The organism is Lentzea sp. NPDC036955, from assembly GCF_055608005.1.
Window position 1 is genome coordinate 1 of the sequence record NZ_JBVJRC010000015.1, and the last position, 115343, is coordinate 115343.

100 protein-coding genes, 4 tRNA genes and 1 pseudogene (1 of these 105 running past the window's edge) are annotated in these 115343 nt (G+C 70.6%); 48 read left to right on the forward strand and 57 right to left on the reverse strand.

Annotated features, from left to right (window positions below; all coding sequences use genetic code 11):
* Positions 1-231 (forward strand): fasciclin domain-containing protein (locus ACZ7CF_RS37985; RefSeq protein WP_470372096.1); only part of this gene is annotated, 231 nt, incomplete at its 5' end.
* Between the two features lie 32 nt (positions 232-263).
* Here the strand turns inward: ACZ7CF_RS37985 and ACZ7CF_RS37990 are convergent.
* On the reverse strand, positions 264-1049 hold the full coding sequence (locus ACZ7CF_RS37990; RefSeq protein WP_470372097.1) for an ANTAR domain-containing protein: 786 nt from the start codon (positions 1047-1049) through the stop codon (positions 264-266).
* A gap of 262 nt (positions 1050-1311) precedes the next feature.
* On the opposite strand from ACZ7CF_RS37990, the pseudogene ACZ7CF_RS37995 reads away from it, so the two are divergent.
* Together ACZ7CF_RS37995 and ACZ7CF_RS38000 are read left to right on the forward strand one after the other, a co-directional pair.
* Positions 1312-2061, forward strand: a pseudogene (locus tag ACZ7CF_RS37995) (ANTAR domain-containing protein); the annotation flags it as partial.
* A gap of 224 nt (positions 2062-2285) precedes the next feature.
* Entirely contained in the window at positions 2286-2984 is a 699-nt protein-coding gene (locus ACZ7CF_RS38000; protein WP_360400999.1) for a GAF and ANTAR domain-containing protein, read from the forward strand.
* A gap of 13 nt (positions 2985-2997) precedes the next feature.
* Here the strand turns inward: ACZ7CF_RS38000 and ACZ7CF_RS38005 are convergent, their stop codons facing one another.
* Entirely contained in the window at positions 2998-3744 is a 747-nt protein-coding gene (locus ACZ7CF_RS38005) for a class I SAM-dependent methyltransferase (protein ID WP_470372098.1), read from the reverse strand.
* 224 nt (positions 3745-3968) lie between these two features.
* On the opposite strand from ACZ7CF_RS38005, the gene ACZ7CF_RS38010 reads away from it, so the two are divergent.
* Positions 3969-5567, forward strand: a complete 1599-nt coding sequence (locus tag ACZ7CF_RS38010; RefSeq protein ID WP_470372099.1) for a glycoside hydrolase family 64 protein — start codon at positions 3969-3971, stop codon at positions 5565-5567.
* Positions 5568-5667: 100 nt separating this feature from the next.
* Here the strand turns inward: ACZ7CF_RS38010 and ACZ7CF_RS38015 are convergent.
* Positions 5668-5741, reverse strand: a tRNA-Lys gene (locus ACZ7CF_RS38015).
* A gap of 285 nt (positions 5742-6026) precedes the next feature.
* Here ACZ7CF_RS38015 and ACZ7CF_RS38020 point away from each other — a divergent pair.
* Complete coding sequence (locus tag ACZ7CF_RS38020) at positions 6027-7157, forward strand: L,D-transpeptidase (RefSeq protein ID WP_458434043.1); 1131 nt, start codon at positions 6027-6029, stop codon at positions 7155-7157.
* Between the two features lie 154 nt (positions 7158-7311).
* On the opposite strand, the gene ACZ7CF_RS38025 is transcribed toward ACZ7CF_RS38020, so the two are convergent.
* The 3 genes from ACZ7CF_RS38025 to orn all read right to left on the reverse strand — a co-directional run bounded on the left by ACZ7CF_RS38025 (position 7312) and on the right by orn (position 9807).
* The gene (locus ACZ7CF_RS38025) at positions 7312-8937 is read right to left on the reverse strand and encodes an ABC-F family ATP-binding cassette domain-containing protein (protein ID WP_470372100.1); all 1626 of its coding nucleotides are present in this window, start codon (positions 8935-8937) and stop codon (positions 7312-7314) included.
* A 125-nt stretch (positions 8938-9062) separates the two neighbouring features.
* Positions 9063-9135, reverse strand: a tRNA-His gene (locus tag ACZ7CF_RS38030).
* Positions 9136-9201: 66 nt separating this feature from the next.
* Entirely contained in the window at positions 9202-9807 is a 606-nt protein-coding gene (gene orn / locus ACZ7CF_RS38035) for an oligoribonuclease (RefSeq protein ID WP_470372101.1), read from the reverse strand.
* Positions 9808-9879: 72 nt separating this feature from the next.
* Between orn and ACZ7CF_RS38040 the strand changes: the two genes are divergently transcribed.
* Complete coding sequence (locus ACZ7CF_RS38040; RefSeq protein ID WP_470372102.1) at positions 9880-11421, forward strand: helicase HerA-like domain-containing protein; 1542 nt, start codon at positions 9880-9882, stop codon at positions 11419-11421.
* Here ACZ7CF_RS38040 and ACZ7CF_RS38045 read toward each other — a convergent pair.
* Positions 11353-12618, reverse strand: a complete 1266-nt coding sequence (locus ACZ7CF_RS38045; RefSeq protein WP_360400977.1) for an MFS transporter — start codon at positions 12616-12618, stop codon at positions 11353-11355. The genes ACZ7CF_RS38040 and ACZ7CF_RS38045 overlap by 69 nt on opposite strands.
* Positions 12619-12689: 71 nt before the next feature.
* Here ACZ7CF_RS38045 and ACZ7CF_RS38050 point away from each other — a divergent pair, with 71 nt between their 5' ends.
* Positions 12690-13625 carry a GlxA family transcriptional regulator gene (locus ACZ7CF_RS38050; RefSeq protein WP_470372103.1) on the forward strand — a complete coding sequence of 312 codons (936 nt, stop codon included), beginning with the start codon at positions 12690-12692 and terminating at the stop codon, positions 13623-13625.
* Positions 13626-13635: 10 nt separating this feature from the next.
* Here the strand turns inward: ACZ7CF_RS38050 and ACZ7CF_RS38055 are convergent, their stop codons facing one another.
* The 3 genes from ACZ7CF_RS38055 to ACZ7CF_RS38065 all read right to left on the reverse strand — a co-directional run bounded on the left by ACZ7CF_RS38055 (position 13636) and on the right by ACZ7CF_RS38065 (position 15886).
* Positions 13636-15150, reverse strand: a complete 1515-nt coding sequence (locus tag ACZ7CF_RS38055) for a PH domain-containing protein (RefSeq protein ID WP_360400971.1) — start codon at positions 15148-15150, stop codon at positions 13636-13638.
* On the reverse strand, positions 15147-15629 hold the full coding sequence (locus ACZ7CF_RS38060; protein WP_458434469.1) for a PH domain-containing protein: 483 nt from the start codon (positions 15627-15629) through the stop codon (positions 15147-15149). The genes ACZ7CF_RS38055 and ACZ7CF_RS38060 overlap by 4 nt, the downstream gene beginning before the upstream one ends.
* Before the next feature lie 125 nt (positions 15630-15754).
* Positions 15755-15886 (reverse strand): hypothetical protein, encoded by a 132-nt coding sequence (locus ACZ7CF_RS38065; protein ID WP_360400968.1) that lies wholly within the window; start codon positions 15884-15886, stop codon positions 15755-15757.
* A 30-nt stretch (positions 15887-15916) separates the two neighbouring features.
* On the opposite strand from ACZ7CF_RS38065, the gene ACZ7CF_RS38070 reads away from it, so the two are divergent.
* Entirely contained in the window at positions 15917-17155 is a 1239-nt protein-coding gene (locus ACZ7CF_RS38070) for a helix-turn-helix domain-containing protein (RefSeq protein WP_360400965.1), read from the forward strand.
* A gap of 225 nt (positions 17156-17380) precedes the next feature.
* On the opposite strand, the gene ACZ7CF_RS38075 is transcribed toward ACZ7CF_RS38070, so the two are convergent.
* The 3 genes from ACZ7CF_RS38075 to ACZ7CF_RS38085 all read right to left on the reverse strand — a co-directional run bounded on the left by ACZ7CF_RS38075 (position 17381) and on the right by ACZ7CF_RS38085 (position 20498).
* Positions 17381-18691, reverse strand: coding sequence for a LuxR C-terminal-related transcriptional regulator (locus ACZ7CF_RS38075; protein WP_360400962.1), 1311 nt, complete (start codon positions 18689-18691; stop codon positions 17381-17383).
* A gap of 33 nt (positions 18692-18724) precedes the next feature.
* Complete coding sequence (locus tag ACZ7CF_RS38080) at positions 18725-20224, reverse strand: AMP-binding protein (RefSeq protein WP_470372104.1); 1500 nt, start codon at positions 20222-20224, stop codon at positions 18725-18727.
* A gap of 73 nt (positions 20225-20297) precedes the next feature.
* On the reverse strand, positions 20298-20498 hold the full coding sequence (locus tag ACZ7CF_RS38085; protein ID WP_360400956.1) for a hypothetical protein: 201 nt from the start codon (positions 20496-20498) through the stop codon (positions 20298-20300).
* Between the two features lie 178 nt (positions 20499-20676).
* Between ACZ7CF_RS38085 and ACZ7CF_RS38090 the strand changes: the two genes are divergently transcribed.
* Positions 20677-21864 carry an NAD(P)/FAD-dependent oxidoreductase gene (locus tag ACZ7CF_RS38090; protein ID WP_470372105.1) on the forward strand — a complete coding sequence of 396 codons (1188 nt, stop codon included), beginning with the start codon at positions 20677-20679 and terminating at the stop codon, positions 21862-21864.
* A gap of 5 nt (positions 21865-21869) precedes the next feature.
* On the opposite strand, the gene ACZ7CF_RS38095 is transcribed toward ACZ7CF_RS38090, so the two are convergent.
* The gene (locus ACZ7CF_RS38095; RefSeq protein WP_360400947.1) at positions 21870-22343 is read right to left on the reverse strand and encodes a MarR family winged helix-turn-helix transcriptional regulator; all 474 of its coding nucleotides are present in this window, start codon (positions 22341-22343) and stop codon (positions 21870-21872) included.
* 82 nt (positions 22344-22425) lie between these two features.
* On the opposite strand from ACZ7CF_RS38095, the gene ACZ7CF_RS38100 reads away from it, so the two are divergent.
* From ACZ7CF_RS38100 to ACZ7CF_RS38125, 6 genes are all read left to right on the forward strand, one after another.
* Positions 22426-23007, forward strand: coding sequence for an FMN-dependent NADH-azoreductase (locus ACZ7CF_RS38100; RefSeq protein ID WP_360400944.1), 582 nt, complete (start codon positions 22426-22428; stop codon positions 23005-23007).
* 9 nt (positions 23008-23016) lie between these two features.
* Positions 23017-23409 carry an NUDIX hydrolase gene (locus tag ACZ7CF_RS38105; RefSeq protein WP_360400941.1) on the forward strand — a complete coding sequence of 131 codons (393 nt, stop codon included), beginning with the start codon at positions 23017-23019 and terminating at the stop codon, positions 23407-23409.
* Positions 23410-23680: 271 nt separating this feature from the next.
* The gene (locus ACZ7CF_RS38110) at positions 23681-24628 is read left to right on the forward strand and encodes a tetratricopeptide repeat protein (RefSeq protein ID WP_470372106.1); all 948 of its coding nucleotides are present in this window, start codon (positions 23681-23683) and stop codon (positions 24626-24628) included.
* Entirely contained in the window at positions 24628-24954 is a 327-nt protein-coding gene (locus ACZ7CF_RS38115) for a hypothetical protein (RefSeq protein WP_360400935.1), read from the forward strand. The genes ACZ7CF_RS38110 and ACZ7CF_RS38115 overlap by 1 nt, the downstream gene beginning before the upstream one ends.
* A gap of 48 nt (positions 24955-25002) precedes the next feature.
* On the forward strand, positions 25003-27162 hold the full coding sequence (gene secD, locus ACZ7CF_RS38120) for a protein translocase subunit SecD (protein ID WP_458434030.1): 2160 nt from the start codon (positions 25003-25005) through the stop codon (positions 27160-27162).
* A gap of 40 nt (positions 27163-27202) precedes the next feature.
* The gene (locus ACZ7CF_RS38125) at positions 27203-28363 is read left to right on the forward strand and encodes a lactate 2-monooxygenase (RefSeq protein WP_470372107.1); all 1161 of its coding nucleotides are present in this window, start codon (positions 27203-27205) and stop codon (positions 28361-28363) included.
* A 6-nt stretch (positions 28364-28369) separates the two neighbouring features.
* On the opposite strand, the gene ACZ7CF_RS38130 is transcribed toward ACZ7CF_RS38125, so the two are convergent.
* The 4 genes from ACZ7CF_RS38130 to ACZ7CF_RS38145 are packed head-to-tail and all read right to left on the reverse strand — an operon-like array spanning position 28370 to position 31486.
* Entirely contained in the window at positions 28370-29149 is a 780-nt protein-coding gene (locus ACZ7CF_RS38130; protein WP_360400926.1) for an ESX secretion-associated protein EspG, read from the reverse strand.
* A 9-nt stretch (positions 29150-29158) separates the two neighbouring features.
* Positions 29159-30445, reverse strand: coding sequence for a PPE domain-containing protein (locus ACZ7CF_RS38135; RefSeq protein ID WP_470372108.1), 1287 nt, complete (start codon positions 30443-30445; stop codon positions 29159-29161).
* A gap of 40 nt (positions 30446-30485) precedes the next feature.
* Positions 30486-31067, reverse strand: coding sequence for a DUF3558 domain-containing protein (locus ACZ7CF_RS38140; protein ID WP_360400920.1), 582 nt, complete (start codon positions 31065-31067; stop codon positions 30486-30488).
* Between the two features lie 8 nt (positions 31068-31075).
* Positions 31076-31486, reverse strand: a complete 411-nt coding sequence (locus ACZ7CF_RS38145; RefSeq protein WP_360400918.1) for a hypothetical protein — start codon at positions 31484-31486, stop codon at positions 31076-31078.
* Between the two features lie 152 nt (positions 31487-31638).
* Between ACZ7CF_RS38145 and ACZ7CF_RS38150 the strand changes: the two genes are divergently transcribed.
* A complete protein-coding gene (locus ACZ7CF_RS38150; protein ID WP_470372109.1) occupies positions 31639-32466 on the forward strand; it encodes a hypothetical protein in 828 nt (275 codons plus the stop codon).
* Here the strand turns inward: ACZ7CF_RS38150 and ACZ7CF_RS38155 are convergent.
* From ACZ7CF_RS38155 to ACZ7CF_RS38170, 4 genes are all read right to left on the reverse strand, one after another.
* The gene (locus ACZ7CF_RS38155; RefSeq protein ID WP_470372110.1) at positions 32459-33097 is read right to left on the reverse strand and encodes a helix-turn-helix domain-containing protein; all 639 of its coding nucleotides are present in this window, start codon (positions 33095-33097) and stop codon (positions 32459-32461) included. The two genes, ACZ7CF_RS38150 and ACZ7CF_RS38155, sit on opposite strands and share 8 nt — an antisense overlap.
* Positions 33098-33159: 62 nt before the next feature.
* Positions 33160-33231, reverse strand: a tRNA-Val gene (locus tag ACZ7CF_RS38160).
* Between the two features lie 55 nt (positions 33232-33286).
* Positions 33287-34666: a carbohydrate-binding protein gene (locus ACZ7CF_RS38165; protein ID WP_470372111.1), complete on the reverse strand. Its 1380-nt coding sequence runs from the start codon at positions 34664-34666 to the stop codon at positions 33287-33289.
* A 155-nt stretch (positions 34667-34821) separates the two neighbouring features.
* Positions 34822-36465 (reverse strand): bifunctional 3'-5' exonuclease/DNA polymerase, encoded by a 1644-nt coding sequence (locus ACZ7CF_RS38170; protein WP_470372112.1) that lies wholly within the window; start codon positions 36463-36465, stop codon positions 34822-34824.
* Positions 36466-36650: 185 nt separating this feature from the next.
* On the opposite strand from ACZ7CF_RS38170, the gene ACZ7CF_RS38175 reads away from it, so the two are divergent.
* A complete protein-coding gene (locus ACZ7CF_RS38175; RefSeq protein ID WP_458434018.1) occupies positions 36651-39071 on the forward strand; it encodes a hypothetical protein in 2421 nt (806 codons plus the stop codon).
* On the opposite strand, the gene ACZ7CF_RS38180 is transcribed toward ACZ7CF_RS38175, so the two are convergent.
* Both ACZ7CF_RS38180 and pruA read right to left on the reverse strand, forming a co-directional pair.
* Positions 39058-39981: a proline dehydrogenase family protein gene (locus tag ACZ7CF_RS38180; RefSeq protein ID WP_360400900.1), complete on the reverse strand. Its 924-nt coding sequence runs from the start codon at positions 39979-39981 to the stop codon at positions 39058-39060. The two genes, ACZ7CF_RS38175 and ACZ7CF_RS38180, sit on opposite strands and share 14 nt — an antisense overlap.
* A gap of 87 nt (positions 39982-40068) precedes the next feature.
* The gene (gene pruA / locus ACZ7CF_RS38185) at positions 40069-41694 is read right to left on the reverse strand and encodes an L-glutamate gamma-semialdehyde dehydrogenase (protein WP_470372113.1); all 1626 of its coding nucleotides are present in this window, start codon (positions 41692-41694) and stop codon (positions 40069-40071) included.
* 200 nt (positions 41695-41894) lie between these two features.
* Between pruA and ACZ7CF_RS38190 the strand changes: the two genes are divergently transcribed.
* Positions 41895-43403, forward strand: coding sequence for a PucR family transcriptional regulator (locus ACZ7CF_RS38190; protein ID WP_470372114.1), 1509 nt, complete (start codon positions 41895-41897; stop codon positions 43401-43403).
* Here the strand turns inward: ACZ7CF_RS38190 and ACZ7CF_RS38195 are convergent.
* From ACZ7CF_RS38195 to ACZ7CF_RS38220, 6 genes are all read right to left on the reverse strand, one after another.
* Positions 43385-44002: a YidC/Oxa1 family membrane protein insertase gene (locus ACZ7CF_RS38195; protein WP_470372115.1), complete on the reverse strand. Its 618-nt coding sequence runs from the start codon at positions 44000-44002 to the stop codon at positions 43385-43387. The genes ACZ7CF_RS38190 and ACZ7CF_RS38195 overlap by 19 nt on opposite strands.
* 39 nt (positions 44003-44041) lie before the next feature.
* Positions 44042-44326, reverse strand: a complete 285-nt coding sequence (locus ACZ7CF_RS38200; protein WP_470372116.1) for a DUF6412 domain-containing protein — start codon at positions 44324-44326, stop codon at positions 44042-44044.
* Positions 44327-44390: 64 nt separating this feature from the next.
* The gene (locus ACZ7CF_RS38205) at positions 44391-44978 is read right to left on the reverse strand and encodes a nucleoside/nucleotide kinase family protein (RefSeq protein WP_360401014.1); all 588 of its coding nucleotides are present in this window, start codon (positions 44976-44978) and stop codon (positions 44391-44393) included.
* Entirely contained in the window at positions 44975-45532 is a 558-nt protein-coding gene (locus ACZ7CF_RS38210; protein WP_360400885.1) for a DUF402 domain-containing protein, read from the reverse strand. The genes ACZ7CF_RS38205 and ACZ7CF_RS38210 overlap by 4 nt, the downstream gene beginning before the upstream one ends.
* Complete coding sequence (locus ACZ7CF_RS38215) at positions 45510-46784, reverse strand: FAD-dependent oxidoreductase (RefSeq protein WP_360400882.1); 1275 nt, start codon at positions 46782-46784, stop codon at positions 45510-45512. Before ACZ7CF_RS38215 ends, ACZ7CF_RS38210 begins: the two co-directional genes overlap by 23 nt.
* 58 nt (positions 46785-46842) lie before the next feature.
* A complete protein-coding gene (locus tag ACZ7CF_RS38220) occupies positions 46843-48237 on the reverse strand; it encodes a GAF domain-containing protein (RefSeq protein ID WP_360400879.1) in 1395 nt (464 codons plus the stop codon).
* Positions 48238-48395: 158 nt separating this feature from the next.
* On the opposite strand from ACZ7CF_RS38220, the gene ACZ7CF_RS38225 reads away from it, so the two are divergent.
* The gene (locus ACZ7CF_RS38225) at positions 48396-49733 is read left to right on the forward strand and encodes an aldehyde dehydrogenase family protein (protein WP_458434014.1); all 1338 of its coding nucleotides are present in this window, start codon (positions 48396-48398) and stop codon (positions 49731-49733) included.
* A 4-nt stretch (positions 49734-49737) separates the two neighbouring features.
* Here ACZ7CF_RS38225 and ACZ7CF_RS38230 read toward each other — a convergent pair whose 3' ends face one another.
* The gene (locus ACZ7CF_RS38230) at positions 49738-51297 is read right to left on the reverse strand and encodes a beta-N-acetylhexosaminidase (protein ID WP_470372117.1); all 1560 of its coding nucleotides are present in this window, start codon (positions 51295-51297) and stop codon (positions 49738-49740) included.
* 170 nt (positions 51298-51467) lie between these two features.
* Positions 51468-52937 carry a CYTH and CHAD domain-containing protein gene (locus tag ACZ7CF_RS38235; RefSeq protein WP_470372118.1) on the reverse strand — a complete coding sequence of 490 codons (1470 nt, stop codon included), beginning with the start codon at positions 52935-52937 and terminating at the stop codon, positions 51468-51470.
* Positions 52938-53087: 150 nt separating this feature from the next.
* Here ACZ7CF_RS38235 and ACZ7CF_RS38240 point away from each other — a divergent pair, with 150 nt between their 5' ends.
* Positions 53088-53897 carry a hypothetical protein gene (locus ACZ7CF_RS38240; protein WP_360400867.1) on the forward strand — a complete coding sequence of 270 codons (810 nt, stop codon included), beginning with the start codon at positions 53088-53090 and terminating at the stop codon, positions 53895-53897.
* Between the two features lie 39 nt (positions 53898-53936).
* Positions 53937-54263: an ArsR/SmtB family transcription factor gene (locus ACZ7CF_RS38245; RefSeq protein ID WP_360400864.1), complete on the forward strand. Its 327-nt coding sequence runs from the start codon at positions 53937-53939 to the stop codon at positions 54261-54263.
* Here the strand turns inward: ACZ7CF_RS38245 and ACZ7CF_RS38250 are convergent.
* Both ACZ7CF_RS38250 and ACZ7CF_RS38255 read right to left on the reverse strand, forming a co-directional pair.
* A complete protein-coding gene (locus ACZ7CF_RS38250) occupies positions 54241-55776 on the reverse strand; it encodes an amidohydrolase (RefSeq protein ID WP_470372119.1) in 1536 nt (511 codons plus the stop codon). The two genes, ACZ7CF_RS38245 and ACZ7CF_RS38250, sit on opposite strands and share 23 nt — an antisense overlap.
* Positions 55773-57029 (reverse strand): lysine N(6)-hydroxylase/L-ornithine N(5)-oxygenase family protein, encoded by a 1257-nt coding sequence (locus ACZ7CF_RS38255; RefSeq protein WP_470372120.1) that lies wholly within the window; start codon positions 57027-57029, stop codon positions 55773-55775. The genes ACZ7CF_RS38250 and ACZ7CF_RS38255 overlap by 4 nt, the downstream gene beginning before the upstream one ends.
* An 86-nt stretch (positions 57030-57115) precedes the next feature.
* Here ACZ7CF_RS38255 and ACZ7CF_RS38260 point away from each other — a divergent pair, with 86 nt between their 5' ends.
* The gene (locus ACZ7CF_RS38260) at positions 57116-58066 is read left to right on the forward strand and encodes a methionyl-tRNA formyltransferase (RefSeq protein ID WP_360400855.1); all 951 of its coding nucleotides are present in this window, start codon (positions 57116-57118) and stop codon (positions 58064-58066) included.
* 72 nt (positions 58067-58138) lie between these two features.
* Positions 58139-58786 carry an HNH endonuclease family protein gene (locus ACZ7CF_RS38265; RefSeq protein ID WP_360400852.1) on the forward strand — a complete coding sequence of 216 codons (648 nt, stop codon included), beginning with the start codon at positions 58139-58141 and terminating at the stop codon, positions 58784-58786.
* Positions 58787-59115: 329 nt separating this feature from the next.
* On the opposite strand, the gene ACZ7CF_RS38270 is transcribed toward ACZ7CF_RS38265, so the two are convergent.
* A complete protein-coding gene (locus tag ACZ7CF_RS38270; protein WP_360400849.1) occupies positions 59116-59766 on the reverse strand; it encodes a hypothetical protein in 651 nt (216 codons plus the stop codon).
* Between the two features lie 378 nt (positions 59767-60144).
* Here ACZ7CF_RS38270 and ACZ7CF_RS38275 point away from each other — a divergent pair, with 378 nt between their 5' ends.
* Positions 60145-60333: a hypothetical protein gene (locus ACZ7CF_RS38275; RefSeq protein ID WP_360400846.1), complete on the forward strand. Its 189-nt coding sequence runs from the start codon at positions 60145-60147 to the stop codon at positions 60331-60333.
* Here ACZ7CF_RS38275 and ACZ7CF_RS38280 read toward each other — a convergent pair.
* Together ACZ7CF_RS38280 and ACZ7CF_RS38285 are read right to left on the reverse strand one after the other, a co-directional pair.
* Positions 60330-60599 carry a DUF2277 domain-containing protein gene (locus ACZ7CF_RS38280; protein WP_360400843.1) on the reverse strand — a complete coding sequence of 90 codons (270 nt, stop codon included), beginning with the start codon at positions 60597-60599 and terminating at the stop codon, positions 60330-60332. The genes ACZ7CF_RS38275 and ACZ7CF_RS38280 overlap by 4 nt on opposite strands.
* Positions 60600-60608: 9 nt before the next feature.
* Positions 60609-61166 (reverse strand): helix-turn-helix domain-containing protein, encoded by a 558-nt coding sequence (locus ACZ7CF_RS38285; protein WP_360400840.1) that lies wholly within the window; start codon positions 61164-61166, stop codon positions 60609-60611.
* Positions 61167-61217: 51 nt separating this feature from the next.
* On the opposite strand from ACZ7CF_RS38285, the gene ACZ7CF_RS38290 reads away from it, so the two are divergent.
* Complete coding sequence (locus ACZ7CF_RS38290) at positions 61218-62024, forward strand: NAD(P)/FAD-dependent oxidoreductase (protein ID WP_470372121.1); 807 nt, start codon at positions 61218-61220, stop codon at positions 62022-62024.
* Here ACZ7CF_RS38290 and ACZ7CF_RS38295 read toward each other — a convergent pair.
* Complete coding sequence (locus ACZ7CF_RS38295) at positions 62008-63717, reverse strand: sensor histidine kinase (RefSeq protein WP_470372122.1); 1710 nt, start codon at positions 63715-63717, stop codon at positions 62008-62010. The two genes, ACZ7CF_RS38290 and ACZ7CF_RS38295, sit on opposite strands and share 17 nt — an antisense overlap.
* Positions 63714-64379 (reverse strand): response regulator transcription factor, encoded by a 666-nt coding sequence (locus tag ACZ7CF_RS38300; RefSeq protein ID WP_360400832.1) that lies wholly within the window; start codon positions 64377-64379, stop codon positions 63714-63716. The genes ACZ7CF_RS38295 and ACZ7CF_RS38300 overlap by 4 nt, the downstream gene beginning before the upstream one ends.
* Before the next feature lie 79 nt (positions 64380-64458).
* On the opposite strand from ACZ7CF_RS38300, the gene ACZ7CF_RS38305 reads away from it, so the two are divergent.
* Positions 64459-65256, forward strand: a complete 798-nt coding sequence (locus tag ACZ7CF_RS38305) for a DUF3152 domain-containing protein (RefSeq protein WP_470372123.1) — start codon at positions 64459-64461, stop codon at positions 65254-65256.
* A 23-nt stretch (positions 65257-65279) separates the two neighbouring features.
* Here ACZ7CF_RS38305 and ACZ7CF_RS38310 read toward each other — a convergent pair whose 3' ends face one another.
* Positions 65280-66074, reverse strand: coding sequence for an AraC family transcriptional regulator (locus ACZ7CF_RS38310; protein ID WP_470372124.1), 795 nt, complete (start codon positions 66072-66074; stop codon positions 65280-65282).
* 90 nt (positions 66075-66164) lie between these two features.
* On the opposite strand from ACZ7CF_RS38310, the gene ACZ7CF_RS38315 reads away from it, so the two are divergent.
* On the forward strand, positions 66165-66971 hold the full coding sequence (locus ACZ7CF_RS38315) for an NAD(P)H-binding protein (RefSeq protein WP_470372125.1): 807 nt from the start codon (positions 66165-66167) through the stop codon (positions 66969-66971).
* Here ACZ7CF_RS38315 and ACZ7CF_RS38320 read toward each other — a convergent pair.
* Positions 66947-67330: a hypothetical protein gene (locus ACZ7CF_RS38320; RefSeq protein WP_470372126.1), complete on the reverse strand. Its 384-nt coding sequence runs from the start codon at positions 67328-67330 to the stop codon at positions 66947-66949. The genes ACZ7CF_RS38315 and ACZ7CF_RS38320 overlap by 25 nt on opposite strands.
* Before the next feature lie 87 nt (positions 67331-67417).
* Between ACZ7CF_RS38320 and ACZ7CF_RS38325 the strand changes: the two genes are divergently transcribed.
* Positions 67418-68917 carry an alpha/beta hydrolase gene (locus ACZ7CF_RS38325; RefSeq protein WP_470372127.1) on the forward strand — a complete coding sequence of 500 codons (1500 nt, stop codon included), beginning with the start codon at positions 67418-67420 and terminating at the stop codon, positions 68915-68917.
* A 38-nt stretch (positions 68918-68955) separates the two neighbouring features.
* Here ACZ7CF_RS38325 and ACZ7CF_RS38330 read toward each other — a convergent pair whose 3' ends face one another.
* Positions 68956-69675, reverse strand: coding sequence for a MerR family transcriptional regulator (locus ACZ7CF_RS38330; protein ID WP_470372128.1), 720 nt, complete (start codon positions 69673-69675; stop codon positions 68956-68958).
* 516 nt (positions 69676-70191) lie between these two features.
* On the opposite strand from ACZ7CF_RS38330, the gene ACZ7CF_RS38335 reads away from it, so the two are divergent.
* From ACZ7CF_RS38335 to ACZ7CF_RS38355, 5 genes are read left to right on the forward strand one after another with little or no spacing between them, the layout of a single operon-like run.
* Positions 70192-72768 (forward strand): Z1 domain-containing protein, encoded by a 2577-nt coding sequence (locus ACZ7CF_RS38335; RefSeq protein ID WP_470372129.1) that lies wholly within the window; start codon positions 70192-70194, stop codon positions 72766-72768.
* A complete protein-coding gene (locus ACZ7CF_RS38340) occupies positions 72768-73769 on the forward strand; it encodes a PD-(D/E)XK motif protein (protein WP_458433998.1) in 1002 nt (333 codons plus the stop codon). The genes ACZ7CF_RS38335 and ACZ7CF_RS38340 overlap by 1 nt, the downstream gene beginning before the upstream one ends.
* The gene (locus ACZ7CF_RS38345; RefSeq protein ID WP_470372130.1) at positions 73766-75829 is read left to right on the forward strand and encodes a hypothetical protein; all 2064 of its coding nucleotides are present in this window, start codon (positions 73766-73768) and stop codon (positions 75827-75829) included. Before ACZ7CF_RS38340 ends, ACZ7CF_RS38345 begins: the two co-directional genes overlap by 4 nt.
* Entirely contained in the window at positions 75826-76722 is an 897-nt protein-coding gene (locus ACZ7CF_RS38350) for a hypothetical protein (protein ID WP_470372131.1), read from the forward strand. The genes ACZ7CF_RS38345 and ACZ7CF_RS38350 overlap by 4 nt, the downstream gene beginning before the upstream one ends.
* Positions 76722-77510 (forward strand): DUF6339 family protein, encoded by a 789-nt coding sequence (locus ACZ7CF_RS38355; RefSeq protein ID WP_470372132.1) that lies wholly within the window; start codon positions 76722-76724, stop codon positions 77508-77510. Before ACZ7CF_RS38350 ends, ACZ7CF_RS38355 begins: the two co-directional genes overlap by 1 nt.
* A gap of 57 nt (positions 77511-77567) precedes the next feature.
* Here ACZ7CF_RS38355 and ACZ7CF_RS38360 read toward each other — a convergent pair.
* Both ACZ7CF_RS38360 and ACZ7CF_RS38365 read right to left on the reverse strand, forming a co-directional pair.
* A tRNA-Arg gene (locus ACZ7CF_RS38360) sits at positions 77568-77640 on the reverse strand.
* A gap of 130 nt (positions 77641-77770) precedes the next feature.
* Positions 77771-78850 carry a LacI family DNA-binding transcriptional regulator gene (locus ACZ7CF_RS38365; RefSeq protein ID WP_470372133.1) on the reverse strand — a complete coding sequence of 360 codons (1080 nt, stop codon included), beginning with the start codon at positions 78848-78850 and terminating at the stop codon, positions 77771-77773.
* Between the two features lie 73 nt (positions 78851-78923).
* Between ACZ7CF_RS38365 and ACZ7CF_RS38370 the strand changes: the two genes are divergently transcribed.
* Positions 78924-80087, forward strand: coding sequence for an MFS transporter (locus tag ACZ7CF_RS38370; protein WP_470372134.1), 1164 nt, complete (start codon positions 78924-78926; stop codon positions 80085-80087).
* On the opposite strand, the gene ACZ7CF_RS38375 is transcribed toward ACZ7CF_RS38370, so the two are convergent.
* Complete coding sequence (locus ACZ7CF_RS38375; RefSeq protein WP_470372135.1) at positions 80062-80586, reverse strand: hypothetical protein; 525 nt, start codon at positions 80584-80586, stop codon at positions 80062-80064. The two genes, ACZ7CF_RS38370 and ACZ7CF_RS38375, sit on opposite strands and share 26 nt — an antisense overlap.
* Positions 80587-80622: 36 nt before the next feature.
* On the opposite strand from ACZ7CF_RS38375, the gene ACZ7CF_RS38380 reads away from it, so the two are divergent.
* Positions 80623-82554 (forward strand): bifunctional copper resistance protein CopD/cytochrome c oxidase assembly protein, encoded by a 1932-nt coding sequence (locus ACZ7CF_RS38380; RefSeq protein WP_470372136.1) that lies wholly within the window; start codon positions 80623-80625, stop codon positions 82552-82554.
* Here the strand turns inward: ACZ7CF_RS38380 and ACZ7CF_RS38385 are convergent.
* The 3 genes from ACZ7CF_RS38385 to ACZ7CF_RS38395 are packed head-to-tail and all read right to left on the reverse strand — an operon-like array spanning position 82551 to position 84882.
* A complete protein-coding gene (locus tag ACZ7CF_RS38385; protein ID WP_458433972.1) occupies positions 82551-83348 on the reverse strand; it encodes an ABC transporter permease in 798 nt (265 codons plus the stop codon). The genes ACZ7CF_RS38380 and ACZ7CF_RS38385 overlap by 4 nt on opposite strands.
* A gap of 9 nt (positions 83349-83357) precedes the next feature.
* Positions 83358-84281 (reverse strand): ATP-binding cassette domain-containing protein, encoded by a 924-nt coding sequence (locus ACZ7CF_RS38390; RefSeq protein WP_470372137.1) that lies wholly within the window; start codon positions 84279-84281, stop codon positions 83358-83360.
* Positions 84274-84882: a TetR/AcrR family transcriptional regulator gene (locus ACZ7CF_RS38395; RefSeq protein WP_360401892.1), complete on the reverse strand. Its 609-nt coding sequence runs from the start codon at positions 84880-84882 to the stop codon at positions 84274-84276. The genes ACZ7CF_RS38390 and ACZ7CF_RS38395 overlap by 8 nt, the downstream gene beginning before the upstream one ends.
* Before the next feature lie 253 nt (positions 84883-85135).
* Between ACZ7CF_RS38395 and ACZ7CF_RS38400 the strand changes: the two genes are divergently transcribed.
* The 6 genes from ACZ7CF_RS38400 (at position 85136) to ACZ7CF_RS38425 (ending at position 98294) form a co-directional block, all read left to right on the forward strand.
* Positions 85136-85543, forward strand: a complete 408-nt coding sequence (locus tag ACZ7CF_RS38400) for a single-stranded DNA-binding protein (RefSeq protein ID WP_470372138.1) — start codon at positions 85136-85138, stop codon at positions 85541-85543.
* 262 nt (positions 85544-85805) lie between these two features.
* Positions 85806-87482 carry an energy-dependent translational throttle protein EttA gene (ettA, locus tag ACZ7CF_RS38405; RefSeq protein WP_360401898.1) on the forward strand — a complete coding sequence of 559 codons (1677 nt, stop codon included), beginning with the start codon at positions 85806-85808 and terminating at the stop codon, positions 87480-87482.
* An 18-nt stretch (positions 87483-87500) separates the two neighbouring features.
* Positions 87501-91850 carry a hypothetical protein gene (locus tag ACZ7CF_RS38410; protein WP_470372139.1) on the forward strand — a complete coding sequence of 1450 codons (4350 nt, stop codon included), beginning with the start codon at positions 87501-87503 and terminating at the stop codon, positions 91848-91850.
* Between the two features lie 333 nt (positions 91851-92183).
* Positions 92184-97124: an NAD-glutamate dehydrogenase gene (locus ACZ7CF_RS38415; protein WP_470372140.1), complete on the forward strand. Its 4941-nt coding sequence runs from the start codon at positions 92184-92186 to the stop codon at positions 97122-97124.
* 119 nt (positions 97125-97243) lie between these two features.
* Entirely contained in the window at positions 97244-97675 is a 432-nt protein-coding gene (locus tag ACZ7CF_RS38420) for an acyl-CoA thioesterase (RefSeq protein WP_360401907.1), read from the forward strand.
* Entirely contained in the window at positions 97668-98294 is a 627-nt protein-coding gene (locus ACZ7CF_RS38425) for a DUF8010 domain-containing protein (RefSeq protein ID WP_360401910.1), read from the forward strand. Before ACZ7CF_RS38420 ends, ACZ7CF_RS38425 begins: the two co-directional genes overlap by 8 nt.
* A 4-nt stretch (positions 98295-98298) precedes the next feature.
* Here the strand turns inward: ACZ7CF_RS38425 and ACZ7CF_RS38430 are convergent, their stop codons facing one another.
* The 5 genes from ACZ7CF_RS38430 to ACZ7CF_RS38450 form a co-directional block, all read right to left on the reverse strand.
* Positions 98299-99174, reverse strand: coding sequence for a DMT family transporter (locus tag ACZ7CF_RS38430; RefSeq protein WP_470372141.1), 876 nt, complete (start codon positions 99172-99174; stop codon positions 98299-98301).
* A gap of 49 nt (positions 99175-99223) precedes the next feature.
* A complete protein-coding gene (locus ACZ7CF_RS38435; protein WP_360401916.1) occupies positions 99224-100816 on the reverse strand; it encodes a glycoside hydrolase family 13 protein in 1593 nt (530 codons plus the stop codon).
* 57 nt (positions 100817-100873) lie between these two features.
* The gene (locus tag ACZ7CF_RS38440) at positions 100874-101257 is read right to left on the reverse strand and encodes a globin (protein ID WP_360401919.1); all 384 of its coding nucleotides are present in this window, start codon (positions 101255-101257) and stop codon (positions 100874-100876) included.
* Between the two features lie 151 nt (positions 101258-101408).
* Positions 101409-102239 (reverse strand): mechanosensitive ion channel family protein, encoded by an 831-nt coding sequence (locus ACZ7CF_RS38445; RefSeq protein ID WP_360401931.1) that lies wholly within the window; start codon positions 102237-102239, stop codon positions 101409-101411.
* Positions 102240-102334: 95 nt separating this feature from the next.
* Positions 102335-104431, reverse strand: coding sequence for a prolyl oligopeptidase family serine peptidase (locus ACZ7CF_RS38450; RefSeq protein ID WP_470372142.1), 2097 nt, complete (start codon positions 104429-104431; stop codon positions 102335-102337).
* 151 nt (positions 104432-104582) lie between these two features.
* On the opposite strand from ACZ7CF_RS38450, the gene ACZ7CF_RS38455 reads away from it, so the two are divergent.
* Positions 104583-105251, forward strand: coding sequence for an HNH endonuclease (locus ACZ7CF_RS38455; RefSeq protein WP_458433966.1), 669 nt, complete (start codon positions 104583-104585; stop codon positions 105249-105251).
* A gap of 19 nt (positions 105252-105270) precedes the next feature.
* Here the strand turns inward: ACZ7CF_RS38455 and ACZ7CF_RS38460 are convergent, their stop codons facing one another.
* Positions 105271-105861, reverse strand: coding sequence for a DUF2345 domain-containing protein (locus ACZ7CF_RS38460; RefSeq protein ID WP_470372143.1), 591 nt, complete (start codon positions 105859-105861; stop codon positions 105271-105273).
* A 460-nt stretch (positions 105862-106321) separates the two neighbouring features.
* Between ACZ7CF_RS38460 and ctaJ the strand changes: the two genes are divergently transcribed.
* A complete protein-coding gene (ctaJ, locus tag ACZ7CF_RS38465; protein ID WP_360399583.1) occupies positions 106322-106567 on the forward strand; it encodes an aa3-type cytochrome oxidase subunit CtaJ in 246 nt (81 codons plus the stop codon).
* Positions 106554-107033, forward strand: a complete 480-nt coding sequence (locus ACZ7CF_RS38470; RefSeq protein ID WP_458433965.1) for a DUF5130 family protein — start codon at positions 106554-106556, stop codon at positions 107031-107033. Before ctaJ ends, ACZ7CF_RS38470 begins: the two co-directional genes overlap by 14 nt.
* A 51-nt stretch (positions 107034-107084) precedes the next feature.
* On the opposite strand, the gene ACZ7CF_RS38475 is transcribed toward ACZ7CF_RS38470, so the two are convergent.
* Both ACZ7CF_RS38475 and pepN read right to left on the reverse strand, forming a co-directional pair.
* Positions 107085-107942: a GNAT family N-acetyltransferase gene (locus ACZ7CF_RS38475; RefSeq protein WP_470372144.1), complete on the reverse strand. Its 858-nt coding sequence runs from the start codon at positions 107940-107942 to the stop codon at positions 107085-107087.
* 148 nt (positions 107943-108090) lie between these two features.
* Positions 108091-110652, reverse strand: a complete 2562-nt coding sequence (gene pepN, locus ACZ7CF_RS38480; RefSeq protein WP_360399574.1) for an aminopeptidase N — start codon at positions 110650-110652, stop codon at positions 108091-108093.
* 163 nt (positions 110653-110815) lie between these two features.
* Here pepN and ACZ7CF_RS38485 point away from each other — a divergent pair, with 163 nt between their 5' ends.
* From ACZ7CF_RS38485 to ACZ7CF_RS38500, 4 genes are all read left to right on the forward strand, one after another.
* Complete coding sequence (locus ACZ7CF_RS38485) at positions 110816-111424, forward strand: mycothiol-dependent nitroreductase Rv2466c family protein (RefSeq protein WP_470372145.1); 609 nt, start codon at positions 110816-110818, stop codon at positions 111422-111424.
* Between the two features lie 224 nt (positions 111425-111648).
* Entirely contained in the window at positions 111649-113001 is a 1353-nt protein-coding gene (locus tag ACZ7CF_RS38490) for an aldehyde dehydrogenase family protein (protein WP_470372146.1), read from the forward strand.
* 41 nt (positions 113002-113042) lie between these two features.
* Complete coding sequence (locus tag ACZ7CF_RS38495; protein ID WP_470372147.1) at positions 113043-114257, forward strand: GNAT family N-acetyltransferase; 1215 nt, start codon at positions 113043-113045, stop codon at positions 114255-114257.
* 56 nt (positions 114258-114313) lie between these two features.
* Positions 114314-115057 (forward strand): hypothetical protein, encoded by a 744-nt coding sequence (locus tag ACZ7CF_RS38500; RefSeq protein ID WP_458433961.1) that lies wholly within the window; start codon positions 114314-114316, stop codon positions 115055-115057.
* A 67-nt stretch (positions 115058-115124) separates the two neighbouring features.
* Here the strand turns inward: ACZ7CF_RS38500 and ACZ7CF_RS38505 are convergent, their stop codons facing one another.
* On the reverse strand, positions 115125-115343 hold the final stretch of the coding sequence (locus ACZ7CF_RS38505) for an Fpg/Nei family DNA glycosylase (RefSeq protein ID WP_360399559.1). 582 nt of this gene lie beyond the right edge of the window; only the last 219 of its 801 coding nucleotides appear in the window; the start codon falls outside the window, past its right edge — the gene reads right to left on this strand; it ends in the stop codon at positions 115125-115127.

Below are 115343 nucleotides of genomic sequence, written 5' to 3' on the forward strand. Positions count from 1 at the left end.
CTCAAGACCGACGACGCCCTGCTGACCAAGATCCTGACCTACCACGTGGTGCCCGGCCAGATCGCGCCCGACAAGATCGCCGGCGACCAGAAGACCGTGCAGACCGGCACCGTCAAGGTCAGCGGCTCCGGCAACGCGCTGAAGGTCAACGACGCCAACGTGATCTGCGGTGGCGTGAAGACCGCGAACGCGACCGTCTACCTCATCGACACGGTCCTGATGCCGGCCTGACCCTCGTCGGTTGAGCTCACCAGAGGCGCTGCTCAGGAACCCGTGACGTTCCTGAGCAGCGCCTCGGCGACGTCGCGCAGCTTCCTGTTCTCCCGCTGGGACTGCTGCACCAGCATCGCGAACGCGTCGTCCGCCGTGCACGCGTGCACCGCCATGAGCACGCCCTTGGCCTGGTCGATGACCGCGCGCGAGACCAGCGCCGCCTCCAGGTGCTTGACGTGCTCACGCGAGCGCTGCCACTGGTGGGAGTTGCCGATCGACGCGCTGGCCGCCGTCGAGAAGAGCCGCATCAGGCCCTCGTCGAAAGGGTCGAACGCCGCCGTGCTGTAGCTGTAGATGTTCAGCGAGCCCACGTGCCGCGCGTCGCTGCGGTCCGAGGCGGGCAGGACCGACGGCACGGACAGGTAGGCCCGCACGCCGTGCCGGCTGGCGCAGGACTCGAACTCCGGCCACACGCGGGCGTTCTCGCCCACGACGGCCCGCACGGGCTTGAGCGTCCGCGCCGCCTCCAGGCAGGGACCGCGGTCCGCGTGGAACTGCGCCTCGTCGATCTCCATGAACACCTTGTTCGTGGCCGCCGCCGTCCGCGGCCGTTCCGGGTCGACGGTGACCGTCACGACGTCGGCGTCCTGCACCGCCGTCGCCGTCGTCTCGGCGAGCCGTTGCAGCACCTGGTCGAGCGGTTCCTCCGCGGAGATGTTCTCCTGCAACGCGGTGAGGGCGGTGGTCGCCTCGTCGAGCCGTTCCACCGGGTCCGACCGGTGGCTGTCGGCCCACGACGCGGCGGGCAGGTCGGACAGCGTCGTCTTGTCATCCATGCCGCGGTGCCTTCCGTGGGAGAGCGACTTCGGCGCTGGATGCTCAACGCTCGGAAGGGGAATCCTACGACCCGGCACCGACCGGCGTGCACACCCGGCGCGGTGATCTCGAACGCGAAGTGCGCCGGGGTTCCGCACACGGCAAGGTGGGAGGTGCACACGGTCGCAGAAGGGGGCGGTGGAGGTGCCGTACGTGCCACCCAGCGCGGCGGACTGGCGCCGCGACAGGGACCGGTTCGCCGCGGACGCGCGCCAGGCGGTCCTGCGCGACCGCCCACCGGCCCGCGACCACGGCGCACCGCTGGGGCCGCTGGCCCAGCAGTTCGCCACGCTGACCTGCTCGCTGCTCGACGCCACCACCGCCGGAGAAGTGCTGGAGCAGGTCGTGCGGGCCGCCGTGCTGTTCGTGCCGGGTGCGGAGCTCGTCAGCGTCACGCTGCGCTCACCCGACGGACGGTTCCACACGCCGGTCGAGACCGATCCCGTGGCGGTGGAGCTGGACCGGCTGCAGTACGACCTGCACGAGGGGCCCTGCCTCGACGTCGCGGAACCGTCCGGGCCCGCCGTCGTGACCGCGACCGGCCTGGCCACCACCCCGTTCTGGCCCCGGTTCGGCCCCGCCGCCGCGCAGCTGGGGATGGGTGCCGTGCTCGCCACCGCGCTGCTGCCCGGCGTCCGGCCGCCGCGGTTGTCCGGCGCGCTCAACATCTACACGCGCACGTCCTCCGGCCTGGACGAGACGGCGCAGGCGGCGGCGTTGCTGCTCGCCACCCACGCCTCGCTGGCGCTGGCGCACACCGGCGCGGTCGGTGCCGCCGAGCTGCAGGCCCAGCACCTGCGCCGCGCGATCGACTCCCGTGACGTCATCGGGCAGGCCAAGGGCATCCTGATGGCCCGGCGCGGCCTCACCGCCGACGAGGCGTTCGACCAGCTGCGGCACACCTCGCAGCAGCTCAACGTGAAGCTCGTCGCGATCGCCGAGATGGTCGCGAGCGGGCACCCCGGCCTGGACCCGTCAGGGGGAGACCGGCCGGAGGGAGACCTGCCACACGGAGATCAGCCGGAGGGGACCCTGCCGGCGGGGGACCAGCCAGCGGGGAAGTTGCCAGGGGGAACCCCGCCGGTGGGCGCCCCGCCGGCCGGGGACGAGCCCGGAGAAGACCTGCCCGGCGGCCCCGGTCCGGCGGGCTGACCGGCGGCCGGGACGCGCTCGCGGGAGGGCAGGCGGGACGACGGGTGGACGAGCGACGCCGACACCGGCTCAGCCGGCTGGTGGCCGAGTGCGGTGCGGCCGGTGCCGCACTGGGCCGGTCGCTGTGCGCGGCACTGCCGTCGCAGCTGCCGGGCGTCGACGGCGCGGCGCTGGTCCTTCACGGCAGCGACCGGGCCGAGGAGCTGGTCGGGGCGAGCGACCCGTGGGCGGCGGGCCTGGCGGAGGAGCAGTTCACGCTCGGCGAGGGTCCCGTGCCCGCCGCGATCGGCGCGGGCGAGCCGGTGCTGGCCGGTGACCTGGCCGCCGAGTCCGCCCGGTGGCCCGCGTTCACCGCGGCGGCGAGGGCCGGTGGGCTGGCGGCGGTGTTCGTGTTCCCGCTGCGGGCGGACACGGCCGTGCTGGGCACCCTCGCGCTGTACAGCAGGCGGGCGGGCGACCTGTCGGAGGACGCCGCCGCCGATGCCGCGGTGCTGGCCGACCTCGTGACCCGCGCGCTGCTCGCACAGCACGAGCGCATGGGCGACGAGGAACGGCTGCGCGTGGACCTGGCGTACCAGGAGGTGAACATGGCCTCCGGCATGCTGGCCGTGCAGCTGGGGGTCAGCCTCGAAGAGGCGTTGGTGCGGTTGCGCGCACACGCCTTCGCCACCGGCCGGTCGGTGCGGGAGTTGGCGAAAGACGTTCTGGCACGGCGCATCCCGCTGAACCGGCTGGCCGACTGACGGTCCACAGAGGTCAGTCGTGCGCGACGACGAGGCGGAAACCGGCGTCCCACTCGTCGAGGGCCAGCAGATCGCGGTGGTCCTCCTGCCACCGGCCGCTGGCCAGGTCCTCCCGCAGGAGGCGGACACCGCGGTCGACGGCGGCGGGATCGGTCTGCGCGAGCGCGGAGCAGGCACGGCGCACGCGCGGGTCCAGATAGGCGGCCGGGCGGCGCCAGTGCGCGGGGAACACGCCATCGGTGAAGTCCCAGGGCACCGGCAGCGGCGTGACGCTGTCGGCACCCAGCTCCTCGGCGACGTCGGCCGCGGAGGGCCGGGTCAGCTCCAGCGCGGCGATCTCGGGCACGTACTCGCGGACGAACCAGAACTCGACGTGCCGGCGCGGCTCGTAGGCGAGCACCACCTGCCGCGGCGCCACCCGGCGCAGCTCGGCCAGTCCGGCCCGCCAGTCGGTCCAGTGGTGGACGGTGAGCACGGCCAGTGCGGCGTCGGCGGCGTTGTCGCGCAACGGCAGCGACTCGGCGACCGCGCGCACGGCGGGTGCGGCGCCGTGCGGTCGTTGCCGGATCATCTCCAGGGACGGCTCCAGCGCGAGCACCGTCCGCCCTGCGGGTTCGTAGGACCCCGTGCCCGCGCCCACGTCGACGACCGTCCGCGCGTCGCCGAGCGCGGTGAGGACGGCCGCCTCCCAGCGCGGGTCGGTGCGGCGGCCCAGTGAGTACCCCGCGCCGATGTCGTCGTACAGCTCCGCCCCGGCCATGCCGAACCCCCCGGTCGATCGACTGACGGGCAGCCTATCGCCGTTCACGAACGGCTTGCCGGCACACGGAGTCCGGCTTCCGGTATTGACAGGGTTCGTCTCCGCGCACAACCATGGAAGCGCTCTCATAACCGGTCTGGACCAGTTGTCGGACCGGAGGACCCCGGCCGCCCTGAAGCCGGTCGGGGACCTGCCGGCGGAGCACCCCCTGCACAAGGAGTCCCATGCGCACTCGAACGAAGTGGTGGAGCGCGCTCGCCGCACTGGCGGCGACCGTGTCGACCGCCGTCGCGATCCCGCCCGCACAGGCGATCGGCCCCGACCTGCTGCCGCTCACCGTCACCAACAACAGCGGCCGGTCCGAGGCCGTGCACCTGTACGTCCTGGGCACCGACATCCGCAGCGGCCGCCTCGGCCACGTCAACCAGGCCGGCGCCTTCACGCCGTGGTCGCCGGGCGGCAACCCGCCCACCCCCGCACCGGACGTGTCGATCGCCGGTCCCGGCCAGGGCGGCACCGCCACGCTGAAGGTGCCGCGGTTCATCTCCGGCCGCGTCTACATGTCGTTCGGCGAGAAGCTCAAGTTCTTCCTGACCCCCGACGGCCTGGTGCAGCCGGCACCGTGGGCGTCCGGCGACCCGAACAGCGGCATCCTGTTCGACTGGAGCGAGTTCACCTACAACGACGCCGGCCTGTGGCTGAACAGCTCCCAGGTGGACATGTTCGCGGTGCCGCACGCGGTGACCGTCACGGGTGCGAGCGGCACCACGAAGAAGACCGGTGAGCTCAAGCCCGGCGGGCGCGACGCCGTCATCAACGGCATCCGGAACCAGTCCGGCTGGGGCGGGTCGGTCATGTCCCGTTCGGACGGAACCGTGCTGCGCGTGCTCGCACCGGGCAAGGCCGCCGACGTCGGCCAGTTCGACCGCAACTACCTCGACCCGTACATCACCCAGGCGTGGAACGCCTATGCGGGCAAGACGCTGACCGTGCAGCCGTTCGGCGACCGCCCGGACGTGAAGTACTTCGGTCGCACCTCCGGCGCCACCATGAACTTCACGAACACGTCCGGTCAGCAGGTGGCGTCGTTCAGCAAGCCGACGACCTCGAACGTGTGGGGCTGCGACGGCGCCCTGCACGCGCCCAACGACCAGGTGGTCGGCCCGATCGCCCGCACCCTGTGCGCCGCCCTGCACCGCAGCACGCTCGGCCGCATCGACGTGCAGCCCGGCGGTGGCCCCGCGGACTTCTACCAGGGCACGATCACCAACCACTACTCGCGGCTGGTGCACCAGAACATGGTGGACGGCAAGGCGTACGGGTTCGCGTTCGACGACGTGCAGGCGCAGGAGTCGCTGGTGCACGACGGCGACCCGCGCTCGGCCGGCATCGTCCTGACCCCGTTCACCGGCGGCGGCTCCACCCCTCCGCCCGCGAACGGCTTCAGCAGCGTCGTGAGCGACTGGCACGGCAAGTGCATCGACGTGCCGAACTGGAACTTCGCCGACGGCCAGCGCCTCATCGTGTGGAACTGCACCGGCGGCACGAACCAGCGGTTCGAGTGGGTCGGCGGCACCCTGCGCACCGAGAACAACAAGTGCGTGGACGTGGCGTGGGGCTCGACGGCCAACGGCGCGGCCGTGCAGCTCGCCACCTGCTCCGGCAACCCGGCCCAGCAGTTCGTGCTGTCCGGTGCGGGCGACCTGGTGAACCCGCAGGCGAACAAGTGCGTCGACATCGCGGAGTGGAACCCGGACAACGACGCCGTTCTGCACATGTGGGACTGCGTCGGCGGCGCCAACCAGAAGTGGCACCGCGGCTGACATCGCACGCGGTTTCGCAACCGGGGCGGAAACGGAGATCGGGAACAGCTCCGGAAATGCAGAGAAGCAGGTCACAAATTTGTGACCTGCTTCTCTGGAGTACGCCGCCAGGGACTCGAACCCCGGACCCGCTGATTAAGAGTCAGCTGCTCTAACCAACTGAGCTAGCGGCGCTTGTTTGTGTGCCGGATGTGGTGCTCGTTCCGACGGGAAGAACGTTAGCACACGGCTGTCGCACGCTCCCAATCGGCTGGTCAAGGGTGGTTTTCGGGTGCATCGGGCACGTAACGATCCGGCCACTCGCGCAACGTCACCGAACGAGCTGGCGTCACCTGTTCGGGGGACGCCAATACGAGCACGTGCGGGCAGTCTCGGGAGTGCGACGAGTAGATCGGAAGTGCGTCGATGGGGATGTGGGGCAGGCGCGGTCGCGGGGTGGTCGCAGCGGGGGTCGCTGTGATGCTGATCGCAGGGTGTTCGGGTGGCAGCGCGGGGGGCTCGGGTGCAGCCGAGACCCCGTCGAGTGCTCCTCCTCCGCCCAAGCCCGTCACGCTGACGCTGGCGTTGAACGACGGCGCGGTGGACGTCTCGCCCGGCCTGCCGGTCATCGCCACCGCGGCGGACGGGAAGCTCACCGAGGTGACGCTGACGAACCCCGACGGCAAGGTCGTCGAGGGCAAGCTGAACCCCGAGGGCACGCAGTGGAACAACATCGAGCCGCTCGGGTACGCGAAGACCTACAAGCTCACCGCCACGGCGACGGGTGCGGACGGCAAGCCGCAGACCAAGACGTCGTCGTTCACCACGGTCAAGCCGCGCACGCTCACCTACGTGTCCACGAACCCGGTGGACGGCACCACGATCGGCGTGGGGCAGCCGCTCGCGTTCTACTTCGACGAGCCGGTGGCCGACCGGGTCGCGGCCGAGCAGATGCTGGAGGTCACCACCGAGCCCAAGGTGGAAGGCGCCTTCTACTGGTTCAACAAGAAGGAAGTGCACTGGCGGCCGCGGGAGTTCTGGGCGGCCGGCACCAAGATCACCATGCACGTCAAGGTCTACGGCAAGCACGTCGGTGACGGCATCTACGGCCAGGAGGACCGCGTCATCACAACCACCGTCGGCGACGCCGTCATCCACGAGGCCGACGGGCAGACCCACCAGGTCGTGACGAAGGTCAACGGCCAGGTCGTGCGCACCATGCCGACGTCGATGGGCAACGCCGCCAACACCACCCCCACCGGCACGTACGTGCTGATGGAGAAGCACTCGCACATGATCATGGACTCGACCACGTACGGCCTCGCGCTGGAGAACGGCGGCTACAAGACGCCGGTCGACTGGGCGTACCGGATGTCCAACAGCGGCATCTTCTTCCACAGCGCCCCGTGGTCCGTCGGCGACCAGGGCCGCCGCAACGTGAGCCACGGCTGCCTCAACCTCTCGCCGGAGAACGCCAAGTGGGTGTTCGACAACAGCAAGCAGGGCGACGTCGTGATCGTCCGCAACTCCGGCGGGCCGGTGCTGGAGTCGTGGGACGGGTTCGGCGACTGGCAGGTGCCGTGGGAGACCTGGGTGAAGGGCAACCGCTGAGCAGGTTGCCCGATGTTGTGCCTGTGACGCCCCGAAGTCTCGCCCCTGGCTCGCCTGGGCAACAACGAGGAGGGGCGGGCAAGACTTCTGGCAACAGGCTTGGAGCATCGGAAAGGGGCCGCGCCACGCCGGGTGCGGCCCCTTCCGCTTGTCCTCAGTGGACCGTCACCTGGCCGTCGGCCACGGTGACGCGGCGGTTCACCTGCACCGCCTCCAGCATCCGCCGGTCGTGCGTCACGAGCAGCAACGTGCCGGTGTAGGTCTCCAGCGCCTGCTCCAGCTGCTCGATCGCCGCCAGGTCGAGGTGGTTCGTCGGCTCGTCGAGCACCAGCAGGTTCACCCCGCGGCCCTGCAGCAGCGCGAGCGCCGCCCGCGTCCGTTCGCCGGGGGACAGGGACGCCGCCGGGCGCAGCACGTGCGCGGCCTTGAGGCCGAACTTCGCCAGCAACGTCCGCACGTCGCCGGGCGTCATGTCCGGCACGGCCTCCTGGAACGCGTCCACGAGCGGCAGCGGGCCCAGGAACAGCCCGCGCGCCTGGTCCACCTCGCCCACCACGACACCGGAGCCCAGCGTCGCGTGGCCGGAGGACAGCGGGGTCCGGCCCAGCAACGCGGCCAGCAGCGTCGACTTGCCCGCGCCGTTCGCGCCGGTGATCGCCACCCGGTCCGCCCAGTCGACCTGGAGGTCCACCGGGCCCAGCGTGAACGAACCGCGGGAGACCACCGCCGCCCGCAGCGACGCCACGACCGCGCCGGAACGGGGTGCGGCGGCGATCTCCATCCGCAGCTCCCACTCCTTGCGCGGTTCCTCGACGACCTCCAGGCGTTCGATCATCCGGTCGGTCTGGCGGGCCTTCGAGGCCTGCTTCTCGGTGGCGTCGGCGCGGAACTTGCGGGCGTTCTTGTCGTTGTCGCCCGCCTTGCGCCGGGCGTTCTTCACGCCCTTCTCCATCCACGCGCGCTGCATCCGGCCGCGGGCCTCCAGGGAGGACTTCGTGTCGGCGAACTCCTCGTAGTCGTCACGGGCGTGCTGCCGCGACCGCGCGCGTTCCTCCAGGTACGACTCGTAGCCGCCGCCGTACAAGCGCACCTGGTTCTGGTGCAGGTCGAGCTCCAGCACGCGGGTCACCGTGCGGGCCAGGAACTCGCGGTCGTGCGAGACCAGGACCGTGGCGGCGCGCAGGCCCGTGACGAACTTCTCCAGCCGCTCCAGGCCGTCGAGGTCCAGGTCGTTGGTCGGCTCGTCGAGCAGGAACACGTCGTAGCGGCTCAGCAGCAACGACGCCATGCCCGCCCGTGCCGCCTGACCGCCGGAGAGCGACGTCATCAGCGCGTCCAGGCCCGCGGTCAGGCCGATGTCGGCCACGACCTCCAGCGAGCGTTCCTCCAGGTCCGCGCCGCCCAGGGCGAGCCAGCGGTCCAGCGCGTCCGAGTAGCCCTCGTCGTCGCCCGCGGTCAACGCCTCCGTGGCGCGGTCCAGGTCGGCCTGGGCCGCGGCGACACCGGTGCGGCGGGCCAGGAAGTCCCGCACGGTCTCGCCCTCGCGGCGGTCCGGCTCCTGCGGCAGGTGCCCGACGTTCGCCGAGGGCGGGTTCAGCGAGACGCGGCCCGACTCGGCGGGGATCAGCCCGGCCAGGGTCTTCAGCAGCGTCGACTTGCCGGCGCCGTTGACGCCCACGAGCCCGATCACGTCGCCGGGCGCGACCACCAGGTCGAGGCCGGAGAACAGGACGCGGTCACCGTGACCTGCGGCGAGGTCCTTCGCGACGAGCGTGGTCAACCAGGTACTCCAACGCTGGGGGGTTCGGGGGCCGAGCCCCCGACTGGGGTCTGGGGGCTCGGCCCCCAGAAAACACCGAAGCCGGGCTACATCTGCGCTTTCCGCAGATATAGCCCGGCTGCTCGGGTGAGTGACGGGACTTGAACCCGCGACACCTGGGATCACAACCCAGTGCTCTACCGGCTGAGCTACACCCACCATTGCCAGTCGTTGACCGGCGAGGAAAGCATAGCAACGGCATCCACCGAGATAAAAATCAGGGGTCTAGTCGACGTTCTTCAGCAGGTCAGCGGCCACAGCCTGGGCCTGTTCGCTCGTCGGTCCCGGCTGCGGCACGAACGCCGTGCGCCGGTAGTACGCGAGCTCCCGGATCGACTCGACGATGTCGGCGAGCGCCCGGTGCGCGAGGCCCTTGCCCGGCTGCGCGTAGTAGATCCGCGGGTACCAGCGCCGGCACAGCTCCTTGATCGACGACACGTCGACCATCCGGTAGTGCAGGTGCGCGTCCAGCGCCGGCATGTCGCGGGCGATGAACCCGCGGTCGGTGGCGATGGAGTTGCCGGCCAGGGGAGCGGTCCGGGGGTCCGGCACCCACTCCTTGATGTAGGCGAGCACGGCCGCCTCTGCCTCCTCCAGCGTCACCGCGGAGGCGCGCACCTCCTCGGTCAGGCCCGACCTGGCGTGCATCTCCATGACGACTTCCGGCATCGAGGCCAGCACTTCGTCATCCGCGTGGATCACAACGTCCACGCCGTCGCCGAGCACGTTCAGCTCGGCGTCCGTGACCAGTGCCGCGATCTCGATCAGAGCGTCCTTGCCCAGGTCGAGTCCGGTCATCTCGCAGTCGATCCACACCAGACGATCCATCACGCCCCGAACATTACTGCGCGGAGCGTCAACTTCGAGTGGCGGCGTGCAGCAACCTGGTTACGCTCCCCGTGCATGACGGCTCAAGCTGAGATCGCTGCGGGATACGCCTCCGAGGGCGCGGCCATCGAGCTCGGTGCCGTGCTGGTCGGCGATCAGGTGGAACCGACCGCCCACGTCCGCATCCCGTTGTCCATGGTCAACCGGCACGGACTTGTCGCCGGCGCAACGGGAACGGGCAAGACGAAGACCCTCCAGCTGCTCGCGGAACAGCTCTCCGCCCACGGTGTTCCGGTGCTCATGGCGGACGTGAAGGGCGACTTGTCCGGTCTGTCGCGGCAGGGGGAGGTGAGCGACCGCACCACCGCCCGCGCGCAGGACACCGGCGACGACTGGCAGCCGCAGGCCTGCCCGGTCCAGTTCCTCTCCATCGGCACCGGCGGCATCGGCGTGCCCCTGCGAGCGACGGTCACGAGCTTCGGCCCGATCCTGCTGTCGAAGGTGCTCGGCCTGAACGACACCCAGGAGTCGACGCTCGGCCTGATCTTCCACTGGGCCGACTCGAAGGGCCTGCCGCTGCTCGACACCAAGGACCTGCGCAGCGTCGTCCAGCACCTCACCAGCGACGAGGGCAAGGGCGACCTCAAGGGCATCGGCGGCGTCTCCAGCGCCACGGCGGGCGTGATCCTGCGGGCGCTGGTCAACCTGGAGGCGCAGGGTGGCGACCGGTTCTTCGGCGAACCGGAGCTCGATCCGGCCGACCTGATGCGCGAACGCGACGGCAAGGGCGTCGTCAGCCTGCTCGAACTGGCCGAGCTGCAGGGCAACCCGGTGCTGTTCTCCACGTTCCTGATGTGGCTGCTGGCGGAGCTGTTCGAGACGCTGCCGGAGGAGGGCGACGTCGAGAAGCCCAAGCTGGTGTTCGTCTTCGACGAGGCGCACCTGCTGTTCGCGAACGCCTCGAAGGCGTTCCTCGACCGGATCACCCAGACCGTGAAGCTCATCCGGTCCAAGGGGATCGGCGTCTTCTTCTGCACCCAGCTGCCCACCGACGTCCCCAACGAGGTGCTGTCGCAGCTCGGCGCCCGCGTCCAGCACGCACTGCGCGCGTTCACGCCGGACGACCAGAAGGCGTTGGCGCGCACGGTGAAGACGTACCCGACGACACCGCACTACGACCTGGAGAAGGCGCTCACGTCCCTCGGCATCGGCGAGGCGGTCGTCACCGTGCTCAGCGAGAAGGGCGCGCCGACGCCGGTCGCGTGGACCCGGCTGCGCGCCCCGCGGTCGTTGATGGACACCATCGGCACCGACGCGATCAGGCAGGAGGCCCAGGCGTCCGACCTGCACGGCAAGTACGCCGAGACCGTGGACCGCGAGTCGGCCTACGAGCAGCTGATGGCCAAAGTCGCGCCACCGCACCAGGAACGAGCCCCGGAAGCTCCTCCTCCTCCTCCTCCTCCTCCTCCTCCGCAGCGGCGGGAGGAGGAGGAACCGGGGCTCGTCGAGAAGGTCCTCGGCAACAGCGCCGTGAAGTCGTTCCTGCGGTCAGCGGGCAGCGCCCTGGCCCGCGAGATCACGCGGGGCGTCTTCGGCACCTCGCGCAAGCGACGCTGAGAGCACCGCGGCACCGGTGCAGAGCGCGCCCGCGACGTACCAGGCCAGGTCGTAGCTGCCCAGGTGGTCGCGGGTGAGTCCGGCAGCGGACGCCGCGATCGCCGCGCCGACCTGGTGCGAGGCGAACACCCAGCCGAACACGACAGGACCGGACACGCCGAAGTACTGGCGGCACAACGCCACCGTGGGCGGCACGGTCGCGACCCAGTCCAGGCCGTAGAAGATGATGAACACCAGCATCGACGGGTGCGCCGACTCGCCGAACAGCTGCGGCAGCAGCATCAGCGACAGCCCGCGCAGCGCGTAGTAGGCCGCCAGCAGCATCCGCGAGTCGACCTTGTCGGTCAGCCAGCCGGACGCGATCGTGCCCACGACGTCGAACACGCCCACCAGCGCCAGCAGCCCGGCCGCGGTCGTCGTGGGCATGCCGTGGTCGTGCGCGGCAGGGATGAAGTGCGTGCCCACCAGGCCGTTCGTCGAGGCGCCGCAGATCGCGAAACCGCCGGCCAGCAACCAGAACGGCCGGGTCCTGGCGGCCGAGAGCAACCCGCCGATCGCCCGCCGTGCCGCGCCACCACCGGGCGGCGGCGGGGTGTCCTCGGTCGCGCCCAGCGGCAGCAGCCCGACGTCACGCGGGTACTCGCGCAGGAAGAACGCCGCCAGCGGCACCACGGCGAGCGCCGCGATGCAGATCACCAGGGACGCCGGCCGCCAGCCGTAGCTCTCGGACAGCCACGCCACGGTCGGCAGGAACACCAGCTGCCCGGCCGCGCCACCCGCGGTCAGCACGCCCGTGACCAGGCCGCGGTGCCGCACGAACCAGCGTCCGGTGATGGTGGCGACGAACGCCAGCGCCATGGAGCCGGTGCCGAGCCCGACCACCACGCCCCAGAGCAGCACGAGCTGCCACGACTCGGTCATGAACACGGTCAGTCCGCTGCCGATGGCGACCATCGTCAGCGCGTAGGTGACCACGATCCGCACGCCGAACCTGTCCATCAGGGCGGCGGCGAACGGCGCGGTCAGCCCGTACAGCAACAGGTTGATCGAGATCGCGAGCGAGATCGTGCCGGTCGACCAGCCGAACTCGCTCTGCAACGGCTCGATCAACGCACCCGGCGCCGCGCGGAACGACGCGGCACCCACCAGGGCGATGAACGACACACCTGCGACAACCCAGGCCCAATGCAGTCTCACGCCGACAAGGTTCGGTGATGACCGACCTGGCGACCAGTGGCCCGATGGCCAACATGTGAAAGAATCGGGCCATGCACCGGATCGCCGTCCTCGCGCTCGAACAGTCGGTGGCGTTCGACATCGGCAGCTCGACGCACATGTTCGCCCGGCTCGCCGACCGCTACGAGGTGGTCGTCTGCTCGCCGGACCGCCGCCCGATCCCCACCAGCGGCGGCTTCACGATCGCGCCCGAGCACGGCTTGGAGGTGCTGCGGGACGCGGACACGGTGCTCGTCCCCGGCACGCACTACCGGCCCGCACGGGAGGGGTGGCTCGAACCGGCGGTGCGGGAGGCGCTCACGACGACGAACGCCCGGCGGATCATGTCGATCTGCACCGGCGCGTTCGTGCTGGCCGCCGCCGGGCTGCTGGACGGACGGCCGGCGACCACGCACTGGCGCACCACCGAGGAGTTCCGCGCGCTCTACCCGGAGGTGCGGCTCAACCCGGACGTGCTGTTCATCGACGACGGAGACGTGCTCACCTCGGCCGGTGTCGCCGCGGGCATCGACCTGTGCCTGCACGTCATCCGGTCCGACCACGGCAGCGAGGTGGCGAACTGGGTCGCCCGCTACTGCGTCGTCCCCGCGTGGCGGCAGGGCGGCCAGTCCCAGTTCGTCGACCGCCCGGTGCCGAGCTACCCGGACACCTCCACGGCGCTCGCTCGCGAGTGGGCCTTGGAGCGACTCCAAGAACCGCTCGACCTCGCCGCGATGGCCGCGCAGGTGCGGATGAGCGTGCGCACGTTCACCCGCCGGTTCCGCGCCGAGACCGGCATGTCGCCCGGCCAGTGGCTGACCCAGCAGCGCCTCGACCGCGCGCGGCACCTGCTGGAGTCCACGGACCTGCCGGTCGACCAGGTCGCGAACCACGCCGGGTTCGGCACGGGAGCGGCGTTGCGGCAGCAGCTGGTGGCGTCGATCGGGGTGTCGCCGAGCGCCTACCGGCAGACGTTCCGCACGGCCTGACGCCGGGCGGTCAGCCCTCGACCAGGAACGGGCGCAACAGGTCCGGCACCGCCTCGTCGGCGAGCGCCAGCCCGTCGGACTCGCCGACGTCGGTCACGCGGTAGATGCCCGCCCCGGCCGCCGTCGTGGCGCCGACGGTCAGCAGACCGCTGCGGCGCTGGAAGAACGACCGCTGGATGCGCCAGCCGATGATGCCGGTGCGTTGCAGCGCGACCGTGCTGCGGACCAGGGAACCGTTGCGGGTCACCAGGTAGCGCGGGTCCAGCGCGTGGCCGAGCGAGCGGTAGTTGTCCCAGCCGACCAGCGCGGAGAACGGCAGGACCACCAGCGGGATCGGCCACGCCCACGACGGCGCCCAGACCGCCAGCCCCGCCGCGATCACCACCCACGGCACGACGTGGCGGACCAGGCTGCGGCGCAACGCGGCGAACGGGTGTCCGCGCAACGCCCTGGTCGTCGGGTCGTCCTCGACCCGCAGCACGTCGCGCGCCACCTGGTGGGCCACCGCGATCGGCGCGGGCGGCAGCAGCAGGCTGCTCTCGCCCTTCGAGCCCAGACCCGTTGTCACCGCGACGGCCTTCGCGCCCTTGCCGGCGCGCACCAGCAGCGGTTCCTGGACGTCGACGCCGCGCAGCCGCTGCTCCTCCACCGACACCGAGCGGGTGGTGAGCAGCCCCCGTTGCACGCGCAGGGTCCTGTCCGGTTCGCGGGTCAGCCGGTAGTTCCAGAACTGCAGGACGTACAGCGGCACGGACAGCACGAGCCCCAGGACGACCAGCGCGATGGCGAACCCGCCGAAGAGCTGGAAGCTCGGGTGCTCGAACAGCCAGCCCCACAGGTCGTGCACCACGTCGAGACCGAGGTCGTCGGCGTAGTTCGACAGCACGCCGAACACCGCGCCGATCGCGACCAGGCCCGACAGCGACAGCGGCGCGAACCGCAGCCACCGCGGGTCGAGCTGCGAGATCACCTCGGACGGCGCGGGGTCAGCCGGTGCCGCGCCGTCCTCGGCCGACCGCGGCTGGGCGACCGCCTTGCGCAGCAACAGCACCCGCAGCCGCTCGGCCTCCTCGGACGTCACCGCGTCGAGCGTGAGGCCGTCGGTGCCGGGGGTGTCCTGCTGCCCGGTGCCGATCCGCACAGCGGACAACCCGAACACGCGGTGGCCGGGCTTCGAGGTGAGGTCGACCGTCCTGATGCGATCGCGCGGCACCGAGAGCTGCTTGCGGGTCAGCAGACCGGTGTGCAGCTCCACCTGGTCGTCGGTGATGCGGTACTTCGTGGTGCGCCACAGCAGGAAGCTGAACGCGAGGATCATCGTGACCGTGGCGCCGCTCGCGATGAGCCGCCACTTCTCGCCGTCACCGGTGAAGAGCAGCACCAGGATCGGCACCAGCATCGCCATGCCCTCGTTGAGCGGGCGCACGATGAGCATCCGCACGTGCAACCGGTGCCACTGCGACAACGGTTCCGCGAGCTCGGGTGCGGCGGGCAGCCCCGCTGGCAGGTTCGCGGGTGTCGTCACGTGGCATCACCCGGCGTGGCCTGGGTCGTGGTGGTGAGCTCCTCCACGAGCCTGCGCGCGGTCTCGTGGTCCAAGCCCTCGATCTCCACCGGTCCCGCCGCCGACGCGGTCGTGACGGTGACCGTGGCCAGGCCGAGCAGTTGCTGGAACGGACCGCGCTTGGTGTCGACGGTCTGGATGCGCGAGACCGGGGCGACCCGCCACTCCTGGTTCAGCCAGCCCGACAACGTGTAGACCGCGTCGGAGGTCGTCTCCCAGCGGTGCACGCGGTAGCGCCAGCTCGGTTCGACCGCCGTGTGCACGAGCCCGACGACACCGGTGGCCACCAGCAGCACCAGCTCCCACGTGGGCGGCTGGGGCACCAGCAGGAACACGACGAGCTGCGGGATGAAGAGCACCAGCCAGAACACGGCGGCCTGCATCGTCCACAGCAGGACCGACCTCGGGCTGACCTGGTGACGTGGCGCGCGCAGTTGCAGAGTCACCCCACAACTGTGCCTCACCGGTGCGCACCCGTGTGGCCAGGTGTGTCAATTGGTGTGCCGGTGCCGGTGCGGTCGCGCTTGCGAGGGAGGCGGGACCGCACCGGCACCGGCCGGGGTGATCAGTGCGCGATGCTGTACGGCGGCGTGAACAGCTCGGCCGGGTCGGCCGACGCCGTCGCGGAGATCGCCGCTACCGCGCCCAAACCGAGGATCACGGCGGCGATGGTCCGAGCGATACTGTGCAACTTCATTGAGGTGCTCCGTTCCGATTGGTGGCGACCGTGGATGAGGGCAGGAAGTCTTTGACGAGGTTCGGCGCGCGGTTGCGGGCGGTTCGGCTGCAACGCGGTTTGTCGCAAAAGGACCTCGCCTGCCCCGGCGTCTCCATGAGCTACGTGTCGAGACTGGAGTCCGGCGAACGCGTGCCGTCGCCCGCCGTCGTGCGCAGGCTCGCCGAGGTGCTGGGCGTCGACCCCACCGAGCTGGTGGTCGACGAGGACCGCACCGCCGTGCAGGACGAGGCGCTGGCGTGGTGCGAGGCCCTGTTCGCCTACCACGACGGCGACCTGGTGACCGCCGCCGACCTGTTGGAGGCGCTGGGGAAGCGGGCGGACGAGCAGATGTTCGGCTGGAGCGCGCGCTGGACCAGGCTCGTGGTGCTGGCCAGGCAGCACGACGACGAGGGGCTGCTGCTGGCGGCGGCGGAGCTGCGCCGGTCGTGGTCTCCCGGCCCCGCGGTGGACGCGCTGGTGGAGGTCCTGCGCGCCGCGGCGTTGCGGCGCCTTGGCCGGTCCGCCGAGTCCGTGCGGGCCGCGACCGAGGCCGTCGAGCTCGCCGGCGGTGACGGCGACCGGGTGCGCCGGGTCGGCACCCGCGCCCTGATCGCGCTGTGCGCCGAGCTCACCGCTGCGGGCCGGCTCGCCGACGCCGAACAGGTCGTGGAGCAGCTGTCCGTGCGGCTGCCCGAGCTCGGCCGCGACCGGCTGGCGATCTCCACGTGGTGGGTGCGCGCCAGGGTGGCCGACCGGCTCGGCGACCGCACCGAGGCCGCGCACTGCATGCGCGAGGCGCTGGCGCTGCTCGCCGGCCACGACGGCGACCCCGAGTTCCGCTGCCGGGTCCGGCTCGCCGGTGCCGCCCTCGCGCTGCGGGCACCGGGTGCGAACCTCGACGAGGTCGTCGCGCTGCTGGACGAGGTGGAGAGGGCCGCCGCCGCGCTGCGCCGCCCGGACGGGCTGCTCGCCCACGCCCGCGCGGTGCGCGCCGAGCTGGCGTTGCGCGACGGGGAGGTCGACCGCGCGCGGGACCTCGCGGAGCAGGCGCTGGCGACCGGTGCGCTCGAAGCCGAGCACCAGCTGCGGTGCCACCTGCTGCTCGTGCGGGCCGCGGACGAGGTCGACCCGGACGGCGGCGGTGCCGCGCGCACGGCGCTGGCCGCGCTGCTGGAGCACATCAACCCCGAGGGCGTCGATCCGCTCCTCTGGCGCGACGTGGCGCGCATCGCTTTGCGCAAGCACTGAGCGCGGGCCGCATTGCCCGGTCATGACCGCCCCTCGCTCGTGATCGGGACACCTTGTTAACGGAGCATGACACAGACCAGATACCCGTCACATCACCCAATTCAACCGTGACGACATGGGTAAATCACCCGGATTCCGGCACCACCCCGTCAGCGGCAAGCGGCCGAACGGTCGAACGATGAGCAGGCCGGTCGGGGCAGTTGTCAACCGGTTGACAACGCATGACTACGAGTCGGTCAGGCTCATCCACCACACGACGGCGCCGGAGCGCCCGTTGACGTCGAGCGTCGAGTAGATCCGCTGGAGGTGGTTCTGCACCGTTTTCGGCGACAGGCCGAGCGCGTCGGCGATCATCGTGGTGCTCGCGCCCGCCGCCACGAGCCGCAGCACCTCGATGCCGCGCTTGGTCAGCCCGGCCCGCAACGCCCGTGCGATCCGGGTGTTCGTGTGCTCGGCGGTACCGGTCTCGCGCAGCTCGCCGGTCTGCGGCACGCGCACCACCGCGTCCTCGCGCTTGGGCTCGAAACGCCTGTGCGCCAACTGTTCCACCAGCCGCGAGGACGGGTCGTGCTCGCGCATCCGCAGCAGGTCCCTGCCCTCCTGCAGCTCCCACAACCGGTACTGCTCCAGCTGCACCCGCGCGTGCCGCAACGCCCGTTCGAAGTCGCCGGCCCGTTCGTAGGCCTCGCTCAGCTGCTGGTGGGCGTGCACCGCGACCTCGCGCGCGAGGCAGCTCATGGCCAGCTCGGCTGCCTGCGTCAGCTGGGTGATCTGCTCGGGGTAGCGGCCGCGCGCCCCGCTCAGCCGCGCCCGCGCCATCAGCGCCTCCGCACGCGCCACCGGCCGGTTCCTTCCGGCAAGCAACTGGTCAGCGCGCTGCCAGCTGCGGTGCGCGCGGTCAAGTTCGCCCAGATCGATGCGCACGTGTGTCAGCAGGACGTTGACCACGGCCATCCGCACCGGGTCGCCGACCTGCTTCCACCGGTCGCGCACCTGCGCGCACAACGCCTCCGCGCGCCGGAGCTTGCGCACGCACGGTTCGCCGTCGAGGCTGCAGCGGCTCTCCTCGGTGCGGATCATGCAGTGCTCGTGGTACTGCATGCGCATCACCCGCGCCTGCTCGAACAGCACCGAGCCGATCAGCTCGCTGTCGCCGGTGAGCTCGGCCAGCCCGAGCGCGCGGGCGAACGAGGTGAAGCTGCGTTCCCGCGAGTCGAGGCGGAGTTCCACCACCGCGCGGGAGAAGCTGCACCGCGCCTGCAGTCCGATGTGGCGGTTCGCCGCCGCGATCTCCTGCACCCGGTCGATGGTGTCGAGCGCGCTGGGCCACAGACCGCGCTTGCCCAGTGCCACCGACTGGGCGAGCACGCCCTCCGCGACGCCCTCGACGTCGTCCAGCCAGGAGAACGCGGCGACGGCCTTCTCCGCGAACTCCAGAGCTTCGCCGGGCCTGCCCTCGTCCAGTGCGATGCGGGCCTCGCGCAGGTTGTGCACCGCGGTGGACCGCGGGTCAGCCGTCCGGCCGGGAACCGTCATGGACCTCTAGCCCCCTCACTCCGGGGGCAGACTCTAGCCCGTTCCCCGCAGCTGCCGTTTCACCACTTTGCCCGCCGCGTTGCGGGGCAGCTCGTCGACGAAGAAGACCTCGCGGGGCACGGAGAACCGCGCCAGGTTCGCGCGCACGTGGTCGCGCACCCGGTCGGCCGTCAGGGTTTCGTCGCCCACCACGTACGCCACGAGGCGCTGGCCGAAGTCCTCGTCCGCCACACCGAGCACGGCGACCTCGGTGACGCCGTCGAGCTGGGAGAGCAGGTCCTCGACCTCGCGCGGGTAGACGTTCTCGCCGCCGGAGACGATCATCTCGTCGTCGCGGCCGGCCACGAACAGCAGGCCGTCCCGCAGGTACCCGAGGTCACCGGTGGACATCAGGCCGTTCAGCGACTCCTTGCTGGTGCCGTTGGTGTAGCCGTCGAACAGCATCTCGTTGCCGACGAAGATCCGGCCGGTCTCGCCGGGGGCCACCGGTGCGCCGTGCTCGTCCACAATGGCCAGTCGGGTGCCCAGCGGCGGCTGACCCGCGGTTCCGGGGTCGCGCAGCATCTCCTGCGGTGTCGCGATGCTCGCCCAGCTCACCTCCGTCGACCCGTAGAGGTTGTAGAGGACAGGTCCGAACTCCTCCAGGGTGCGGGTGGCGACCCTGGGCGGCAACGAGGAGCCGCTGGAGGCGATGACCCGCAGCTTCGGCCGGTGCGGTGTCTCCAGCATCCGTTGCAGCATAACGGGAACGACGAACATGGCGGTGCACCGCTCGGCGTCGCGCAACGCCTGCTCGGGGTCGAACCGGCGGCGCAGCACGAGGGTGGCGCCGAGCACGAGCCCGAGCTGGAACGCGGCGAGGCCCCAGGCGTGGAACAGCGGCGAGGTGATGGAGATGACGTCACCGTGCCGCAGCGGTATCCGCGACAGCAGGGCGGCGGCCGGGGCGAGGCTCGCGGGCTCCGGGCGGCGCGCGCCCTTGGGGCTGCCGGTGGTGCCGGAGGTGAGGATGATCAGGCGTCCGCGCGGGGGACGGCGGGGCAGCGGTGCGTCGGAACCGGTGCGGGCCAACGACTCCAGCTCGTCGGTGAAGATCGTGGGGCGGTCCGGCAGCACGTCGGCGAACTCGCGGTCGGCGACGAACCGGTCGATCCGCTGGTCCTGCGCGACCTGGGCGAGCTGACCGCGGCTCAGGCCGGTGTTGAGCAGCACGGCGTCGGCGCCGATCTTCGTGCAGGCGGTGAGCGTCTCGATGAAGCCGCGGTGGTTGCGGCACAACAGCCCGATGCGTTCCCTCTGGCGGAAGGCGTGCGCGAGCCGGGTGGTGCGCTCGTGGACCTCGGCGTAGGTGAGCACGCCGTCGTCGTCGATGATCGCCGCGCGGTCCGGGTGGCGCCCGGCGCCGGTCTGGTACCCCCACGCGAGCGTGATGTTCCAGTGGAGGAACCCGGTCGCCGTGGCGGCGAGCCCGCGCGGGCCCAGCGGGCGGATCACTCCGGCCTTGACCAGGGTCAGCAGCACGCGGGTCAGCATGCGCCCCACTCTGCCACTTACCTACTTGCGAGTAGGTAACGGTGTGATCGCGATCACAAGGTGCTGATCCGGTTCAGGCCTCGGTGTTCGAGGCGGCCACGACCGCCTCGCGCAGGGCGGCCCGCAGCCGGCCGACCTCCAGCGGTGTCAACACGGCGGCTTCGCCCGGCGGCACGTTGATCACGATGTGCCCCTGGCTGACGAACACCGTCATGTCCCGTCGGCGCGAAGCGATGTCGCGGCAGCTCACCTGCCACTCCTCATTGGCTCCCACGGGTGTGCTCCTCCAGCTCGTCCGGCGCCGGCCCGGACGGCCCCGGGCGCTCGCATCACTGAGACGCACGTGACCCAGGGTCATGACGGAGATTTTCGCTTTCTCCGCCGCGCGACCGCGCCGAGCTGCGGATAGCGTCGCACGTGAGACGAGAGCACGTCACCTGAAGGGGTGAAAGATGGCGGAACCGCAACGCATCGTGATCGTCGGGTCCGGTCTGGCCGGTGCCACGGCAGCGGGCGCGCTCCGAGACCGCGGCTTCGGCGGGCGGATCACCGTGCTCGGCACCGAGCTGCACCGCCCGTACGAACTGCCCGCGCTGTCCAAGGACGTGCTGCTGGGCAAGGCGGCCGAACCGGCCTGGGTGCACGAGACGAGCTTCTACTCCGACAACGAGATCGACCTCCAGCTCGGCGTCTCCGCGCTGGAGCTGCGCCCCGGCGACCACGCGCTCGTCGACTCGAACGGCGCCGTCCGCACCTACGACCGGCTGCTGCTCGCCACCGGCTCCCGCCCACGCGTTCTTCCTGGCGCACAAGGACATGTGCTCAGGACGCTGGACGACTCCCACGCCCTGCGCTCGGCGTTGCGCGAGGACCGGCACGTCCTGGTGATCGGCGCGGGCTGGATCGGCTGCGAGGTGGCCGCCGCCGCCCGCGGCCACGGCTGCCGCGTCACCGTCGTGGACCCGCTGGCCGAACCGCTGGTGCGCGTGCTCGGACCGGAGGTGGGCGCGATGTTCCGCCACCTGCACGAGTCGCACGGCGTGGAGTTCCGCCTGGGCACCGGCGTCGCCCGCTTCTCCCCGTCCGGCGTGGTGCTGGAGAACGGCGACGAGCTGCTGGCCGACGTCGTCGTCCTGGCCGTGGGCGCCGCACCCCGCCTGGAGCTCGCCGAGACCGCCGGCCTGGACCTGGCCGCCGGCGGCGTCGCCGTCGACGCGACCCTGCGCACCTCGGCACCCGACGTGTTCGCGGCCGGCGACATCGCGGCCCACGACCACCCGCGGTACGGCCACCGCGTCCGCGTCGAGCACTGGGCGAACGCGAAGGACCAGGGCACCCACGTCGCCGGCTCGTTGCTGGGCCTCGACGAGCCGTACCAGAAGTCCCCGTACTTCTTCACCGACCAGTACGACCTGGGCATGGAGTACCGCGGCCTGGCCGGCCCTGACGACGAGCTGGTGGTCCGCGGCGAGCTGGAGTCGCGGCAGTTCATCGCGTTCTGGCTGCGCGACGGCCGCTTGCGCGCGGCCATGAACGTCAACGTCTGGGACCACGGCACGGCACTGCAGGCCCTGGTGGACGCGCAGGCGACGGTGACGCCGACCCAGCTGCGGGAGGCCGACCTGGGGTCGCTGGCCTAGTCCGGCTAGATGCAGGAGCCGTGCGTCGGACCCTCGCCGTGCGACAGGTCCTGCAGGGCCTTGCGGATGGTCTCCATCTCCTGCGGGGAGAAGCGGGCGTGGAAGGCGCGTTCGACCTCGGCGAGCGCGTCGCCCGCCTCCTTCTGCAGCGCGCGGCCCTTGTCGGTGATCACCGGCGTGCGCACCCTGCGGTCGGACGGGTCGGGTACCCGCACGAGCAGCTCGGCGCGTTCCAGCTTGTCGAGCTCGCTGGTCAGCGTCGTCTTGTCGAGGCCGAGCATGGCGCCGAGCGCGAGCTGCGTGCGCTGGGCCTCCTCGGTGGCGAGCGCCTGGAGGATCAGCTGGCCGCGCAGGGAGATGCCGAACCGCTGGATCTCCTCGGCGAACGCGGCGCCGACGCGTTGGGCGGCGCGGTGCAGCAGCCAGTTGAAGTCCCACTTCTCCGCGCACGCGGCGATGAGTTCCGGCTGCTCCTGCATGTGACCCATCCTACCTCCCGGAGGAGATGTTCTCAGTTCGGAACATCTTGACTCGGAAGTTCTTCACTCGTATGTTCTGGGTATGACCAACCTGCTGCACCTCGACTCGAGCATCCGCTACGACGGGTCCGTGACCCGCGACATCACCAGGGCTTTCGCCGACAGTTGGCGCGCGGCCAACCCGGAGGGCGGCTACACCTACCGGGACCTCCACGCCGTGCCCGTCCCGCACAAGGACGGCACCGAGCAGGGGATCGCGGCCGAGCTGACCGCCGAGCTCAAGGCCGCCGACGTGCTCCTGATCGGCGCGCCGATGTACAACTTCTCGATCCCGTCCACGTTGAAGGCGTGGATCGACCAGGTCGCGACCTCGGAGTTCTTCGCCCGCGAGGACGGCACGTGGCCGCTGGGGGAGAAGCGGGTCGTCGTCGTGACGGCGCGCGGTGGTTCCTACAAGCCGGGCACGCCGCGCGAGGGCTTCGACTTCCAGGAGCCGTACCTGCGGGCCGTGCTGTCGATGATCGGCCTGGACCGCACCCTGGAGTTCGTGCACGCCGAGCTGACGCTGGCCGACGTGGTGCCGCAGATGCACCAGTTCCGCGAGCTGGCCGTGGAGTCGCTGGCCGACGCGCACCGCGTGGTCAAGGAGCTCGCGTCCGCCTAGCCTGGCGGCATGATCGACAAGATCGCCTGGATCCTGCTGGAGAACGGCCGGGTGCTCGGCACCCGCTCGGCCGGCAAGGACACGTACTACCTGCCCGGTGGCAAGCGCGAGCCGGGGGAGACCGACGTCGAGACGCTCGTGCGCGAGATCCGCGAGGAGCTGTCCGTCGACATCGATGCCGCCTCGGCGCGGCACGTCGGGACGTTCGAGGCGCAGGCGCACGGCCGTTCGTCGGGGGTGACCGTGCGGATGACCTGCTACACGGCGTCGTTCACGGGGGAGCTGGCCGCCGCGAGCGAGATCGAGGAGCTCGCGTGGCTCACGACCGCCGACGTGGACCGGATCTCACCGGTCGTCCGGATCATCTTCGCCCACCTGCACGAGGCGGGCCTGCTGACCTGAGGCAAGCGCTTGCCACGTGATGCGCGTGACTTTCGGTGCAACCGGGACTCACCGGCCGCGGTCCGTCGTTGCAGCAGGTGCGGCAGGGATCGCGGCCCGTCACTCCATCTGACCGGCCGTCGATCGCGCGGGGGCCTCGTGCGCAGTGAAGCGGCGCACCCGGTCCCCGCGCGTCCACATCCACATCCACCACGACCACGCTGACCAGCGCGAAGAGTGCCCAGGCGGTCACCCGTTCGAGGTGCCGCGGTGCGCTGTCACACTGGGCGGCGTGTCCGAGCCGACGACCGCGGTGCTGTTGCGCGCCGCTGAGCTCGCCGCCTCGGGGAAGCCGCGGCAGGCGATCGACCTGCTGCGTCCCCTGGTGACGGCGAACCCTCGGCACGCCGAGGCCTGGTGCCGGCTCGCCGCCGCCCACCTCGACCTGCGCGAACCCGGTCCCGCCCTCGACTCGGCCAAGCGCGCCATGGTGCTCGACGGGGAACGGGCCTGGTCGCAGCGGCTGGCCGCGCTCGCGTTGAGCGACCTGGGCCGCCACCCCGAGGCGGCGGTTGCGGCACGGGAGGCCGTGCGGCAGAAGCCGGGCGACTGGCGCGGCTACGTCGTGCTGGCCGAGGTGCTCGCCGACGTCCCCGACGGCGCGGTGGAGGCGTTCGACGCCGCACTGCACGCCTCGCAGCTCGCACCGTCGGAGGTCCGCGCGGCCCAGGTCCTCGGTGACGCGGCGCTGCGGATGCGCGACTGGGGCACCGCCGAGCACGCTTACCGCCAGGCGATCAAGCTCGACCCGTCCGACGCCGACTCGAAGGCGAACCTCGCCACCGTGCAGCGCCGCCGCACCGCCAAGCCGCCCGCGCAGCTCAACAAGGCGCAGGTGTGGCGGTCGCTGCGCACGCTGGCGTTGCTGCTGGTCGGCGGCGGGTTGCTGGCGCTGCTCGCCGGCATGCCCCGCCCCACGCCCTACCTGGCGTTCCTGACCTCCGCGCTGGTGCTCGGCTGCCTGGTCGTGGGCCTGCGGCTGCGGCCGTTCAAGGCGCTGTTGCACCTGCGCAAGCTCGCCGTGACCGTGTCGCTGCTCGGCGCGTCGGCCGCGTTGCTCGCCGGCTGGACCGTCGCGCTGGTGCTGGGCGCCACCACGATGCAGCCTCTTGTGCTTTCCTGGTTGTGCGCCGTGCTCGGCGGCGCCCTGGTCTACGTCGGGGGAGGCAGGGGGCGGTGATGCGGCGCAACGCGGTCGCGCTCGCGATCATGCTGTTCCTCGGACAGCTGTTCGTCCTCGCCGCGCCCGCACCCGCCGCCCACGTCGGGGGCTCGGTCGTGCAGCACACGCACGACGTGGCGAACCTGCCAGGAGCCGTCCCCAAACCGCACAACCAGCAGGCCGCCCAGGTGCCGCTGGCCCAGCTCGCCGCCGACGTGCCGCCGGTCGCGAAGCCCGCGCTGCCCGTCCGGTTCCTCGTCGCGTTCACCCGGCGCGTGCACCGCACGCCCGAGGGCGTCCGCTGGACCCCGCGGCGGGACCGCTCACCGCCTTCCGGTCGCTGACACCGCGTTCTCAGCCACCACTTTCCTCCCGGAAGGCTCTCCCAACCCATGTCGCGCGACACCGCGCGACGAGGGCTGCTCGTGCGCGCACTGCTGTCGCTCGGCGTCCTCGTCGCCTCCGCTTTCCTGCTGCTCACCACAGATCCCCGCCTCGGCCTCGACCTGCGCGGCGGCACCCAGATCGTCCTGGAGGCCAAGGGCGACTCCGACTCCACCGACCGCGCCCTCGAAGTGCTGCGCCGCCGCGTCGACGAGCTCGGCGTGGCCGAACCCGTCCTGGCCCGCTCCGGCGAGAACCGGATCGTCGTCGAGCTGCCCGGCGTGCAGGACCCGGAAGAGGCCGTGAAGGTCCTCGGCCGCACCGCCCAGCTCACCGTCGAACGCAACGGCGCCCAGGTCATGACCGGTGAGGGCATCTCCGACGCCACCGCCGTGCGCAACCAGCAGGGCGCCGGCTACGTGGTCAACATCCAGTTCCAGGGCGACGCGCCCAAGACGTGGCAGAAGGTCACCGGCGAGGCCGCCTGCGTGCCCTCCGGCGACCCCGGTCGCCAGATCGCGTTCAAGCTCGACGGCAACGTCGTCTCCTCACCCGAGGTCAGCACCGACACCCCGTGCGGCGGCGGCCAGCCCGGCGGCGCCACGACCATCACCGGCCGGTTCTCCCAGGCCGAGGCCAACGAGCTGGCCCTGGTGATCCGCTCCGGCGCACTGCCCGTGCCCGTCGAGGTGATCGAGCAGCGCACGGTCGGTGCCACCCTCGGCGCCGAGGCGATCGACGCGAGCGCCCAGGCCGCGATCATCGGCATCGCGCTGACCTCGCTGTTCCTCGTCTTCGCCTACCGGCTCGCCGGTTTCCTCGCCGTCGTCGCCCTGGTCGGCTACGCGGGTGTCGCCTACGCCGGACTGCTGGCCGTGGGGGCGACCCTGACCTTGCCGGGCCTGGCCGGCTTCGTGCTGGCCATCGGCATGGCGGTCGACGCGAACGTCCTGATCTTCGAACGGGCCCGCGAGGAGTACGCGCGGAAGGCGAACCTGCGGCGGGCGTCCGAGGCGGGCTTCCGCGGTGCGCTGAGCGCCATCGCGGACTCCAACGTGACGACGCTGCTGGCAGCCGGCCTGCTGTTCTGGCTGGCCACCGGGCCGGTGCGCGGCTTCGGCGTGACGCTGACCATCGGTGTCCTCGCGTCGATGTTCAGCGCGCTCGTGCTCTCCCGCGTGCTGGTGCTGTGGGCGATGGGCACGCGCTTCGTGGCCAAGCGGCCCCGGCTGAGCGGCCTGGACTCGCTCGGTTTCGTCCGGTCGAGGCTGAAGCTCGTCCTGTACCGCCGCCCGTGGCTGTGGCTGAGCAGCGCCGCCGTCCTGGTGCTGGTCGCGGTCTCCGGCCTGCTCCTGCGCGGCCTCAACCTGGGCGTCGAGTTCACCGGCGGCCGCATGCTCGACTTCACCGCCGGCGGCCCCGTCGACGCCGGCCGCGTCCGCGGCGCACTGGCCGACGCGGGCTTCGAGGACGTCGTCGTGTCGTCCTCCGGCAGCGACGTCTCCCTGCGCACCGGCCCGATCGACGACGCCGCCTCGAACCGCATCGGCGAGGTCGTGAACTCCGCGGTCGACGGCGGCGCCCGCCAGTCGAGCAACGAGCTCATCGGCCCGTCGCTGTCCTCCGAACTGCGCCGCAACGCCGTCATCGGCCTCGCCATCGCCGTCGCGGCCCAGCTCGGCTACCTGGCCATCCGCTTCGACTGGCGCCTCGGCGTCGCCACGGTCGCCGCACTGCTGAGCGACGTGCTGGTCCTCGTCGGCATCTTCGCGTGGCTCGGCAAGACCGCGGACGGCGTGTTCCTCGCCGCCCTGCTCACCGTCATCGGCTACTCCGTCAACGACTCCGTCGTCGTCTTCGACCGCCTCCGCACCCTGCGCGGCTCCCGCCTGAAAGCCGCCTACCAGGACGTGGTCTCCGACGCCGTGGTCCAGACCGTGCCACGCACCGTGAACACCGGCATCGGCGTGCTGTTCGTGCTCGCCGCACTGCTCGTGCTGGGCGACGGCTCACTGGCGAACTTCGCGACCGCCCTGCTCATCGGCCTGATCTTCGGCACGATGTCCACAGTGGTCACGGCGGCGCCGGTCGCGATCTGGCTGGAGCAGCGGTGGCCGCGCCCGGTGCGGGCGGCGACCCGCAAGGCACCGGCGGGAGCCCGCGTGTAGCTCTTCCTCACGCCGCGGGACTCGTAGCAGAGTAGGGGCCATGACCTCTTTCGCCGCGTACCAGAACGAGATCTACCTCCAGGGGCTCGGCGGCACCGTGCCGCCGTTCACCACCGACCCGGACGCGCTGGAGGACTCCGCGCGGTCCCGGCTGGGACCGGGTCCGTTCTGGTACGTGGCGGGAGGTGCGGGCTCGGGTGCCACCGTGCGGGCGAACCGCGAGGCCTTCGACCGGGTGCGGATCGTGCCGCGGATGCTCACCGACGCCACCGAACGGCACCTCGGCGTCACGGTGCTGGGCACCGAGCTGCCGGCGCCGGTGATGCTCGCACCCGTTGGCGTGCAGTCGATCCTGCACCCCGACGGCGAGCTCGCCACCGCGCGGGCCGCGGCCGAGCTGGGCGTGCCGATGGTGTTGTCCACGGCGTCGTCGCACACGATCGAGGAAGTAGCGGAGGCGTCCGGCGCCGGGCCGCGGTGGTACCAGCTGTACTGGCCGAACGACCAGGACGTCTGCGCATCGCTGCTGGAGCGGGCGAAGAAGGCCGGGTACACGGCGCTGGTCGTCACCCTCGACACGTGGACGCTGGCGTGGCGGCCGCACGACCTCGACCAGGCCTACCTGCCGTTCCTGCGCGGCGTCGGGACCGCCATCCCGTTCAGCGACCCGGCTTTCCGCGCGGGGCTCGCGAAGTCGCCCGAGGAGGACCTGCCGATGGCGATCCTGCGGTGGGTGCAGCTGTTCACCGGCACCGACAAGTCGTGGAACCGGCTGGCGTTCCTGCGCGAGCACTGGGACGGACCGATCGTCCTCAAGGGAATCCAGCACCCAGACGACGCGCGCAAAGCGGTCGAGTCCGGAATGGACGGTGTGGTCGTGTCCAACCACGGCGGGCGCCAGGTCGACGGCGCCGTCGGGTCGCTCGACGTGCTGCCCACCGTCGTGGAGGCGGTGGGGGAGCAGGTCGACGTGCTGTTCGACTCCGGCATCCGCACCGGCGCCGACGTCGTGAAGGCGCTGGCGCTGGGTGCCAAGGCGGTGCTGGTCGGGCGGCCGTTCGCGTACGGGCTGGCGCACGGCGGGCAGGTCGGCGTGAAGCACGTCCTGCGCGGCCTGCTCGCGGACTTCGACCTGACCCTGGGGCTCTCGGGTCACCGCAGCCCGGCCGAACTGGGCCCGGACGCGCTGCGGTTCTCCTGAGTCCCGCTACGGCATCGTCGCGGTGAGCCGGGCGAGCGTGCCGAAGTCGGCCGGCTGCACCCGCAGCCAGCCCTCGCTCTTCGCCGCCACGTACCGCCCGCTCACCGTGTCGAGGTAGGTGAGCGGGGCGGCGCAGCGCTGCTTGCGCCCGGTGTGGTCGCGCTTGGCCGAGTACAGCTGGCCACCACCGGTCCGCGGCTCCGACATGATCGTCTTGAGCTGCGCGACCAGCTGGTCGTTCGGCGTGCTGGTCGGCCGGCTCTGCTGCAGGAACGAGCCGGTGTCCTCGTAGGACGGCTGCCGCTTCTGCTGCAACGCGTCCTCCGGCAACGTGATCGGCGCGCCCTTCCCGGCCGGCGTCGGCGGCAGCGCGGCCACCAGCGACTGCGGCGCCTCGTCCGCCCGCACCGGCTCCAGCACGAACAGCTGGTCCGGCGTCAGCACGACCCGCAGCGCGTCCTGGCCGTTCGACACGACCAGGACCGCCTGCTGAGGACCGTCCTTCTGGCTGAAGAACGCCCAGTACTCCGCACCGGCCTCGACCACGAGCCGCAACGCGCCGGCGAGGTCCGGGTGGATCTCCCCGCCGCGCGCGAGCCCGGTCTGCTCCAGCTGCGCCCACGCCGTGCGCTGCAGCCGTTCCAACCCGCTCAGGTCGCCCTCCTCGAGCGACTCCGAGTCGAAGTCGACCTGCGTGACCAACGCCCTGTGCAGCTGCGGCAGACCCGCGACCTGCCACGCCTGGTACAGCGCGACGACAGGGATGGCGACCCTGCTCCGAAGCACAATTCCCCCTTAACCGCCGATGACCGGCGGAGCGACCATCGTCCCGTCGCCGAAGATGTCCTCGGTCTCCTGCAGGTACGACGCGGACTTGTGCTCCTTGTCCTCGTCACCCTGACCGCGGCCTCCGGCACCACCCATGCCGCCCATGCCGGCCGCACCCGCGGCACCACGACCACCGGCCGCACCCGCACCCGCGGGCCCGAAGCCACCGGCGCCACCACGTCCCTGCTCGGCACCGGCCACACCGGCCGCACCACCGAAGCCGCTACCGGCACCCATGCCGCCCATGCCGCCGGGTCCCTTGCCGAGCCCGGCCGCGGCAGCACCACCGATGCCACCGGCACCCGGCGGCCGCATGCCACCACCGGCACCGCCACCGCCCCCACCGGGCCGGCCACCGCCGGGCACCCCGGGCCCACCGGGCCGGTTGCGCGGGTCGTTCGGCCCACCCGGCCGGTTGCGCGGGTCGTTGGGGTCGAACCGCCCGCCCGGCGGGATGGTGGGGTCGAGGCCGGGAGGCCGGTTGCGGGGGTCGTTCGGGTCCACGAAGACCGGCGGCCGGTTGCGCGGGTCGTTCGGGTTGAGCTGCGACGGGTTGGTGTCGTCGCCACCGGAACCCGGCGGCTTCCAGCCCGACGTGCCGGTGTCGTCACCGGGGCCACCGATGCCCGGCGGCGTGCCGGTACCGGGCGGCGTCCCCGTGCCCGGCGGCGGGTTGCTGCCGATGGGCGGCGGCTGCGTGCTCGGCGGCGTGACCCGGTCGATCGACCGGTTGTTCTGCTCCTGCATGTTCGCGTCGGTCGCGTCCGGCGAGATGAACGTCGGCATCTGGTTGGTGCTCTGGTTCACCGCCTCCGCGTACTGGTTGAACGCGCGGATGTTCTGCTCGCTGACCTGCTGGTTCTTCTCGACGGCCTTGTCGTAGTCGGTGTCCCACGGGGCCAAGTCGTTGAGGAACGGCTTGTCGGGGACCTCCGGCGGCTTCTGCATCTGGTACTTGGCGTTCGTGTACGCCTCACCGATGGAGTCGGCCGTGTTGCCGGCGTCCTGAGCGGACTTGCCGGTCATGTCCGCCCAGGTCGCGAGCGGCGAGGTGGTGCTGCGGGCCGCGTCACCGGCCTGGCCCTCCCACGCTGCGCCGGAGTCGCGCACCGCCTTGTTGATGATCTCGGCGACCTCGTTGTGACCGCCGGCCACATCACGCCATCCCTGGCTGGTCAGCGCGGTGCTCTGGCTTGGGCCCTTGCCCTTGTTGAACCAGTTGTAGACGGTCTCGCCACCCGCGAAGGGGAGCATTGCGAAACCAGCGATGTTCGGCTCATCCCCAGGCATGTCCCTACCCCTTCAGTGTGCTGATGACTGCCGCCGCGATCTTCTGGCTCTCCTCGCACGGCTTCTTGATGCCCTTTTGCTGCAGAGCGACGTGCGCCTGCGCGATGATCACGCTGTTCTTGCCGGTCTCGACGACAGTAGAGCAGTCACGGGTGCCGTCAGTGCTGTCGAAGTTGAATGCTCGCAGCTCGCTGACCTTCGACTCGGTGAAGATCGGAGACGTGCGTGAGTTGCCCAGAAGGGAGTCGAACTTCTGGTCCGCACCCAGCGTCACACCGAAACCGGTGTCTTTCAGGATGTCCTGCGACTCCCAGTTGCAGGTGGGACCGAGCGGTGCCGTTCGAGTCTTCGGGGCACGCACGTTGCTGACTCCGGCCAGCTGATCGGCGGTCAGCACGTCACAGGGCTTGCTCGTGAACTTCGACAGGTCCAGCTCAGGACCAGACGGGGCGCTCGAAGTCTCCGTCTCCGTGCTCGCCGGGGGCGTGGTGGTCTCGGGCGTGGGGTTTCCACCACTCTTGTCGGAGCAGCCAGCTACAGCGGCCAGCGAGAACAGGGCCGCCAACAACATGGTCGTGCGCTTCAAGGCGGTGTCTACCTTCCCATCGCGGACGAGGCCGCGTCGTCGGTGCCCCGGTACTCGGCCAGAGCCTTCTCGATGTTCTCGATGGTCTTCTCGAGCGCTTCGCGTGCCTTGATGTTGGCCCAGCCGTAACCACCCGGTTCGGTGCCGGCAGCCTGCCGCATCTGCAGCGTGGCGTAGCCGCTGAACGGGTCAGGTCCAGGGGCACCAGAAGCAGTGAGCTGGTCAGCGGTGTCCTGCAAGGTCCGCAGGTGCTCCACGGCCGTCCTCAGACCTTCGATCATCTTCTGGGCCTGGTCGGGATCGACGCTGAACTTCGTGGTTCCCGCCCCCGCCGCACCTGCCGCGGCGGCAGCAGCACCGGCTGCCGCGCCGACCGCGCCGCTCACGGCCCACGGTGTGATCGCGTCGAACATCAGCATCTCGGCCAGCTCCCCTCAGAACTTCCACACACCCCTGTTGGAGGATTTTTGCACAGCGCCGGTTCCCCCGGCGGGCGAACGAGTGAGCTGACCTGGACACATGGCCGTTTCGTCCAAGACGTGGCGCGACCAGGCAGCTTAGGTTCGCAGGCATGATCGAACGCGCGAGGGACTTCATCTGGCACAACGCCCGCACGCTGGAGCAGCGGTGGTTCGAGTACGCCTTCGACGGTGGCAGCGGGGACGCGGTGGTGCGGGCGGTGCTGGCCTTCCGCAACGACGACGGCGGGTACGGGCACGGGCTGGAGCCGGACCACCGGGGGCCGACCAGTCAGCCGTTGCACGCGTTGCGGGCGTTGCAGATGTTCGCCGAGGTCAGCGCGCCGGAACCGGCCGGGTCGGTGCTGACCTGGCTCGATGCGACCTGTCCCGACGGAAGTGTGCCGTTCGGGCTGTCCACGTCGAAGGGGCACCCGGTGGCGCCGTGGATCACGCTCGACGACCAGGGCGGGTTGTTGCTCACCGCCCAGATCGCGGCGGCCCTGCACGCGTTGGGGGTCACCCACCCGTGGCTCGACCGGGCCACCGACTACTGCTGGCGGCAGGTCGAGGCGCTCGGCGAGACCCACCCGTACGAGCTGCGGGCCGCGGTGATGTTCCTCGACGAGGTGCCGGACCGGGAACGGGCGGAGCTCGCGGCGGCGCGGATCGGGCAGCTCAAGCCCAGCACGGACGGGTACGCGCAGGGGGAGGGCATGGCGCCGCACTTCTTCGCGGCGCGGGCCGGCGGCCTGGCGCGGTCGTGGTTCAGCGAAGCGGAGCTGGAGCGGGACCTCGACGAGCTGCGGACGGGACAGCAGGAGGACGGCGGCTGGAACTTCGGCTTCCCCGCGTTCACGCCGGTCGTCACGTTCGAGTGGCGGTCCATCGCCACGATCGACGCGTTGCTCACGCTGCGCAGCTACGGCCGGATCAGCTGATCAGCTGCCTCAGCGACACACCGGCCAGCGCGCGCACCTCGCGAGAGAGGTGCGCTTGGTCGGCGTAGCCGGCGTCGGCGGCGACCGCGGCGAAGGGGCGGCCGGCCCACGCCAGGCGCAGCGCGTGGTCGAAGCGCAGCACCCGCTGCAGCACCTTGGGCGGGTAGCCGAACGCGTCCAGGCACCGCCGCCGCAGCTGCCGCTCGCTCAGCCCGATGTCCCAGGCCGCCGACCTGACGTCACCGGTGCGCAGCAACGCGGCGGTACCCGCGAGAGCGGGGTCGACGACCACGCGGGTCGCGCAGAACGACACCACCTCCGAGAACGCCGACAGCCGCGCGGACGGCACCAGCTCCGCCAGCGGCACCCGCAGGTCGCGCACCTCGCACGCCGGCACGCCGAATACCGACGGGAACGCGCCGGGCGGCAACCGCACCCCGTACAACGTGCCGGGCGCGACGGAAGCGAGCTGCGCGCGGGTGTCCGGACCGGCCACGAACAACGCGCCCGTCGTGGGTGTCCACATCAGATCCGTGCACCCGTCGGGCACCACGCGCTGCACGGTCTCCGACGACACCGTGCGCGTCCACAGGCAGGCCAGACCGGCGGGGGCGGGACGTTCGGCGTACACGGGTCAATCAAAGCAAAAGGCGCCGCATCCCGGGGGATGCGGCGCCATGAGCGCGAGAAACGTGGACGATACTGGGATTGAACCAGTGACCCCTACCGTGTCAAGGTAGTGCTCTCCCGCTGAGCTAATCGTCCTCGTGGTGCAGGACGAGATTCTAGCGGACGGGCACGGCCCGGCGAACACGAGGGTCTAGAGGCCGAACTTCACCCAGTTCGCGCTCACGTACGCCGCCGGCTGGCCGCTCGTGAACGTCACGTACACGTCGTGCGTCCCGGAGATGTTCGAGATGTTCGCGGGAATGGTCCTCCACGAGTCCCAGCCCCCGGTGTTGCCCACCGCGATCGATCCCACGGGCGCCGCCGTGCGCGACCCGAGCCGGACCTCGACCAGACCGCTCACGCCGCCGGCGGCACCCGAGGCGACGCGGGCGTAGAACTGCCGCGCCGGACCGGAGCCGAAGTTGACGCCGGAGAACTTCAGGTAGCCGCCGTTGGCGATCTGGTGGACACCCGAACCGCCCTCGGCCGGGGCGACCGAGCCGCCGGAGCGCTCGGAGGCGTTCTCCGCCTGGAGCTCGCTGTACGCCGAACCACCACCGCCGGGGTTCGAGGTCGTCGTGGTCGTGGGCGGAGTCGTCGTCGAACCGCCAGCCGTGTAGACGGCCACGTAGTCCACGACCATGGAGTGCCCGGACTGGGTGGCAGCGACAGGGGTCGGCTGGTTGTTGTTCAACGCGTTCGGGAACGCGCCGCCCATCGCCAGGTTCAGCAGGATGAAGTACCCGGCGTGCGACGTCATCCGGTCCCACACGCCCGCGCCGAGCTGGGCCTGCGTCACCGTGTGGTACTGCTGGCCGTCGACGAACCACTTGAAGGACTTCCCGGCGTCGTCCCACTCGAAGCGGTACGTGTGGAACGCCGTCTGGCACGACGCGCCGGGGCAGGCCCGCGAGTTGCCGATGCCGGTGAACTCGTTGCACGCACCGCCGGGTGCGACGTCGCAGTGCAGCACGCCCCACACCGAGTTGATGCCGTTGACGTTCTCCATCACGTCGAACTCACCGATGCCCGGCCAGTTCCAGTAGTTGCCGCGGAACGGCGAGCCCAGCGCCCAGAACGCCGGCCAGTAGCCCAGCGCCGCCTGACCGGTGACGTTCGGCATCTGGATGCGGCCCTCGATGGCGAGCTTGCCGCCCGGCGCCGGCTTGAAGTTCGACCGCTGGGTCTCGATGCGCGACGACGTCCAGTTGCCCGCGCCGTCCTTCAGCGCGGTGATGCGCAGGTTGCCGGCACCGTCGAGCTTGATGTTGTTGGTGCTGTTCGTGTAGTTCTGGATCTCCCCGGTGCCCCAGTTCGCAGGTCCACCGGGGTAGCCGTGGCCCAGGTCGAAGATCCAGTTCGAGCTGGACGGCAGGGTTCCGCTCGCTCCGTTGAAGTCGTCGCCCCACACCTGCGTCCATCCCGCTGCGGGGGGTGGGATCGAAGCGTTGGCGGACATGGCGGCGATCGCCAGGGGTACCGCGGCAAGAAGAGCTGTCGTGGCCGCGAGGATGCGACTGCGTTGCCTCATGCGCGAGTGACCTCCTTGTCACGGGTGCAGTCCATTTATGAGAGCGCTCTCACGACCCGTGGACAAGCGGCCATTCGGACGAACGGCCACAAAGCGCGCTGGTGCCGCTACGTCTCGTTTGGACACGCGAGGTGCGCGGATCTTGCCGACGGCCCTCACTTCGCGTCCGCGTAGCACTCCACCGGCACGGCGTTCATCGGGAACCGCACCCGTGTGTCGCCGAACAGCAGCCGGGTCGCCGCCTGGCCCGCCTCCGCGATGGCCGCCACCACCCCGTCGACGTCGGCTGCCGGGCAGTGCACGAGGACCTCGTCGTGCTGGAAGAACACCAGCGCCGCCTCGCGCGGTAACCGGGTGCGCAGCACGCCGAGCAGGGCGGCCGTCCAGTCCGCGGCGCTGCCCTGCACCACGAAGTTGCGCGTGAAGCGGCCCCAGTTGCGGGCGGCCTGGCGGGAGGAGCTGGACACGTTGCCCGCGTCGTCGGCGCCGTTGACCAGGTCCTGCCACGACGCGGACGGTTCCGGGGAGGTGCGGCCGAGGCGGGTGCGCACCATGCGGCCCTGTTCACCTGCCTGGGCCGCGGCCTCCACGTAGCCGACCGCGACCGGGAAGCGCTTGCGCAGCACGGCGAGCAGCGGGCCGGCCTCGCCGGAGGTGCCGCCGTACATGGCGGAGAGCATCGCGATCTTCGCGCGGGGGCGTTCGCTCTTGAACGAGTCCGCGGCCAGTGCGGCGTACAGGTCGTCGTCGCCGCAGACGTCGATCAGCCTCTCGTCGCCGGACAGCGCGGCCAGGATGCGCGGCTCCAGCTGGGAGGCGTCGGCGGCCACCAAGCGCCAGCCGTCGTCCGCGCGCACCGCCTGGCGCAGCAGGCGCGGGATCTGCAGCGCCGCGCCGCCGCGGGAGGCCCACCGGCCGGTGACGACGCCGCCAACCACGTACTCCGGGCGGAACCGCCCTGCCGAGACCCACGTGTCGAGCCACGACCAGCCGTGCGCCGCCCACAGGCGCGCGAGCTCTTTGTACTCCACCAGCAACGCCACCGCGGGGTGGTCGACCTTCTTCAGCACCCAGCGCCGCGAGGACGACACCTCGATGCCCACGCGCTTGAACGCCCGCACGATGCTGGCCGGCGCGTCCGGGTTCACGTCGTAGCCGCCGAACGCCTCCCGGATCCGGTCAGCCAGCCCCTGCAGCACCTTCGGCCGCGCGCCGGGGCCGGGACGCGGGCCCAGTAGGTCCTCCAGCAGCGCGAGGTGCACGTCCTCCCGCCACGGCAGCCCGTGGTGGGTCATCTCCGCCGCCGCCAGCGCCGACGCCGACTCGGCCGCGATCAGCAGCGACAACGCCGGATTGCGTTGCTGCGCCTGGAAGACCAGCGACAGCGCGGCCAGCTCGTCGGTGCCGCCGGGCAGCTCCACCGGCTCCGGTTCGAACAACGTCAGCGCGACGTCCTTCTTGCGCGGGCCCACGTCCGCCGGCGCGGGCAGGCGCAACGCGCGCGCCACCGCCGCCGGCAGCTCGCGCGGTTCGCGGTGCCTGCCCTCGGCGCCCAGCAGCAGCGCCTCGGTCAGGTGCAGGTCCCAGCACCGGTCCACCCGCACGCCGGCCGCCAGCAGCGCGGGGTAGGCCTCCGCGGTGTCCGCCCACAGCCACCGCGGTCTGTGGGCGCGCTCCAGCGACGCGACGGCCGAGGCCAGTGACGGCGCTGACGTCGCGGGACCCGCCGGGGTCCCGTCGTCGTTCAGCTCCTGCCACCGCCCCGCGCCGTCCGCTTCGGGGACGAGGGAGACCAGCACGCCTCTGATTGTGCCCAGGGGGTCTGACAATTTCGGTCGAGCCGGCCATCTACACCGCCGTCAGCACCACAATTCCGTTGGAGTTCCTCCAAGCCAGCCAGCGAAGGAGTGAAGGAAAAACGCGAAGATTCCCCGATGGTGTGGTCTTGCTGTCCCTCACCTGACCACCGGCCGACTATGAAGCCGTGGATCGAGCACTCAGCGTCGCCGCACTGCTGGACCCCACCCACCAGGTGGTCCCCTTTCACGGCAGAGAACCCGAACTCGACGCACTCGTGGCGTGGCGCGACAGCCCCGTCCCGCAGGCGTCCCTGCTCGTGCACGCCCCGGCGGGCGCGGGCAAGACCCGGCTGCTCCAGCGGTTCGCGGAGCTGTGGGACGACGACGCGCACGGGCGGCTGCTGGTCCTCGACGACGCCGACCGCCGCACCTGGCAGCAGGTCTTCGAGCAGCTCCAGGACACCCTGCGGCACGGCCCGCAGCGCACCAGGGTGCTGCTGGCGAGCCGGATCACGGGCTGGTGGTGGTCCTCGACCCGCCAGCGCGTCGCCGACTTCGACCACGAGGTCACCGAGCTCGCGCTCCCGCCGAGCCCGGCCGACCGCGCCGAGTCGTTCACCCTCGCCTGCGAGCACTTCGCCAAGCAGCTCGGCGTCACCGCACCCGACGAACCACCGCCGAACATCGCCGACGAGACCACCCTCGACCTGCACATGGCCGCGCTCACCGCGGTGCACGGCGACCCGTGCGAGGTGAACCGCACCCAGCTCGTCCGCCAGCTCCTCCGGCGCGACAGCGGTCCACGCACCGGCCGCATCGCCGAGGACTACCTCGCCGTGGCCACCCCGGACTCCCCGGACCCCGACCTGCTCGCCCGCGCCGCCCTGCGCTGGCCCGCACTGCGGCCGCGGCTCGACCGGCTCGTCGCCGAGCACCCGGAGGTCGTCCGCGACATGGCCCGCGACAGCCTGCGCATCACCGCGGAGATCGGCTCCCGCGCCACGGCGGAGCACCTGGCCCGCCGGCTCTTCCGCGACGAGCGGTTCGCCACCGACGCCATCCCGTCGATGCTCACCCGCAGGCTGATCGAGGGCGCCGAGGACACCCTGGAACGCGCCGAGATGTACGGGATGCTCAGCGCCCGCACGATGGTGTGCGGGCTGCGGCACGAGTCCGTCGAGGCCTCCCGCCAGGAGGTCGAGTGCTACCGGGAGCTGGCGCGGCGGGACCCGGAGAACCGGCCGCTGCTCGCGGACGCGCTGGGGGACCTCGGCCTGCGGCTCATCAACGCCCAGCGCCGCGACGAGGTGCTGCAGGTTTCGGAGGAGGCCATCGGGCTGTGGCGCGAGATCGCGGAGGACGACCCGGAGACCATCCCGCAGCTCGCGTCCGCGCTGGAGCAGATCAGCTACCGCTACCAGGCGCTGCACCAGGACGAGGCGGCGATGACGGCGCTCAGCCGCGCCACCCTGCTCTTCCAGGAGCTGGCGAAGAACCACCCCTCGCTGTTCCGCGGCGACTACGCCAGGGTCGCCGCCGCGATGGCCCGCCGCTTCCACGCCGAGGGCGAGAAGCAGCACGCCGCCGAGTCGATGCAGCTGTCCATCGCGAACTGGCGGGTGCTCGCCCAGGAGGACCCGCGGTTCGAACCGGAGTTGGCCCGCAACCTCGCCATGGCCGGTGTGATGCTCACCGACCTGCGCCGCGCGGAGGCCGCGAGCGAGACGCTGCGGGAGGCCGTCGAGCTGTTCCGCCGGCTCGCGGTCGTCAACCCCGACACGTTCCGCTCGGAGCTGGCGGACGCGCTGACTCGGTACAGCAGGGCGGTGCACGAACTCGGCGACCCGGACGCGCGGCTGGTCGCCCAGGAGGCCGTGATGCTGTGGCGCGAGACGGACGACCGCAAGGGCCTCGGCACGGCGCTGCTCACCGTGGTGCACGTCGCGGACGACCTGCACGCGGCGGAGGAAGCCGTTGCGGTGCACCGGGAACTGGTCGCGCGGGACCTGGTGTGGAACCAGGTCGACCTGGTGCTCGCCCTCGCCGTCCTCACCGAGCAGGAGCTGCTGCACGACCGGCACGAGGAGGCGCTGCGGCACGCGGACGAGTTCCTGGAGATCTGCGACCGCCTGCCGTCGCAGCTCATCGACTTCTTCGGCACGAAACTGGCACCGGGTCTGCAACCGGTGGTCCGCGCACTGTCCGAAGCGGACCACCACGTCCGCGCGCTGCGAGCATCGGAGTTCGCGCTCGGCGTGTGGCGGGTGCTGATCCCGAAGACCGGACCGGTCGCCCACCTCGCCGCGCTCCAGCAGCACGCGTGCAAGCTCCGTGCCGCGGAACGGAAGGAGGAGGCCAGGAACACCGCGCACACCGCGATCGTGCTGTGGCACCTGCTCGGACCGGAGCTGGACGAACAACCGGGGTACGCCGACGCGCTCACCATCTACAGCAGGCTGTGCGTGGAGACCGGGTTCGAGGTCGACAAGGCGCTCCGGCTCGCCCACCGCGCGGTGCGCATCGCACGCGAGGTGGGCGACGAGGCGAAGCTGGAGTTCGCGCTGGAGACGGCAGCCGCGGCCGAGAGCGCGCTCAGCTGGTCGTGAGCAGCGACCGCACGAAGAACGCCACGTTGGCGGGGCGCTCGGCGAGCCGGCGCATGAAGTAGCCGTACCACTCGTCGCCGTACGGCACGTAGACGCGCATCCGGTTGCCCTCGGACGCGATGCGCCGCTGCTCCTCCGGCCGGATGCCGTACAGCATCTGGAACTCGTAGGTGTCCTTCGACCGCGCGGACGCGAGGTCGGCGGCGATGGCGATCAGCCGCGGGTCGTGCGAGGCCACCATCGGGTAGCCGGCGCCCTCCATCAGCACCTTGAGGCACCGCACGTACGACAGGTCGACGTCGTGCTTGTCCTGGTACGCAACGGAAGCGGGCTCCTGGTAGGCGCCCTTGCACAGCCGCACGCGGGAACCGGCGTGCGCGAGATCGCGGCAGTCCTGCTCGGTGCGCTTCAGGTAGGCCTGCAGCACCGCACCCACCCACGGGAAGTCCACCCGCAGCTCGCGCAGGATGCCCAGCGTCGAGTCGGTGGTGGTGTGGTCCTCCATGTCGAGCGTCACGGTCGTGCCGACGACGGCGGCCGCGGCGCAGATGCGGCGGGCGTTCTCCAGCGCGATCTTCTCGCCGTCCACCGGCAGCGACTGGCCGACGGCCGACAGCTTGACCGACACCTCGGCGCCGTCGGTGAGCCCGTGCCGCTCCAGCTGCGCCAGCAGCGTCAGGTACGCCTCGACGGTGTCGTTCGCCTGCGACTCCTCGACGGTGTCCTCACCGAGGTGGTCCAGCGTGACCAGGCGGCCGTCACCGAGCACCTCGGCGGTCGTGTGGATCGCGGAGGAGACGTCGGCACCGGCGACGAACCGCTCGACGACGGGCCGGGTCAGCGGCGTCGACTCGACGAGCTTGCGGGTACCCGCGCTGCGGGACGCCAGGAGGAGGCTGGAGCGCAACATGGTTCACGTCCTCGGGGTGTGAGAGGTGAGGGGAACGTCGAAGTGCTTGTGGCGCAACGACGTTCCCCTCACTCAGGAGGGCCTGGTCTAGCCCTGGTGCGGGTGGAGGTGGGAGGTGGGGGCCACGAACGTCTCCTTGATGGAGCGCGGGCTCACCCAGCGGAGCAGGTTGTGGACCGACCCCGCCTTGTCGTTCGTGCCGGACGCGCGGCCGCCGCCGAAGGGCTGCTGGCCGACGACGGCACCGGTGGGCTTGTCGTTGACGTAGAAGTTGCCCGCGGCGAACCGCAGCTCCTCCTGCGCGTGCGCCACGGCGGCGCGGTCACGGGCGATGATCGAGCCGGTGAGGCCGTACGGCGCCGCGCTCTCCATCTGCTTGAGCACCGTCGCGTAGTCGGCGTCCTCGAAGACGTGGACCGCGAGCACCGGGCCGAAGAACTCGGTGGTGAACACGGAGTTCGACGGGTCGGAACCGAGCAGCACGGTGGGCCGGACGAAGAAGCCGTCCGAGTCGTCCGCGGTGCCGCCGGCGGCGATCTCCAGCGAGGAGTCCGCCCGCGCGGCCTGCAGCACGCCCGACAGCTTGTCGAACGAACGGCGGTCGATCACCGCGCCACCGAAGTTCGAGAAGTCGGTGACGTCGCCGTAGGTCAGGGCCTCGACCTCGGCCAGGAACTGGTCCTTGATCTTGTTCCACACCGAGCGCGGCACGTAGGCGCGCGACGCGGCGGAGCACTTCTGGCCCTGGTACTCGAAAGCACCGCGGATCATAGCCACGCGCAGCACGTCAGGGTCGGCCGACGGGTGCGCGAGGATGAAGTCCTTGCCGCCGGTCTCGCCGACGATCCGCGGGTACGAGCGGTAGTTCGCGATGTTCGCGCCGACCTGCGCCCACAGCTTCTGGAACGTCGCGGTGGAGCCAGTGAAGTGGATGCCCGCGAGGTCGGGGGAGCTCAGCGCGACCTCGGAGACGGCCAGGCCGTCACCGGGCAGCAGGTTGATGACGCCGGGCGGCATGCCCGCCTCCTCCAGCAGCCGCATGGTGAGGTGCGCGGCGAACGACTGGGTCGGCGACGGCTTCCACAGCACCACGTTGCCCATCAGCGCGGGCGCGGTCGGCAGGTTGCCGGCGATGGCGGTGAAGTTGAACGGCGTGATCGCGTAGACGAAGCCCTCCAGCGGGCGGTGGTCCGTGCGGTTCCACACACCGGGGGAGGAGATCGGCTGCTCGCTCAGCAGGTTGCGGGCGAACTGCACGTTGAAGCGCCAGAAGTCGATCAGCTCGCAGGCCGAGTCGATCTCCGCCTGGATCGCGGTCTTCGACTGGCCGAGCATGGTCGCGGCGTTCAGCGTCTGCCGCCACGGGCCGGCGAGCAGGTCGGCGGCGCGCAGCAGGATCGCCGCGCGGTCGTCGAACGACATCGCGCGCCACGCAGGGGCGGCCTCGCGGGCCGCGCGCAGGGCGTCGGTGGTGTCCTGCTGGGTCGCGCCGGCGAGGGTGCCGAGGACCGAGCGGTGGTTGTGCGGCTGGACGACGTCGAACCGCTCGCCGCCACCCATGCGCTGCTCGCCACCGATGGTGAGCGTCAGCTCGAGCGGCTCCTTCTGCAGCTCGGTCAGCTTGGCCTGCAGCTCGGCGCGCTCCGGGGTGCCGGGGGCGTACTGCAGGACCGGCTCGTTGACCGGGGCGGGAACCTGGGTGACCGCGTCCACTCGCAACTCCTCGTCGAATCGTCGGTGCCCCAACCGTAAGTCCGGTCAAGCCGTCATCCGTTGTCCGACCAACCAAATTTCACCAGTTCAGATGTACGATCCGACAGTGTTGAAGTGCACGCGGGGAGCTTTCGTACCCCAGGAGGGAACGCGGGGCCCCCGCGTGCCGGAGCAGCAGCAGCGGCGGGGGTGGGGCGGGGATGAGTTTGCGGCACATCCTGATCGCGCTCGGTGACCCGCTCGTCGAGCTGCAGGTCGCGCCCCACGGCCTGGAGGTCGACGTGCGCGACGTCGTGATCATGGACCCGGACGACCCGCCGGACGTGGCGGCGGGGGACCTCGCGCTGGTCATCGGCGTACGTGGCCGAGCGGCGTTGCCGCTGGTCAAGGCTGCCGGACGGGCGAAGGCCGCCGCCGTCGCCGTAAAAGAGAGCTCGCCGGCGCTCGAACAGGCGGCGACGGACGCGGGCGTGGCGTTGCTGGAGGTCAGGCCCGAGGTGCGGTGGGCGCACCTGGAGTCGTTGGCCAAAGGCGTGCTCACGACGACGACCGACGACGGCGAGGTGCTCGGCGACCTGTTCGCGCTCGCGCAGACGATCGCCACCCTCACCGGCGGCATCGTCAGCATCGAGGACACCGCGAGCCGCGTGCTGGCCTACTCGCGGTCGTCCGACGAGGTCGACGAGCTGCGCCGGCTGTCGATCCTCGGCCGCCAGGGGCCGGAGCCGTACCTGAAGATGCTGCGCGAGTGGGGCGTCTACAACCTGCTGCGGTCAGGCGAGGAGGTCGTGCGCATCGACGAACGCCCCGAGCTCGGCATCCGCCGCCGCATCGCCGTCGGCATCCACGCGGGGTCGCAGCCGCTCGGCACGATCTGGGTGCAGGAGGGCGACCAGCCGCTCACCGCCCAGGCCGAACGCGCACTGCTCGGCGCCGCCCGCGTCACCGCCCCGCACCTGATCCAGCAGCGCAACCAGCCCACGTCCCGGTTCCGGGAGAACCTCCTCGCCGCCCTGCTCACCGGCCGGATGGACGCGGCCACCGTCGCCGGCCAGATCGGCGCCGACCCCGGCAAACCCGCCGCGGTGGTGGTCTTCGCGCTCAGGAGCGCCGAGGGCGACCGCAGCGAGCACGAGCTGCGCAGAGCCGAGATGACCGGCCTGATCTCCGTGCACGCGGCGGCGTACCGGCGCAGCGCGCTGGTCAGCGAGTCCGGCGGCCGCACCTACGTGCTGCTGCCCGACCTCGCCCCGAACGCGCAGCTGCTGAACCTCACCCGCGAGATCGTCACCACGGCCCGCCGCCACCTGCACACGGCGGTGCAGGCGGCGGTCGGCTCGACGGTGGCCACGCTCGACGAGGTGCGGGTGTCACGGCAGGAGGCCGAACGCGTGCTCGACGCGATGGCCCGCGACCTCGACGCCGAGGTCGCCACGCTCGCCGACGTGCGCTCGCAGGTGCTGGTGAGCGAGATCCTCGCGCTGCTGCAGGACAACCCGAGGATTCGCGACCCCCGCATCGACGCGCTGGACCCGGAGCTCGCGAAGTCGCTGCTCGCCTACCTCGACGCGCTGGGGGACGTGCGGGCCGCGGCGGACCGGCTGCACGTCCACCCGAACACGCTGCGGTACCGGCTGCGGCGGATCGACCTGGACCTGGACGACCCGCTGGTGCGCCTGATCGCCCAGCTTCAGCTCAGGATGCGGTAGAGCAGCGCCCGTTCCGCGATCGTCCACGTCGTCGTGGTGAGCAGGTACAGCCCGGCGGCCAGCGGCAGGTAGGCCGCGACCAGGATCGTGCCGAACGGCAGCACCTTCACCAGCCCGGTCATGAACCCCGGCGCGGGCGCGGCGGTCAGCTGCGACCGCTGCCACCGCACGGTCAGGTACGCCACCACGGCCAGCGCCGCGAACAGCGCGAAGAACACCCACGCGAAGCCGGTGGTGAAGTGCGAACCGAGCGAGACGCCGAACAACGTGCCCTCCAGCAACGGGTTCGGCGTGGTGACGACCTGGTAGACGACCATGAAGAACGGGGCCGTCGCGAGCATCGGCAGCAGTCCCGCGAACATCGAGACGCCGTTGCTCTGGTAGACCTTCTGCGACTCCTCCGAGAACCGCACCAGGTCCTTGCCGTACTTCTTCTGCAGCTCCCGGATCTCCGGCGCGAGCTTGGCCTTGGCCTTCTCCCCGCGCACGGCGGCGCGGTACAGCGGGTGCAGCGCGAGCCGCACGACGATGGTGAACAGGACGATGGCGAGCGCGGGCGTGCCGAAGCTCGCCAGGGCAGCGCCCAGGTCAGCGAACAAGGGTTCTTTCTCCGTCTTGAGTCGGGTGTGCGGGACGTGTCAGAACGTCCGGCACCCCGGTGCTCGGGGACGGGGCCGACCAGCGGTGTCGGGGTTGCGCAGCCGCAGCTGCGCCGATCGTTCGGCGCGCTCCCGGATCGCGAGCGACCGGGCCGGTGCCACCGACCGCGGCACGAGCGCGACGACGACGAGCAACGCGAGCGCCAAGGCGGTCACGGCCGCGACGACCTCGGTCGGCGAGGACAGCAGCGTGAACGCGTAGAGAGCGGGCAGGAAGACGGCGAGCAGCAGCACCGCCCGATTCCTGGTCTCCTGCCGCATCATGTTCCCGAGTGTACGGCCACGGCGGGGGCGCGGTCCCGGGAACGCCGCGTGGAGCAGGGACGGGTCACGACTCGACGAGGCCCGGCCGGTCGGGGTGGTCGTAGCGCACGACCAGGTCGGCCACCGGCTCGTAGTCGTCGAACGCGGGCAGCGTCCACTGCTCGGCGGTCTTGCGGCGCAGCGCTCCCGGCGAGAGCCACAGGTGCACGGTCAGCTCCGCGGGCAGCCACCGGTCGAGCAGCAGGGTGCCGTCGACCAGCACCACGCCGTTCTCCGGCACGTCCACGTACTCCGCGCGGCTGGCCCGGTCGGTGGCGGCGTTCCACAGCGACGGCAGCACCTTGCCGTCCAAGGCCGGGTCGAGCACCTCGCGTTGCAGACCGGCCAGGTCGAACCAGTCGTGCCGGTAGGAGTACGGGTCGGTGCGGCCGTGCTCCAGCCGCACCGACGCCGGTCGCAGGAAGTCCTGTGTGGACACGCGCTGGACGGAACGGCCCGTGGCGCGCAACGGTTCCACGAGCGCGTCGGCGAGCTTGCCCGGTTCGGCGGCGGGAGCGCCGTCGAGGAGCACGCGCACCCGGCCGTCCAGCGCGGTGACGCGGGAGACGATCTCGGCGACCAGGGTGTCGTGGGAGAGCGGCCGGACCTTCATCGCCACCCCGGTGACGGCGCCCAGTCCGCCCAGGCCGTGTCCCACCAGATCTCACCGGACGCCAGCATCTGCTCGATCTTCACGCCCTCCGCGCGGATCGCCTCGGCCTCCGCCGCGGAGTACTTGCCGGCCGCCACCTGCTCCTCGAACTCGTCGAGGTCGCGCTGCTGCCACGTGCCGTCGGGCGCCATGGTGTAGTCGAGCGCGTGGTCGAGGGTCTCGAAACCGTCGGCCGTGCGCCGGTAGGGCGCCTGCAGGTTCAGGTAGTAGTTGCCGAAGCGGCGGTCCTCGCCGTGCCAGAACAGGTCGACCGAGTAGGCGTCGTCCGGGCGGTGCAGCATGAGCTTGCCGTGGCCGCGCCAGAAACCGCGTTCCGGCCGGTCCCACGGGTGCGGGTGGTGGTGCTCGGGGTAGGTGAGCGGGGTGCCCGGCTCCACGAACACCGCGAGCAGCCCCGGCTCGTCGACCACGACCCTGGTCGGCATCTCCGACCAGACCCTGCCGTGCAGCACCTCCCGCCGCACGACCACCTCACCCGGCGTGAACAACCTCATGCGCCGAACTTACGTGATCACGCTCGGCCGCGTCCCTCGCCATCATGCGCCGCTTGAGCGCGGGAACGGCGTTCGTGACGCGCAGGACCGTGCGGAACATCGCGAGCACGACCCGGCCGATCACGGGCCTGTGCAGCATGCCGGTGCCGTCCATCTGCTCACGCGAGGCGAGCACGGCCTTGAACCCGTACTCCACCATCTCGGTCTCGTACTCACCGATGGCGGTGACCACGTCCTTGCCGCGGTGGGCCTCGGTGAGCTTGCGGGTCAGCAGCTCCGCGTCGCGCAACGCGGTGTTCGCGCCGATGCCGCGGCCCGGCGTCATGAGGTGCACGGCGTCACCGATCAGCGTGACGTTGCTCGGCTTCCACGGCCGCACCGGCTCCGACGTGCGGACCTTGATCCGGAACACGGTCCGCGGGTCGGCCAGCCGGAAGAGCTCGCGCAGGTTCGGGTGGAACTTCGGCGTCATCCCCAGCACGACCTGCTTGAGCTGCTCCTGGTCCAGCCCGTCGAGCTCGGGGAACTTGTCGTGTGCCGCCGCGTAGCCCCACATGATGTAGTCGTCCTCGACGCCCGCGGTGTCGAAGCGCATGACGTGCAGGATCACGAACGAGCCGCGCGGGCCGTGGAGCAGCGTCACGGCCCGTTCCGCCTGCGGTGGCAACAGCGCCAGGTTCTCCGGGGTGAGCGGCAGCTTGCCGGCGATCGAGGTGATGCCGGTGTCGGAGATCCGCGCGTGCGGCAGGTACTGCTTGCGCAGCTTCGACTGCGCGCCATCGGCTCCGACGAGCACGTCACCGGTCTCGGAGGTGCCGTCGGCGAAGAACGCGGTGACCGAGCCGTCGTCGTTGCGGCTGAAGCGGGTGAACGCCTTGTCGAACCGCACGACGTCCTCCAGCCCGGTCAGCAGCGCGGTCCGCATCGCGATGCGGCTCACCGACTTCTCGCTGCGGGACTCGTCGCTCTGCTCGGGCAGTTCCGCGACCAGCAGCTCGCGGTACTTCTCGGTGCGCATGTTGATCAGCTTCGGCGGCCGGGCCGTGGTGCGCACGAACTCGGCGAACACCTCCTCGGGTAAGCAGCTGTGCAGCGCCTTGCTGCCGTCCGGGCTGATCCCGACCCGGTAGCCGATCAGCATGCTGCGCGGCGTGCGGTCGCGTTCGAACAGCGCCACGTCCACGCCGGCCTTCTTCAGCCCGTGTGCCAGGCACAGGCCACCGGTCCCCGCTCCGATGATGAGTACGCGCATGACTTCCCCCTCAACCAAGTATCTTAGTTGAGAAGATATTCATGTGCTGAGAGTCTTGTCAATCGTCCTGGTTGAGCCTCCGCAGCCGGGCGGTCGTGATCGCGACCCGCACGTCGTTCGGCGGCAACAGCCTGACCAGCTGTTCCATCGCCTCGGCGTCGTGCTCACCGGAGTCGGTCTGGACGAACGTCCACAGCGCGTTCGCGTCACCGCGCGACAGCACGGCCCGGCGCACACCGCTCGCCAGGTCGTCGCGCTCGGCCAGCACGACCGGCGCTTCGGAACGGGGGAGCAGCGTGCCGCGGTAGCGGGAGGCGGCCAGCGGGACGTCACCGTTGCGGAGGGCGGCGCGCACGGCCAGGAAGTCGGCCTCCACGTGCGCGGTCAGCCGGTACGGGCGGGTCGCGAGCACGCCGGCGCCCAGCTGCGCGCGCAACCGGTGCAACTCCGCACGAACGGTCGTCGGGTTGCCGCGCTCGCCGTAGAGCCGCAACGCGAGCTGGTCGGCGGTCAGGCCGCCGTGCACCGTCAGCGCGCACAGGATCTCCGCGTGCCGCAACGAGATCGGCACCTCGCGGGCGTCCAGCACCACCTTCGGTTCGGGCAGCAGGAACGACAGCGACAGCACCGAACGGCGCACGAGCCGCTGCCGGGGAACGCGCAGCAGGTACCCGTGGGCGAGCGGTTCCAGCACGGCGTCACGGCCGTCGGGCAGCCGCACCCGGTCCGACGACACGTCGACGCGCGGTGGCACCAGCCCGTACGGCTCGGCGGCGACGACCCGGCCGGTCGGGCTGAGCAACGCGCCCGGCTCACCGCGCAACGCGACCAGGTGCCGCATGTTGCGCGCCCGCAGCTCCTCGTCCTGGGCGCTCATCCTGGCCAGCAGCGCCGACTCGGCGAGCCGGGCGGAGGCCGACACCAGCGCCACCATCGACGGGTGCATCGTCTCCATCGGACCGCTCAGGTCGACGACGCCGATCACCTCGCCGGTGTCCGGGTCGCGCACCGGGCTCCCCGCGCACGTCCAGTGGTGGTAGGTGCGCACCAGGTGCTCCGCGGAGTGGACGGTGACGCTGGAGTTCACCGCGAGCGCGGTGCCCATCGCGTTCGTCCCCGCCGCGTCCTCCGACCAGAGCGTCCCCGCGCCCAGGCCGACGTCCTCGGCGTAGGAGCGGGTCGGGTGGGAGCCCTCGCACCACAGGATGTGGCCCTGGGCGTCCGCGACCACCATGATGTGCCTCGCCTCCTCGGCGAAGCCCAGCAGCGTCTCGCGCAGCACCGGCAGCGTCGGGTGCAGCGGGTGCCGTTCACGCAGGTCCGGCAGCTCGTCCTGGGCGAACACCGTCGGCGCGGTGTGCAGGTCGGGGTTCACGTTGGCCGCGAGTGACCGCTGCCACGACGCCGAGATGACGGAGCGTGGCGAATCGGCCGTGCGAGTGCCACTCAACACGGCATCTCTGACCCGGCTGAGCAACAGTGCGTGTTGCCGGTGGTCGGCGGTCACTGGTCCATCCACGGCTTGCAACGAGCATGCAACGTTCTGCTGCCTACTTTCTCATTTCCCCCACCTCAGGCGATCGGTGGGCCATCTTCCGCAGGGAGTCGAGAATGACGCAGTACGCGGCACCGGGGCAGCCCGGCAGCGTGGTCGCGTACCGGCCCAGGTACGACCACTTCATCGGCGGCGACCACGTGCCACCCGTCGCCGGCGAGTACGCCGAGAACGTGACGCCGGTGACCGGCGAGGTGTTCACGGAGGTCGCGCGCGGCACCGACGCCGATCGCGCCCGTGCGCTGCACTCGGCCGGCGGTGCCGCACAGGCCTGGGGGCGCACCACGGCACGGGAGCGCGCCACGGTCCTGGGTGAGATCGCCGACCGGGTCGAGGAGCACGCCACCGAGCTGGCCGTCGCGGAGACGTGGGACAACGGCAAGCCGGTGCGCGAGGCGCTGGTCAACGACGTCCCGATGCTGATCGAGCAGTTCCGCCAGGTCGCCGCCGTCATCCGCACCGAGGTCGGCACGGTCGAGCAGCTCGGCTGCGGCACCACCGACTACCGCACCCACCAGCCCGTCGGCGTGGTGCAGCGCAGGCTCGGCTGGGCGTTCCCGCTGCTGCACGCCGCCCGCGTGCTCGCCCCCGCGCTCGGCGCCGGGAACACCGTGGTCCTGGAGCCCGCGCTGCAGACGCCCGCGTCGGTCCACGTGCTCATGGACGTGATCGCCGACCTGCTGCCACCCGGTGTGGTGAACGTGATCACCGGATCTGATGACCACCCGGCGGTCGCCGGCCGCTGCCCGAACATCTTCTTCGCCGACGTCACCGCCCAGCGCGACGACTTCCTCGACAAGGCGCTGGAGGGCTTCGCGATGTTCGCGGCCAACCAGGGCCAGGTGGCCACGGCCCCGTCCCGCGCGCTGGTCCAGACCGCGGGCTACGAGGAGCTGCTGCACCTCGCGACCGAACGCACCCGGCAGCTGCGCACCGGCAACCCCCTCGACACCGACACGGTGGTCGGCGCCGTGGTGTCGCTGGCCCAGCGCGACCGCGTGCTCGCCTACGTCGCCCGCGGCAGGGCCGAGGGCGCCCGCCTGGTCACCGGCGGCGAGGCCTCCGGCCACTACGTCCAGCCGACGATCTTCGAGGGCGACCACCGCTCCGGCGTGTTCGCCGACGACGTGCTCGGCCCGGTCGTGTCGGTGACCAGGTTCGACGACCGCGACGACGCCGTGAAGATCGCCAACGAGGCCACCGCCCAGATCGGCGCCGGCGTCTGGTCCCGCGACGTCGTGCTGGCCCACCGCCTCGGCCAGGAGCTGCGCGCGGAACGGGTCTGGGTGAACAACTACCACGCGTACCCGGCGAACACCGCGGTGCTCGCCGAGTACCGGCGCGTGAAGCACCTGCTGGTCAGCTACACCGACCGCGCGCAGGGCTACTTCTGACCGCTCACTTGCGCCAAGGCACCTGGGGGGAGGCGTAGTAGCCGATGCCCATCGCCTCCCACCGGGGTGCCTGCGCGCCCAGCCGCGGCGCGAACCGCTCCCAGTCGTGGACCGAGGCGGGTGCCCAGCCGAGCTCGGCCACCACGGGCAGGCGCGGGAACGCCATGTGCTCGATGTCGGCCGTCGTCCGCAGCGTCTCCGTCCACAGTGGAGCCTCGACGCCGCGGACACTGGCCTCGCCGACGCCGTCGAGGTACGCGCCGGGGTTCCAGCTGTAAGCGTCCTTCACCTCGACGTACCCGGCCCAGCTGAGGCCGAGTGCGGTGTTCTTGTCGTACTTCATGTCGAGGTAGACCCGGTTCGCCGGCGACATGAGCACCTTGTTGCCGCGCTGGGCCGCCGCGGCCACGTCCGCGTTGGTCGTCTTGGTGCCCCAGAACTGCGGGACGACGGAGGTGTCGGTGGTGGTCTTGACGAACTCGTGCCAGCCGACGGTGGTCTTGCCGTACTTCTTCACGATCGGCAGCGCGCGGTCCATGAACGTCTGGTAGTCCGCGTCGGAGGTCGAGTGGGCCTCGTCGCCGCCGAGGTGGAAGTACGGACCGGGCGTGATCGCCGAGACCTCGCGGACGACGTCCTCGACGAACCGGTACGTGACGTCGTTGTTGATGCACAACGACGAGAAGCCGACCTCGATGCCGGTGTAGAGCGGCCGCTTCTGGCCGTCGCAGTTCAGCTCGGCGTAGCTCGCCTGGGCGGCGTTGGTGTGACCAGGCATGTCGAACTCGGGGATCACCGTGATGCCGCGCGACGCCGCGTGCGCGACGAGGTCCTTGTACTGCTGCTGCGTGTAGTAGAGCTTGCCGGTGCGGCCGCCGACCTCGGTGCTGCCGCCGATCTTCGTCAGCTCGGGCCACGACTTGATCTCCAGCCGCCACCCCTGGTCGTCGGACAGGTGGAGGTGGAAGTAGTTGATCTTGAACGTGGCGAGCTGGTCGACGTAGCGCTTCACCTGGTCGGTGGTGAAGAAGTGACGGCTGACGTCGAGCATCGCGCCGCGGTGGTGGTAGCGCGGGAAGTCCGTGATGCTCGCGCCCCTGACCTGCCACGGCCCGGGCTGCTTCCGCTTCGCCTCCGCCTTGGCGGGCAACAGCTGGCGCAACGTGGCCACGCCGTTGAAGTGGCCGGCCGCCGTGTTGGCGCGGATGACCACCTGCCTCGGCGTCACGTCGAGCTGGTAGCCCTCGGGACCGACCTTCCGGTCGGCGCCGCCCGCGAAGACGATCCCGGTGTGGCCGAGCCGGTCGGTGACCGGCAGGCGGAAACCGGTGGAGGGCCGCAGGGTGTCGGCCAGGAGCTCGGCGGGTGCGGCGGCGTGCCGCGTGGTCACCTGGATCTTGGCGGACGGCGACAGCGTGAACACGCCGGGACGCGCGGTCAGCTGGGCGGGGTGCGGAACGAGCTGCGGGGGCGGTGGGGCTGCGTCGGCGGTACCGGTCACCAGGACTCCAGATGCGGCGATCAGCACGGCCGCCAGGGCGGATTTGGCTCGATGTCGTGCCACGACTCGTCCTCCAGGGCAGGGAGCGAAGTGGCGGCGGCGCTGGGGATCACGGTTTCAGCGCCCGGCCGGGATGTCAAGGTCCAGACCAATTGTGCCGGTTCCCGGAGGCTTGCGCGAACGGGCCGGGGGCGGGACGTCCCGTCCCCGGCCCGACCCTGAATCCCTGCGGTCTAAGGGTGTTCCTTCGACAGCTTGTGCCACAGAGCCGGAAGCGCCGCCTCCGTCCGGTGGGCGAGTTCCACCTCCTGCCCGTACAGCAGCCCGAACGTGAACCCGTTGTCGTCGCCCCGTCCCAGCTCCAGCAGCACCGGCCGGGCCACGACGGAGTCCTGGTGGTCGCCGAGCAGGGTCTGCACCTCCTTGGCGCGCTTGCGCAGGGCCGTGGCGTGCTTGCCGAGCGCGGGTTCGGCGACCTCGGCGGAGTAGCGCAGGCGCTTCGCGGCCTTGCGGGCCTCGTGCAGGGGCGTGTCGCTGTCGTCGGTGGCGAGGGCGGTCTTGATGCGGGCGTCCAGGCGGTGGCGGGCCTTCTCCACGAGCTTGGGCAGGACGTCCTTGGCCCTGCCCGCGGCGAGCGGGGTGAGCGGGGGATCGGTGAGCAGGGTGTCGATGGAGTTCAGCAGGGCGAAGTAGCGCTCGTCGTCGAGGGCGGCGACGGAGGCCTCGTGCGCGGCGGCCTCGCGCGGGGCGAAGTGGCGGGTGAGGCGTGCGGCCACGTCACCGAGGGCCAGCTCCGGCGGGAGGGCGTGCAGGGCCTGCTCGAAGCGCGTCCGCAGCACCTCCAGGTCACGGGAGGTGCCCAGGACGCCCGCGAGCCACTTCAGCTCGTCGGTCAGGGTGCGGGTGGCGTCGCGGTCGACGACCTTGCCGAACGCCTGCAGTGCCGAGCGCATGCGGCGGGTGGCGACGCGCATCTGGTGCACGGCGTCGTCCTCGCTGCGGCGCACGCGCGGGTCCTCGTTCTGCAGGGCGGCGCGTTGCTCGTGCAGGTAGGCGAGGACGACGTCCCCCGCCGTGGACTTCTTCGTCACGCGCGGTATCGGGTCGCGCTTGACGCCGATCACCTGCGAGAGCTTCGAGGAGGACGACGAGCGGTGGATGCCCGCGTCGCCCAGGTGCTGTTCGACGGTGTCGAGCAGGGCGCGGTCGCCGGTGCCGAGCTCGACCTCGATCTCGCGCCACGAGGTGGTGCGGGTGGACGAACCCATGGTCTGGGCGGTCACCACGTCGTCGACGACCTCGGCCAGCATCTCGCCGTCGCCGTTGGACAGCTGCCAGCGGCGGCGGTTCGTCTTGATCTGCGCCACCGGCGCCAGGGACGAGCCGCGGGTGTGGGCGCGCACCAGGGACGTGAGGTCCTTCGGCGGTGTCTTCACGGCGCGGCCGAGCGGGGCGTGCAGCTCCTGGCGCGAGTCGGTGCCGGCGGGCAGCTTGAGGTGCCAGCCCTCGTCGTGACCGCCGACGCGCCTGCGCAGGGTCACGCCGGCGCGGGCGAGGCGGTAGTCGTCGGTGTCGAAGTAGGTGGCTTCGAGGTCGAACTCCTCGGGGCCCGTCACGACACCGGTGATCTCGGTGAGGTCCGGCAGACTCGCGTCCGATGGGGCCTCGTACTTGCGTTCGGTCTCGGTAGCAGAGGTCGCCATTTCCCATTCATACCCCGCTTCGGCCCAGTTCACCCGCGTCGTGACGGTGGGTGAGGGCGCGTGCCTCGGCCGGGCGGAAGCGGTACTCGATGGCGTGCAATCAGGAGTACGCGCCTTGGCCGGTCGGGCACCGTCCGGTTCGCTGGTCGCGTGCCCACGGAGAAGGAACGCCTCGACGTCGTCGAACCGCAGGTCGCCACGCTGATCAGCCACGTCGGCCAGCTCGCCGCGGAGCTGGAGCGGGTGACGGCGCGGCTCACGGCGCTGGAGCGCAGGCTGTCCGGTGCCGGCGACGGCGCGCTGGTGGACCTCGACGCGGTCGCCGACGACATCGCGCCGCTGGTCAGTGCGCTGCGGACGGCGTGGGACGCGGAGCAGGAGCTCCTCGCCGACCCGATGCGGGTCGAGCTGCGCCGGGAGGTGCTGGAGTTCGAGGGCCTCAAGGCGCGCCGCGACGAGGCCCGCTCCAGGCTCGCCAGCGGACGGGTGCCGCGCTTCGAACGCGACGCCCTCAGCCACGAGGTGCGCCAGGTGGAGTGGCTGATCCACGCCAACGAGGCCAGTGCGCTCCGCGCGGCCGAACGGCTGGCGGCCGACGAGGAGGCCGTCGGCGAGGAGTGGCGCACCGAGGCCGTGCGCGCGGGCGAGAAGGCCCGCGCCGAGATCAGGGACGCCGCCGCCCGCCGCATCTCCGACGCGCTCGGGCAGTACGCGCGGATGCCGGTGTGGTTCCGCGTCGGCCTGGGCGAGATCACCGCGCCGGACCCGTCGTTCTGGCTGGAGTCGGCGATCGCGGTCCTCGCCTACCGGCTGGAGTACGGCGTCACCGACGCGGTCTCGCCGCTGGGCACGCCGCCGTCCGCGAGCAGCGGCACCGAGGCGTGGGTGCGCCGGGCCGACGTCCACGCCGACGTCGCCGACCGGCTCGCGACGCTGGCCGCCACGTTCCACCTCCAGTAGCCTTGCTGCAACCGCACGGTTGCAGGAGGGCTCCGCAGGGTGAAGCAGGACGATCAGGACCGGGTCAGCGAGGTCCTCGCCGCGCTCGCGGACCCCATGCGCCGCCAGGTCCTCGACCTCGTCGCCGCCCGCGGCCCGGTGTCGGCGTCGGCGCTCGCGGGCGAGCTCCCGGTCAGCCGCCAGGCGATCGTGAAGCACCTGGCCGTGCTCGAACGCGCCGAGCTGGTGACGTCGCGGCGGGCCGGCCGGGAGAACTGCTTCTCGGTCCGGTCCGACGCGCTCGACGCCACCGCCTCCTGGATGGCGTCGCTGGCCTCGCAGTGGGACAGCCGCCTCGCCAGGCTCAAGCGGATCGCTGAGGCATGAGGTTCCCGCCGACCATCGTGGCCAGCACGGGGATGTCGGCGATCGCGTCGCTGGTGCGCGGGTCGTCGCCGAGCACCACGAGGTCGGCGAGCTTGCCAGGGGCGAGGCTGCCCAGCACGTCCTCCTTGCGGCACGCGTAGGCGCTGCCGAGCGTGTACGCGCGGATCGCCTCCTCGACGCTGATCGCCTCGTCCTGACCGACCGCGCGACCGCCGGACGACCGCCGCCGCACCATGAACTCGATGCCGCGCAACGGTGCGCCGTCCGCGACCGGCCGGTCGGAGCTGCCCGCCACGGTGATGCCGTGGTCGAGGAACGACCGCCCGCGGTACAGCCAGGGCGCCCGGCCCGGTCCCATGATCTCGCTGTAGTCGTCGCCGTAGGCCCACAGGAACGTCGGCTGGACGACGGGGATCATCCCGAGGGCCGCGATCCGCCCGAGCTGTTCGGGACGCACCAGGCCGCAGTGCTCGACCCGGTGCCGGGCGTCCGGGCGCGGTCGTGCGGACTGCGCCCGCGCCACCGCGTCGAGGGTGAAGTCGATCGCACGGTCGCCGATCGCGTGGACCGCGAGCTGCCACCCGGCGTTGTGCGCGTCGGCGATCGCCGCCCGCATGAGCTCCTCCGGCTCGGCGAGCTGCCCGACGTTGTCGCTCCCGGCGTACGGCTCGGTCAACGCGGCCGTGCGCGCGATCATGCCGCCGTCGGTCCACAGCTTCATGGCGCCCAACGACAGCATGTCGTCGCCGAACCCGGTGCGCAGCCCGAGGTCGATCGCCCGTGCGATGCCATCGGCCGGATCGGCGGCCACGTCGTGCAGCACGTGTGCGGACACCATGAGCTGCACCCGGATCGGCAGCTCGGCCCGTTGGTAGGCCAGGGCCTCCAGCGGGCTCGACGCGATCAGCCCGGCGCCGATGCCCGCCTCCGCGCACATCGTCACGCCCTCGGCCAGCACCTGCTCCGCACTGCGCCGCAGCTCGTCGACGACCTCGTCGACCGAGTAGGGCAGCCGCAACGACCGCGCGGCCAGCTGTTCGTTCTCGGTCAGCCAGCCGTCGCTCGTGATGCCCGGCAGCCGGCGCAGCACGGCGGAGTTCACGACGCACGCGTGCCCGGACAGGTCGGCCACGTACACCGGCCGGTCGCCGCTGATCGCGTCGAGGTCCACCGCGGTCAGCGGGCGGTCCATGATCCGCCGGTCGTAGCCGGACGCCTCGATCCACGCCGTGCCGGGTGCGTCGGCCAACGCGTGCTGCACGGCGGCGACGGTGTCCAGCCCGGTCACGTCGACGGTGCGCCGGCCGTTCCACGCCAGGTGCGTGTGCGCGTCGATGAAACCGGGCAGCACCACGGCGCCGCCGAGGTCGATGGTCTCGGCCGCCGACAGGTCCTCGACCTGCTCGTCCAGCCCGGCGATGCGGCCCTGCCAGATGCCGATCGTGTGCGCGGCGGGGCGGGCCGGGTCCATCGTGAGGGCCCGGCAGCCCGTCAGCTTCAGGTCGAGTCTCACGCGGTCGCGAGGACCGGCACGGGGGTGTTGGTCAGCACGGAGTCCAGGATCTCACCTGACCGCACCGCGACGTTGGACAACAGCGACGACGTGATGCCGTGCGAGTGCTCGGTGCCGCCCTGGACGTAGATGCCGCCGCGCAACGACGTCCGCACGCGGTAGTCCCGGCCCACGACCAGCCGCCCCGCGGCGTCACGGGCGCACGCCGCGTCGAGCGCACCGAGGGCGGGCGCGGCCTCGTCGTAGCCGGTTGCGAGCAGCACCAGGTCGGTGTCGAGGAACTCCTGCTCGCCGGTGACGAGCGACTGCACCACGGCACGAGCGCCGGTCGCGGACTCCTCGACCGCCACGAGCCGGGTCATGTTCATCATCTTCAGCCGCTCGGTGCCGAGCACCTTCTCCCGGTAGGTGGTCCGGTACAGCTGGGCGATGAGGTCGACGTCGACCACGGAGTAGTTGGTGTTGCGGTGGTAGTCCATCAACCGCTGCTTCACCGCGTCCGGCGCGTCGAAGTAGTGGTCGACGGCCTCCGGGTCGAAGATCCGGTTCGCGAACGAGCTGTCGTCGGCGGGGCTGTAGCCGTAGCGGGAGAACACCGAGCAGATCTCGGCACCGGGGAACTCGCGGTGCAGGTGGGCGACCGCTTCCGCCGCGCTCTGCCCGGCACCCACGACGACAAGGCGCTTCGGGTCCTTGAGCTCACCGACGCGGTGCAGGAACTGGCTGTTGTGCCACACGCGGTCCGACAGCACGACGCCCTCGGGAACGGTCGGGCGCAGACCCGTGGCGAAGACGAGGTTGCGGGCGCGGTAGACGTCACCCGTGGCGGTCGTCACCTCGAACAGGTCGTCCTCGACCGCTTCCACGCCAACGGCTTCCGCGTCGTAGGTGACCAGGTCGTCGACCTGCGCGGCGGCCCACTCGAAGTAGTCGTGGAACTCGACCCGCAGCGGGAACAGGTTCTTGTGGTTGACGAAGTCGACGAGCCGGCCGCGGTCCTTGAGGTAGCACAGGAACGAGAAGCGGCTGGTCGGGTTCCGCATGGTGACCAGGTCCTTGAGGAACGAGACCTGCATCGTGGCGTCGTCGAGCAACATGCCGCGATGCCAGCCGAACGCCTGCTGGCGTTCCAGGAACACCGCGGTGACAGGGGTTTCGGCCTGCTCGTTGTGCTCGGTGAGAGCGATGGCGAGCGCCAGGTTGGAAGGTCCGAACCCGATGCCGACGACGTCGTAGATGGGGTGCACGAGCATTCAACTTAGGGCAGCCTAAGCTTATCTGCAAGCACTTCGTTAGGTTAGCCTGACCGTATCTCACCGCGTCGAAGGAGGACACCCCCATGAGGGTCGTCATGTTCGGGTTCCAGACCTGGGGTCATCGCACCCTGCAGGCACTTTTGGCATCTGAGCACGAGGTCGTCCTGGTGGTGACCCACCCGAGGGGTGAGGGCGTGTACGAGAAGGTCTGGAGCGACTCGGTCGAGGACCTGGCCCGCGAGAACGGCGTCGACGTCCTGATCCGCGAACGGCCGGAGGACCAGGAGCTGCTCGACGCGCTCAAGGCCGCCGACCCGGACGTGATCGTCGCGTGCAACTGGCGGACGTGGATCCCGCCGCAGGTCTTCGCCCTGCCCAAGCGCGGCACGCTGAACGTGCACGACTCGCTGCTGCCGAAGTACGCGGGCTTCTCCCCGTTGATCTGGGCGCTGATCAACGACGAGAAGGAGGTCGGCGTGACCGCGCACATGATGGACGACACCCTCGACGCCGGCGACATCGTGCTGCAGCGCTCGGTCCCCGTCGGCCCGCGCGACACCGCCGCCGACCTGTTCGCCAAGACGCTGGAGCTGTTCGGCCCGATCACCGTCGACGGCCTCGCCGAGATCGCCTCCGGGCGCACGGACTTCACCAAGCAGGACCGGTCGCAGGCCTCCTTCTTCCACAAGCGCGCGGAGGAGGACCTGCGCATCGACTTCACCTGGAGCGCGGAGGAGCTGGACCGGCTGGTGCGGGCGCAGTGCGCGCCGTACCCGAGCGCGTTCTGCTTCCACCGCGGTGAGCGCCTGGAGATCATCGAGGCCGACGTCTCCGCCGAGGTCTACGGCGGCACCCCCGGCCGCATCTTCTACCGCGAGGGCGACGGCGTGGCGGTCGTCGCCGGCGCAGAGGCCCGTCGCGGTCGCAGCAAGGCGTTGCTGGTCAAGAAGGTTCGCACCGCGGACGGCACCGAGCTCAAGGCGCAGGAGTACTTCCGCACCATGGGCGGCTACCTGACCTCGCGTCCGCAGTAACACCGCTCGTCCGGCATGCGGAATCACGGGCCGGGTGACCTGCCCGTGACCCGCATGGTCGATCATTGCCGCATGAATCGCGCTGCGGTGACGTCACTTGTCGTCTTCGTGCTGCTGGTGGCAGTGGGCTGGTACCTGACGGAGCTCCAGTCGAAGGACGACGGGCCCACGACGACCAGCACGCCGGCACCGCGGCCGGGCAGCTCGACCGACCTCAACGCGCTGCAGATCGCGCCAGAGGGCAAGATGACCGGCTACAGCCGCGACCGGTTCCCGCACTGGGCGTCGCAGGGGGACTCCTGCGACACCAGGGAGATCGTGCTGCAGCGCCAGGGCGCCGACGTCACGACGGACAAGGACTGCAAGGCCGTCTCCGGCACCTGGACCAGCCCGTACGACAACGTGGTGGTCAAGGACGCGGCCGAGATCGACATCGATCACACCGTGCCGCTGGCCGAGGCCTGGCGCTCCGGCGCCGACAAGTGGACCGACGAGCAGCGCAAGGCGTTCGCCAACGACCTCGGCGGCATCCAGCTGGTCGCCGTGACCGCGAAGACCAACCGCGGCAAGGGCGACCAGGACCCGGCGAAGTGGAAGCCGCCGGTGGAGTCCTACTGGTGCACCTACGCCCAGCACTGGATCTCGGTGAAGATCAGCTACAAGCTGACCGTCGACCAGGCCGAGCACGACGCGCTGGCCGCGCTGCTCAAGGCCTGCTGACCGCCTCGGCGGCACGTCGCCGGTGGGCGACGACATCCGCGCGGTGACCCGGCCCGGCCGCGGCGGGCCCGGCTGGCTTGTCGACCGCGGCGTCCAGGGATGGTGGCCCGGATGCCGCGGCGGCTCAGGCGAGAGCGGATGGGCTTGCTGGAGCAGCCCTTGTCCGCTCGGGCAGGGCACGCCACGACACCCCGGTCTTGGCTTGAACAACACCCGTTGCCCGCACGCCGGTCATCCACCCGCGGACGACCACTCGCACCTGAGACCGGCTGCAACGACATCCGCGCGGTGACCCGGCCCGGCCGTGGACGGGCCGAGTCGCGCCGGAGCTAGCCGACCTGGACCGACTCGAACAGGCCGGACAGCTTCCAGTGCGTCACGTAACCCATCGCCTCGGCCGCGATCAGCACGTCGAGCTTGCCCAGGTTCGTGCGCTTGGGCATCTGGTAGGCCTTGCCGCGCCGCGCGTCGAGCACCATCGGCGTGGCGCCCGGCAGCGTGCCGGCGGTGGTGTGCTGCAGTATCCGCAGGCCGACGTTCGCCGCCTCCCTGGTCAGCGGCACCTCCTTGGTGTGGACGAGCACCGCGTAGGTGGAGCCGTCCTTGCGCCGCAGACCCAGGTGCGGGCGCACCCGGAGCGTGAGCTCGCCGGCCCGGTAGGTGGTGCCCTCGACCGGCACGCCGGTCGCCTTGAACGCGGCGAGCCAGGGCAGGAAGCCGTCAGCGATCTCCTCGAACGCCCGCGGCTGGCCGGTGCGGTTGGCGGCCATGACGGCCTTCTTCAGCTCCAGCTCGGGTTCGGTGGAGTTGACCGCTCGGCGCATGGCGTCGCGGATCGGGTTGTAGAAGCCGCAGACCCTCGGGTCGTCGGTCAGGTACATCCCCCGTTGTTCCGACACGATGTTGATGCGTCCACGCTGACCGCTCATGACGTACTCGGTGAACGACAGTGCGGTGACGCTGACGTTGTTGTCCGGCAACGTTTTCTCCCCTCGTACCGCCTTCTTCACCTGACGTTAGCGGAGGGGTCTGACAAAAACGGCGCTGCTCCGAACGGGCTAGTGATTACGTAGTGTTGCTTGTTCACTCAATCGTGTGGCACTCAGGGTGGTGCTCTGGACCTCATTCGGTGAACGGACCGTGACGGACCGGCGACCGATCAACCACCTGACCGCTCGTCTGCCGTTCGCCGACGCTCACCCAACGCTCACCGCACGACCAGCGGGAGTAACCCTGCGTAGAAGATCAACTGAAGACAATGGGTTCACCAGGAGATTTCGCAGCGAGGGAGCACGATGGCGGGAAAGGCGGTTCAGGCCGCTGGATGTTCACCCAAAAGGGAGGGTGACCGTCGGCCGATGAGGTGGCCCGTCCGCCTCGGCCAGTGGCCGCACGCCGCGCAGGTGACGGTCATCCTCGTGCTGATCGCGCTGCTGCTGTGGGCCATCGCCCTCACCCTCGGCCCTGACCAGGCGTTCATCGTCGGTTCCGCCGGTGTCGCTGCCAAGCTCATCTGCATGTACCTCGACACCCGCACCGGGGACTAGCGCGCGTAGCGCTCGGCGGCCCGCGCCTTCGCCTTGGCCGCCTCGACCTCGCGGTCCTTCGGCGGCGCCGACGTCACCAGCGCGTCGAGCAGTTCCTGCGTGGCCGCCGCGACGGCCGCCACCGCCCGGTCGAAGGCCTCCTGGTTCGCGGCGGACGGCTTGGCCGCCCCGCTGACCTTGCGCACGTACTGCACCGCGGCGGCCTGCACCTCCGACGAGGTGGCCGGCGGTTCGAAGTTGTGGAGCACCCGGATGTTTCGGCACATGCGCCCACTCTATGACCGCTTCGGCGGCGCGGCGCGGGTGTGGATGCGTTCGCCCTGCTTGCCGAACAGGCTGATGATCTCCGCGGGCCTGCCGTCCGCGCTGCTCATCGCGTGCGGCTGGCGGCAGTCGAACTCGGCCACCTCGCCGGCCCGCAGCACGACCTCCTTCTCGCCCAGGCGCAGCCGGACCCGTCCGCTGAGCACGTAGAACCACTCGTAGCCCTCGTGCACGCGCGGCTCGTGCAGCCGGTCGTCGGTGATGATCATCTTCCACGCCTGCAGCGGGCCGATCGAGCGGGTCAGCGGGACGGCGACGCGGCCGTGGTCGAGCTGGCGCGGCTTCAGCTGCACCCTCGGGTCACCGACCTCCGGCGCTCCGACCAGGTCGTCCAGCGTGACCTGGTAGGTGCGCGACAGCGGCAGCAGCAGCTCCAGCGTCGGCTTGCGCTGGTCGGTCTCCAGGCGCGACAGCGTCGACTTGGAGATGCCCGTCCTCTCGGACAGCTCCGCCAAGGTCAGGTCGTGCTCGGCCCGCAACGCGGCGAGCCGATGTCCCAGTGTTGCCATTTCAGCAACATACGTTGCCGTTTTCGGGCTGTCGACCACATCCTCGGTCCCATGGACTACGAAGTGGTGATCATCGGCGGGGGAGCGGCCGGCCTGAGCGCCGCCCTGATGCTGACCAGGGCGCGCCGCAGCGTCCTGGTGGTCGACAGCGGTGAACCGCGCAACCAGCCCGCCACGCACATGCACAACTACCTCTCCCGAGACGGCTTCTCACCGTTGGAGCTGCTCAAGCACGGCCGTGCCGAGGTCGAGGGCTACGGCGGCGAGATCGTGCGGGACGAGGTGCGGTCCGTGGCGAAACGGGACGACGGGTTCGCCGTCCGGCTGGCTGAGCGCACCGTCGGAGCGCGCGCCGTGCTGTTCGCGACCGGGCTGGTCGACGAGGTGCCGGAAAACCTGCGCGAGCGCTGGGGCCGTGACGTCTTCGGCTGCCCGTACTGCCACGGCTACGAGGTGCGCGACCAGCGGCTTGTCGTGTTCGGCGAGGAGAAGAAGGTGGCGCTCGTGCGGCAGTGGTCCGCCGACGTCACGCACGTCGAGTCGGTCGACGGCGTCGAGGTGGTCGACGACCGGCTGGTCGCGGTGATCTCGAACGGCGAACGCCACCCGGCCGACGCGCTCGTGTACTCCGCGCCGGTCAAGCCGCGCGACGAGCACCTGCTCGCCCTGGGGGCCGAGACCGAGGACACCATCGCCGGTCCGTTCGTGCGCACCGACCGGTTCGGCCGCACCAGCGTCCCCGGTGTCTACGCGGCGGGCAACGTCGCCGACCCCACCGCCATCGTGGTCGTCGCCGCCGCGCAGGGCGCCCAGGCCGCCGGGATGATCAACATGGACCTGCTCACACCGGCAGGCTGATCCGGAACGTCGACCCCTCGCCAGGGGCGCTCGTCACCGCCACCGTGCCGCCGTGCGCCTCCACCAGGTGCCGGGTGATCGCGAGCCCGAGCCCGCTGCCGCCCGTGCTGCGGCTGCGCGACTTGTCCGCGCGCCAGAACCGGTCGAACACGTGCGGCAGGTCCTCCGCCGCGATCCCGGTGCCGGTGTCGGTGACCTCGACGACCGCGTTGCCGTTGTCCTCGAACAACTTCACGACGACCTCGCCGCCGGCGGGCGTGTAGCGCACGGCGTTCGCGACGAGGTTGCCCAGCGCCTGCCGCAGCCGCACCGGGTCTGCGGTGGCGTGCACCGGCGTGGTCTCCGCGCGCAGCAGGACCGACCGGTTCTGCTGCGCGTTCACGACCTGGTCCACGACGTCGTCGAGCGCGATCGGCTCGGGGTGCAGCCGCAGCGTGCCCGCGTCGGCCTGCGCCAGGTCGTGCAGGTCGTCCACGAGCCGTTGCAGCAGCAGCGACTCCTCCAGCAGCATGCCGACCAGGTGCGGGTCCGGCTCGGCCAGCCCGTCCTGGGTGGCCTCCAGCCAGCCGGTGATGGTGCCCAGCGGCGTGCGCAGCTCATGCGCGACGTCGCTGACCAGCGCCTGCCGCTGCCGTTCGGTCTCGGCCAGCTTCTCCGACATCGCGTTGAACGACCGCGCCAGCTCGCCGATCTCGCCGCTGCCGCCGTCGACCCGCGCCGTCCGATCCCCTTCGGCGGTGCGCTTCGTGGCCGCGGTGAGCGCCCGGATCGGCCGCACCAGCTGCGCCGCGGTGAGCCACGACGCGAACCCGGCGAGCGCGAGGATTCCCAGCGCCACCAGCGTGATCCGGGTCGTGCCGGTGGTGGACAGGTCGATCGTCATCGGCTCGTCGCCGGTCACCGGCGTGAGGAACAGCTGCGCCTGCTCGGCGACGTGCGGCCGCAGCTGCTCGCGCCGCGCGCGGTCCATGCACGCCACGTCCTCGGGCGGCGAGTCGCGGACGGTCGTGATCTCCCAGTCCAGCGCCGCGGGACCCGGCGACTTGGCCATGACCCGCCCGCCGGGGAACTCCTCCTCCAGGCACTCGGCGAACAACCGCTGCAACTCCCCGTACGCCGCCTTCTCCGTCACCGTGAGGGTGTAGAGCCGTTCCCCGGCCTCGCAGTCGTCCCAGATCGAGAGCCGGCCGGGTTCGTCGCCCGCCAGCCGCGGCCGGCCGTTGGGCGCGTCCACGGTCCTGATGGAGGAGTTGCACTGGCCCAGCCGGTCGGCGTGGGCGTGCAGCGTCCGGTACTCCTCGTCGGTGAGCTTGAACGGTCCCACCGCCCGCGGGTCGATGCGCCCGTTGACGTTCAACGGGTCGATGATCGCCTTCGGGGTGATGGGCAGCTTTGGCGAGCTCTCGTTCCCGGTGTCCACCAACTTCTTGCCGCTGTTGTCGGTCAGGGCGATGCGCCGGTCGTGCTCGCGTGCGATGCGGTCCACTTCGGACTTCGCCGCGCTCCAGTCGCGGTGCGCCGCCGCGTACGCCACCAGCTCGTCGATGATCCGCGCGTCGGTCTCGAAGGCCTCGCCCTGCTCCTGCCGGATCGTGCCGGTCGTCGCCTGGCTCGCGAGCCAGGCCGTGACGGCGATCGAGCAAGCCGCGATCACCAGGGAGAACAGGAAGAACCGGACCAGGAGGCTGTTCATGCGAGCTTGTAGCCGATGCCGTAGACGGTGAGGAGCCGTTCGGGTCGCCGCGGGTCCTTCTCGATCTTGCGGCGCAGCTTCATCATGTGCACGTCCACGGTTCGCGCGGTGATGAACCCGTCCTCCAGCAGCTGTTCGCGCGTGAACACCCGCTGCGGCTGCGCGGCCATCTTCGCCAGCAACCGGAACTCCGCCGGGGTCAGCGCCACCGGGTCGTCGCCGAGGTGCACCTCGTGCCGGACCGGGTCGACCACCAGGTCACCCACCCTGAGCACCGCCGCGTTCGTCTCACGCGCCCGGCCGGCACGCCGCAGGATCGTGCGGACCCGCGCCACCATCTGCCGCGGCCGGAACGGCTTGGTGATGTAGTCGTCGGCGCCGAGGTCGAACCCGAGCAGCACGTCGTCCTCGGTGGAGCGGGCGGTCAGCAGCACGATCGGCACGTCGGACTCCGCGCGGACCACGCGCACCACGTCGATGCCGTCCACCAGCGGCATCATCACGTCCAGCACCAGCAGGTCGGGGTTGCGCCGCCGGGTCTCGTCGATCGCCGCCCGCCCGTCGTGCACGACGACCACGGAATGCCCGTCGTGCTCCAGGTAGCGGCGCACCAGCTCGGCCTGGTGGACGTTGTCCTCGGCGACGAGGATGTGGGCGCACACGTGGGCAGTATGCAGTCCTTCACGACAGTCAAGCGGGTCGCAAACAGGTTCTTCATCAGTTACGGCGAGCGTGGTCGCCATGAAGAGGCTGTACGTGTCGCTGGGGGCGTGCGCGGTGGCGGCGGTGCTGCTCACGACGACCCAGCCGGTCGCGGAGACGTCCCCGGCCGCGGCGCCGACGACCACCACCTCGACAACCGCCACCTCGACGACGTCGTCCGCGGCACCTGCGGCGCCGCCGGTGGCGCGCGTCTACGCGTCCAGCTCCGACCTGCCCGACGGCCCTGACTTCCCGGTCGCGGGCGCCGGCACGTTCCACGTCGTCCCCGCCGAGGGCCACGTCGTCGGCACCGGCGGCCCGGTGCACACCTACGCCGTCGAGGTCGAAGACGGCATCCCGGTGGATGAACAGGCCTTCGCCGCGTTCGTCGACGCCACCCTGGCCGACCCGCGCGGCTGGACCGCGACCGGCGCCCGCCGGGTGCAGCGCGTCTCCGGGGCCGCCTTCGTGCGCATTCGCCTGACCTCGCAGCAGACGGCCCGCGCGGTGTGCGGGTTCGAGATCCCGGTCGACGTGTCGTGCCGCGACGGCGGTCTCGTCCACCTCAGCGCCGCCCGCTGGACCCGCGGTGCCGTCGCCTACCTCGGCGACCTCACCGGGTACCGGCGCTACGTGGTCAACCACGAGGTGGGCCACGCGTTCGGCCAGCCCCACCGGCCCTGCGCGGCCGAGGGCGGACCGGCGCCGGTGATGATGCAGCAGACCTTCAGCGTCTCCAACGACGAGATCGTGCGCATCACCGGTGGCGTGCCGCAGGGCGCGGTCATCCCGCGGGACGGCAAGACCTGCGCGCCGAACCCGTGGCCGCATCCGTGACCTTGGTCGCCACGACGGCCGAGCTAGTGGACCACCAGTTCGCGCGCGTGTTCCCGGTCGCCTGACAGCACACGCGCCCCCGCGCGGTACTCGCTCGGGCTGACTCTGTGCACGCGCTTGAACGCGGCGCTGAACCCGAACGCGTCCGCGTACCCGACCCGCTTGGCCACCGCGGCGACCGTGGCCGTCGAGTCCGTCAGCAGGTCGGCCGCCAGCGCCATCCGCCACTCGGTCAGGTACGTCAGCGGCGGCGTGCCGACCAGCTTCGCGAACCGGCCGGCCAGCGTCGTGCGCGACACCTTCGCCTCCCTGGCCAGCAGTGCGAGCGTCCACGGCCGTGCCGGGTCCGCGTGCATCGCCCGCAACGCCGGACCGGCCACGTCGTCGGCCAGCGCGCCGAACCAGCCGGTGCGGTGCTCGCTGTCGAACCAGGTCCGCAGGCCGCACACCATGATCCAGTCCAGCAACCGGTCCGCCACCACGCCCGACTCCTCGTCGAGCGTGCCGTAGAACTCCGCGCACCCCTCCGTGCCGCGGGACACCAGCACCTCGGGCAGCACCGCGGCGAGCCTGCTCGCGACGGCACCGGTGAGGTCGTAGGTCCCGGTCACCACCTCGGCCCGCCCGGTCAGCGTGAACGGTCCGCGCGCGACCAGGACGTCGCCCGCCCGCGCGGTCTCGCCCGCGACCTCCACCCAGCCGGACACCAGCGCGTACACGGCGAGGCGGTCGCACTCGACGGTGCCGATGACCTCCGACCGGCGCAGGTCACCGCCGTCCGCGCGCACCCCGCGCAGCAACTCCTCGAACGGGTCCATGACACCCACGATAGTGGCTCGAACGATCGAACATCATCGATGAACTCTCGGACATGGGCCGATCGCGCCGGTCCCGGTTGGCTGGACGCCATGACACAGGAGATCTTGGTTCTGGGCGCCACCGGCAAGACCGGCCGCCGCGTGGCCGACGCCCTCCGCGGCGCCGGCGCGACCGTCCGCCCCGCGTCCCGTTCCAGCGCGGTCCGCTTCGACTGGACCGACCGCTCCACCTGGCGGCCCACCCTCACCGGTGTGACCGGCGCGTACCTGATCGCACCGCACGACCCGGCCGACGCGGCACCGTTCGTCGAACTGGCCGAAGAGCAGGGCGTCCGCCGCCTGGTGCTGCTCTCCGGTCGCGGCCTCGACCGGACCCCGCGCCACGTGTTCGCGGGCATGCACGCGGCCGAGGACGCCGTGCGCGCCTCCGGGCTGGACTGGACCGTGCTGCGCGCCAACAACTTCACCCAGAACTTCTCCGAGGAGATCTGGGAACCGGAGGTCCGCGCCGGCCGGTTGTCGCTGCCGGTGGACGACACCCCGGAACCGTTCGTGGACGTGCGGGACATCGCCGACGTGGCGGTCAAGGCGTTCACCGAGGACCACGCCGGGCAGACCTACGACCTGAGCGGGCCCGCCGGGGTGACGTTCGCCGACGCGGTCGCCAAGATCGGCGCGCGGACCGGGCGCACCATCGAGCTCGTCCGGCTGACACCGGAGGAGTACCGGGACGCGTTGCTCTCGTACGGCGTCTCCGAGGAGGAAGCCGCGGAGCTGAACGGCATGTTCGAGGGGATGCGCAAGGGCCTGCTCGCGACCCCGGCCGACGACATCGCACGGCTGCTCGGCCGCCCGGCCACCGACTTCGACACCTACGTGGCCGACACCTGGGGCTGACGCGGCAGCAGCAGGTGCACCGCGAACCCCGCGGCCGCCGTCAGCAGGGCCTGGTAGACGACCGAGAGCCGGTACTGCCCCGCGACCAGGAACGCGGCCTCCAGCCCGGTCGTCCACCAGCCGGCGAGCGCACCGAGCCCCAGCACGTGCCACCCGAAGAACCCCGCGCACCAGCCGACCACCGCCCAGGCCGCCCGCCCTCCCCGGTGCACGAGCAACCCGGTCGACACCGCCGCCACCGCGTTGAACGCGAGCGCGATGCCCGTCAGCGTCGTGTCAGCGCTCCACACCAGACTGGCCAGGGTCTGCACGACGAGCACCGCGACCACCACACCGATGCCCACCCGCGTCTTGTCCACGCGTCACGGTAACGCGCGGAATCGCGAGGCAACCGGTTGACTGTCACCGGCGTCGTCATGATCGGAACCAACTGGGGAGTTGATCTCGTGAAACCACTGTTGATGGCGGCGGCGCTGCTGGTCGGTCTGGCACCGGCGGCGACCGCCCAGGCCGGGTCCGGGGCCCAGACCCCGGCGCTGTCCTGGCAGGACTGCCAGGACGGGTTCCAGTGCGCCACCGCCGAGGTACCGCTCGACCACGACCAGCCGCGTGGCACGAAGATCGACCTCGCGCTGATCCGCCTGCCCGCGACCGACCCGGGCAAGCGGATCGGCTCGCTGTTCGTGAACTTCGGCGGCCCCGGCTCGTCCGGCGTCGATCGGCTGCGCGCCCGCGCCAGGTGGGAGTGGCTGTTCTCGTCCGAGCTGCGCTCCCGCTTCGACGTCGTGTCGTGGGACCCGCGCGGCATCGGCAGGAGCGCGACCGTGCGCTGCTTCGACTCCGTCGAGGACCAGCAGGCGTTCCTGAACTCCATCCCGCTCTACCCGGTCACGGCCGCGGACGAGCCCGCGTTCCACGCCAAACACCAGGAGTTCGCCCAGCGCTGCGAGGACAGGTCGGGCGACCTGCTCGACCACGTCTCGTCGGCGAACACCGCCCGCGACCTCGACCTGCTGCGCAAGGCCGTCGGTGACAAGAAGCTGACCTACCACGGCATCTCCTACGGCACGCACCTCGGCGCGATCTACGCGAACCTGTTCCCGGACAAGGTGCGCGCGCTCGTGTTCGACGGCTCACTCGACTTCATCGGCAACGCCACCGGCCACGGCAACCAGGGCAGGACCGTGCCGCTGGACACCCGCCAAGACGTGCCGCGCGGCACCGCCGAGACGTTCGACCAGTTCCTGACCCAGTGCGCGGCAGCAGCCACGAAGTGCGCTTTCGCCGGCGGTGACCTGAAGAAGAAGTGGGCGGACCTCGTCACCAAGGTGACCGCGACACCGATCACCACACCCGACGGCACGTTCGACCGCGCCGCGCTGATCGGCACGGTGTGGGACGCGATGTCCCAGCCCGACACCTGGCAGTCCACCGCCCAGATCCTGCAGACCGTGTGGGAGACGCAACCCGCGCTCACCCGCACCGCCGCCGCGGCACCGGACTACATCTCCAACCGCACCGAAGCGTTCAACGCGGTCCAGTGCTCCGACAGCAACTTCCCGCGCGACACCGCCGCGTACACCAGGTACGGCAAGAGCGAGGACGAGCGCGTCCCGTACTGGGGCCGCCCGATCGTGTACGACATGATGCCGTGCGCGTTCTGGCAGGGCCGTGACACCGACCGCTACACCGGCCCGTGGAACCGCTGGACCTCCGCGCCGATCCTGTTCGTCAACAGCAGGTTCGACCCGGCCACCCCGCTGCACGGCGCACAGGACGGCGCCGCCGAGATGGCCCGCACCGGCTTCCTGACCGTCGAGGGCTCCGGCCACACCTCGATGTACGTCCGCAGCACGTGCGCGGAGAAGGCCAAGCGCGAGTACCTGTTCACCGGCGTCCTGCCGACCCAGCGCACCTGCGCCGTCGACCAGGCCCCGTTCGCCTAGCACCCGCTCGGCACCGTCCGGTGTGGACGGTGCCGAGCTCACTCCCGGCTCCGCCCCATCCGCACCAGCACGTCGAGCTGCGCCGAGTTGTACAGGTCCACCAACGCCCGCCCCGCAGCCTCACTGGCGTACTTCGCCCCACGCGGCGCGTCGGCGTAGATCCCACCGGGGAACATCACCTTCATCTCCCGCACGATCGGCAACTCCAGCATCGCCTCCGCAAGCCGCTGCCGAGTCCCTTCATCCGCGTCCTCGGCCAGCTCGTCGAACTCGACCTCCACCGGCCACCGCCCGTGCTCCCGCACCGACTCCGCATACCGTGCGAACGTCTCCGGCGCCAACACCTGCGCCAACACCACGGAAAACGCCCGGTCCGCCGCGGACAGGTCCGCCTCCGCCACCACCTTCGCCACTGCCGGCGGCAACTCGGTGGGCGACGCCTGCCGCAGGATCACCCCCAACTCCACCCGCACCCGCTGCAACCGCTCGATCGTGCTGGCCAACTCCGCATCGAGCACCCGCAACGCCTCCTCGGGGTGCTCATCCGCCTCCCCGAGCTCAGCGATCCGCGCCAACGACAACCCAAGCCCGGTCAACCGCTTGACGCGCAACACCCGCACCAGGTGCGCCACCCCGTAACTCTTGTACCCGTTGGCCCTGCGCTCCGGCTCCGCCAGCAACCCCACCTCGTGGTAGTGCCGGATGGTGCGCAACGTCGTGCCGGCCAGCTCCGCCAACTGCCGGGTGCTCCACCCCACGCCCTGCCCCTTCTCGACGGCTTCAAGCCTTTCTACGCCCGTCGATCGGGTAGCGCCGGATTCGACCGAGCGCCGCTACCCGATCGGTCTCCTCTTCGTGTTTCGTGGTTGCGACGCACGCCCGGCTCGCGAATCCCTGTGCCAGGTCGTCGCGCCCCGTGAACAGGTCGACCACCTTGAGTGATGATGCCTCAGCGCCGGATCCGGACCGATCAGACATCGAACTCCGTCTCCGCGCTGCGGGTCGAACCGGCTCGACCTACTGATCGAACCTGTGTTCACATGTTAGCCGGCCGCTGCCGCTGGTTCTGACCCGTCCGCTGGCGTGGCATCCGATCCCGACGGCGTGCGCGTGTACTCCATCCGAGGTGGATCGGTTTGGATGGAGGCGATTCGAGTAACGAATGCGTCGTCTTGTGCGATCGTTAGGGTTACTTGGTAGATGTGCGGCCTGAGCGAATTCGCTGAAAAGTGCCGTCGAAAACGCGAGCTGCCCGCACTGGTGGAGGATCCGTGGTGTCCAGGTTCGAGCAGGTGTACGAAGTCTTCTTGGATCTGCTCGAGTCCGGTACGCCGGACGAGGCGATCAAGAAGATGACGATCCTCGGCGCTGACCAGGAGCTGTTGCAGCAGGTCAGTGAGTACCACGAACAGGAGACCATCAAGATCAAGGAGCGCGAGGAGCCGAAGTCGGTCGTCCTCGGCAACCGCTTCACCTGGTACACCGGCCCTCGCCCCAAGGACAAGTGCTGGCCCGCCATCACCGGTCTGCTCAGCAAAGACGGCTGGTCCGACGAGTCCATCGAGAATCTCGACGCCGCGTCGACCAAGGTCGTTTCGATGCTCAGGCACCCGAAGGAAAAAGCGTTCTCCACCCGCGGTCTGGTGGTCGGGTACGTGCAGTCCGGCAAAACCACGAACTTCACGGCGGTCATGGCCAAAGCGGCTGATCGCGGGTACAAGCTGTTCATCGTGCTGGCCGGTATCCACAACGGTCTGCGCAGGCAGACCCAACTGCGGCTGGAACAGCAGCTGGTCGACCCCAACCGGTCCGGCTGGATGCCGCTCACCGATCCGGACAAGGACTTCAACCCTCCCGCAAATGCCGCCGGGTACTTCGCCACGGGGAACAAGCAGCACGTCCTCTGCGTCATCAAGAAGAACCGGACGGTACTGGAGAAGTTCAACGAATGGCTCGGTTCGGCGGCGGAGCACCTGCGCGACTGCCCCGCTCTGATCATCGATGACGAGGCCGATCAGGCGACGGTCGCAACCGGGACGATCAACCCTTTGATCTGCCAGATCCTCGAGCGGCTGCCCAAGTCGGCGTACGTCGGCTACACGGCGACGCCGTTCGCGAACCTGCTGATCGACCCCTCGATGCCGAAAGACCTGTATCCGAGGGACTTCATCGTGAACCTCCCGCAGCCGAAGGGCCACTTCGGCACGGAGGTGCTGTTCGGACGGGACGCCCTGGACGGTGAGGACCCGGAGGACGTCTTCGACGGCCACGACATGATCCGCGAAGTGCCTGCCGCGGAGATCGAGAACGTTCGGCCTGTTTCCAAGAACGACGTCGACGGCTTCATGCCCAAGATCGCTGGAAGCCTTCGCGACGCGGTCCTCTACTTCTGGCTGACCACCGCTGCGCGACGGGTGCGCGGCACCGGTAAGGCCCACTGCACGATGCTGATCCACACCAGCGTCAACACCTCGGTGCACAACAGCTTCGGCCCGCCGCTGAGGGCGATGAGGGACAAGTGTCTTCGCGCGGTCGAAGCGGGTGACCAAGCGCTGCTCGACGAGTTCCAGAGCATCTGGGAGAAGGAGACGAGCAGGGTCAACGCCGAGCTCTTCGGCGAGCGCACCGTCGAGTTCAACGAGCTCCGGTCGCGGTTGGCCGAGTCCATCAGGTCCTGCAAGATCGTGATGGACAACTCCAGCAGCAAGGATCGGCTCGACTACGAAGGCGGCGCGGTGACCGCCATCGCCGTCGGTGGGAACACCCTGTCCCGTGGCCTGACGCTCGAAGGCCTCGCGGTGAGCTACTTCGTGCGCGCTGTGTCGGCCTACGACACCCTGCTGCAGATGGGGCGCTGGTTCGGTTACCGCGACGGGTACGCGGACCTGCCGCGGATCTGGATGACCGATGAGCTCCGTGACTGGTTCCGCCACCTGGCGACGGTGGAGAACGAGATGCGGCGTGACATCGACGTCTACATGGTCGAGGACAAGACGCCGATGCAGTTCGCGGTACGTCTCAGGACCCATCCGAAGCTGAGGGTCACGGCCGCGGCCAAGATGAAGGACGCTGTGTCAGCGGCCTGTGCGTACGGCGGGCACCGAATTCAGACCCGATACTTCAAGACCGACCCGGAATGGTTGCGCAACAACCAACTGGCGGCGAAGAAGCTGGTCGCGGACGCCATCGCGGACGGCGCCGTCAACGACTCGAAGGGCCTGCTGCCCGGCCGGGTCCTGTTCCGCGACGTCTCCTACGAGCGGATCTTGAACTTCCTCGACACCTACGAGTTCCACGAGAAGTCCCAGGAGTGCGACGCCGGACTCATCGCGTCGTACATCAACAAGCGTGTGAAGGCGGCCTCCGCGTTGCGCAGGTGGAACGTGGCGATCGTGGGCAACCCGGCCGGGCGGACCGGCGTCGAAGACTTCGAGTTCGCTCCGGACGTACGCGTCGGCAAGGTGACGCGTGCGCGGTTGGAAGGACCCGTTGTCGACGGTTTCGTCGACATCAAGACCCTGATGAGCCGCAGAGACGCGGCCGTCGACCTGCAGGTGACCGGGCAGAGCGGATTGGAGGAGCGAGACATCAAGAAGCTTCGTCGTGACCAGCTCCCTGCTACGGGGCTCCTCGTGCTCTACCCGATCGACAAGGACTCCACGCCCAGCAAGAAGAGCGAACAGAACCGCGAACCCCTCGGTCTTGAAGAGGACGCCATCGGCGTCGGTCTGGTGTTCCCCGAGCCACAGGGCGAGGACACCACGGTCAGGTGGACGTACGTGAGCGCGGACCTCTCGAAGGTCGTGATCGAAGAAGAGGACATCACGGCACTGGACGAAGTGGACGTGTGATGGCCGCTTCGTTCCGGGAGCTGCTCGACCAGCGCTGGCTCGAACTCGAGCAGCAGGTGGCATCCGCTCCCAACAGGCTTCGCACGACAACGCTCCCGACCACTTCGGTCAACGGCCCACTCGACGTCGCGGTGGACCACGAAGGCCGCCGTCACCTGCTCGTACCGCTGTCTGCGAGTCAGCACGTGCGGACCAGGGGAGATGGTTCCGCGTTGCGACTGCGCGAACGTCCTCTGGAAGATCAGGACTCCTATGTCCGCTATGCGGACCTGGCTTGTGCGCGTACCGACCTCAACGACGTGTTCACCGGCCTGTGCGCAGACGTGCTCCAAGCGGTCGAAGCGACACCGAAGCGACCGTTGAAGGCTTTGTACACAGTCCTCGACCGGTGGCGAGCCCTGTTCCAGAAGTCATCCGTAGAACTGGGTCCTGAGCAGTTGGCGGGGTTGTTCGGCGAGCTCCTGGTCCTGCGACGCCTTCTGGAGTCGTGGCCGACGGCCACCGACTGGTGGCTCGGGCCTGGAGGCGGCAGGCACGACGTCGTCGTCGGTGCTCATGCGATTGAGGTCAAGTCTTCGTTGGCCCAGGAGGAGAGGAGGTTCCGGGTACACGGCGCGGCGCAGCTCGAAGCGCCGGTGGGCGGGGACCTCCACCTGGTGTGGTTCCGGCTCTCCCGAGCGCAGGACCAGGGGGTGGGGTTGTTGGAGCTGCTGGAACAGACACGGCGACTCGCCGACGACGAGAGCGGGTTCTTCAACAAGCTCGCCCTGGTCGGTTACCGACCTGTGGACGCAGATCTCTACCGCGACGTTCGGTACGTCACCCAGGAGGAGCGGTGGTACGAGGTCACCGAATCCTTCCCCAGAATCCGTCCTGACCTCGTTCCGGACTCCATCAGGGACGTCCACTACACAGTCGACCTGGACACCATCGCGACGCAGCCGATGGACAAGTCGCAGGTCGACGATCGCCTTGCCGAGATCCTTCGGGAGAACCGATGAACAACCCCGTGTGGTACTCCCAGCCCTTCCCGCCAGAGGGAGCGAGCGCGGCCGAGGGGATCCGCAACCAGCTCGGTCGGCCGGAGCTCGACCTGTTGACCGTGCTGGTGCGTGAGTCGGCCCAGAACAGCTGGGACGCTCGACTTCCCGGCAACACCGTCGACTACCGGATCGACTTCCAGACCGTCGGCGCCGCCTACGCCCCGGTCTGGCGTGAAGAGCTCCTGCGTGAAGCGCCTCAGACCGAACACCTCCCGCTCAGAGCCGCGTTGTCCGCGGGGACCATCGACATCCTGACCATTTCGGACCGGGGCACGAGTGGTTTGGGAGGGCCGACGCGTGCGGACAACGCCGTCACGCAGAACCACGACTTCGTCTCGTTCGTGCGCAACATCGGGGAACCCCGGGACACCGCGCTGGGCGGTGGTACCTACGGCTTCGGCAAAGGCATCTTCTACCTCATCGCGAAGTCCGGCTCGGTTCTGGTGCACACCCGCTGCCGGGTGAAGGGTGGTTTCGAGACCCGCCTCATCGGATGTGCCATGTGGCAGAGCTTCGTCAAGGGAGCCGGCGCCCACGCGACGCGCTACACCGGTCGTCACTGGTGGGGCGACAACGCTGGAGAGGTCGTGGAACCGCTGGTCGGATCGGCCGCGGAAGCGATGGCGCACAGGCTCGGTTTGCGTGCGTTCGGGCCGGACGAGACCGGGACGAGCATCGTGGTGATCGATCCTGATCTCGGCGACCTGGCTTCGCCGGACGCCGCGAACTACCTGGCCGACACGATCCTGTGGAATCTCTGGCCGAAGATGCTGCCTGCGGCCGATGGTCGGCAGCCGATGACGTTCTCCGTCTGGCATCAAGGTTCTGAAGTGGCCGTACCGGATCCCAGGGACACATATCCCATCCGACTGTTCGTCGAGGCTCACGACAACATGCGCTCAACGGACAAAGGCCATGTGCTCGAGTCGTACAATCCGAGACGCGTACTCGGTCGCCTGGGGCTGGAGAAGCAGCTCGCGTTGCCATTCGAGCCGACCGCGGCCGCCAGCGTCATGGGAGTCGAGAAGACCGTTCACCACGTTTGTCTGATGCGCACGGCTGAACTCGTCGTGACGTACTACAAAGGCCCCAAGCCGCCTGCCGAGTACCTGTCCTACGCCGGCGTGTTCCGTGCGGACGAGAACATGGACGCGACGTTCGCCGCTTCCGAACCACCCACTCATGACGCTTGGACCTGGCAGTTCTTGGAAGGTCACGAGAAGACCTTCGTACGCGTCACCTACACGCGTCTGAAGGAGAAGCTGGAAGCGTTCGTCGAGATCAACGACAAGGTCAGGTCGTCCGGGGTCGAGGTGCCCTTGGGGGCTGCGAGCAGGGCGTTCTCCAGCCTCGTCACCGGCTCGTGGGGAGTCGGGGGCGGCGTCCAGTTCGGCAAGCCCAGGAAGCCTCCGACAACTCCGGTGGACGACAGCTGGGACGTGCACGACCACGATGATGAGTACGGTCACGCGAGGCCCAGCGATCACCAGGACAGCGCGAACGCCCACCCTGCACAACAGCATTCGGATACCACAGGTGAGGCGTCCGACTGGGAGAGCAGCCGGCAGCCGGCTACCTCGGTCGACCCGCATGAGCCGTACAGCGGTGCACGGACAACGCAGGACGAACGGTCTGCCTGGTCGTTCGCAGGCACACTTCCCGCAGCGCCACCGGCACCTCGCCCGAAGGTGCAGTACGTCGACGAGCCTTACTACGACACCCAAGACGGGCAGGTCGTCCTCGTACAGGAGTTCCGCCTTCCTGTTCCTGGCTCACAGCAGGTCTCTCCTCAGCTGTCGATCCTGCTGCCGGGCAACGGTGTGCGGGAGACGGACCCACCCGTCAACGCGGCTCGGCCGCAGTTCTTCGGCTGGCAGAGCGAGGAAGGGGCGCTCAACCGCTCCAGCACCCTCGTGGTGTCAGGAGGCCCAGGTACTTGGCGGCTGCTGGTCGTCCCTGCTCCTGACACGGTGACGGAGATCAGCGTTGCGGTCAGGCGAGCGGAGGTCGCGAGGTGAGTCGTAGGGCACTTCCTTATCGCACGCCGGGCGAGGAGGCGGTCAAAGCGCAGCAGTGGACCCTTGTCATCGACGGTCACGCGTTCGAGCTGCCCGACGCCCTGCCGGACTGGGACTACCAGATGAACCTCTTCCTGAGGAACGAGGTCCACGTCGACCTCGACTCCGTCCACGCGGCCACCGGGCTCACACCTGATGCGAAGTTGTCGCTCGTGGTCGTCTGGACCGCGACTGGGTCGGGTCTGCGCGGTACCGCCAAGCGAGTCCCCTTGTCCGGTGTCGGCGCCCAGACGGTGGAGCTCGACATCGAACTGCCCGGTACGCAACTGGGCGGCTTGCTGACGCTCGACACCCAGTTGGTCCTCGCGGGGCATCGGACGAGCAACGCCGTTGCCGCTCCTCGTCGCGGGGGCTCGGTTCTGTGGACGCACAGGCGGTCGCTTCGGCTGCAGGGCGACGCTCCGCAGTTCCCCATCGCGGTGGTCGACTTCTCAGCCACTCACCTGCCCGCCGAGTCTGCCTGGCACGTGCAGCTGAGCGGGGACCTCAACACGGCCACGATGGGAGCCCTGCTGCTGCTCATCAACGAAAAGAAGAAGCCAGTCGTGACCGCCTTCCAGAACGCGGCGTCTCCACGAGCCATCGACAAGGTGTACCTGTCGGCCGCGTACGCCGACATCGCCAGGACGATGGTCGAGCACGCGCTGGCAGATCCTGACTTCGGCCTGGAGAACGACTACGCGGAAGACAGCCTGGGCGCCACTCTGCAGAGTCTGCTGAACAACCTCTTCCCGAATGTCTCCGTTCAACACCTGCGCCAACGCCGAGACCAGTCGCCGAACCTGTTCGCCACCGAGGTCCAGGCCGCAGCGAGCATCTTCGAGGACGTCTGATGAGCCGCCTTTATCCACGTCTGCTGCCCTGGCAGGCCAAAAACCTGTACGCGGAGTACCGCGGTCTGACGCCGGCGGAGCTCACGACACGCAGCGACACCATGCACACCTCTGCTGTGTTCGTGGCGACTGGAGGTGATCGGGTCACCGCCGCCGACTTGGCGCGGCTCCGCACGAAGGTGGTCGCGCTGGCGACGGATGCAGGTTTTCCGAGCGAAACGAGCAGGTCAGCGAGTGCCGACTTCGACCTGGCGCTGGCAGCGTTGCTGCACACCGAGATGGGAATGGTGCCGGCGGAAGCCGCGTCCGGGGACGTCTGGGCCTTCCTCGCCCTGGTCCTGCTGCCGGACGTCGCCTACTGGCGGTATGGCCCTTCCCCGACCGGTGACCGGGTGTTGGCCTCGGACATCACTCGTCATGTGTTCGGCCGCCTGTGGTGGCGTGCGCAACTCGTTCACGACCCGAGCGATTCCAACCCCTACTCCGCGCTGGCGGTCCTGGGCGAGGCCGCCTTCGACCAGATCTATACGCGTCGCAAGGCGTTGGGTGGGAGTCCGTACCTGGTCAAGGCCATCCTCCGGGTGTGGGGTGACCTGGACCGAGCCGGCTTGAACGAACGAGAGCTGCTCCGGGACTTCCTGAAGAGACTCCTCCGCCTCGCCTCGTTCGTCAGCTTCGAGGCCATGGAGAGCGACGACTTGGACGCCGAGTTGGTCCGCGCCGCTCATGACAGCGTTCTCGCGCTGCGCGAGAAGCCAGGCGACGTCGTGGCTACCGCCAGCCGTTGACGTCGGTGGGGTCGACCTCTATTGAGGCCGACCCCACCGACGAACTGTCACAACCAGCGCCCCTGGCAGGATTCGAACCTGCGACCTCGGGATTAGAAGTCCCTCGCTCTCTCCACTGAGCTACAGAGGCTGGAGGGGTGCGGGAGCGGCCACGATGCGTGGTCGCCCGCTGCCCCCACCGGACACATCGTCCGGAGTCGATCGTCCGTTTCCGCCCTACGGCCAAACGGGTGGCGGAAACGGGGTAAACGTGACGCGGATCACGTTCCGGGGGCCGTTGAGGCTCTCTCCACGAGGGAAACGTCGAGTCTCGTCGGCCGGGGCGGTCTGCTGCCGGCCAGTAGTTCCAGGGCAAGTTCGCCGGCTCGGCGGCCCTTGTCGGCCAGGGGTTGACGCACCGTGGTCAGCGGTGGGTCGCTGTAGGCCGCCTCGGGGACGTCGTCGAAGCCTGCGATCGACACGTCGGAGGGGACCGAAAGGCCTAGGTCGCGGGCGGCCCGGAGTGCGCCGAACGCCAGTTGGTCCGACGCGCACAGCAAAGCGCTCGGCCGGGGCGTGCGGGTGAGCAGCCACCGCGCGCCGAGACGTCCGAGCTCGCGATCACTGCCGCGCGCCTCCCACACCGGAACATTGTCCGGTTGCACCCCGGCTTTTGCCAAAGTGTCCAGGTAGCCGGCCAGGCGGTCGCGGCTCACGCGGAACGGCACGGCCGATCGGCGGTCAGCGGAGACCGGGCCGGATGCGCCGTCCGGGTGAAGCGCGAACATCAGCACGCCGAAGCGGGTGTGGCCCAGGGACAGCAGGTGTTCCGCCGCGAGCGAGGTGCCCCGGTGGTCCTGGACCTCGACGCGTGCGGAGTCGGGCAGCTCGGGCTGGTCGATCACCACGAGCGGCAGGCCGCGGGCGGCCACGGCGTCCAGTGCCGGCGCGGAGTCGGGGAGTGAGTAGGCGACCATCACGTCCGCTTGCGCGCGCGTCACGATCGAGGGGCGTGGTCCGCCTGTGGTGTCGCCGGGCATGAGGACGAGGCTGTGGTCGTGGCCGTCCACGGTCTGTGCGAGGCCGTCGAGCACGATGGACAGCGCCGGATCCGTGAACGCCCCGCGGAGGCCCTGCGGCAGCATGAAGCCCACGGCGGCTGACGACCGTGTGGCCAGTGAGCGTGCAACGGGGTCTGGGCCCGCATAGCCCAGAGAGCGCGCCGTCTCGAGGATGCGTTCGCGCAACGACGACGAGAGTTGGTCGGGTCGGTTGTACGCGTTCGACACCGTTGCCCGCGATACCCCGACCGCGGCGGCGACGGTGTCCAGCGTCGGCCTGCGGCGGCGGTCGGAGTCCACGGACAGCATCGTAGGCGAGGAGGCGCGAGAAGGGAGTTGGCGGCTCTGAAGCGCTTCAGTCATGCTGGGGGACATGTCCCCACGGCTCGTCACGTTCGTCGTCTTCCTGCTGAACGGCGCCGTCTTCGGCACCTGGGCCTCTCGCGTGCCCGCGCTCGCCGGCCAGGTCGGTGCCGCCGAGGGTGTTCTCGGGCTCGCGTTGCTCGGTGCGAGTGCCGGGCTGGCGTTCACCGCGCCGGTGGCGGCTCGGATCTGTGCGGTCTACGGGTCGCGAGGGGTGCTGATAGCGAGCACCCTCCTCTGTCCGCTCCTTCTGCCGGTGCTGGCGCTGTCGCAGTCGCCGTTGCAGATGGGGCTGAGCCTGGTCGCGTTGGGCGCGAGCGTCGCCGCGATGGACGTGTCGATGAACATCGCCGCCGTCACGGTCGTCCGCGACCTGCGGCGGCCGTTGATGCCGCAGTTCCACGCCGGCTTCAGCGTCGGCGGCCTCATCGGGTCGTTGGGCAGTGCTGCCGCCGCTCAGGCGCAGTGGACGCCCATGAGGCACTTCCTGGGTGCGGCGCTCATCGGCCTGATCGTCACGGCGATTGTGGCGAAGAGCATTCCTGGAGGAGTGGGGGAGCGGCATAGGCAAGAGGCCACCGAACGTGCCAGCGTCCTCAAGAGCCCTGTGTTGTGGTTGTTGGCGGCCGTGGCGTTGTGCAGTGCCATCGCGGAAGGGGCGACAGCGGACTGGTCGGCGTTGTTCATGGTGCGTGAGCGGGGCATGGGTGACGCGGCGGCGGCGTACGCCTATGCGGGCTTCTCGGTCACGATGGCGCTCGCACGGTGGTTCGGCGAGCCGGTGCAGCGGAAGCTCGGGCCGCACCGCCTGCTGGCCGCGGGTGGCGGGCTGGCCGCGACGGGGCTGGCGCTCACCGTCCTCGTGCCGGTCCCGGCCGCGGGTTACGCCGGGTTCGGGCTGGCCGGGCTGGGGCTCGCGTTCTCGTTCCCGGTGGTCATGGACCTGGCGGGCGAGGCGGGCAAGCGCGCGGACGGCAGTGGCGGGGAACGCGAGCTGGGGCTGGTGACCACGATCGCCTACACCGGGTTCCTCGCCGGGCCGCCGATCGTGGGCGGGCTCGCGCACGTGAGCTCGCTCGTGCTGTCGCTCGGGTTCGTGGCGCTGGTCACCGCGCTCATCATCCCCGCGACCTGGCTCGCGAAATGGGCTACGAGGCAGCCGGCAGGCGTTTGAGGGCGGTCTGGGCGACCGGCTCCAGCAGCTTCGTCGCCTGCGTGCCGGTCGAGGCCTTCTTGCTGATCGCGACCAGCAACGACTCGTTGCGCGACACCGCGATCGTGGCCGTGCACACCATGTTCTCGCCCTCCTGGCCGCAGGACAGCCACGTGGCGTGCTTGAGCGTCTGGACCTCGGAGCCCTTCGTCTGCCGGCTCTTCGACTCGTCGAACGACCGGTACGGCACCGCCACCATCACCTGGGCGTCCTCGTTCAGGACGAACAGGCACGAGTGGGGGATCTTGTCGTTCTGCGGGCTCGGCTTGTACTTGGGCGTGCCGATCAACTTCAGGTCGTCGTCGCCGATGAGCGTGCACGGGTCGACGTTCGCCGTCTTGCGCGGTGTCGCCACGGCGGGGCCGGGCGGCAACGGTGCGGCCACGGGATCGCCCTGGATGCTGTACGAGCAGCCGGCCAGGACGAACGCGACCACCAGCAGGAGGGGAGAACGGCTCACACAGGGCAACACTAGAGGGTGCGTAGGCTCCAGGCCGTGGCTATCGAGCGCTCGACCAGAACAGGTCTGATCCCACTCGTCGTCATCGGCTTCGCGGTGGCGGCGCTCGTCGCCGTCGCGCTGAGCGCGCTCTCGCCCAACCCGCCGGCCGGTCTGCTCGTCGTGCGCGTCCTCACCGAGGTGGGTGCGGTCGTGACCATCGGCTCGTTGCTGCTGGCGGCGTTCCTCGTGCCACCGCAGCAGTCCGGGAACCTCGCGGCCGACGGGTACGCGGCGTTGCGCACGGCCGGATGGGCGTCCCTGGTCTGGTTGGTCGGCGCGGTGCTGTCTGTGCCGTTCACCACTGCCTCGGCCATCGACCGGCCGGTGTCGTCGTTCACGGTCACCCAGATGATCGACACGTCGATGTTGCTGGAGCAGTCGAAGGCGTGGGCGCTGACGGCGATCATCGTGGCGCTGCTCGCGCTCGGCTGCCGGCTGGTGCTGTCGTGGGGCTGGACCGCGGTCCTGCTGTTCGTGGCGATCTTCGCGCTGGTGCCGGTCGCGGTCACCGGCCACTCGTCGTCGGGTGGTTCGCACGACATGGCCACCAACAGCCTGTTGTGGCACCTCGTCGCCGTGGTGCTGTGGGTGGGCGGTTTGATCGCATTGCTCGCACACGGGCGCCGTGGCGGTGCGCACCTGCCGCTGGCCGCGTCCCGCTTCTCGAAGCTGGCGCTGGTCTGCTGGATCGTCCTGGCCGTCTCCGGCGTGGTGAACGCGCTGGTCAGGATCACGCCCGGCGACCTCGTGACCTCCACCTACGGCTGGCTGACGCTCGGCAAGATCGCCTGCCTGGTGGTGCTCGGCGTGTTCGGGTACTTCCAGCGCGAACGCGGCGTGAAGGGCGTGGTCGACGGCCGGCCCTCGGCGCTGCTGAAGCTCGCGGGCGTCGAGGTCCTGCTGATGATGTTCACGATCGGGCTCGCCGTCGCGCTCGCCAGGACACCTCCGCCCACCGGCAGCGTCGCGTTGCCCAGCCGCACCGAGATCGCCATCGGCTACGAGCTCGACGGGCCGCCGACCCTGGCGCGGATCTTGTTCGACTGGCGGTTCGACCTCATCTTCGGCACGGTCGCGGTCATCCTCGCCGTGCTCTACGTGCTGGGTGTGCGCCGGCTCACCAAGCGCGGTGACAAGTGGCCGGTCGGGCGCACCGCCGCGTGGCTGTGCGGGTGCTTCTCGCTGCTGTTCGCGACGTCGTCGGGCATGGGCCGCTATTCGCCCGCGATGTTCAGCGTGCACATGGAAGCGCACATGGTGCTGTCCATGCTCACGCCGATCCTGTTCGTCCTGGGCGGCCCGGTGACGCTCGCGTTGCGCGCCCTGCCGGTGAGCAAGGAGGTGCCGGGGCCGCGGGAGTGGGTCCTGGCGTTCGTGCACTCGCCGGTCGCACGTCTGCTCACGAACCCGTTCGTAGCGCTGGCGTTGTTCGTCGGCTCGTTCTACGCGCTGTACTTCTCGGGGCTGTTCGAGGCCGCGCTGCCGTTCCACTGGGCGCACCTCGCCATGAACGCCCACTTCATCCTCGCCGGCTACGTCTTCTACTGGCCCGTGATCGGCGTGGACCCGTCACCGAACAAGCTGCCGCCGCTGGGACGGCTGGGCCTGTTGTTCGCGTCGATCCCGTTCCACGCGTTCTTCGGCGTCGTGCTGATGAGCTCGCAGAACGTCATCGGCGAGCAGTTCTACCGCGGGCTGGCGCTGCCGTGGGTGCAGGACCTGCTGGAGGACCAGCGGCTCGGCGGCGGCATCGCGTGGGCGGCGGGGGAGCTGCCGTTGCTGGTGGTGATGGTGGCCCTGCTCACGCAGTGGGCCCGGCAGGACGGCCGGGACGCGAAGCGGTTGGACCGCAAGGCCGACGCCGATGGCGACGCCGACCTCGAGGCCTACAACGCGATGCTGCGGAAGATGTCCGGGAAGGACTAGAGCGACAACGGCCTGCGGAAGCCGCGGACCGCGAAGAACGCTCCGATGGCGGCGATCACGCCGCTCGTGACCAGTGCGCCGGCCACGCCCGTGACGGGGTGGGCGAGTGCGAGGCTGCGGGCGGCGTCGACCGCGTAGGTCAGCGGGTTGACCTTGGCGACCGCCTGCAACCAGCCCGGCAGGCCGTTGATCGGCACGAACGCGCTGGACGCGAACATCAGCGGGAACATCGCGAGGAAGCCGACGGTCTGCATCAGCTCGGCCTTGCGCACCCACGCCGCGATCGCGATGAACACCCAGCTCAGCGCCCACCCCACGACCAGCGCGAGTCCCAGCGCCGCGAGCGTGCCGAGCACACCGCCGTCGGGCCGGAACCCGAACACCAGCACGCCGAACGCGATCATCAGCACGAGCTGGAACGCGGTCCGCACGGCGTCGGAGAGGTTGCGTGCCAACAGAACCGTGCTGGGCCTGATGGGCAGCGAACGGAACCGTGCGAGCACACCGTTCGACATGTCCTGCACGAGCCCGATGCCGGACGCGAGAGAGGACTGCATCGCGGTGTTCACGAGGATCGCGGGCAGCAGGAAGTTGATGTAGCTCATGCCCGGCGGGAAGTTCGCCGTCGAGGTGATGCTGCTGAAGATCTGGCTGAACAGCGTCAGCATGATCAACGGCTGCAGGATGCTGAAGAACACCAGCGCGGGCGTGCGCAGCAGTGCGCGCAGCGAACGGCCGGTCAGCACGAGAACCTGTGTCGGGTAGCTGCTGCCGTGCCAGGTCAATGTCGCCATGATTTCCCCCTAGTTCGCGGCGAGCGTGAGGTAGACGTCGTCCAAAGTGGGCTCTTTGAGGCCGATCTCGTGTGCCTCCAAGCCGTTGTCGTCCAACGCGCGCACGACCGTCGCAAGGTCGCGTGAGGCGCTGACGGGAGTGGTGAGCGTGAGGCCTTCTGCGACCGGGTGGAGGCCGACCGAGGTGATCGCCCGCACTGCGGTGTCCACATCGGACGCCGAGTCGAGCGTCACGGTCACCGTGCGCTGGCCGACCTGGGCCTTGAGCTCCGCGGACGTGCCGGACGCGACGACCTTGCCGTGGGCCAGCACGGTGATCGAGTGGGCGAGCCGGTCGGCCTCGTCCAGGTACTGCGTCGTGAGCAGCACGGTCGTGCCGTCCGCCACGAGCTTCTCGACGATCTCCCACATCGCGAGGCGGCTGGCCGGGTCGAGACCGGTGGTCGGCTCGTCCAGGAACAGCACCTCGGGGCGGCCGACCAGCGACGCGGCCAGGTCGAGGCGGCGCCGCATGCCGCCGGAGTAGGTCTTGGCGTTGCGCCTGGCTGCGTCGGTGAGGTCGAACTGCTCCAGCAGCTCGTCCGCGCGCTGGTGGGCCTGCCGTCCGCTGGCACCGAGCAGGCGTGCGATCAGCACGAGGTTGTCGTGGCCGCTCAGCTGTTCGTCGACGGCGGCGAACTGGCCGGTGAGGCCGATCCGGCTGCGCACCTCGTGGCCCTGCTTGACGACGTCGAAGCCGGCGACCCGCGCGTCGCCACCGGTGGGCGGCAGCATGGTCGTGAGGATGTTGACCAGCGTGGTCTTGCCGGCGCCGTTGTGGCCGAGCAGGCCCAGCACGGTGCCCTTCCTGGCGGTGACGCTCACGCCGTCGAGCGCGGTCACGTCACCGAACTTCTTGCTGACCTCGTGGGCCTCGATCATGAGCTCACTCATCTGTTCCCCCTTTGAGCGCGCCGTGCAGGAAGAGCTCGACGATGGCGGCGGGTTCGGCTTCTGTCTCGCCGAAGCCCGCGCCCATGCGGTTGGTGAAGACGGCGCCGAGCAGCATCCGCCCGGCGAGGTCGGGGCTGACGCGCAGATCCGCGTCGCCGAAGAGCTCCGCGACCGCGTCCGACAGCTGCTGCATGCCGATGGGCGGTCCCTTGTGCTTCTTGTGGTCTTCGTCGTGCGGTCGGTAACCCGTCTCGCGCAACGTGCCGATGAGGCCCCACATGCGGTCCAGGTAGCCGCTGAACGTGGCGACCCCCGCGGTCAGGCGTTCCTCCAGCGGTGCGTCCGCCGGGATCGCCGCGAGCCGGGCGACCTCCTCGTCGGAGTGCAACGCGCGCTGGACGCACGCGTCCAGCAGCTCCGCCTTGTCCCTGAAGACGCGGAACACCGTGCCCTCCGCGATCCCGGCCGCGGCGGCGATCTGGCTGGTGGTGACGTTCGCGCCGGCCTTGACGACGAGCGGCAGCGTCGCCTGGACGATCGCTTCGCGGCGGTCTTCCGGGCTCATTGCGGGGGCACGGCGGCGGCGTGGTTCCTCTGGCACGTCTGCCACTGTATGAGTGAGTACTCACTCATGTCAATGAGTGGGCACTCACTCACTCGCGCGGGTCGAGTGACGTACTAGCACACGGGACCGACAGTTCCCCGGTCCGAGGCGGTTCAAGATCCCGACCTGTCCACAACCCGCGAGTAGTCCACAGATCCCCGTCCACGCCACCACCCCGCCCCGCCACCGGAGCAACCTGGACCCGCAACCCCTCGACCTGGAGGCGAGTCCCATGGCCTGGAATTCCACCGTGATCACCGTTGTTGGCACCGTGGTCGGCGACATCAGCCACCGCGTCGGCGAGGACGGCAGGAGCAACGCCTTCTTCCGCATCGCCTCGACCGAGCGCCGGTACAACACCGCGATCGGCGACTGGGAGGACGGCGAGACCCTGACGCTCGGTGTCACGTGCTGGCGCAAGCTCGCCGACACCGTGCGCACCGCGGTCGGCAAGGGCGATCCCGTGGTGGTCCAGGGCCGGCTCCGGACACGTGTCTACGAGAAGGACGACCAGAAGAAGACCGTGCTGAACGTGGACGCGAGCACCATCGGGCTCGACCTCAGCCGGGTCCAGTCCCTGGGCGCCGCCACCGTCGTAGAACCGCGAGTGAGCGAAGATCTCGCGGGGAACCCGGCCGTGGCGACCGCACCGTTCTGATCTTGCGCCGATCGGGGCAACTCGTACCGGAGTTCGGGAACCCGCACGATCCGGCGGCACCGCCGGAGATGATGTACGCACTGCGATCCGAGAAGGAGGGAAGCTCGTAGACCGGGCCGACGAGGACCGATCGCCGAGGGTCGTTCACGTTCGAATGGAATGAGCTGGTCACCGTCTCGCGTGCCGCTCGATCCGGACCTGGACACCTGCTTGTCGGCGACCGAGGTCAACGGCCTCCGGGCACCGCTCTACGATCGCCGCCATGGCCGAGTTCATCTACACCATGAAAAAGGTGCGCAAGGCGCACGGTGACAAGGTCATCCTCGATGACGTCACGATCATGTTCTACCCCGGCGCGAAGATCGGTGTGGTCGGTCCCAACGGCGCCGGCAAGTCGAGCGTGCTCAAGATCATGGCGGGGTTGGACACGCCCAACAACGGCGAGGCGTACCTGTCGCCCGGCTACACCGTGGGCATCCTCCAGCAGGAGCCGCCGCTCAACGAGGAGAAGACCGTCCTCGGCAACGTCCAGGAGGGCCTGGGCGAGATCAAGGTGAAGCTCGACCGCTTCAACGAGATCGCCGAGCTGATGGCGACCGACTACTCCGACGAGCTGATGGAGGAGATGGGCAAGCTCCAGGAGGAGCTCGACCACGCCGACGCGTGGGACCTCGACTCCCAGCTGGAGCAGGCGATGGACGCCCTGCGCTGCCCGCCCCCGGACGCCGACGTCACCAAGCTCTCCGGTGGTGAGCGCCGCCGCGTCGCGCTGTGCAAGCTGCTGCTGAGCAAGCCCGACCTGCTGCTGCTCGACGAGCCCACCAACCACCTGGACGCGGAGAGCGTCCTGTGGCTGGAGCAGCACCTCGCGCAGTACGCCGGCGCCGTGCTCGCCGTGACCCACGACCGGTACTTCCTGGACAACCTGGCCGAGTGGATCCTCGAGATCGACCGCGGCCGGACCCACCCGTACGAGGGCAACTACTCCACCTACCTGGAGAAGAAGGCCGAGCGGCTCGCGGTCCAGGGCAAGAAGGACCAGAAGCTGCAGAAGCGCCTCAAGGACGAGCTGGAGTGGGTGCGCTCCGGCGCCAAGGCCCGCCAGGCCAAGTCCAAGGCGCGTCTCGACCGCTACGAGGAGATGGCGGCCGAGGCGGAGAAGACCCGCAAGCTCGACTTCGAGGAGATCCAGATCCCGCCGGGCCCGCGTCTGGGCAGCGTCGTGGTCGAGGTCGACAAGCTGAAGAAGGGCTTCGGCGACCGGGTCCTGATCAACGACCTGTCGTTCACGTTGCCGCGCAACGGCATCGTCGGCGTCATCGGTCCGAACGGCGTCGGCAAGACGACGCTGTTCAAGACCATCGTCGGTCTCGAGGAGCCGGACGCCGGCACCGTGAAGGTCGGCGAGACGGTCCTGCTGTCCTACGTCGACCAGAACCGCGGCGGCATCGACCCGAAGAAGAACGTGTGGGAGGTCGTGTCCGGTGGGCTCGACTACATCCACGTCGGCAACGTCGAGATGCCGTCCCGCGCGTACGTCAGCGCCTTCGGCTTCAAGGGTCCTGACCAGCAGAAGCCCGCGGGTGTGCTGTCCGGCGGTGAGCGCAACCGCCTGAACCTCGCGCTCACGCTCAAGCTCGGCGGCAACCTGATCCTGCTGGACGAGCCGACGAACGACCTGGACGTCGAGACCCTGGGCTCGCTGGAGAACGCGCTTGAGCAGTTCCCCGGCTGCGCCGTGGTCATCTCCCACGACCGGTGGTTCCTCGACCGCGTCGCCACGCACATCCTCGCGTGGGAGGGCACAGACGAGGACCCGTCGAAGTGGTACTGGTTCGAGGGCAACTTCGAGGGGTACGAGAAGAACAAGCTCGAGCGCCTGGGTGCCGACGCCGCGAGGCCGCACCGCGTCACCTACCGCAAGTTGACACGGGACTGAGAGGGCAACGGCGACGTCGTGGCGGCGAGGGGCGAGACGCAGGCGAACGTCGAGGTGAGCACGCTGGCCGTGCCCGCCTGGCGGCTGCGTTGGCGGGCACCGGAGCTCGCTCTGGTGCTGGGTGAGCGCGTGCTGGCGCTCACCTCCGCTCGTCAGGACGACGCCGAGCGGTTGCGGGCCGAGGCGCTCGTGGTCTTCGCGGGCAACCGCGTGGGCCGCGGCGTCCGGGTCGCCGACCGGGCACTCGACGCGCTGAAGGCGGCCGAGGCCGCCGGGGACCAAGAGACGGCGTGGCTGCTGCGGGTCGAGCTGGCGGCGTGCGCGCGTGCCGTGGGCGCGCCGCTGACCGGGTTCGCAGCCGTCATGCCCGTCCTGGAGGCGGCGGACGTGCCCGCGGAGCTGCGGGCGTCCGCTCTCGTGCAGGCCAGCGAGTGCCTGGTCACCGTCGGCCGCGGCGACGAGCCGACCCGCGCGCTCGCCGAGGCCGACCAGCTCTACGTCGCCGACACCGAGCTCGACGAGGACATGCGGCTGGTGCTGCGCGGTCTCATCCGCGCCGTGCAGGCCGCGCAGCACCGCCGGTGGGGCGACATCGCCGCCGCCATCGGTGCCGCACGCGAAGGCCTCGACCTGCTGAGCCGGCTCGCCGACCAGTCGGCGGACAGCGGCCAGGCGCACGGCCGGCTGACGCTGGAGCTGGCGCTCGCGTTGATGGACGCGAACCGCATGCTCGACGCGACCGAGGTCGGCGCCCCACTGCTCGACCGCCCGGTGCGCGCACCGGGCGCCTCCACCGCGGGCTGGCTCCGCCTGGCCCTCGCCACGCGGGTGCACCTGCCCGCCGGCCGGGTCGCCGTGGCCCGCGACATGCTGCGCGACGCCGCGACCAGCGCCGAACGCCACCAGCTCGACACGGTGCTCGCCGAGAGCCTGCTGGCGCTGGCGCACGTGCACGAGGTGGCCGGTGACCTCGCCGACGCGCTCACCAACCTCCGTTCCGCCCACGCCGCGGAACGCCGCCGTGCCCGCGCCGTCTACGCCGTGCGCGCCCGGTTCGCCGCCGAGTTCTCCGGCGTCCACCGCCAGCCCGCCGACCTGCACCGGCAGCTCGCGGACCTGCTCCGCCCGATCGAGGGCATGACCAGGCCCGCCGACGGCCTCCTGCCCGCCGCCCTGAAGCAGCAGCTCCGGCAGTGGCGCCCGGTCCAGGTCCGCAAGGCGGACGGCCTGAAGGTCAAGCGGGCACGCCGGGCTGCCGAAGACATGACCGTGGAGGGTTTGTCCGCGGCACGAGCACACGCCGCCGATCGCTGGCGCTTGGTCCAGCCCTTCGGCGAGCCCGGCGACAAGACCCCGGACCCGGTCGAGCCGCCGCCCGTCTCGGAACGCACGGTTCCCGCGTCCGGTCTCATCGCCTCGGCCGGCGCCATGGTCAGCGGCCGCCGCCGCGCCGCCCGCGTTGCCGCCGGCGAGATCGACGACATCCCTGCCGCCGCCACCGAGGTCATCCCCGTCGTCCCCGCGTCGCCCGAGGATGCCCCGTCGGCGAATCCCGCGCCGGCCGAGCCGCAGTTGAGCGCCGACCAGGAGCGCAAGCGCAAGGTCGAGCAGCAGCTCATGGAGTTGCAGCGCGAGGCCCGCCGCCAGATCGAGGCAGAACGCGCGGCGCGCGCCGAGGAGCGCACCAAGGTCGAACGCGAGGCCCGCCAGGCCGCCGAGGAGGCCGCCCGCCAGGAGGCTGCCCGCCAAGAGGCCGCTCGCCGGGAGGCTCAGCGCCGGGAAGCCGCGCGGCAAGAGGCGGCCCGCCAGCAAGCTGCTCGGGAGGAAGCCGCCCGGCAGGAGGCGGCCCGTCAGGAGGCAGTCCGTCAGGAGGCGGCCCGTCAGGAAGCCGCGCGGGAGGAAGCCGCTCGCCAAGAGGCGGCCCGACAGGAGGCGGCTCGCCAGGAGGCGGCGCTTCAGGAGGCCGCTCGCGAGGTCGCCGCCCGTGAGGCTGCCCGCGTCGAAGCTGCCCGAGCCCAGGCCGCCCGCGTGGAAGCGGCTCGGCAGGAGGCCGCCCGCCTGGAAGCAGCGCGCCAGGAGGCTGCGCGTCAAGAGGCCGTGCGCGAAGAAGCCGCGCGTCAGGAAGCCCTCCGCGCCTCCGCGGAACGCGAGGAGGCCGCACGGCAGGAGGCTGCGCGCCACGAGGCGGCAAGGCAGGAGGCGGCAAGGCAGGAGGCGGCCCGGCAGGAGGCGGTGCGGCACGAGTCCGCTCGTCACGAGGCTGCGCGGCAGGAGGTACCGCGGCAGGAGGCAGCGCGGCAGGAGGCAGCGCGCCGGGAAGCGGCCCTTCACCAGGGTTCGCACCAGGAGAGTGCGGGCCAGGAAGCCGCTCTCAAGGGTGCTGCTCGCGCGGCCGCCGGTGGCGACACCGCCGGTGGCGACACCGCTTATCCGGACACCGCATCTCCGGACGGCACGGCCTCCGGGGTCGGCGTCGCGGACCCCGACCGCCAGGCCACCCTGCGCACCAGGTCGCCGTTCGCGCAGCCGCCGTTCGTGCCCTCCTCGCAGGAGGAGAGCGTCCTCGACAAGCTCAAGGCCCAGGGCCTGCGCGCCGGTGGTCGCCGCCGTGCCCCCGACGCCACCCGTTCGGCGCCGGTCGAGTCCGAGGCGGACGCCCCGTCGTGGCGCGTCGACCCCCCGGACCGGCTGCGCGACGAGCGCGTTCCCGGCTACTCCGCGGACGCCGCGGACCCCGGTACGTCTCAGTCGTTCTTCGCGGACCTCTCCACGAGTCCGCCCTCGCAGGCGGCCTCCGATGAGCCGTCAGCCCCTCCGGAGACCACCGGCCCGAACTTCTTCGGCGACCCCGACCAGCCGGACCGCACCGCCCGCCCCGGCCTGGCGGCGGCCTTCTCCCGCCCGCCGGCCGCTCCCGACTTCGGCCCGCACGTCGACGACCCGGCCTATCCGCTCTTCACCCCGGCATCAGGCTTCCCGGCGGCCGAGCCGACACTTCCCCCGGCTCCCGAACCTGCTGAGCCGGACCTGGACCTGCCGGATTTGAGCCTGCCGGACCTGAAGCTGCCCGAGCTCACGCTGCCGGAACTCGACTTCAGCTCCCTCGACCTCGGTGACCTCGCGGCGCGCTCGCAGTCCGCCAAGCCCGACTGGTCGACGTCCTCGATCCCACACCCGGAGCCCGCCGAGCCGCCGGACCCCTCCCAGCCCCGCCCCACCCCGGAGCACGAGCCGGAGCCGGTGCCGCCCGTCCCGGACCCGGTGCCGTCCGTCCCCGTGCCGGACGAGGTCCCGCGGCCCTCCGAGCCGGACCTGCTGACGAACACGTTCCTGAGCGCTGCCGACGTCGACGACGACCTAGCCGACCTCCCGACCGCTCCCGTCCAGCTCCATCCCGACGCGCACATGGCCCGGACCCCGCGCTCCGCCGGGTTCTCGTCCGCAGCCGCCGCGCCGTCGGAGCAGAGCTTGGGCGAAACGGCAGGACCGGGCGTCGAGGCCGACCCCGCCGCGGCGACCGAGGCCGTCGGTTCGCCCGCTCCGGCGGAGGACACGCCCGCGAAGCCGTCGAACGGCCGCCCGAGCAGCCGCCGCAAGCCGAGTGACCTGAGCCTGGCCGACCTGCTGGCCGAGGCCCTGGTCGCCTACGAGACCGGTCGCCGCGAGGACGAGGAACAGTTCCAGGCCGCCGACCTGGCCACTGAGGACTGGTCGACCGTGGACGGTGACCAGCCGACGCCCGCAGTGCCGCTCGGCCAAGACGAGCCGCAGCCGGGCCTCCCGTCCACGCAGGACCAGACACCGCCCGCGTTTCCGCTGATCCCGGACCAGCCACTGTCGGACGGCTACCCGCTGATCCCGGACCAGCCGACCGGTGCTCCGGCACCGGGTGAGTCCGGCTTGCCGTTCATCCCCGGCCAGCCGCTGCCGCCCGACCTGGCGCTGCCCCAGCTCCCGGTACCGGAACCCTCTCCGGTCCAGGAGCAGCCCCTCCCGTCCGGCGACGGTGCGCCGTTCGGCTCCGGTCGACCGTCGTTCGCCGACCAGCCGTTCGTCCCCGGCCACCTGCTGGGCTCCGGGCAGCAGTTCGGCGCGGAGCCGTCGTTCGGCTCGCCCGCGCCGCAGTTCGGGGCGAACGCGCAGTTCGGTCTGCCCGCGCTGCCCTCGACCGAACACCCCGTCCCGGCCGCGGACACGTCGGGGAACCCGCCCACGACCCCGCCCGGCGGCCTGTCGGTCGAGGCCAGCCGCGAGGAGACCACGGGCCCGATCGTCCCCGTGGGCACCGCGTCGGAGGAAGAGACCACCGGCCCGATCCGTCGTGTTCAGACCGACGGTGTTGGCGGCTGGACCCTGCCGGGTACCTAGGTCCGGCGAGAACAGATCCACTCAGGACTGCCGGGAGGACCCGGCGGTCGGTGGAAGGCCGCGCCGAACAGGTCGGCGGTGGTGCGCCGCCCGGTTGTGAGAGGTGCGGAATGAGACGGAGGAACGGAGGTGTGGCGAGTGTCGCTCGTGCACGTCGTGGGATTGCGTCCACCATGCGGAATGCCTTGGGATCACTGGTGAAGTGACTCGATTCAGCCCTCGATTCAGTGGTTCGACAGTGCCCCTCCCGTTGCCGGTGACGGCCGCCACCCCATCTAGGGTGGAGGCGGACCCGGCACACAGAGGTGCCGGATAGCGTGGAGTCGCCTGAAGATGACCTCGACTGGAGCCCCGACCCGAACCGACGACGTCTCCGCGGTGACCACCGCGGACGGCGGCAGTCGACCGGCCAGTCCTGAGCAGGTCCGTGACGAGCTGATCGAACGGGCCGCCGCCAATGCCCCCGAACTCGCTGATCTGATCCGCCTGTTCTACCGCCACGTGCCCGCCGAGGAAGTCAACGACGACGACCCGGTGGACCTGGTCGGTGCGGTGCGGTCGAACTACCGGCTGGCCGAGAGCCGCGTGCCCGGGAGGGCAGCGGTCAGGATCTTGAACCCGACCCGCTCGCAGGACGGCTGGCAGTGCCCCGTCACCGTGGTGCAGGTCGTGACCGACGACATGCCGTACCTGGTCGACTCGGTCGCGTCCGAGCTCACCCGCGGCGGTCTGCAGGTGCAGCGGGTGGTGCACCCGATCGTCGTGGTGCGCCGCGACCCGGTGACCGGTGAGCGCCTGGAGGTGCTGCCGACCGCGGACCCGGCCGATCCGCCGGCCGACGCGCTCGCCGAGTCGTGGATGAACATCGAGGTCGACCTCATCACCGACGCCGACCGGGCGCGGGAGCTGGAGTCCCGGCTGCTGTCGGTGCTGACCGACGTCCGCGAGGTCGTCGAGGACACCGACCGGATGGCGTCGACGGCGTTGCAGCTGGCCGACGAGCTGGACAAGGGCGCCTCCGACGAGGCGTCCGCGGATGCCGCGAAGCTCCTGCGGTGGCTCGCGGACGGGCACTTCACGTTCATGGGCTACCGGCAGTACGAGCTCGTGCAGGAGGACGACGACCCGGCGTTGCGGGCCGTGCTCGCGAGCGGGCTCGGGGTGTTGCGGCAGGACAGCCTCGCCGCGCGGAGCCTCACCGAGGGGCCGGACAACGGCGCGCAGGCGCTGAGCCCGAACCCGCTGGTGCTGACGCAGGCGAGTGCGCAGAGCAGCGTGCACCGCAGCGTCTACCCGTACTACGTGGGCGTGAAGACGTTCGACGGCGCCGGCAACGTGACCGGGGAGCACCGGTTCCTCGGCATCTTCAGCACCACGGCGTTGCACGAGGACGTGCTGGACATCCCGGTGATCGAGCGCCGCGTGCGCGACGTGATCCACCGCGCGGGCTTCCCGCTGCAGTCCTACTCGGGCCAGCGGATGCTGGAGGTGATCCAGAACTACCCGCGCACCGAGCTGTTCTCGGTGGACGAGGAGTGGCTCTACCAGACCACGACGGGGGTCATCGCCCTCGCGGAACGCCGCCGGCTGCGGCTGTTCCTGCGGCGCGACCCGTACGGCCGGTTCTTCTCCTGCCTGGTCTACCTGCCGCGCGACCGCTACACGACGACGAGCCGGCTGGCGATGCAGGAGGTGCTGCTCGCGGAGCTGGGCGGGCTGAACCTGGAGTACAGCGCGCGCATCGGCGAGTCGGCGCTGGCGCGGGTGCACTTCATGGTGCACACGGACCCGCACCGGACGCTGGAGCCGGACACGCACGCGATCCAGCTGAAGCTGGCCGAGGCCATCCGCAGCTGGGACGACCGCATGGTCGAGGCCGTCGTCGGCGACGACCTGGGCGCCGAGTCGGCCACGGAGCAGGGCCAGCGGTTCGCCGCGGTCTTCCCGGAGGCCTACAAGGAGGACTTCCCCGCCTCCACGGGCCTGGAGGACTACCGGCGCATCGAGGCGCTCGTGCAGGGCGACCTCGACATGGTGTTCTACGTGCCCGAGAACGCCGAGCCGGGGGAGCGGCGCTTCAAGCTGTTCGTGACCGGCGACGGCATCACGCTCTCGGACGTGCTGCCGATGCTGCAGCGCATGGGCGTGATCGTGGTCGACGAACGGCCGTACGAGATCGCGCGCGAGGACGGCGTGCAGTGCTGGATCTACGACTTCGGCCTGCGCATCGACAAGGCCGCGCTGTCGCAGCTGTCCGAGGCCGGCCTCGACAACGTGCGGGTGCGGTTCCAGGACGCGTTCGCCGCCGTCTGGCGCGGCGAGGCCGAGGTCGACCGGTTCAACTCGCTGGTGCTGCAGGCCGGGCTGACCTGGCAGCAGGCCGCGATGCTGCGCGCGTACGCGAAGTACCTGCGGCAGGCGGGCACGCCGTACTCGCAGGACTACATCGAGGACGCGGTGCTCAGCCACACGAGCGTGGCGATCGCGCTGGTCGCGTTGTTCGAGGCGCGGTTCGACCCGCGGCTCGACGACGCCACGCGCACCGACCGCACCGAGACCATGGTCGTCGAGACCGGCAAGCTGATCGACGACGTGACGAGCCTCGACGCGGACCGGATCCTGCGCAGCCTGCTCACGCTGATCAACGCCACGCTGCGGACGAACTACTTCTTCCGCGACGCCGACGGCAACGCCCGGCCGTACCTGTCGGTCAAGCTCGACCCGCAGGCCATCCCGGACCTGCCTGCACCGCGGCCGAAGTTCGAGATCTTCGTGTACTCGCCGCGCGTCGAGGGCGTGCACCTGCGCTTCGGCAGCGTCGCCCGCGGTGGTCTGCGCTGGTCCGACCGCCGCGAGGACTTCCGCACGGAGGTACTCGGCCTGGTCAAGGCGCAGGCCGTGAAGAACGCGGTGATCGTGCCGGTCGGCGCGAAGGGCGGGTTCGTGGTCAAGAAGCCGATCGCCCCGACGGGCGACCCCGGCATCGACCGCGAGAACTTCATGTCCGAGGGCATCGCCTGCTACAAGATGTTCATCTCGGGCCTGCTCGACCTCACCGACAACCTGATCAACAACGAGGTCGTGCCCGCGCCGCAGGTCGTGCGCTACGACGCCGACGACACCTACCTGGTCGTCGCCGCGGACAAGGGCACCGCGACGTTCTCCGACATCGCCAACGGCGTGTCGCAGAGCTACGGCTTCTGGCTCGGTGACGCGTTCGCCTCCGGTGGCTCCATCGGCTACGACCACAAGGCCATGGGCATCACGGCCAAGGGTGCGTGGGAGAGCGTGAAGCGCTCGTTCCGCGAGCTGGGCCTCGACACCCAGACCGAGGAGTTCACGGTCGTCGGCATCGGCGACATGAGCGGTGACGTGTTCGGCAACGGCATGATGCTGTCCGAGCACATCCGGCTCGTGGCCGCGTTCGACCACCGGCACATCTTCATCGACCCGAACCCGGTGGCGGCCACGTCGTTCGCCGAGCGGGTGCGGCTGTTCTCCGTGCCGCGCTCGTCGTGGGACGACTACGACCGCTCGCTGATCAGCGAGGGCGGCGGCGTCTTCCCGCTGACGGCGAAGTCGATCCCGATCTCCGAGCAGGCCCGCGTCGCGCTGGGGCTGCCGGAGGGCGTGCAGAAGCTGTCCCCGCCGGAGCTGAAGAAGGCCATCCTGCTCGCGCCGGTCGACCTGCTGTGGAACGGCGGCATCGGCACGTACGTGAAGGCGTCCATCGAGTCGCACGCCGACGTCGGCGACAAGGCGAACGACTCGATCCGCGTCAACGGCGCCGACCTGCGGGTCAAGGTCATCGGCGAGGGCGGCAACCTGGGGCTGACCCAGCGCGGCCGCATCGAGTTCGCGCGCACCGGCGGCAAGGTCAACACCGACGCGCTCGACAACTCCGCCGGCGTCGACTGCTCCGACCACGAGGTCAACATCAAGATCCTGCTGGACCACCTGGTCCGGGAAGGCTCGCTGGAGCAGCAGCAGCGCAACGAGGTCCTCGCCGAGATGACCGACGAGGTCGGCCGGCTCGTGCTGGCGGACAACTACTCGCAGAACAACGTGCTGGGCGTCAGCCGGGCGCACGCCGCCCCGATGCTGTCGGTGCACGCGCGGCTCACGGCCGACCTGGAGGCCCGCGGCGCGCTGAGCCGCCAGCTGGAGGCGCTGCCGAGCCCGGCGGAGTTCAAGGCGCTGGAGAAGGCGGGCGAGGGCCTCACCTCGCCGGAGCTCGCGACGCTGCTCGCGTTCACGAAGCTCACGCTGAAGGAGGAGCTGCTCGCCAGCGACATCCCGACGATCGACACGTTCACCCGCAAGCTGCCGGACTACTTCCCGAGCCTGCTGCGCGAACGCTTCGGCGCCGCGATCCCGAACCACCCGCTGGCCAGGGAGATCATCACCACCGTCGTGGTCAACGAGGTCGTCGACGGTGGCGGCATCTCCTACGCGTTCCGCCTCGCCGAGGAGACGAGCGCCTCGGCCACGGACGCGGTGCGCGCGTACGCCGTGGTCACCCAGGTCTTCGACCTGCCGTCGATCTGGCGGGAGATCGAGGCGCTGGACACCGCGGTCTCGACGGACGTGCAGGACAGCATGGTCCTGGAGACCCGCCGCCTGCTCGACCGGGCGTCGCGCTGGCTGCTGTCGAACCGCCCGCAGCCGCTCGCGGTGGGCTCGACGATCAGCCGCTTCCGCGGCGTGGTGGAGCAGCTGAGCCCGTCGGCCTTCGACCTGCTGCAGGGCAAGGAGCTGGCGGTCGTCGCGGGCAAGGCCGAGCGGTACGTCGAACAGGGCGTTCCCGCGGAGCTGGCCCGCAAGGTCGCCGCGCTGCTCTACATGTACGGCCTGCTCGACGTCACCGAGATCGCCGAGCTGGCCGAACGCGAGTTCGGCCCGACCGGCGGAGCGGGCCCGGAGCGCACCCACCGGGAGACGGCCGAGCTGTACTTCGCGCTGTCCGACCACCTCGACATCGACCACATGCTGGACTCGGTGACGAGCCTGGAACGCGGCAACCGCTGGCACGCGCTGGCCCGGCTCGCGCTGCGCGACGACTTCTACACGTCGCTGCGGGCCATCTCGGTCGACGTGCTGAGGGCGAGCGACGAGGACGACACGGCGGCCGAGAAGATCGCCAAGTGGGAGCAGGCCAACGCCTCGCGCCTGGCCCGTTCCCGCGGCGCGCTGGAGGAGATCAACCGGGTCCACCAGCTCGACCTGGCCACGCTCTCCGTCGCCGCGCGGCAGGTGCGGAGCATGGTCCGCTAGCAGGCACGGACGACAGGGGCGCCGCGGAGGAGTTCTCTCCGCGGCGCCCCTGCCGTTCCACCCGTTCCGCGAGGGGACTCGCTCGTGATGCGGCGGGGTTTGCTCGGTAGGGTCCGTGCATGGGTGTCTTCGTCACTGGTGTGCGACCGCGGTGGTCGGACATGGATGCGTTCGGTCACATCAACCACGCGAAGACGGTGACACTGCTGGAAGAAGCCCGCATCGAGCTGCTGTTCACCGAGGCCGCCCGCCACGGGGTCAAGGAGATGGCCGAGGGCATGGTCGTGGCGCGGCTGGTGGTCGACTACCTCGCGCCGATCGTGTTCACCGGCGAGGAGATCGTCGTGGAGATGTCGGTGCGCGAGCTGCGGTCGGCGTCCTTCACCCTCGACTACGTGGTGCGGAGCGGCCGGGAAACGGGTAGCCCGGTGGTCGCCAAGGCGGAGACGCTGATGGCTCCCTACAACTTGACGACTGCGCGCCCGCGTCGTCTGACCGAGGCCGAACGCGACTTCCTCGCGGGTTGGCGTGCCGGAGGTAACGGTGCCTGAGCTGGTGTTGGCCGACGCGGCCGAGAGAGACGACCTCGGCGCGTTCGCCGCGCGCGCGGTGCGGCTGGACGGGCAGACGGTGGTGCGTCTGCGCAACCGCGACGAGGAGCTGCTGGACGCGTGGGTGGCGACGCCGTTCGACACGCTGGCCACGCGGACCGTTGCGGGGCAGGCGAACCCGGCGGACGTCACGGTGGCCGGGTCGGAGCTGCTGACCGGACTCGCGGTGATGCGCGACGAGCGCATCGACCCGGGACCGGCCAAGGACCTGATGTGGCGCTCGGCCCTGCCGCCCGCGGAGGGCTGGCTGCTGGTGGACCGGTTACCGGTCGAGGTCGTCGCGAAGCTCGCGGACGAGGGCGTCGAGGTGGCGCGGGAGAACACCGGCCCGCAGGGCACGCCACCGGCCTCGCTGCTGGACCAGGTCGTGCTGACGGTGACCGGGTCCGGGCTGGACGTGAAGATCCCGCTGCGGTGCCTGTTCGCGTTGTCCGGCATGGGTTTCCTCGGCGAGGACGGCGAGGTGCGGGTGACCGCGACGGACTCGTGGCTGCGGATCGACGCGCGCTACGGGGCCGTGGTGCGGCGCCGGCACTCGATGCTGCCGCTGATCGTCTGACCCGCTACCGGCGGTCGAGGGCGACCTCCGGCCGGGCGGGCAACGCCAGCAACGACAGCCCGCCGAGCACCAGCAGCCCGCCGGCGACCGTGGCCGCGGTGATCTCCTCACCCAGCACCAGCACTCCCAGCGCGGTCGCCACGACCGGCTCGGCGAGCGTCAGCGTGGCCACGGTCGCGGCGGGCAGCACCTTGAGCCCGGCACCGAACAGCAGGTACGCCACCACCGTGGGCACCAGCGCCAGGTACACGGCGATCGTGATGCCGCCGGTGGAGTCGAGGCCGCCCGGCCACCGCCAGATCAGCATCGGCACCAACACCAGCGCACCCACGCCGAACATGAGCCCCATCGCACCGTGGGAACGCTGGCCGTGCGCGATCAACCGCGACCCGGCCACCGTGTAGACGCCGTACCCGAGCCCGGCCAGCAACGACGCCCCCACACCGAGCCACGACACACCGGTGCCGCCGCCGGTCAGCACCGCCACGCCCGCGACCGCCAGCGCCGTGGCGGCCAGCCAGCGCGCCGACGGCGTCCTGCGCGTGCTAAGCCACTCGACGACGCCCGCCCACACGGGCCCGGAGCCCAGCGCCACGACCGTGCCGACCGCGACCCCGCTCAGCCGCACACCGGTGAAGAACCCGATCTGGAAGGCGACGACCCCGACCGCTCCCGCGACCACGACGGGCCACGAGAAGCGGGTGCCGCGGTAAGCGCCCGACACCTGGGCGACGGCGAACAGGACCGCCCCGGCGAGCACGACGCGGGCAGCGCCCACCGCGAGCGGATCGAGGCCACCGGGACCGAGCTCCTGCGCGGTCCCGGTCGTGCCGAACAGGACGGCGGCGGCGAGGACGGCGAGGACTCCACGGGAACGCACGCCCGCCATCCTCACCGGCCCCGCCGCCGCGGTCGAACGAATTGCGGTGTCAGACCAGCCACACGGCGGTGTCCGGCGGCAGCTGGTCGCCGTCCATCGGACCGGACGACAGCAGCACCCGGCCAGGGGGCAGCGGCACGGACGCGCCCGAGGTGTTCAGCGCGCAGATCAGCCCGCCGCCCTTGCGCCGGAACGCGAAGCAGCCCGCCGGGGCGCCGTACCACTCGAGCTCGTTGCCACCGAACGCCGGCGACGTCTTGCGGTGCTCCAGGGCCTCCCGGTACAGCGAGAGCATCGAGCCGGGGTCCTCCAGCTGCGCCTCCGCGGTGAGGTGGTCCCACTCGTTCGGCTGCGGCAGCCAGGTGTTGACCGCAGTCGAGAAGCCGAACGGCGGGGCGGTGCCCTCCCACGGGATCGGCACCCGGCAGCCGTCGCGGCCGCGTTCGGTGTGGCCGGAGCGCTCCCAGGTCGGGTCCTGCAGGGCCCAGTCCGGCAGCTCGACGTTGGGCAGGCCCAGCTCTTCGCCGTTGTACAGGTAGATCACGCCGGGCAGGGCCAGCTCGACCAGCGTCATCGCCCGCGCGCGCTGCTCGCCCAGCGCACCGCCGCCGTAGCGGGTCACGTGCCGCACCACGTCGTGGTTGGACAGCGTCCACGCCGCGGGCGTGCCGCTCAGGGCCACCGCGGCCAGCGTGTGCTCGATCGCCGAACGGACGGCGTCGGCGTCGAAGCCGGCCTCGACCAGGCGGAAGTTGAAGCCCAGGTGCAGCTCGTCGGGGCGGACGTAGGCGGCGAAGCGCTCGTCGTCCTTCACCCAGATCTCGCCGACGGCCATGGTGCCGGGGTAGCCGTCCATGACCTTGCGGATCATGCGGTGGATCTCGTGCACGCCCTCGTTGTCGAACCGCGGGTCGTGCGCGTCGTCGCTCAGCACGCCCGGCGCCTGCGGGCGGATGTCCATGTCCGGCAGGCCCTCCGGCTTGGCCATGCCGTGCGCCACGTCGATGCGGAAGCCGTCGACACCGCGGTCGAGCCAGAACCGCAGCGTCTGCTCCAGGTCGGCGCGGACCTCCGGGTGCTCCCAGTTCAGGTCGGGCTGCTCGGGCGCGAACAGGTGCAGGTACCACTGGCCGTCCGGCACGCGGGTCCACGCGGGACCACCGAAGACCGACGTCCAGTTGTTCGGCGGCTGCGAGCCGTCGAAGCCGCGGCCCTCGCGGAAGATGTAGCGGGTGCGCTCCATGCTGCCGGGACCGGCCTGCAGGGCCTCCTGGAACCACTCGTGCAGGTCGCTCGTGTGGTTCGGCACCAGGTCGACGGTCACCCGGATGTTGTGCTCGTGCGCGTCCGCCACCAGCCGGTCGAACGCGGCCAGGTCGCCGAACAACGGGTCCACGTCGCGCGGGTCGGCCACGTCGTAGCCGTGGTCGGCCATGGGGGAGCGGTAGAACGGGGTGAGCCACAGGGCGTCGACACCGAGCAGTTCGAGGTAGCCCAGGCGGGACCGGATGCCGTCGAGGTCGCCGACGCCGTCGCCGTTGGAGTCGGCGAAGGAACGCACGTAGACCTGGTAGAAGACGGCGTCACGCCACCAACCGGACTCTTCGGCGATCTCGGGGCTGAGGTCGGAGGATCGTCGCACGGGGGGTCATCCTGCCATTCGTGTCGCTGCGTAAGGACCCGATCGGGTGATGGGCGATCAAGACCAGCTGTTCATCAGGCTGTTCGCGGCCATCTCCAGGTAGTCCCAGAGCTGCTTGCGGTGGGCCTCGTCGAGTCCGGCCTCGTCGACGGCGACCCTCATGCAGCGCAGCCACGCGTCCCGCTCGACCGGTCCGATCGTGAACGGCACGTGCCGCATTCGCAGCCGGGGGTGTCCCCGGTTCTCCGAGTACGTGTGCGGGCCGCCCCAGTACTGCATCAGGAACAGCCGCAGACGCTCCTCCGCAGGTCCGAGGTCCTCCTCCGGGTAGAGGGGGAGCAGGACGTCGTCGGACTTCACCTCGTGGTAGAAGCGCGCGACGATGCGGCGGAACGTCTCCTCGCCGCCGACCTGTTCGAAGAAGCTGACCGGGTTGCCCACACACCCATCCTGACTCACGCGCGTGCGCGCGTGCAGGGCGCCCCGCCTGTTGTCTCGGTCATAGGCCTGTGAACTGGTACGACACCGGGTGATCACCGTCTCGAATGCGTGTTCTACCTCACCCGGCATCCAGGTTTGAACCCGGGCCCGCCTACTTCGCGGTGAAGCCGGCTTCCTCCAGCGCGGGCATGAGCTGCGCGCGCAGGTTGCGCTGGACCGCCCACTGGCGGCCGGGGCGCGTCTTCACGGTGACCCGCAGGGTGATGCCCTCCGGCGTGAACTTCTCGACGCCGAGCACGTCCGGTTTGGCCGTGATGTCGTTCTTCAACGGCTCCTTGTCGGCCGCGTCGGCGGCTCGGCGCTCCAGCACCTTGGTCGCCTCGGCGAGGTTGGCGCCGTAGCTCAGCGGCAGGTCGACGACCGCGACCGCGAAGCCCTGCGACGAGTTGCCGACGCGCAGGATCTCGCCGTTGCGGACGTACCAGACGGTGCCACCGGTGTCGCGGATCGTGGTGGTGCGCAGGGCGACCGCCTCGACGGTGCCGGTGATGGACGGGCCGAGGTCGACGACGTCGCCGACGCCGTACTGGTCCTCCATCAGCATGAACATGCCGGACAGGAAGTCCTTGACGAGGTTCTGGGCGCCGAAGCCGATCGCGACGCCCAGGATGCCCGCCGAGGTCAGCACGGGCGTGATGTCGAGCGTCAGCACGATCATGATCTCGAGGAACGCGATTCCGAAGACCAGGATCGTGACGACGGACTTCAGCACGGAGCCGATCGTCTTCGCCCGCTGCTCGCGGCGCTCGGAGATCAGGTTCCCGAGCGCCTGCGGAGCACGTTCGCGCAGCGGCTTGAGCAGGCCGGGCTTCTTGCCCTCCTTGCCCGGCGTGGTGATCCGGTCGATGACCTTGCGCAGCAGGGCCCTGATCACGAACGCGGCGATCAGGATCACGAGGATCTTGACCGCGCCCGCGATGATGTCCGGCCCGTACCTGTCGAAGAACTCAACCGCCTCCGCGGTCTTGTTCGCGGCGTCATCCACCGGATTCGTCGCCAACACGTGGTCGTGCCCTCCTACAACTCCATGCCCGTGGCATTCGCGAGAAACGTCAGCTGGTCCACGGCGAGAGCCACCGTCCGGCTGACCGACCGGCCCGCGTGACCGACCTCGGTCTCGCGGCGGATCAGCACCGGGTGCTTGGTCGGATCGCTGGACGAAGCGTGCTGCAGTGCCGCGCACATCTTCCTGGCGTGGTTGGGGTCCACACGAGAATCCGACTCGAACACCGTGAACAAGACGGAAGGGTACTCAACGTCCGTTACCACTTGGTGATAAGGCGAGTAGGAGAGCAGCCAGCCCAGTTCCTCGGACACGCTCGCGCTGCCGTACTCGTCCGCCCACAGCCGCCCGAGCAGGAACTTCTCGTAGCGCACCATGTCGAGCAGTGGTGCTGAGCACACCACGGCCGCGTACAGGTCGGGCCGCTGGGTCAGCGCGGCGCCCACGAGCAGACCGCCGTTGCTGCCGCCCATGATCGACAGCTGCTGCGGGGTGGTCCACCCGGTGCGCACGAGGTGCTCGGCCGCGGCGTGGAAGTCGTCGAAGACGTTCTGCTTGTTCTGCCGCATGCCGTCGACGTGCCACTCCTCGCCCTCCTCGTCGCCGCCGCGCAACGACACGTGCACCCACACGCCGCCGGCCTCGACCCACGCGAGGGTGGTGGCGCTGTAGCCAGGGCCGCGGCCGATCGCGAAGCCGCCGTAGCCGGTCAGCAGCGCCGGGCGGGGCAGGTCGGGCTTCTGCTCGCCGCTGACGACGAACATCCGCACCGTCGTGCCGTCCTTGGAGGTGTACGCGACCTGCTGCGTCGTCACCGCGGGCAGCTCGACGCGACCGGGAGCGGCCTCGTGCAGCACCGTCTGGCCGGTGGCGGCGGAGTAGCGGAACACCGAGGCGGGCGTGACGAAGTCCGTCCACCCGAACCACAGCGCGTCCTCGTCGTGGCCGGTCAGGGCGTCCACGACGGACAGACCGTGCACGGAGCCGGTGCCGGGCATGGGGACGACCTGCAGGTGCGCGCCGTTCTCGGCGTTGTGCAGGTGCAGCTCGGACACCGCGTGCCGGGTGCGCAGGACGACCAGGTCGCCGTTCAGCCAGCGCACGCCGTCGAGCACCGAGTCCGGCTCCTCGCTGATGAGCTCGGTCCACTCGGCCGGGTTCGCCGGGTCGGCCACGCACAGCCGCTGCCGGGGCGCGCCGAGGTTGGTGTGCAGGTAGAGCCGTCCGTCACGGGCGACGAACGCCGAGCACTGCGCGCCGGCGTCGGACAGGACCACCGGGTTCAGCACCGCGTCGCCGTGCAGGTCCGCGATCCACACCGAGTCGTGCTTCAACGTGCTGGGCGCACCGCTCACGACCAGCCAGCGGCCGTCCTGCGAGACGGTGAGCGAGTAGTAGAACGTGTGCTCCAGGCCGTCGCCGTGCACGTTGAGGTCGGTCTCCGGGTCGGTGCCGACCCGGTGGCGCCACACGCGGCGGTGGAAGAGCTTCTCGTCCTCGGGCAGCAGCGCCGGGTCGAGCTGGCGGACGTAGTAGAACTCCTCGCCGCCGGGCAGCCAGCCGACGGAGGAGTAGCGGCACCGGTCGATCGGGCCCTCGACCAGCTCACCGGTGTCCACGTCGAGCACGTGCAGCAGCGAGTGCTCGTTGCCGCCGACCGACACCTGGTAGGCCAGGCGCGTGCCTTCGAGGCTCGGGGACCAGCGGTCCAGGGTGGTCCTGCCGGACGGGTCGAGCGCGCTCACGTCCAACAGCACGCGCTCGGCGCCGTCGGTCTCGCGCACGACGACGACCGGGTGGTCCTGCTCGGGGCCGCGGCGGGTGAAGAACGCGCGGCCGGCGCGCCAGGTCGGCGTGGACACCGAACCCGTGCGCATCAGCTCCCTCAGGCGCTCGCCCAGGCGCTCGCGGCCGGGCATCGCGTCCAGCCAGGAGCGGGCCAGCCCGTCCTGGGCCCGCGACCACGCCTCGGTGCGGGGGTCCGCGGTGTCCTCGAGCCAGCGGTAGGGGTCGGCGACCTCTCGCCCGTGGAGCTGCTCGACGAGGTTCAGCCGCTCGGCGATCGGGTACGTGATCGTCGCAGGCAGTGGTGTGGAAGGGGCTTCTGTCACCTTGGCAAGGGTAGCGGCTGTTGAAAACGATCCCCGATAGGGCGCTGGTTCACCCCGGGTTCGATCACACATCCGTGACGCGTCACTTATCACACGTGATTTTTTCCTGGTAAGTGTGGTCTCCTAGGGCTGAACCGGTGGAGGTGGTCGCGTGCCAGACCGACAACCGACCCCTATCGGCGCCTCGCCACCAGGCGAGACGGCGCCGACGGTCCCCCCATGCCGAAATCAGCCCGAGCTGCGGGCAGTGCCCGACGGGGGCCGCGACGGGGGAGGTTCCGGTCCGACGCCGGCGGTGTTCCCCTGGGGCAGACGCAAGGTCCTGCTGCTCAACGCCACGTTCGAGCCGCTCACGGCGCTGTCGCTGCGCCGGGCGGTGGTCCTGGTGGTGTGCGGGAAAGCCGAGGTCGTGCACGGTGACGCCTCCGGGCTCGTGCTGCACTCGTCGAAGTCCGAGGTGCTCGTGCCCTCGGTCATCCGGCTGAGCACCTACGTTCGCGTGCCCTACCGCGGCCGCGTGCCGATGACCCGTGCCGGGCTCATGCATCGCGACCGCTACCGCTGCGCCTACTGCGGCGGGCGGGCGGAGACGATCGACCACGTCGTGCCGCGTTCGCGTGGCGGACCTCACACCTGGACGAACTGCGTCGCGTGCTGCGCGAAGTGCAACCACCGCAAGGCGGACAAGCTGCTGTCCGAACTGGGCTGGCGGTTGCGCGTCGTGCCGGCCGCGCCCCGTGGTCCGCACTGGAGACTGCTCGCGGGTGTCGCCGAGGCTGACCCGCAGTGGTTGCAGTACCTGGGTGAACCCGCGGCCTGAGCTGCCGCCCCCTGGTGGTTCAGGCCGCGAGGGTGAGCTCGTCGCGACGGGCCGTGATGCGGACCGAGTCGTCGTCGCACGCCGTGATGCGGACGGAGTCGTCGGTCGCGGTGATGCGCACCGAGTCGTCCGTGGCAGTAATCCGGACCGAGTCGTCCGTGGCCGTGATCCTGACCGAATCGCTCGCCGTGATGCGCACGGAGTCGGTCATCGTGATGCGCACCGAGTCCCCGGCCGTGATGCGCACGGAATCGGCCGCGGTGATCCGAACGGAGTCGTTCGCCGTGATGCGAACGGAGTCACTTGCGGTGATACGCACGGAATCGTCCTTGTAGCTCGGAAGAGTGACGGACAGGGCCTGGGGGCGGGTCATCGTTGACATTTCGTGTCCTCCAGGACGCTCGGGGCGGGTGCGCAAGACCCGTATAGGTGAAAAGCTAGGAGGTGGGTGTTCCGGGAACAAGACCCCAAACCGGCACCCGTTCGCCGCCGACCGGGTGAGGACTGACCGGGTGTAACCGCTGCGCCGCACGAGAGTGCTCATTGGCTCTACTGGTCGGTACGCACACGCTCCGTGACGTGAAATTCGGCCTGAAGTGATGTGCGTCATAGTGCAAACGGAGTGCTCAGGCGGAAAAACCGGGACGTTTTCCGGTGCTGTGTCACAGGAACGGCACTCGCGGGTGGTTTTGATCGGGCCCGAACGGTCCGAATCCGGTCGCCACGCCGGTGACGGTGATCGCGCCGGCGCGGTCGTACCGCTGGTCGTCCCGCATGTGGACGCTCGAGAGGACGGGACGCGGTCGTCCGGTGAGGCGTTCGTGGGATGTGGGGGTGACCGGAATGCTCGCCGAGGGGTGCAACTCGTTTGGGGCCTGACAACGTCGTCACTGCTGGTTGTCGTCGCAACAACAGCAGTGCTCTACTCCAACCAGGTCTTCCTCAAGGGCGAACCGGGTGGTTCGCGGGCTCGTCCGGTGCGCGGTGCTCCCGGCTCTGCTAGCCCTCGCGGCTCGCCGCGCGGTGGCCCGGCCACTCGTGCGCGACTGAGTTCGGCTACGGTACCGCCCGTGACCATCGTGGAGACCGTTCTCGTCTTCGCGCTGATCCCGCTGGCTATCTACGGCGTGATCACGCTGCTGACGGTGAGGCCAAAGGCCACCCGGATCCCCCGGTACCGGCCCGGCCAGGAGTGGGGCTACGCCCCGGTGTGGTGGAGCGCGAACCCGGCCGGGCTGAGCGCGGACCACCGCGGTTCCGCCGAGTCCGCCGCGGCGGGTTCGACTGCCAAGGGAGGCGCTCGTGGCAACTGGTAAGGCCATCGCGGCCGTCGACCCGTCGTCGCTGCCGCTCGGTGCGGTCGTGACGAACAGCGGTCGCGTCTCCGCCGCCAAGATGTACGAGCCGCACACCCCCGAGCTGCCGTTCTCGCCGACCCAGCTCGCGCAGCTGGACGAGGCCCTCACGCTGTCCAGCCGCGCGACCGGGCTCGACTTCAGCGTGTACCTCGGCGAGCTGGGCAGCTCGTCCCGCCAGCGCGCCGAGGAGCTGCACGCCTCGACCGAGCGCCCCTCGCACCACGTCCTCGTGGCCGTCTCGCCGGGCGAGCGCGTCGTCGAGGTCGTGACCGGCGAGGAGTCGCACCGCCGCCTCGCCGACCGCGGCGCCAAGCTCGCGGTGATGAGCATGGTCGCGTCCTTCAAGGAGGGCGACCTCGCCGGCGGCCTGGTGTCCGGCCTGCGCATGCTGACCGACCAGGCGGGCAACGCACCGCGTTCCTGACCCGACCTCGCGACAGCCCCCGGCCACCTCCGGCCGGGGGCTGTCGCCGTGTCAGGGGCTCAGCCGCGCGGCGACCTGGTTCTGCGCCACCACCAGGTCGGAGATCCGCTCCCAGCCGAGCCGGCGGTAGAGGTGCACGCCGTCGGCCGAGGAGAACAGCAACCCGGTGTCCGCGCCGTCCGCGAGCGCCTCGTGCACCAGCGTGCCCATGACGACGCTGCCCAGCCCACGCCGCCGGTGCCCGGCCGCGGTCTCGATCCGGTGCGCCACCGCGTCCGTGCCGACCACGGCCATCAGCCCGCTCGCCGCGAGCTCACCGCCGGCGAGCACCCGCACCCGCAGCACGGGCTCGCGCGTCACCTCCACCGCGTACCCGGCCGGCGGCGCGGGCAGCGGGTGACCGGCGAGCGCAAGCCGCATGAACGTCTCGTCCGGCCGCGCGACGACCAGCCCGGCCCGTTCCAGCTCGCCGACCACCTGCGCCGGGTCGGAGGTGGGCACGCTGAGCCAGTTCGGTTCCCGCGTCGCGGCCACGAGCGCGGCCAGCTCCGCGACCTCGGCCTCGTCGGTGGCGAGCCACTCGTACTTCCGGTGCGGCCGGTCGACGTGCACGACGAGGTGCCCGTCGCGAACCTCGGACGTGAGCCCGTCGGCGGCGGTCCAGCCGCGGTGCCAGCGTTCGACGAGCGTGCCGATGTGGTTCACGTTCCCCCTTGCGGTGATCGCTTCGTGCCGGCTCTGCGCCGAATCGGTGAGGCGGCTGCGCCGGTCCACCTCGTCGCGCCCCGCGTCGTTCCTGGCGACGACGAGGTCCGCGACCCGTTCCCAGCCGTGCTCGCGGTGGTCGTCCCCGGCCACGACCAGCCCGGTCCCGCTCCGCAGGACCGTCCGCTGCGGCTGCAGCTCCAACCCGTTGCGCAGCAGGGAGCTTCCAGCGGCGGTTGTCGATGAGCACGTGCTCGCCCGCCTCGGCCAGGAGGCCGGCCCGTGAACAGCCAGCCGACGATACGCGGAAGCCCCGCACCGCGCGAACGCGTTGCGGGGCTTCCAGGACCGGTCAGGAGCGGTCGAACTCCTGTGCCGCAAGGGCGCGCACGATGCCCGCACGGCCTTCGGACACCAGGCGGCGCAGGGCCGGCGGGTGCTCGTCGGCCAGCCACGCGTCAGCGGCCTCCACAGTGGACTTCGCGATCGACCACGCCGGGAACATGCCGACCACCATCGACTGCGCGCGTTCCGAGGAACGGCGGTCCCACACGCCCTTCACGTCGGCGAAGTAGCGCTCGACGTACGGCGCGAGCAGCTCCTTCTGCGAGGGGTGCGAGATGCCGGCGATGATGGCCTCGCTGACCGCGTTGGGCAGGTCGTCGTCGTTGACCGCCCGGTCCCACGCCTCGTCCTTGGCCTCGGCCGTCGGGCGCAGGGCGCGGGTGGACTGGGCGCGGCGGTGACCGGTGGAGGTGGGGTCGCGCTCCTCCTCCGCGGCGATCTCCGGCAGGTCCGCCCTGCCGTGCGCGACGAGGGCCTGCAGCAGGCGCCAGCGCAGGTCGGTGTCGACCTCAAGGCCTTCCAGGCCCGCGGAACCGTCGTACCAGCCGCGCAGCACGTCCAGAGTGGACTCGTCCAGCACCGAGGAGGCGAGCGCGTTCACGAACGCCAGCTGGTGGTCCGAACCCGGCTCCGCGGCCCGCGCCAGTTCCAGGGTCTTCGTGACGAACCGGCGCCAGCCCTCCGCGCGCCACGAGTCGTCCGCGTAGGACGACAGCGAGGTCTGGGCCTGCAGCAGGAGCCGCTGCACGACACCGACCTCCGACTCGGCGTGCAGACCGCCGAGCACCAGGTTCACGAAGTCGCGGGCCTTCAGCTCGGCCTCGCGGGTCATCTCCCACGCGGCCGACCAGCACAGCGTGCGGGGCAGCGGCTCCGCGATGTCGGAGATGTGGTCGATCAGCCCGGCCAGCGAGTCGGGGTCCAGGCGCATCGTGCAGTACGTGAGGTCGTCGTCGTTGACCAGCACGATCTTGCCGCGGTGCACGCCGACCAGCTCGGGGACCTCGGTGCGGTCGCCGGTGACGTCCAGCTCGTGGCGGTGCGTGCGGACCAGCTTGCCGCTGCCGTCGTCGTCGTACACGCCGATGGCGATGCGGTGCGTGCGGAACTCGCCCGCACCCGGACGTGCGCCGCCCTGCAGCACGGCGAACTCGGTGAACTTGCCGTCCGCGTCGACGGTGAACTTGGGGCGCAACAGGTTCAGGCCGGTGGTCTCCAGCCACTGCGCGCTCCACCACGACAGGTCGCGGCCGGACGCCTCCTCCAGCGCGCCCAGCAGGTCCGCGAGCGTCGCGTTGCCCCAGGCGTGCTTGGCGAAGTAGACCCGCAGGCCCGCCAGGAAGTTCTCCAGGCCGACGTACGCGACGAGCTGCTTCAGCACGGAAGCGCCCTTGGCGTAGGTGATGCCGTCGAAGTTGACCTCGACCGCCTGCACGTCCGGGATGTCCGCGGCGACCGGGTGCGTGCTCGGCAGCTGGTCTTGCCGGTACGCCCACGACTTCTCGATCTTCGCGAACGTCGTCCACGCCTGGCGGTACTCGGTGGCCTCCGCCTGCGCGAGCACCGACGCCCAGGTGGCGAACGACTCGTTCAGCCACAGGTCGTCCCACCAGCGCATGGTCACCAGGTCGCCGAACCACATGTGCGCCATCTCGTGCAGCACGGTCTCGGACCGGCGCTCGTAGAGGTAGCGGGTGACCCGGCTGCGGAAGACGTAGTCCTCCAGGAACGTGACGCAGCCCGCGTTCTCCATCGCGCCCGCGTTGAACTCCGGCACGAAGCACTGGTCGTACTTGCCGAACGGGTACTTCACGCCGAACGCCTGGTGGAAGAACCCGAAACCCTGCTTGGTCTCGGTGAACAGCCGCTCGTGGTCCATGTGCGGGGCGAGCGAGGCGCGGCAGTAGATGCCGAGCGGGATGCGGAAGTCGCCGTCCACGAACTCGTCGCGCCATTCCGCGTACGGACCGGCGACGAGCGCGACGATGTACGTCGACATCGGCTTGGTCGTGGCGAACGTGTGCACGTCCGCGCCGCCCTCGCCGTCCTCGGTGCCGGTGATCTCGCCGTTGGAGATCACCTTCCAGTCGTGCGGCGCGGTGACCTTCAGCGAGAACACCGACTTCAGGTCCGGCTGGTCGAAGCACGCGAACATGCGCTTGGCGTCGGCGGTCTCGAACTGCGAGTACAGGTACACGCCGCCGTCGACCGGGTCGACGAACCGGTGCAGGCCCTCGCCGGTGTTCATGTACCGGCAGTCGGCCTCGATCGTCAGCTCGTTCGTCTCCGCGAGGTCCGACAGCCGGACGCCGTCCTCCTCGCGGTAGTCGGAGACGTCGATCTCCTCGCCGTTCAGCACGGCCCGGTGCACGGTCGCCGCCACGATGTCGATCCACGAGGAAGCACCCGGAGTCCGGCTGCGGAACACCACGGTGGTGGTGGAGCGGAACGTGTCCGAACCCGGCTTTCCGCCGCCGTCGGTCAGGTCCAGCTCGATCCGGTAGGACTCCACTTCCAGCAGCCCAGAACGTTCCTGGGCCTGGTCGCGGGTGAGGTTGGGCGCGGCCACTGTTCACCTCGTCTGCCACGCGTGTGGTTACGCGCTGACGTCGTCGGGAATGGTTATGACTCCCGCATCCAATCACGGAACCGGCGTGCGGGAAGAGATGACGGGGTGATCTGGTTGGGCTGTTGGGGGGACAACCCCACCTACCGTGACTGAAGGGGCACCCATGGCTGAGAAGGCCAAGGTCGATTTCTACTTCGACCCGCTTTGTCCGTTCGCGTGGATCACCTCCAGGTGGATCCTCGAAGTGGAGCAGGTCCGCGACATCGACCTCAGCTTCCACGTGATGAGCCTGGCCGTGCTGAACGAGGGCCGCGACCTGCCCGAGCAGTACAGGGAGCTCATGACCAAGGGCTGGGGTCCCGTCCGCGTGGCCATCGCGGCCGAGCAGAAGTTCGGCAACGAGGTGCTGCCCCGGCTCTACGCCGCCATGGGCACCCGCATCCACAACGAGGGCAACCAGGACTTCGACGACGTCATCAAGCTGGCACTCGCCGACGCCGAGCTGCCCGCGGAGCTGGCAGAGGCCGCGCACTCGACCGAGTACGACGAGGAGCTGCGGGCCTCGCACCACCGCGGCATGGACCCCGTCGGGATGGACGTCGGCACGCCGACCATCCACATCGACGGCGTCGCCTTCTTCGGCCCGGTGCTCACGAAGATCCCGCGCGGCGAGGAGGCCGGCCGGATCTTCGACGGCGCCCGGCTGCTCGCCGGCTACCCGCACTTCTTCGAGCTGAAGCGCACTCGAACGGGTGACTTGGACTTCAGCTGAGGTCCGTGCCGCGGCTTCGTCGACGCGCGGCGAATTTTCGGGGCGACTTTTCTGCCGGGGTGCCGGCGGACGTGGCGCCGCGCCGAGGTTTTTCACGACCCGGTGCGGCGCCACCGCCGTTTCACCGGAGCGGGCGTGCGCATGGCCGATGACCACCGCCCACCCGATGTGACAGTCTGGACGTCGTCCGCGCCAAACCTGTCACATCCGTCTGGAGGGCTCTCGTGATCGAGGTCGTCAACCCCGCCACCGAGGAAGTCGTCGGCACGCTCGCCGAAGGCACGCCGGCCGACGTCGACGCGGCCGTTGCCGCTGCCGTCGCCGCCTTTCCGGCGTGGTCGCTGACGGCGGTGCCCGAGCGGGTGAAGGTGGTGCGGGCGATCGTCGACGGGCTGCGAGAGCGGGCCGACGAGCTCGCGGCCACCATGACCCGGGAGATGGGCACGCCGCTGGCGTTCAGCCGGAAGGTGCAGGTCGCGAACCCGATCGGGATCGCGGAGGGTGTCGCGGACGTGCTGGAGCGCGGGTACTTCGAGCCGGAGGAGATCGGCAACTCGCTGGTGCTGCGCGAGCCGGTCGGGGTGGTCGCGGCCATCACGCCGTGGAACTTCCCGTTGCAGCAGATGGTGGCGAAGGTCGTCCCGGCGCTGGCCGCGGGCAACACCGTGGTGCTCAAGCCGAGCGAGCTGGCACCGCGGACCGCAGACCTGCTGGCGGAGATCGTCACGAGCGCCACGCCCAGCGGGGTCTTCGGCCTCGTGCACGGCACCGGGCCGGTGGCCGGGGAGGCGCTCGCGGCGCACCCGGACGTCGACATGGTGTCGTTCACCGGGTCCACGCGGGCGGGACGGCGGGTGTCGGCGGTGGCCGCCGAGACGGTCAAGCGGGTCGCGCTGGAGCTGGGCGGCAAGTCGGCCTGCGTGGTGCTCGACGACGCCGACCTCGGGCGGGCCGTGAAGATCGCCGTCGGGAACTCGTTCATGAACAACGGCCAGGCGTGCAGCGCGTGGACGCGGTTGCTGGTGCCCGCCGACCGGCACGACGAAGCGGTGCGGTTGGCGGTCGCCGCGGCGGCCAAGTACGTGCCGGGTGACCCGGCGGAGCCGGCGACGCGGATCGGGCCTGCCGTGTCCGCCGCCCAGCGGGACCGGGTGGTCGGCTACATCCGCAAGGGTGTCGAGGAGGGCGCGCAGCTGGCGGCCGGTGGGCCGGACGCGCCGTTGCCGAAGGGGTTCTACGTGGCGCCGACGGTGTTCGGCGGGGTCACGCCGGAGATGACCATCGCCCAGGAGGAGATCTTCGGGCCGGTGCTGTCGGTCATGCCGTACGCGGACGAGGACGACGCGGTGCGCATCGCGAACTCCACCATCTACGGGCTCGGGGGTGCCGTGTTCTCCGCGGACACCGACCGGGCGCTCGCCGTGGCCAAGCGGTTGCGCACCGGGCAGGTCGACATCAACGGCGGTGCGTTCAACACGAGCGCGCCCTTCGGCGGGTACCGGCAGTCGGGCAACGGGCGCGAGTTCGGCAGGTTCGGCCTCGACGAGTTCTGCGAGATCAAGTCGATCCAGCGGTAAATGAGCTGCGGAACCGGCCGTGGCGGCGTATCACTGCCGCCATGGCCGACTCGACGCTGAGCATCAGGACCATCGACCGCTCTGACCTCGACGACTTCCGGCGGGTGTTCGCCTGGGCGTTCCTCGACGAACCGCGCGACAGCGAGCACCGCTGGACCAAGGTGCTGGAGCTCGACCGCACCCACGCGGTGTTCGACGGTGACGAGATGATCGGCACCGGCGGGATTCTCAGCCGCGAGCTCACGGTCCCCGGCGGCGCGCTCGCACCGGTCGGCGCCGTGACCGTCGTGGGCGTCAAACCCGGCCACAGGCGCCGTGGCGTGGCATCGCTGCTGATGAAGACCCAGCTGCACCAGATGCACGAAGCGGGCGACTCGATCGCGATCCTCTGGGCGTCGGAGGGCGGGATCTACCGGCGGTTCGGCTACGGCGAGCACGCGTCGAGCCGGTCGATGATGACGATGCCGACGCGCATGCCGTTCCACCCCGGCGTGCGGGTCGGCGACGCGCGCATCCGGCAGGTCACGCGCGACGAGGCGCTGCCGTTCATGCGCGAGGTCCACGACCGCGTGCGCCGCACCAGGACCGGCTGGCTGAGCCGGGTCGAGAAGTCGTGGGACGTGCACCTGTCCGACGACGAGTCCGACCGCAACGGCCTCTCGTCCTACCGCTACTGCCTGCACCCGCAGGGGTACGTGGTGTTCCGCGTGAAGCACGAGTGGGACAACAGCGGGCCGCGCAACGAGCTGCACGTGCGCGAGCTCGCGTGCGAGACCGAGCAGGCGTACGCGGACCTCTACCGGTTCCTGCTGGACGTCGACCTGGCGGCCCGGATCTCCTTCTACACCGCCACCGATGAACCGATCTTGCACATGGTCGCTGACCCGCGGAAGGTGCGCCAAGAGCTCGGGGACGCGCTGTGGCTGCGGATCGTCGACGTGGACCGCGCTCTGCCGCTGCGCCGCTACCTGTCCGATGTGGACAGCGTGCTGGCCGTCGAGGACGCGTTGTGCCCGTGGAACTCGGGCCGCTGGCGCCTCACGGTGAAGGGCGGTGAGGCGGTCGTCACCCGCACCGAGGACCCCGCGGACGTGTCGCTCGACATCGCCGCGCTCGGCAGCGCCTACCTCGGCGGCGTGCGGCTTTCCGTGCTCGCACGAGCACATCGCGTGGTCGAGCACACGCCAGGGCATGTCGACGCGCTGACGTTGGCGTTCCTCAACACACACGAACCGCACTGCCCCGAGGTGTTCTAACGGAACTCTGGCCCGCTTTTGCTCGTTGACGGTTTGTCTGCCGTGGGAGGTAAACCGTGGGCACGATCGTGTGGGTCGTTGTGCTGGTGTTGCTGGTCGCCGGCGTGTTCTACCTGGTCAGCCAGAGCAACGCGCGCAAGGCGCGGGAGCTCGACGACGCCAAGGCCGAGGCACGCCGCTGGGTCGAGCGGCTGGGTGGTCAGGTGATGAGCCTCACCGGCAGCAACACCGCCTCCACCCAGGCGCTGGCCGACGCCTCCGAGCGCTTCACCGCCGCCGGTTCCCAGATGGAGCAGGCCCGCACGATCCCGCAGGCCCGCCTGGTCACCCAGACCGCGATGGAGGGCCTGCACTACGTCCGCGCCGCGCGTGAGGCCATGGGCATGGACCCCGGTCCCGCGCTGCCCGAGATCGCGGGCCAGAAGCAGGCCGGTGCCGTCAGCGAGGACCGCCGGGTCACCGTCGAGGGCCACGACTACGCCGCCTCGCCGCAGTCGGGCGCGGGCACGCCGTACTACTACCCCGGCGGCATGGTCGCCGGCCGCCCGGTGCCCCGCGGCTGGTACTCCGAGCCGTGGTGGAAGCCCGCGCTCGTGGCGGGTGCCTGGGGCGTCGGCACGTTCCTGCTGATGGACGCCATGTTCTCCGGCATGCACGGCATCGGCGACTACGGCGCTGCCGACCTGGGCATGGGCGCCGACGCGGGCATGAACGACATGGGCGGCGACTTCGGTGGCGGCGACATGGGCGACTCCGGCGGCTTCGACTTCGGCGACATGGGCGGCGGGTTCGACTTCTAGCCGGGCCGTGAACGACACGAGGCCGCCCCCGCACACGCGCGGGGGCGGCCTCCGTCGTTGTCGGGTGTCAGGCCTGGCAGACGGGGCACCAGAACAGGTTCCGCGCCGCCAGCTCCTTCGTCAGCACCTCGGTGCCGCACACCAGGCACGGCTCACCGGCCCGCCGGTACACGTACACCTCACCGCCGTGCCGGTCCACGCGCGGCGGGCGCTTCATCGCCCGCGGCATGTGCTCGCGGCGCACGGTGTCGATCCGCCCGACCTTCACGCCGTCCTTCATCAGCAC

Excerpts from the sequence above, each read along its gene's own strand:
- ACZ7CF_RS38050 (WP_470372103.1), top strand. The coding sequence starts at position 12,690 with ATGCACCGGATCGCCGTCCTCGCGCTCGAACAGTCGGTGGCGTTCGAC.
- ACZ7CF_RS38205 (WP_360401014.1), bottom strand. The coding sequence starts at position 44,978 with ATGAAGGTCCGGCCGCTCTCCCACGACACCCTGGTCGCCGAGATCGTC.
- ACZ7CF_RS38385 (WP_458433972.1), bottom strand. The coding sequence starts at position 83,348 with ATGGCGACATTGACCTGGCACGGCAGCAGCTACCCGACACAGGTTCTC.
- ACZ7CF_RS38210 (WP_360400885.1), bottom strand. The coding sequence starts at position 45,532 with ATGAGGTTGTTCACGCCGGGTGAGGTGGTCGTGCGGCGGGAGGTGCTG.
- ACZ7CF_RS38165 (WP_470372111.1), bottom strand. The coding sequence starts at position 34,666 with ATGAGGCAACGCAGTCGCATCCTCGCGGCCACGACAGCTCTTCTTGCC.
- ACZ7CF_RS38310 (WP_470372124.1), bottom strand. The coding sequence starts at position 66,074 with ATGGACCCGTTCGAGGAGTTGCTGCGCGGGGTGCGCGCGGACGGCGGT.
- ACZ7CF_RS38485 (WP_470372145.1), top strand. The coding sequence starts at position 110,816 with ATGGCTGAGAAGGCCAAGGTCGATTTCTACTTCGACCCGCTTTGTCCG.
- ACZ7CF_RS37990 (WP_470372097.1), bottom strand. The coding sequence starts at position 1,049 with ATGGATGACAAGACGACGCTGTCCGACCTGCCCGCCGCGTCGTGGGCC.
- ACZ7CF_RS38340 (WP_458433998.1), top strand. The coding sequence starts at position 72,768 with ATGGCCGCTTCGTTCCGGGAGCTGCTCGACCAGCGCTGGCTCGAACTC.
- ACZ7CF_RS38080 (WP_470372104.1), bottom strand. The coding sequence starts at position 20,224 with ATGCTGACCCGCGTGCTGCTGACCCTGGTCAAGGCCGGAGTGATCCGC.
- ACZ7CF_RS38040 (WP_470372102.1), top strand. The coding sequence starts at position 9,880 with ATGACGGCTCAAGCTGAGATCGCTGCGGGATACGCCTCCGAGGGCGCG.
- ettA (WP_360401898.1), top strand. The coding sequence starts at position 85,806 with ATGGCCGAGTTCATCTACACCATGAAAAAGGTGCGCAAGGCGCACGGT.
- ACZ7CF_RS38010 (WP_470372099.1), top strand. The coding sequence starts at position 3,969 with ATGCGCACTCGAACGAAGTGGTGGAGCGCGCTCGCCGCACTGGCGGCG.
- ACZ7CF_RS38415 (WP_470372140.1), top strand. The coding sequence starts at position 92,184 with ATGACCTCGACTGGAGCCCCGACCCGAACCGACGACGTCTCCGCGGTG.
- ACZ7CF_RS38095 (WP_360400947.1), bottom strand. The coding sequence starts at position 22,343 with ATGCAGGAGCAGCCGGAACTCATCGCCGCGTGCGCGGAGAAGTGGGAC.
- ACZ7CF_RS38235 (WP_470372118.1), bottom strand. The coding sequence starts at position 52,937 with ATGGCGACCTCTGCTACCGAGACCGAACGCAAGTACGAGGCCCCATCG.
- ACZ7CF_RS38150 (WP_470372109.1), top strand. The coding sequence starts at position 31,639 with ATGATCGAACGCGCGAGGGACTTCATCTGGCACAACGCCCGCACGCTG.
- secD (WP_458434030.1), top strand. The coding sequence starts at position 25,003 with ATGTCGCGCGACACCGCGCGACGAGGGCTGCTCGTGCGCGCACTGCTG.
- ACZ7CF_RS38115 (WP_360400935.1), top strand. The coding sequence starts at position 24,628 with ATGCGGCGCAACGCGGTCGCGCTCGCGATCATGCTGTTCCTCGGACAG.
- ACZ7CF_RS38180 (WP_360400900.1), bottom strand. The coding sequence starts at position 39,981 with ATGTTGCGCTCCAGCCTCCTCCTGGCGTCCCGCAGCGCGGGTACCCGC.
- ACZ7CF_RS38315 (WP_470372125.1), top strand. The coding sequence starts at position 66,165 with ATGACACAGGAGATCTTGGTTCTGGGCGCCACCGGCAAGACCGGCCGC.
- ACZ7CF_RS38135 (WP_470372108.1), bottom strand. The coding sequence starts at position 30,445 with ATGCTCCCCTTCGCGGGTGGCGAGACCGTCTACAACTGGTTCAACAAG.
- ACZ7CF_RS38495 (WP_470372147.1), top strand. The coding sequence starts at position 113,043 with ATGGCCGACTCGACGCTGAGCATCAGGACCATCGACCGCTCTGACCTC.
- ACZ7CF_RS38005 (WP_470372098.1), bottom strand. The coding sequence starts at position 3,744 with ATGGCCGGGGCGGAGCTGTACGACGACATCGGCGCGGGGTACTCACTG.
- ACZ7CF_RS38020 (WP_458434043.1), top strand. The coding sequence starts at position 6,027 with ATGCTGATCGCAGGGTGTTCGGGTGGCAGCGCGGGGGGCTCGGGTGCA.
- ACZ7CF_RS38420 (WP_360401907.1), top strand. The coding sequence starts at position 97,244 with ATGGGTGTCTTCGTCACTGGTGTGCGACCGCGGTGGTCGGACATGGAT.
- ACZ7CF_RS38100 (WP_360400944.1), top strand. The coding sequence starts at position 22,426 with ATGACCAACCTGCTGCACCTCGACTCGAGCATCCGCTACGACGGGTCC.
- ACZ7CF_RS38370 (WP_470372134.1), top strand. The coding sequence starts at position 78,924 with ATGTCCCCACGGCTCGTCACGTTCGTCGTCTTCCTGCTGAACGGCGCC.
- ACZ7CF_RS38295 (WP_470372122.1), bottom strand. The coding sequence starts at position 63,717 with ATGAACAGCCTCCTGGTCCGGTTCTTCCTGTTCTCCCTGGTGATCGCG.
- ACZ7CF_RS38200 (WP_470372116.1), bottom strand. The coding sequence starts at position 44,326 with ATGATGCGGCAGGAGACCAGGAATCGGGCGGTGCTGCTGCTCGCCGTC.
- ACZ7CF_RS38065 (WP_360400968.1), bottom strand. The coding sequence starts at position 15,886 with ATGAAGTTGCACAGTATCGCTCGGACCATCGCCGCCGTGATCCTCGGT.
- ACZ7CF_RS38225 (WP_458434014.1), top strand. The coding sequence starts at position 48,396 with ATGACGCAGTACGCGGCACCGGGGCAGCCCGGCAGCGTGGTCGCGTAC.
- ACZ7CF_RS38090 (WP_470372105.1), top strand. The coding sequence starts at position 20,677 with ATGGCGGAACCGCAACGCATCGTGATCGTCGGGTCCGGTCTGGCCGGT.
- ACZ7CF_RS38255 (WP_470372120.1), bottom strand. The coding sequence starts at position 57,029 with ATGCTCGTGCACCCCATCTACGACGTCGTCGGCATCGGGTTCGGACCT.
- ACZ7CF_RS38145 (WP_360400918.1), bottom strand. The coding sequence starts at position 31,486 with ATGCTGATGTTCGACGCGATCACACCGTGGGCCGTGAGCGGCGCGGTC.
- ACZ7CF_RS38285 (WP_360400840.1), bottom strand. The coding sequence starts at position 61,166 with ATGGCAACACTGGGACATCGGCTCGCCGCGTTGCGGGCCGAGCACGAC.
- ACZ7CF_RS38345 (WP_470372130.1), top strand. The coding sequence starts at position 73,766 with ATGAACAACCCCGTGTGGTACTCCCAGCCCTTCCCGCCAGAGGGAGCG.
- ACZ7CF_RS38075 (WP_360400962.1), bottom strand. The coding sequence starts at position 18,691 with ATGACGGTTCCCGGCCGGACGGCTGACCCGCGGTCCACCGCGGTGCAC.
- ACZ7CF_RS38105 (WP_360400941.1), top strand. The coding sequence starts at position 23,017 with ATGATCGACAAGATCGCCTGGATCCTGCTGGAGAACGGCCGGGTGCTC.
- ACZ7CF_RS38355 (WP_470372132.1), top strand. The coding sequence starts at position 76,722 with ATGAGCCGCCTTTATCCACGTCTGCTGCCCTGGCAGGCCAAAAACCTG.
- ACZ7CF_RS38190 (WP_470372114.1), top strand. The coding sequence starts at position 41,895 with ATGAGTTTGCGGCACATCCTGATCGCGCTCGGTGACCCGCTCGTCGAG.
- ACZ7CF_RS38305 (WP_470372123.1), top strand. The coding sequence starts at position 64,459 with ATGAAGAGGCTGTACGTGTCGCTGGGGGCGTGCGCGGTGGCGGCGGTG.
- ACZ7CF_RS38260 (WP_360400855.1), top strand. The coding sequence starts at position 57,116 with ATGAGGGTCGTCATGTTCGGGTTCCAGACCTGGGGTCATCGCACCCTG.
- ACZ7CF_RS38460 (WP_470372143.1), bottom strand. The coding sequence starts at position 105,861 with ATGACGCACATCACTTCAGGCCGAATTTCACGTCACGGAGCGTGTGCG.
- ACZ7CF_RS38290 (WP_470372121.1), top strand. The coding sequence starts at position 61,218 with ATGGACTACGAAGTGGTGATCATCGGCGGGGGAGCGGCCGGCCTGAGC.
- ACZ7CF_RS38265 (WP_360400852.1), top strand. The coding sequence starts at position 58,139 with ATGAATCGCGCTGCGGTGACGTCACTTGTCGTCTTCGTGCTGCTGGTG.
- ACZ7CF_RS38125 (WP_470372107.1), top strand. The coding sequence starts at position 27,203 with ATGACCTCTTTCGCCGCGTACCAGAACGAGATCTACCTCCAGGGGCTC.
- ACZ7CF_RS38390 (WP_470372137.1), bottom strand. The coding sequence starts at position 84,281 with ATGAGTGAGCTCATGATCGAGGCCCACGAGGTCAGCAAGAAGTTCGGT.
- ACZ7CF_RS38215 (WP_360400882.1), bottom strand. The coding sequence starts at position 46,784 with ATGCGCGTACTCATCATCGGAGCGGGGACCGGTGGCCTGTGCCTGGCA.
- ACZ7CF_RS38280 (WP_360400843.1), bottom strand. The coding sequence starts at position 60,599 with ATGTGCCGAAACATCCGGGTGCTCCACAACTTCGAACCGCCGGCCACC.
- ACZ7CF_RS38275 (WP_360400846.1), top strand. The coding sequence starts at position 60,145 with ATGAGGTGGCCCGTCCGCCTCGGCCAGTGGCCGCACGCCGCGCAGGTG.